108 protein-coding genes and 1 tRNA gene (2 of these 109 running past the window's edge) are annotated in these 113853 nt (G+C 57.4%); 57 read left to right on the top strand and 52 right to left on the bottom strand.

Features of this window, described 5'->3' with window-relative positions; translation table 11 throughout:
- Nucleotides 1-850, top strand: partial view of a thiamine pyrophosphate-binding protein gene (locus QMP16_RS07415; protein ID WP_282151830.1) — the final stretch only. The gene continues 932 nt to the left of window position 1, outside the view; the window shows 850 of its 1782 coding nt (coding positions 933-1782); its start codon lies beyond the left edge, outside the window; it ends in the stop codon at nucleotides 848-850.
- A gap of 180 nt (nucleotides 851-1030) precedes the next feature.
- Here QMP16_RS07415 and QMP16_RS07410 read toward each other — a convergent pair whose 3' ends face one another.
- The 3 genes from QMP16_RS07410 to QMP16_RS07400 form a co-directional block, all read right to left on the bottom strand.
- Nucleotides 1031-1675: a hypothetical protein gene (locus QMP16_RS07410; RefSeq protein WP_282151829.1), complete on the bottom strand. Its 645-nt coding sequence runs from the start codon at nucleotides 1673-1675 to the stop codon at nucleotides 1031-1033.
- Between the two features lie 226 nt (nucleotides 1676-1901).
- The gene (locus QMP16_RS07405) at nucleotides 1902-2936 is read right to left on the bottom strand and encodes a hypothetical protein (RefSeq protein ID WP_239337575.1); all 1035 of its coding nucleotides are present in this window, start codon (nucleotides 2934-2936) and stop codon (nucleotides 1902-1904) included.
- Between the two features lie 207 nt (nucleotides 2937-3143).
- A tRNA-Gln gene (locus QMP16_RS07400) sits at nucleotides 3144-3218 on the bottom strand.
- Between the two features lie 306 nt (nucleotides 3219-3524).
- On the opposite strand from QMP16_RS07400, the gene QMP16_RS07395 reads away from it, so the two are divergent.
- Nucleotides 3525-4442, top strand: a complete 918-nt coding sequence (locus QMP16_RS07395; protein WP_282151828.1) for a haloalkane dehalogenase — start codon at nucleotides 3525-3527, stop codon at nucleotides 4440-4442.
- Between the two features lies 1 nt (nucleotide 4443).
- Here the strand turns inward: QMP16_RS07395 and QMP16_RS07390 are convergent, their stop codons facing one another.
- A complete protein-coding gene (locus QMP16_RS07390) occupies nucleotides 4444-4905 on the bottom strand; it encodes an SH3 domain-containing protein (protein WP_234416571.1) in 462 nt (153 codons plus the stop codon).
- A gap of 198 nt (nucleotides 4906-5103) precedes the next feature.
- On the opposite strand from QMP16_RS07390, the gene QMP16_RS07385 reads away from it, so the two are divergent.
- The 5 genes from QMP16_RS07385 to QMP16_RS07365 all read left to right on the top strand — a co-directional run bounded on the left by QMP16_RS07385 (nucleotide 5104) and on the right by QMP16_RS07365 (nucleotide 13453).
- The gene (locus QMP16_RS07385) at nucleotides 5104-6090 is read left to right on the top strand and encodes a 2-hydroxyacid dehydrogenase (RefSeq protein WP_058275717.1); all 987 of its coding nucleotides are present in this window, start codon (nucleotides 5104-5106) and stop codon (nucleotides 6088-6090) included.
- 67 nt (nucleotides 6091-6157) lie between these two features.
- The gene (gene ggt / locus QMP16_RS07380; protein ID WP_282151827.1) at nucleotides 6158-7951 is read left to right on the top strand and encodes a gamma-glutamyltransferase; all 1794 of its coding nucleotides are present in this window, start codon (nucleotides 6158-6160) and stop codon (nucleotides 7949-7951) included.
- A 24-nt stretch (nucleotides 7952-7975) separates the two neighbouring features.
- Nucleotides 7976-9382, top strand: coding sequence for an FAD-binding oxidoreductase (locus tag QMP16_RS07375; protein WP_282151826.1), 1407 nt, complete (start codon nucleotides 7976-7978; stop codon nucleotides 9380-9382).
- A gap of 148 nt (nucleotides 9383-9530) precedes the next feature.
- The gene (locus QMP16_RS07370; RefSeq protein WP_282151825.1) at nucleotides 9531-10805 is read left to right on the top strand and encodes a hypothetical protein; all 1275 of its coding nucleotides are present in this window, start codon (nucleotides 9531-9533) and stop codon (nucleotides 10803-10805) included.
- 140 nt (nucleotides 10806-10945) lie between these two features.
- The gene (locus QMP16_RS07365) at nucleotides 10946-13453 is read left to right on the top strand and encodes a GcvT family protein (protein WP_282151824.1); all 2508 of its coding nucleotides are present in this window, start codon (nucleotides 10946-10948) and stop codon (nucleotides 13451-13453) included.
- A gap of 36 nt (nucleotides 13454-13489) precedes the next feature.
- Here QMP16_RS07365 and QMP16_RS07360 read toward each other — a convergent pair whose 3' ends face one another.
- The 3 genes from QMP16_RS07360 to QMP16_RS07350 form a co-directional block, all read right to left on the bottom strand.
- Nucleotides 13490-13825 carry a carboxymuconolactone decarboxylase family protein gene (locus QMP16_RS07360; RefSeq protein WP_058276038.1) on the bottom strand — a complete coding sequence of 112 codons (336 nt, stop codon included), beginning with the start codon at nucleotides 13823-13825 and terminating at the stop codon, nucleotides 13490-13492.
- A gap of 68 nt (nucleotides 13826-13893) precedes the next feature.
- Nucleotides 13894-14547 carry a DUF938 domain-containing protein gene (locus QMP16_RS07355; protein ID WP_282151823.1) on the bottom strand — a complete coding sequence of 218 codons (654 nt, stop codon included), beginning with the start codon at nucleotides 14545-14547 and terminating at the stop codon, nucleotides 13894-13896.
- Nucleotides 14544-15611, bottom strand: a complete 1068-nt coding sequence (locus QMP16_RS07350; RefSeq protein WP_282151822.1) for an NAD(P)/FAD-dependent oxidoreductase — start codon at nucleotides 15609-15611, stop codon at nucleotides 14544-14546. The genes QMP16_RS07355 and QMP16_RS07350 overlap by 4 nt, the downstream gene beginning before the upstream one ends.
- A gap of 180 nt (nucleotides 15612-15791) precedes the next feature.
- Between QMP16_RS07350 and QMP16_RS07345 the strand changes: the two genes are divergently transcribed.
- Both QMP16_RS07345 and QMP16_RS07340 read left to right on the top strand, forming a co-directional pair.
- Entirely contained in the window at nucleotides 15792-16196 is a 405-nt protein-coding gene (locus QMP16_RS07345; RefSeq protein WP_370246295.1) for a hypothetical protein, read from the top strand.
- 3 nt (nucleotides 16197-16199) lie between these two features.
- On the top strand, nucleotides 16200-17432 hold the full coding sequence (locus QMP16_RS07340) for an HlyD family secretion protein (RefSeq protein WP_282151821.1): 1233 nt from the start codon (nucleotides 16200-16202) through the stop codon (nucleotides 17430-17432).
- A 502-nt stretch (nucleotides 17433-17934) separates the two neighbouring features.
- Here QMP16_RS07340 and QMP16_RS07335 read toward each other — a convergent pair.
- The 9 genes from QMP16_RS07335 to QMP16_RS07295 form a co-directional block, all read right to left on the bottom strand.
- Nucleotides 17935-19617, bottom strand: coding sequence for a sulfatase-like hydrolase/transferase (locus QMP16_RS07335; RefSeq protein WP_282151820.1), 1683 nt, complete (start codon nucleotides 19615-19617; stop codon nucleotides 17935-17937).
- Between the two features lie 281 nt (nucleotides 19618-19898).
- Nucleotides 19899-20972 (bottom strand): BMP family ABC transporter substrate-binding protein, encoded by a 1074-nt coding sequence (locus QMP16_RS07330; protein WP_282151819.1) that lies wholly within the window; start codon nucleotides 20970-20972, stop codon nucleotides 19899-19901.
- Between the two features lie 35 nt (nucleotides 20973-21007).
- Nucleotides 21008-21928: an ABC transporter permease gene (locus tag QMP16_RS07325; protein ID WP_108859238.1), complete on the bottom strand. Its 921-nt coding sequence runs from the start codon at nucleotides 21926-21928 to the stop codon at nucleotides 21008-21010.
- 3 nt (nucleotides 21929-21931) lie between these two features.
- Complete coding sequence (locus QMP16_RS07320; protein WP_058276029.1) at nucleotides 21932-23014, bottom strand: ABC transporter permease; 1083 nt, start codon at nucleotides 23012-23014, stop codon at nucleotides 21932-21934.
- Nucleotides 23015-23077: 63 nt separating this feature from the next.
- Nucleotides 23078-24595: an ABC transporter ATP-binding protein gene (locus QMP16_RS07315; RefSeq protein ID WP_058275481.1), complete on the bottom strand. Its 1518-nt coding sequence runs from the start codon at nucleotides 24593-24595 to the stop codon at nucleotides 23078-23080.
- The gene (gene xdhC, locus QMP16_RS07310) at nucleotides 24592-25527 is read right to left on the bottom strand and encodes a xanthine dehydrogenase accessory protein XdhC (protein WP_282151818.1); all 936 of its coding nucleotides are present in this window, start codon (nucleotides 25525-25527) and stop codon (nucleotides 24592-24594) included. The genes QMP16_RS07315 and xdhC overlap by 4 nt, the downstream gene beginning before the upstream one ends.
- Nucleotides 25527-27929, bottom strand: coding sequence for a xanthine dehydrogenase molybdopterin binding subunit (xdhB, locus tag QMP16_RS07305; RefSeq protein ID WP_282151817.1), 2403 nt, complete (start codon nucleotides 27927-27929; stop codon nucleotides 25527-25529). The genes xdhC and xdhB overlap by 1 nt, the downstream gene beginning before the upstream one ends.
- Nucleotides 27926-29287 carry a xanthine dehydrogenase small subunit gene (gene xdhA, locus QMP16_RS07300; RefSeq protein ID WP_282151816.1) on the bottom strand — a complete coding sequence of 454 codons (1362 nt, stop codon included), beginning with the start codon at nucleotides 29285-29287 and terminating at the stop codon, nucleotides 27926-27928. The genes xdhB and xdhA overlap by 4 nt, the downstream gene beginning before the upstream one ends.
- Nucleotides 29288-29489: 202 nt before the next feature.
- Nucleotides 29490-29633, bottom strand: coding sequence for a hypothetical protein (locus QMP16_RS07295; RefSeq protein ID WP_282151815.1), 144 nt, complete (start codon nucleotides 29631-29633; stop codon nucleotides 29490-29492).
- On the opposite strand from QMP16_RS07295, the gene dnaE reads away from it, so the two are divergent.
- From dnaE to QMP16_RS07280, 3 genes are all read left to right on the top strand, one after another.
- On the top strand, nucleotides 29632-33132 hold the full coding sequence (dnaE, locus tag QMP16_RS07290; RefSeq protein ID WP_282151814.1) for a DNA polymerase III subunit alpha: 3501 nt from the start codon (nucleotides 29632-29634) through the stop codon (nucleotides 33130-33132). The two genes, QMP16_RS07295 and dnaE, sit on opposite strands and share 2 nt — an antisense overlap.
- A gap of 85 nt (nucleotides 33133-33217) precedes the next feature.
- Nucleotides 33218-33436 (top strand): YMGG-like glycine zipper-containing protein, encoded by a 219-nt coding sequence (locus tag QMP16_RS07285; protein WP_282151813.1) that lies wholly within the window; start codon nucleotides 33218-33220, stop codon nucleotides 33434-33436.
- 5 nt (nucleotides 33437-33441) lie between these two features.
- Entirely contained in the window at nucleotides 33442-33810 is a 369-nt protein-coding gene (locus QMP16_RS07280) for a hypothetical protein (protein WP_282151812.1), read from the top strand.
- Nucleotides 33811-33814: 4 nt separating this feature from the next.
- On the opposite strand, the gene QMP16_RS07275 is transcribed toward QMP16_RS07280, so the two are convergent.
- On the bottom strand, nucleotides 33815-34009 hold the full coding sequence (locus QMP16_RS07275; protein ID WP_058275721.1) for a SlyX family protein: 195 nt from the start codon (nucleotides 34007-34009) through the stop codon (nucleotides 33815-33817).
- A 131-nt stretch (nucleotides 34010-34140) separates the two neighbouring features.
- Here QMP16_RS07275 and hisS point away from each other — a divergent pair, with 131 nt between their 5' ends.
- From hisS to hisG, 3 genes are read left to right on the top strand one after another with little or no spacing between them, the layout of a single operon-like run.
- Complete coding sequence (hisS, locus tag QMP16_RS07270; RefSeq protein WP_282151811.1) at nucleotides 34141-35628, top strand: histidine--tRNA ligase; 1488 nt, start codon at nucleotides 34141-34143, stop codon at nucleotides 35626-35628.
- Nucleotides 35629-35631: 3 nt separating this feature from the next.
- A complete protein-coding gene (locus tag QMP16_RS07265; RefSeq protein ID WP_282151810.1) occupies nucleotides 35632-36720 on the top strand; it encodes an ATP phosphoribosyltransferase regulatory subunit in 1089 nt (362 codons plus the stop codon).
- Nucleotides 36717-37406 carry an ATP phosphoribosyltransferase gene (hisG, locus tag QMP16_RS07260; protein ID WP_282151809.1) on the top strand — a complete coding sequence of 230 codons (690 nt, stop codon included), beginning with the start codon at nucleotides 36717-36719 and terminating at the stop codon, nucleotides 37404-37406. The genes QMP16_RS07265 and hisG overlap by 4 nt, the downstream gene beginning before the upstream one ends.
- Here hisG and QMP16_RS07255 read toward each other — a convergent pair whose 3' ends face one another.
- Nucleotides 37407-37838 (bottom strand): DUF1489 family protein, encoded by a 432-nt coding sequence (locus QMP16_RS07255; RefSeq protein ID WP_282151808.1) that lies wholly within the window; start codon nucleotides 37836-37838, stop codon nucleotides 37407-37409.
- Nucleotides 37839-37967: 129 nt separating this feature from the next.
- On the opposite strand from QMP16_RS07255, the gene QMP16_RS07250 reads away from it, so the two are divergent.
- The 4 genes from QMP16_RS07250 (at nucleotide 37968) to rpsD (ending at nucleotide 42905) form a co-directional block, all read left to right on the top strand.
- Entirely contained in the window at nucleotides 37968-40250 is a 2283-nt protein-coding gene (locus QMP16_RS07250; protein ID WP_282151807.1) for an adenosylcobalamin-dependent ribonucleoside-diphosphate reductase, read from the top strand.
- A gap of 128 nt (nucleotides 40251-40378) precedes the next feature.
- Complete coding sequence (locus tag QMP16_RS07245; protein ID WP_282151806.1) at nucleotides 40379-41167, top strand: hypothetical protein; 789 nt, start codon at nucleotides 40379-40381, stop codon at nucleotides 41165-41167.
- Between the two features lie 417 nt (nucleotides 41168-41584).
- Nucleotides 41585-42085 (top strand): hypothetical protein, encoded by a 501-nt coding sequence (locus QMP16_RS07240; protein WP_282151805.1) that lies wholly within the window; start codon nucleotides 41585-41587, stop codon nucleotides 42083-42085.
- A gap of 199 nt (nucleotides 42086-42284) precedes the next feature.
- The gene (rpsD, locus tag QMP16_RS07235) at nucleotides 42285-42905 is read left to right on the top strand and encodes a 30S ribosomal protein S4 (protein ID WP_282151804.1); all 621 of its coding nucleotides are present in this window, start codon (nucleotides 42285-42287) and stop codon (nucleotides 42903-42905) included.
- A 277-nt stretch (nucleotides 42906-43182) separates the two neighbouring features.
- On the opposite strand, the gene QMP16_RS07230 is transcribed toward rpsD, so the two are convergent.
- Nucleotides 43183-43644 carry an Lrp/AsnC family transcriptional regulator gene (locus QMP16_RS07230; protein WP_108859492.1) on the bottom strand — a complete coding sequence of 154 codons (462 nt, stop codon included), beginning with the start codon at nucleotides 43642-43644 and terminating at the stop codon, nucleotides 43183-43185.
- Between the two features lie 103 nt (nucleotides 43645-43747).
- Here QMP16_RS07230 and QMP16_RS07225 point away from each other — a divergent pair, with 103 nt between their 5' ends.
- The 4 genes from QMP16_RS07225 to QMP16_RS07210 all read left to right on the top strand — a co-directional run bounded on the left by QMP16_RS07225 (nucleotide 43748) and on the right by QMP16_RS07210 (nucleotide 48063).
- A complete protein-coding gene (locus QMP16_RS07225) occupies nucleotides 43748-45163 on the top strand; it encodes an aminotransferase class V-fold PLP-dependent enzyme (protein ID WP_282151803.1) in 1416 nt (471 codons plus the stop codon).
- Nucleotides 45164-45227: 64 nt separating this feature from the next.
- Nucleotides 45228-46313, top strand: coding sequence for a histidinol-phosphate transaminase (gene hisC, locus QMP16_RS07220; protein WP_282151802.1), 1086 nt, complete (start codon nucleotides 45228-45230; stop codon nucleotides 46311-46313).
- Complete coding sequence (locus QMP16_RS07215; protein ID WP_282151801.1) at nucleotides 46310-47230, top strand: prephenate/arogenate dehydrogenase family protein; 921 nt, start codon at nucleotides 46310-46312, stop codon at nucleotides 47228-47230. The genes hisC and QMP16_RS07215 overlap by 4 nt, the downstream gene beginning before the upstream one ends.
- Nucleotides 47227-48063, top strand: coding sequence for an extensin family protein (locus QMP16_RS07210; RefSeq protein ID WP_432653396.1), 837 nt, complete (start codon nucleotides 47227-47229; stop codon nucleotides 48061-48063). The genes QMP16_RS07215 and QMP16_RS07210 overlap by 4 nt, the downstream gene beginning before the upstream one ends.
- On the opposite strand, the gene QMP16_RS07205 is transcribed toward QMP16_RS07210, so the two are convergent.
- Entirely contained in the window at nucleotides 48060-49061 is a 1002-nt protein-coding gene (locus QMP16_RS07205) for a DUF2125 domain-containing protein (protein ID WP_058275499.1), read from the bottom strand. The two genes, QMP16_RS07210 and QMP16_RS07205, sit on opposite strands and share 4 nt — an antisense overlap.
- Before the next feature lie 67 nt (nucleotides 49062-49128).
- On the opposite strand from QMP16_RS07205, the gene QMP16_RS07200 reads away from it, so the two are divergent.
- The 3 genes from QMP16_RS07200 to QMP16_RS07190 all read left to right on the top strand — a co-directional run bounded on the left by QMP16_RS07200 (nucleotide 49129) and on the right by QMP16_RS07190 (nucleotide 52610).
- Nucleotides 49129-49659 (top strand): gamma-glutamylcyclotransferase, encoded by a 531-nt coding sequence (locus QMP16_RS07200; RefSeq protein WP_282151799.1) that lies wholly within the window; start codon nucleotides 49129-49131, stop codon nucleotides 49657-49659.
- Nucleotides 49660-49727: 68 nt separating this feature from the next.
- Nucleotides 49728-50906 (top strand): biopolymer transporter ExbB, encoded by a 1179-nt coding sequence (locus QMP16_RS07195; protein ID WP_282151798.1) that lies wholly within the window; start codon nucleotides 49728-49730, stop codon nucleotides 50904-50906.
- Between the two features lie 3 nt (nucleotides 50907-50909).
- Complete coding sequence (locus QMP16_RS07190) at nucleotides 50910-52610, top strand: peptidoglycan -binding protein (protein ID WP_282151797.1); 1701 nt, start codon at nucleotides 50910-50912, stop codon at nucleotides 52608-52610.
- A gap of 25 nt (nucleotides 52611-52635) precedes the next feature.
- On the opposite strand, the gene QMP16_RS07185 is transcribed toward QMP16_RS07190, so the two are convergent.
- The 3 genes from QMP16_RS07185 to gloB form a co-directional block, all read right to left on the bottom strand.
- Nucleotides 52636-53523, bottom strand: a complete 888-nt coding sequence (locus tag QMP16_RS07185) for a YHYH protein (protein WP_282151796.1) — start codon at nucleotides 53521-53523, stop codon at nucleotides 52636-52638.
- Nucleotides 53524-53661: 138 nt separating this feature from the next.
- Nucleotides 53662-55986 carry an ATP-dependent Clp protease ATP-binding subunit ClpA gene (clpA, locus tag QMP16_RS07180; protein ID WP_282151795.1) on the bottom strand — a complete coding sequence of 775 codons (2325 nt, stop codon included), beginning with the start codon at nucleotides 55984-55986 and terminating at the stop codon, nucleotides 53662-53664.
- A gap of 172 nt (nucleotides 55987-56158) precedes the next feature.
- Nucleotides 56159-56926, bottom strand: coding sequence for a hydroxyacylglutathione hydrolase (gloB, locus tag QMP16_RS07175; protein ID WP_282151794.1), 768 nt, complete (start codon nucleotides 56924-56926; stop codon nucleotides 56159-56161).
- A gap of 61 nt (nucleotides 56927-56987) precedes the next feature.
- Here gloB and QMP16_RS07170 point away from each other — a divergent pair, with 61 nt between their 5' ends.
- The 7 genes from QMP16_RS07170 (at nucleotide 56988) to QMP16_RS07140 (ending at nucleotide 63359) form a co-directional block, all read left to right on the top strand.
- Nucleotides 56988-57722, top strand: a complete 735-nt coding sequence (locus tag QMP16_RS07170) for a class I SAM-dependent methyltransferase (RefSeq protein ID WP_109313357.1) — start codon at nucleotides 56988-56990, stop codon at nucleotides 57720-57722.
- Nucleotides 57723-58033: 311 nt separating this feature from the next.
- The gene (locus tag QMP16_RS07165) at nucleotides 58034-58594 is read left to right on the top strand and encodes a F0F1 ATP synthase subunit delta (RefSeq protein ID WP_058276054.1); all 561 of its coding nucleotides are present in this window, start codon (nucleotides 58034-58036) and stop codon (nucleotides 58592-58594) included.
- Nucleotides 58595-60133: a F0F1 ATP synthase subunit alpha gene (gene atpA / locus QMP16_RS07160; protein ID WP_058275507.1), complete on the top strand. Its 1539-nt coding sequence runs from the start codon at nucleotides 58595-58597 to the stop codon at nucleotides 60131-60133. It begins immediately after the preceding gene.
- 15 nt (nucleotides 60134-60148) lie between these two features.
- Entirely contained in the window at nucleotides 60149-61024 is an 876-nt protein-coding gene (locus QMP16_RS07155) for a F0F1 ATP synthase subunit gamma (protein ID WP_058276006.1), read from the top strand.
- Between the two features lie 20 nt (nucleotides 61025-61044).
- On the top strand, nucleotides 61045-62469 hold the full coding sequence (gene atpD / locus QMP16_RS07150) for a F0F1 ATP synthase subunit beta (RefSeq protein ID WP_058275509.1): 1425 nt from the start codon (nucleotides 61045-61047) through the stop codon (nucleotides 62467-62469).
- Nucleotides 62470-62481: 12 nt separating this feature from the next.
- Nucleotides 62482-62892, top strand: coding sequence for a F0F1 ATP synthase subunit epsilon (locus QMP16_RS07145; protein WP_058276005.1), 411 nt, complete (start codon nucleotides 62482-62484; stop codon nucleotides 62890-62892).
- A gap of 116 nt (nucleotides 62893-63008) precedes the next feature.
- Entirely contained in the window at nucleotides 63009-63359 is a 351-nt protein-coding gene (locus QMP16_RS07140) for an H-type lectin domain-containing protein (protein WP_282151793.1), read from the top strand.
- Between the two features lie 49 nt (nucleotides 63360-63408).
- Here the strand turns inward: QMP16_RS07140 and QMP16_RS07135 are convergent, their stop codons facing one another.
- The 3 genes from QMP16_RS07135 to QMP16_RS07125 form a co-directional block, all read right to left on the bottom strand.
- Nucleotides 63409-64101, bottom strand: a complete 693-nt coding sequence (locus QMP16_RS07135) for a hypothetical protein (RefSeq protein WP_282151792.1) — start codon at nucleotides 64099-64101, stop codon at nucleotides 63409-63411.
- A 268-nt stretch (nucleotides 64102-64369) separates the two neighbouring features.
- Nucleotides 64370-64816 carry a ribose 5-phosphate isomerase B gene (gene rpiB / locus QMP16_RS07130; protein ID WP_282151791.1) on the bottom strand — a complete coding sequence of 149 codons (447 nt, stop codon included), beginning with the start codon at nucleotides 64814-64816 and terminating at the stop codon, nucleotides 64370-64372.
- 60 nt (nucleotides 64817-64876) lie between these two features.
- Complete coding sequence (locus QMP16_RS07125; RefSeq protein WP_058275513.1) at nucleotides 64877-65896, bottom strand: ribose-phosphate pyrophosphokinase; 1020 nt, start codon at nucleotides 65894-65896, stop codon at nucleotides 64877-64879.
- Between the two features lie 107 nt (nucleotides 65897-66003).
- Here QMP16_RS07125 and QMP16_RS07120 point away from each other — a divergent pair, with 107 nt between their 5' ends.
- Complete coding sequence (locus QMP16_RS07120; RefSeq protein ID WP_282151790.1) at nucleotides 66004-66606, top strand: 2-hydroxychromene-2-carboxylate isomerase; 603 nt, start codon at nucleotides 66004-66006, stop codon at nucleotides 66604-66606.
- Nucleotides 66603-67415: an alpha/beta fold hydrolase gene (locus tag QMP16_RS07115; RefSeq protein ID WP_282151789.1), complete on the top strand. Its 813-nt coding sequence runs from the start codon at nucleotides 66603-66605 to the stop codon at nucleotides 67413-67415. Before QMP16_RS07120 ends, QMP16_RS07115 begins: the two co-directional genes overlap by 4 nt.
- 39 nt (nucleotides 67416-67454) lie before the next feature.
- Here QMP16_RS07115 and QMP16_RS07110 read toward each other — a convergent pair whose 3' ends face one another.
- The 8 genes from QMP16_RS07110 to QMP16_RS07075 all read right to left on the bottom strand — a co-directional run bounded on the left by QMP16_RS07110 (nucleotide 67455) and on the right by QMP16_RS07075 (nucleotide 74750).
- On the bottom strand, nucleotides 67455-68489 hold the full coding sequence (locus tag QMP16_RS07110) for a threonine aldolase family protein (protein WP_282151788.1): 1035 nt from the start codon (nucleotides 68487-68489) through the stop codon (nucleotides 67455-67457).
- Nucleotides 68489-68962 (bottom strand): YcgN family cysteine cluster protein, encoded by a 474-nt coding sequence (locus QMP16_RS07105; RefSeq protein WP_282151787.1) that lies wholly within the window; start codon nucleotides 68960-68962, stop codon nucleotides 68489-68491. The genes QMP16_RS07110 and QMP16_RS07105 overlap by 1 nt, the downstream gene beginning before the upstream one ends.
- Nucleotides 68959-69891 carry a bifunctional riboflavin kinase/FAD synthetase gene (locus tag QMP16_RS07100; protein ID WP_058275997.1) on the bottom strand — a complete coding sequence of 311 codons (933 nt, stop codon included), beginning with the start codon at nucleotides 69889-69891 and terminating at the stop codon, nucleotides 68959-68961. The genes QMP16_RS07105 and QMP16_RS07100 overlap by 4 nt, the downstream gene beginning before the upstream one ends.
- Nucleotides 69892-70007: 116 nt before the next feature.
- Nucleotides 70008-70451, bottom strand: a complete 444-nt coding sequence (locus tag QMP16_RS07095; protein ID WP_058275996.1) for a MaoC family dehydratase — start codon at nucleotides 70449-70451, stop codon at nucleotides 70008-70010.
- 100 nt (nucleotides 70452-70551) lie between these two features.
- Nucleotides 70552-71427 carry a TIGR01459 family HAD-type hydrolase gene (locus tag QMP16_RS07090; RefSeq protein ID WP_282151786.1) on the bottom strand — a complete coding sequence of 292 codons (876 nt, stop codon included), beginning with the start codon at nucleotides 71425-71427 and terminating at the stop codon, nucleotides 70552-70554.
- A 109-nt stretch (nucleotides 71428-71536) separates the two neighbouring features.
- Complete coding sequence (locus tag QMP16_RS07085; RefSeq protein ID WP_282151785.1) at nucleotides 71537-72607, bottom strand: DUF389 domain-containing protein; 1071 nt, start codon at nucleotides 72605-72607, stop codon at nucleotides 71537-71539.
- A 135-nt stretch (nucleotides 72608-72742) separates the two neighbouring features.
- Nucleotides 72743-73663 (bottom strand): manganese-dependent inorganic pyrophosphatase, encoded by a 921-nt coding sequence (locus QMP16_RS07080; protein ID WP_282151784.1) that lies wholly within the window; start codon nucleotides 73661-73663, stop codon nucleotides 72743-72745.
- Between the two features lie 106 nt (nucleotides 73664-73769).
- Nucleotides 73770-74750, bottom strand: coding sequence for a TraB/GumN family protein (locus QMP16_RS07075; RefSeq protein ID WP_282151783.1), 981 nt, complete (start codon nucleotides 74748-74750; stop codon nucleotides 73770-73772).
- A gap of 115 nt (nucleotides 74751-74865) precedes the next feature.
- Here QMP16_RS07075 and QMP16_RS07070 point away from each other — a divergent pair, with 115 nt between their 5' ends.
- Nucleotides 74866-75540, top strand: coding sequence for a DUF2161 domain-containing phosphodiesterase (locus tag QMP16_RS07070; protein WP_282151782.1), 675 nt, complete (start codon nucleotides 74866-74868; stop codon nucleotides 75538-75540).
- Here QMP16_RS07070 and bla read toward each other — a convergent pair.
- On the bottom strand, nucleotides 75537-76418 hold the full coding sequence (gene bla / locus QMP16_RS07065) for a class A beta-lactamase (protein ID WP_432653397.1): 882 nt from the start codon (nucleotides 76416-76418) through the stop codon (nucleotides 75537-75539). The genes QMP16_RS07070 and bla overlap by 4 nt on opposite strands.
- A gap of 227 nt (nucleotides 76419-76645) precedes the next feature.
- Between bla and QMP16_RS07060 the strand changes: the two genes are divergently transcribed.
- From QMP16_RS07060 to QMP16_RS07040, 5 genes are all read left to right on the top strand, one after another.
- Nucleotides 76646-76933, top strand: coding sequence for a co-chaperone GroES (locus tag QMP16_RS07060; RefSeq protein WP_058275523.1), 288 nt, complete (start codon nucleotides 76646-76648; stop codon nucleotides 76931-76933).
- Between the two features lie 54 nt (nucleotides 76934-76987).
- Complete coding sequence (gene groL / locus QMP16_RS07055) at nucleotides 76988-78631, top strand: chaperonin GroEL (protein WP_058275524.1); 1644 nt, start codon at nucleotides 76988-76990, stop codon at nucleotides 78629-78631.
- 186 nt (nucleotides 78632-78817) lie between these two features.
- Nucleotides 78818-79660, top strand: a complete 843-nt coding sequence (locus QMP16_RS07050; RefSeq protein ID WP_282151780.1) for a DMT family transporter — start codon at nucleotides 78818-78820, stop codon at nucleotides 79658-79660.
- 38 nt (nucleotides 79661-79698) lie between these two features.
- Nucleotides 79699-80472: an alpha/beta fold hydrolase gene (locus QMP16_RS07045; protein ID WP_282151779.1), complete on the top strand. Its 774-nt coding sequence runs from the start codon at nucleotides 79699-79701 to the stop codon at nucleotides 80470-80472.
- Nucleotides 80469-81620: an alpha-D-ribose 1-methylphosphonate 5-triphosphate diphosphatase gene (locus tag QMP16_RS07040; RefSeq protein ID WP_282151778.1), complete on the top strand. Its 1152-nt coding sequence runs from the start codon at nucleotides 80469-80471 to the stop codon at nucleotides 81618-81620. The genes QMP16_RS07045 and QMP16_RS07040 overlap by 4 nt, the downstream gene beginning before the upstream one ends.
- 1 nt (nucleotide 81621) lies before the next feature.
- On the opposite strand, the gene QMP16_RS07035 is transcribed toward QMP16_RS07040, so the two are convergent.
- The 4 genes from QMP16_RS07035 to QMP16_RS07020 all read right to left on the bottom strand — a co-directional run bounded on the left by QMP16_RS07035 (nucleotide 81622) and on the right by QMP16_RS07020 (nucleotide 84231).
- Entirely contained in the window at nucleotides 81622-82689 is a 1068-nt protein-coding gene (locus QMP16_RS07035; RefSeq protein ID WP_282151777.1) for a 5-(carboxyamino)imidazole ribonucleotide synthase, read from the bottom strand.
- Nucleotides 82689-83447, bottom strand: a complete 759-nt coding sequence (locus tag QMP16_RS07030; RefSeq protein WP_282151776.1) for an NAD(P)-binding domain-containing protein — start codon at nucleotides 83445-83447, stop codon at nucleotides 82689-82691. Before QMP16_RS07030 ends, QMP16_RS07035 begins: the two co-directional genes overlap by 1 nt.
- Entirely contained in the window at nucleotides 83444-83929 is a 486-nt protein-coding gene (purE, locus tag QMP16_RS07025; RefSeq protein WP_058276051.1) for a 5-(carboxyamino)imidazole ribonucleotide mutase, read from the bottom strand. Before purE ends, QMP16_RS07030 begins: the two co-directional genes overlap by 4 nt.
- 77 nt (nucleotides 83930-84006) lie before the next feature.
- On the bottom strand, nucleotides 84007-84231 hold the full coding sequence (locus QMP16_RS07020; RefSeq protein ID WP_058275529.1) for a YdcH family protein: 225 nt from the start codon (nucleotides 84229-84231) through the stop codon (nucleotides 84007-84009).
- 164 nt (nucleotides 84232-84395) lie between these two features.
- Between QMP16_RS07020 and QMP16_RS07015 the strand changes: the two genes are divergently transcribed.
- The 4 genes from QMP16_RS07015 to QMP16_RS07000 all read left to right on the top strand — a co-directional run bounded on the left by QMP16_RS07015 (nucleotide 84396) and on the right by QMP16_RS07000 (nucleotide 86889).
- A complete protein-coding gene (locus QMP16_RS07015) occupies nucleotides 84396-84809 on the top strand; it encodes an Hsp20 family protein (protein ID WP_058280036.1) in 414 nt (137 codons plus the stop codon).
- A 5-nt stretch (nucleotides 84810-84814) separates the two neighbouring features.
- Complete coding sequence (locus QMP16_RS07010; RefSeq protein ID WP_282151775.1) at nucleotides 84815-85039, top strand: DUF1150 family protein; 225 nt, start codon at nucleotides 84815-84817, stop codon at nucleotides 85037-85039.
- A gap of 96 nt (nucleotides 85040-85135) precedes the next feature.
- Entirely contained in the window at nucleotides 85136-86023 is an 888-nt protein-coding gene (locus QMP16_RS07005) for a PhzF family phenazine biosynthesis protein (protein ID WP_282151774.1), read from the top strand.
- Complete coding sequence (locus tag QMP16_RS07000; RefSeq protein WP_282151773.1) at nucleotides 86020-86889, top strand: glycosyltransferase family 10; 870 nt, start codon at nucleotides 86020-86022, stop codon at nucleotides 86887-86889. The genes QMP16_RS07005 and QMP16_RS07000 overlap by 4 nt, the downstream gene beginning before the upstream one ends.
- Here the strand turns inward: QMP16_RS07000 and QMP16_RS06995 are convergent.
- The 5 genes from QMP16_RS06995 to trxB all read right to left on the bottom strand — a co-directional run bounded on the left by QMP16_RS06995 (nucleotide 86886) and on the right by trxB (nucleotide 92924).
- Nucleotides 86886-87743 (bottom strand): hypothetical protein, encoded by an 858-nt coding sequence (locus QMP16_RS06995; RefSeq protein ID WP_282151772.1) that lies wholly within the window; start codon nucleotides 87741-87743, stop codon nucleotides 86886-86888. The genes QMP16_RS07000 and QMP16_RS06995 overlap by 4 nt on opposite strands.
- 111 nt (nucleotides 87744-87854) lie before the next feature.
- Complete coding sequence (locus QMP16_RS06990; RefSeq protein ID WP_282151771.1) at nucleotides 87855-89573, bottom strand: bifunctional sulfate adenylyltransferase/adenylylsulfate kinase; 1719 nt, start codon at nucleotides 89571-89573, stop codon at nucleotides 87855-87857.
- A gap of 206 nt (nucleotides 89574-89779) precedes the next feature.
- Complete coding sequence (locus QMP16_RS06985; protein WP_282151770.1) at nucleotides 89780-91450, bottom strand: adenylate/guanylate cyclase domain-containing protein; 1671 nt, start codon at nucleotides 91448-91450, stop codon at nucleotides 89780-89782.
- A 51-nt stretch (nucleotides 91451-91501) separates the two neighbouring features.
- Complete coding sequence (locus QMP16_RS06980) at nucleotides 91502-91978, bottom strand: RES family NAD+ phosphorylase (protein WP_282151769.1); 477 nt, start codon at nucleotides 91976-91978, stop codon at nucleotides 91502-91504.
- A 4-nt stretch (nucleotides 91979-91982) separates the two neighbouring features.
- Complete coding sequence (gene trxB, locus QMP16_RS06975) at nucleotides 91983-92924, bottom strand: thioredoxin-disulfide reductase (RefSeq protein ID WP_282151768.1); 942 nt, start codon at nucleotides 92922-92924, stop codon at nucleotides 91983-91985.
- Between the two features lie 226 nt (nucleotides 92925-93150).
- Between trxB and QMP16_RS06970 the strand changes: the two genes are divergently transcribed.
- A complete protein-coding gene (locus tag QMP16_RS06970; RefSeq protein ID WP_058275538.1) occupies nucleotides 93151-93651 on the top strand; it encodes an Lrp/AsnC family transcriptional regulator in 501 nt (166 codons plus the stop codon).
- A gap of 116 nt (nucleotides 93652-93767) precedes the next feature.
- On the opposite strand, the gene QMP16_RS06965 is transcribed toward QMP16_RS06970, so the two are convergent.
- The 5 genes from QMP16_RS06965 to lgt form a co-directional block, all read right to left on the bottom strand.
- A complete protein-coding gene (locus QMP16_RS06965; protein ID WP_282151767.1) occupies nucleotides 93768-94550 on the bottom strand; it encodes a Hint domain-containing protein in 783 nt (260 codons plus the stop codon).
- 332 nt (nucleotides 94551-94882) lie between these two features.
- Complete coding sequence (locus tag QMP16_RS06960; RefSeq protein WP_255415383.1) at nucleotides 94883-95011, bottom strand: hypothetical protein; 129 nt, start codon at nucleotides 95009-95011, stop codon at nucleotides 94883-94885.
- A gap of 270 nt (nucleotides 95012-95281) precedes the next feature.
- Nucleotides 95282-96040 carry a peptidoglycan editing factor PgeF gene (gene pgeF / locus QMP16_RS06955; RefSeq protein ID WP_282151766.1) on the bottom strand — a complete coding sequence of 253 codons (759 nt, stop codon included), beginning with the start codon at nucleotides 96038-96040 and terminating at the stop codon, nucleotides 95282-95284.
- Nucleotides 96037-97104, bottom strand: a complete 1068-nt coding sequence (locus QMP16_RS06950) for a class I SAM-dependent methyltransferase (RefSeq protein ID WP_282151765.1) — start codon at nucleotides 97102-97104, stop codon at nucleotides 96037-96039. The genes pgeF and QMP16_RS06950 overlap by 4 nt, the downstream gene beginning before the upstream one ends.
- The gene (gene lgt / locus QMP16_RS06945; protein WP_282151764.1) at nucleotides 97101-97988 is read right to left on the bottom strand and encodes a prolipoprotein diacylglyceryl transferase; all 888 of its coding nucleotides are present in this window, start codon (nucleotides 97986-97988) and stop codon (nucleotides 97101-97103) included. The genes QMP16_RS06950 and lgt overlap by 4 nt, the downstream gene beginning before the upstream one ends.
- 97 nt (nucleotides 97989-98085) lie before the next feature.
- Between lgt and QMP16_RS06940 the strand changes: the two genes are divergently transcribed.
- The 5 genes from QMP16_RS06940 to QMP16_RS06920 all read left to right on the top strand — a co-directional run bounded on the left by QMP16_RS06940 (nucleotide 98086) and on the right by QMP16_RS06920 (nucleotide 101281).
- Entirely contained in the window at nucleotides 98086-98334 is a 249-nt protein-coding gene (locus QMP16_RS06940) for an accessory factor UbiK family protein (protein ID WP_108859295.1), read from the top strand.
- A 313-nt stretch (nucleotides 98335-98647) separates the two neighbouring features.
- The gene (locus QMP16_RS06935) at nucleotides 98648-99148 is read left to right on the top strand and encodes a YbjN domain-containing protein (protein WP_282151763.1); all 501 of its coding nucleotides are present in this window, start codon (nucleotides 98648-98650) and stop codon (nucleotides 99146-99148) included.
- Between the two features lie 36 nt (nucleotides 99149-99184).
- Entirely contained in the window at nucleotides 99185-100000 is an 816-nt protein-coding gene (gene proC / locus QMP16_RS06930) for a pyrroline-5-carboxylate reductase (RefSeq protein WP_282151762.1), read from the top strand.
- Nucleotides 99993-100331, top strand: coding sequence for a tRNA-binding protein (locus QMP16_RS06925; protein WP_282151761.1), 339 nt, complete (start codon nucleotides 99993-99995; stop codon nucleotides 100329-100331). The genes proC and QMP16_RS06925 overlap by 8 nt, the downstream gene beginning before the upstream one ends.
- Nucleotides 100331-101281, top strand: a complete 951-nt coding sequence (locus QMP16_RS06920; RefSeq protein ID WP_282151760.1) for a 2-hydroxyacid dehydrogenase — start codon at nucleotides 100331-100333, stop codon at nucleotides 101279-101281. Before QMP16_RS06925 ends, QMP16_RS06920 begins: the two co-directional genes overlap by 1 nt.
- Here the strand turns inward: QMP16_RS06920 and QMP16_RS06915 are convergent.
- Complete coding sequence (locus QMP16_RS06915) at nucleotides 101278-101856, bottom strand: thymidine kinase (protein ID WP_282151759.1); 579 nt, start codon at nucleotides 101854-101856, stop codon at nucleotides 101278-101280. The two genes, QMP16_RS06920 and QMP16_RS06915, sit on opposite strands and share 4 nt — an antisense overlap.
- A 355-nt stretch (nucleotides 101857-102211) precedes the next feature.
- On the opposite strand from QMP16_RS06915, the gene QMP16_RS06910 reads away from it, so the two are divergent.
- Entirely contained in the window at nucleotides 102212-102673 is a 462-nt protein-coding gene (locus QMP16_RS06910; protein WP_058275729.1) for a hypothetical protein, read from the top strand.
- A 63-nt stretch (nucleotides 102674-102736) separates the two neighbouring features.
- On the top strand, nucleotides 102737-103741 hold the full coding sequence (locus QMP16_RS06905) for a hypothetical protein (RefSeq protein ID WP_282151758.1): 1005 nt from the start codon (nucleotides 102737-102739) through the stop codon (nucleotides 103739-103741).
- Between the two features lie 10 nt (nucleotides 103742-103751).
- Here QMP16_RS06905 and QMP16_RS06900 read toward each other — a convergent pair whose 3' ends face one another.
- Nucleotides 103752-104876: a beta-ketoacyl-ACP synthase III gene (locus tag QMP16_RS06900; RefSeq protein ID WP_282151757.1), complete on the bottom strand. Its 1125-nt coding sequence runs from the start codon at nucleotides 104874-104876 to the stop codon at nucleotides 103752-103754.
- A gap of 168 nt (nucleotides 104877-105044) precedes the next feature.
- Here QMP16_RS06900 and QMP16_RS06895 point away from each other — a divergent pair, with 168 nt between their 5' ends.
- The 3 genes from QMP16_RS06895 to QMP16_RS06885 are packed head-to-tail and all read left to right on the top strand — an operon-like array spanning nucleotide 105045 to nucleotide 109605.
- Nucleotides 105045-105512: a MarR family winged helix-turn-helix transcriptional regulator gene (locus QMP16_RS06895; RefSeq protein ID WP_282151756.1), complete on the top strand. Its 468-nt coding sequence runs from the start codon at nucleotides 105045-105047 to the stop codon at nucleotides 105510-105512.
- A complete protein-coding gene (locus QMP16_RS06890) occupies nucleotides 105509-106546 on the top strand; it encodes an efflux RND transporter periplasmic adaptor subunit (RefSeq protein ID WP_282151755.1) in 1038 nt (345 codons plus the stop codon). Before QMP16_RS06895 ends, QMP16_RS06890 begins: the two co-directional genes overlap by 4 nt.
- Nucleotides 106547-106557: 11 nt before the next feature.
- Entirely contained in the window at nucleotides 106558-109605 is a 3048-nt protein-coding gene (locus QMP16_RS06885) for an efflux RND transporter permease subunit (protein WP_282151754.1), read from the top strand.
- A gap of 331 nt (nucleotides 109606-109936) precedes the next feature.
- On the opposite strand, the gene carB is transcribed toward QMP16_RS06885, so the two are convergent.
- On the bottom strand, nucleotides 109937-113281 hold the full coding sequence (gene carB, locus QMP16_RS06880) for a carbamoyl-phosphate synthase large subunit (protein ID WP_282151753.1): 3345 nt from the start codon (nucleotides 113279-113281) through the stop codon (nucleotides 109937-109939).
- Between the two features lie 176 nt (nucleotides 113282-113457).
- Between carB and QMP16_RS06875 the strand changes: the two genes are divergently transcribed.
- Nucleotides 113458-113853, top strand: the 5' end (the start) of a protein-coding gene (locus QMP16_RS06875) for an aminodeoxychorismate synthase component I (protein WP_282151898.1). It continues 732 nt past the right edge of the window; only the first 396 of its 1128 coding nucleotides appear in the window; it begins with the start codon at nucleotides 113458-113460; its stop codon lies beyond the right edge, outside the window.

Below are 113853 nucleotides of genomic sequence, written 5' to 3'. Positions count from 1 at the left end.
GAAGGTCATTCATATCGACATCGAACCGCAGGAAATCGGTCGGAACTATCCCACCGAGATCGGCGTCGTTGCTGACGCCAAGGCCGCTTTGCGCGTCCTCAACCGGGTCGCCCGCGAGATGTATCCGGACGGTTTCAAACGCCCCGCTCTGGAACAGAAGATCGCCGACTTCCGAACGGATTTCAAAGCGCACAACGTGGAAATGGCGACGTCAGCAGCCTTTCCGATGATGCCCGAGCGTATTCTGGCAGATACCCGCAAGGCACTGCCCGAGGATGCCATCATCACCACTGACGTTGGGTGGAACAAGAACGGTGTCGGGCAACAGTTTGACATTTTGACGCCGGGTTCAATCCTGACCCCGGGTGGGTTCGCGACGATGGGTTTCGGTCCTCCGGGTGCGATCGGCGCGAAACTGGCGGCACCTGATCGTGTGGTGATCAGCCTTGTTGGCGATGGTGGTTTCGGCCAAAACCCGTCGATGCTGGCAACGGCCGTCGAACTCGATCTGGGCATTATCTGGCTGGTCATGAACAACAATGCCTTCGGAACCATAGCAGGTCTGCAAAAGGCGCATTACGGTCTGACCTATGGAACCACGTTCCCCGGATCAGCCGCCGCACCCGCAAACGGACCGGGCTATGCCGACATAGCGCGAGCCTACGGCGCGGAAGGGCACAGGCTCAGCGCTGCCGACGAGTTGTTGCCGGCACTGGAAGCGGCAATCGCCAGTGGCAAGCCAACCGTGCTCGATGTGCCAATGATCAACAACCCAACACCAACGACCGGACATTGGAATATCTTGGACATATACTCGCCGGACAAAGAGATATCTCACGTCGCGACTTGACGAAACTGGGCGCGTTCAGGCGCGCCCAGTTTCTTGTGAGAATGAACATCCGTGCTCGAGCAAATACCCGTCTTAGTGTTGCAAAGATTGCTATGGCAAACCGAAGATTAGTCGCGGCCTGACATCAAGCGGCGTAGGCTGAAAGAAAGACAGAAAGAAAAACGGAAGCTGTTATTTCCTTCATGGCCTTGGTGGGATAGTTTTTGTCGGTTCCTGTGCGTGCCCGGGAAAGCTGAACCGGTGCCTGAACGAACTTGTCGAAGTCATCCAGCCGTGTTCAGCCAAGAGTTCCGAGCCAGCATAGTGCACGTCGCCGCCTTCTTGCGCGGCAACTTCCGCGTCATTGAGCCGACGTTGCAAAGCTGTCGCACGTTTGCCCAGATCGTTTGAAATCGGCGTTGGAAGATTTAGGGCAACGCGGTCTCCAGCGGCGCGCAGCAAAGGCTCGACGTCGGTCCATTGTCTGTTCCTTGCGGCCTGCCGGAGACGTCGGTTTTCTTCCTGCAGCGCTTCGATCCTCTGGTCGACCTCGCCAGCGCGCAAGGCACTGTCTTGGTTTTGCTCTTGCAACATGACCTCAAGTGCTGAGCGTAGCATCTCGGTCAAGACGGCTTTGGCGGTCTCGGGGGTCCGCGAATCTTTAATCAGTGCTTCCACGTGTGTTTTCTCCATCTGCTCGAGGACGGTGAGCAACGCGGCTGCGCACTTCACGGCGTCGAGCGGGAGGTCGGTTTGCAACGGCAGGCAAAGAAACTGGTTTGGGACCTGGTTTGATATTTTTTTTGGCAGGCGTTTTCGGAAACAGAAAATACGGCCGCGGCGCATTAGTTAGGGGCCTGCATAGTCACCGGGTTTGCGCTACAGACCGCCGTATCGATTTCTGGCAGTCTGTGTTACATCGGATTTTTCGGGGGCTCTGTCGCCCCTTATTTTCCTGACTTTTCTTGAAAAGGTGGCTGGGGTGGTAGGATTGGTAAGTTTGAATTATATATTTTATTTCAGCCACTTATGCCGAGGTGTGTGCCAAAATGTTGCGGGAATTGTTGCGGGATCAATTCGACGGCTGGGAGCTGGACACTTCGAATTTTTCAGCCTTCAAAATAATAGCTTCGATAATCTGACCACGCTTTTCGCGAGCGTTCACCTGAAGCCGGACCGGAACTTTGCTCCACTCAGCGTCTTGAATGACCGCGCGATCTTCATGGGACTCCAAAACTTGTTGTACGTCTGCGGAGAAACGCTCTCCAGTTTCAATATTCTCGACCAGCACACGGAAACCATCAGGTACTGTCGTATCGACTTTTAGAATACGATAGTTGCCATCTTTCCTTACTTCGTTCGCAGATTGCCTCGTCTCTCTGGTTATTCTTTGACCTGCTTCGGAAGGAACGGAGACACCGTTGACTTGTGCGTCAGTTTTTGTTGCGTGACGCGTAATCGAATGCCTTGCGTTCTCAGCTTCATTCTGAAGGTCAACGAGCGCAGGCACTTCCTCAGTTGCTTGACGCAATACCTGCCGCTGATCATCTGTCATGCTGTTTGGGCCAATCGTTTGAAGCGCCCGATCAATGGTTTCAAACGCCCGTTGGCTCGAGGTTTCTCGAAGTTCGGTCAGCTTGATTTCTTTCTGATTGTTTAGCCAATTGCTCGTAACACTGGTACCGCCCCAAGTAAGAATGAGAACAATCAAAACCGTTGCGATCTGTTTTGGTTCCATCTTGCCCACGGCGCTTAGTGCCGTCTCCTTCAAAACATCAAGAATATCAGCTTTCTGATCAGAGCTTCCGCTAGAAACCTTTACGACGAGTTCAAGTCGGCTTCTTTCCTCGTCGGTTAGTGATCTAGCGTTGGCATCACCCTTTTTGAGCAGCGCGTAGGAGCGATAGATTGCTCTCTGAGCATCTTGCCACCCTTGCATCATGTATGCGCTCAGCGAAGAGTCGTACTTTCCTTCGGGAATGTAAACTCTCGTTCCAACCCAATCTCCGAAGCGCAGATCGTCGAGAGAGTCTATTTCTAAATTGCCGTTTATCAAACCATGAAGTGTTGCCCAAGCGTCTTGTTCGGAATTGATTTCTATTAGCATTTCTTGTCCATGAATTTTCGGCGAGAGAACCAGCTTTCGCGTACAACGTAAAGAAGAAACATGCGTGGTTAGTTCGATTTGGAATGGTGCCGAATGCGATCAACTCAGTGAAGAACAAGTTGGAATCCGTAGCTCTGATTCAAACTCAGGAGTGTTGCGGGATCCCGCAACATTTTTATTCAATAAAATCAATAGGTTACTTGAAAATGGCTGGGGTGGTAGGATTCGAACCTACGGTACACTGTACCAAAAACAGTTGCCTTACCACTTGGCTACACCCCAACGGTGAGGCGCTGTCTACGATTGTTGATCGGTGGGTTCAAGACCTTTCAGACAAAAAAATGAGTGCGGATTGAAAAAAATCTAAAGGCGCTAACCGAAGATCTGAGCGTGGCTTGTTTTCCTGGGAAAGGTGTTCAATCCTGCTGTGATCTGGTCGTTTGCCAGGGCCGCGGAGTTTATGCGGAATGGGTCGCCCATGGAGCCTGATCTTGCGGTGCGGTTTTTGAAATCTAATGTTTCGCGATGGGCTGGATGCGCGCATTGGTGGCAGGGCGTTCGGGTTGGAAACTCTGAAAAGGGAAGAGGATGAAGTTTCTACGTACGCCAGATACCTGGTTTGACGGGCTCTCAGATTATCCGTTTGCACCGAACTACGCGCAGGTGAATGACGCCGAAGGCGGCCAGTTGCGGATGCATTATGTGAATGAAGGGCCAGCCGAGGCTGATCCTGTACTGATGATGCATGGCGAGCCAAGCTGGTCCTACCTTTACCGTCACATGATTGCGGGATTCGTCGCGCAGGGACATCGCGCGGTTGCGCCAGACCTGATTGGGTTCGGGCGATCCGACAAGCCAACCGAACGAAGCGACTACACTTATGAGCGGCACGTGGCTTGGATGGGTGAGTGGCTGCGCAAGGTAAACCTGCGCAACATCACTCTGGTTTGCCAGGACTGGGGCGGGCTAATCGGGCTGCGGTTATGGGCAGAGATGCCGGAGAGGTTCGCGCGCATAGTGATTGCCAACACGGCGCTGCCAACTGGCGATCAGCCAATGGGCGCAGCGTTTGAGAACTGGCGCAGGTTCAGCCAGGAGGTTCCGGTATTTCCGGCCGGTGGAATTCTGAAAGGCGGAACTGTATCGTCCCTGTCCGAAGACGTTATCGCGGCCTATGATGCGCCTTTTCCAGATGAAAGTTACAAGGCCGGGGCGCGGCAGTTTCCTATGCTAGTGCCAGCGACGCCTGATGATCCGTCCTCGGGTCCGAACCGGCAGGCTTGGGAGGTGATCCGAGGGCTTCAGACACCTGTCCTCACTGCTTTCGGGGCCGATGATCTGGTCATGGCGGGGATTGATGCGGTGTTCCAGAAACTGTGCCCGGGGGCCGCAGGGCAGCCTCATGTTATCTTGCCGAATGCGGGGCATTTTTTGCAAGAAGACGTTGGTCCGGAACTGGTCAAGCTGACCTGCGATTTCATCGCGCGCACACCCCGATCCGACTAGGTTATTCTCGGATTTCGGCTGGGTCGACGCCCCAAAGGTTCGTTTTCTGTGCCCAACCGCGATACCCGCCCGCAGAAATCTGACACCAATCCAACGAACAGCTGCCAAGGCGCGCCACGACGCCCGTTTCAAATTGGGCGCTGACCGGGGCCTTTGGGTCCGGACTGGTGTACACGGGCAGTAGTTCGGCATCGACTAACACCGTTCGAACACCGGACAACAGGGCGTAGTGCACCCATCCCCCGGCGCCGTCGCGGTCCTGAACCCTGCGCCAGTTTCCGTATTCTGCCGTTATCTGCAGTGGCATGCCGCGCCGTTTGAAAACCCAATCGATTCGGTGAGTCAGTGATGGGCCTCGGCGCACATTGCCCTCGGCGGCTTTCATCGAGACAAACCGTGGAAGGGGCAGGTTGGTGACTTGGCCACGCTTGTCCTGCGCGCTGGCGGGCAGGGTGCCAAGCACGGTTAGGAAAACAGCGAATGCCGCCGAAACAAGGCGTTTTACGGGTAGAAAACCACTCACTTACTGTCTGCTCTTGTGCCTGTTGATCTTGCTTCGAAAAAAGGTCGACTCAATGCCTATGGGGTTCTTGTGCCCTGCCTTATCCTGCGCCACGATGACATGGCGCGCGAAGGTTTGCAAAGCAGTGGGAGTACAGAGGTGTCAAGAGAACGTCTGAGTGTTGTCGTTACGCGACGGTTGCCCGAGGCGGTTGAAACCCGGTTAAGCGAATTGTTCGATGTGCAGTTGCGCGACGATGACAGCCCGATGACCCGTGAAGAACTGGTGAAGGCCGTGAAAACCGCCGATGTTCTGGTGCCAACCGTGACCGATACGATCGACGGTGGCCTATTGGGGCAGGCGGGTGAAAACCTGCGCCTGATCGCGAATTACGGGGCAGGGGTCGACAATATCGATGTCTCGACCGCGCGTCAGAGGGGCATTCTGGTGTCGAACACCCCGGGGGTTCTGACCGACGATACCGCTGATATGACCATGGCGCTGATTCTCGCTGTGACCCGCCGAATTCCCGAGGGTCTGTCTGTCATGCAAAAAGGCGATTGGACCGGGTGGGCGCCGAATGCCTTGTTGGGCGGGCGTATTGGCGGGCGGCGTTTGGGCGTTCTCGGCATGGGGCGTATCGGCCAGGCCGTGGCCCGCCGTGCCAGCGCATTTGGAATGCAAGTACATTACCACAACCGTCGCAGGCTTCGCCCGGAGATCGAACAAGAGATGGAAGCGACCTACTGGGAAAGCCTGGATCAGATGGTGGCGCGAATGGATGTGATTTCGGTCCATTGCCCGTCGACACCGTCTACCTTCCATTTGATGAATGCACGGCGGCTGAAATTGATGAAGCCGACAGCCGTTATCGTGAATACCTCAAGGGGTGAGGTGATCGACGAAAACGCTCTGACGCGCCGGATACGCTCGGGCGAAATCGCCGGCGCGGGCCTGGATGTCTATGAGCATGGGACGGATGTGAACCCAAGATTGCGACAGTTACCAAACGTTGTTCTGCTGCCCCACATGGGGTCGGCCACGTTAGAGGGTCGGATCGAAATGGGCGAGAAAGTTATTATAAATATCAAGACTTTCGAAGACGGTCACCGCCCACCGGATCAGGTGGTCCCCGCAATGCTTTGATCAGGTGTTTCCCGTGTTTTGATGCGGGCGGTGCCAATTTACACACGCATATTTTCAGGAGGATACGATGAAACGAAGTCTGATTTCGGGAGTGTTGCTGTCGGCGGTGGTGCTGGCAGGACCATTGACTGCTCAGGAGACGGCAGATGCCGTTGCGCCCGAAGGCGCGTCCGAGGGGCAGGTGCAAGGCCTGACCGAAGAGGTGATCGCTGCGCTTGAGGCCAAGATGGCAGGGCAGCCGGTCACATCTGAAAACTGGATGGTCACTGCTGCGAATCCATTGGCGGTTGAAGCAGGCGCAAAGGTTTTGCGCGCTGGCGGGTCGGCGGCTGATGCAATGGTCGCCGTTCAGGTTGTGCTGGGGCTGGTCGAACCGCAATCGTCGGGCCTTGGTGGCGGTGCATTTTTGGTTTGGTATGACGCTGCATCGGGCAAGCTGACCACACTGGACGGGCGTGAAACGGCCCCGCTTGAGGCGAACCACAGGCTGTTCCATGATGAAAACGGCGAGCCGCTGAAGTTCTTTGATGCGGTTGTCGGCGGATTGTCGGTGGGCACACCCGGGACACCGGCCTTGCTGGAAGAGGCGCACCGGCGCTGGGGCCGCAGTCCCTGGCCAAGCCTGTTTGCCGATGGCATCGCGTTGGCGAACGACGGCTTCCTGGTATCTCCGCGCCTTGCTGGCCTGGTCGAAAAGGATGCCGAACGCCTGTCGCGCTTTCCTGCAACCGCAGAATATTTCTTGCCCGACGGTAAGCCGCTTGAGCAGGGGCAACGCCTGACCAACCCGGCCTATGCCGAAACTCTGCGTATTTTGGCCGACGAAGGCTCGGCTGGCTTTTATGGAGGTGAAGTTGCCGCTGGCATCGTCAGCACCGTACGCAACGCCGAAGGCAACCCGGGCGTTCTGTCGGGAATTGATCTGGCGCTGTATCAGGTGATCGAGCGTGAACCAGTGTGCGCAACGTATCGCGCCTATGAGGTCTGCGGCATGGGCCCGCCATCGTCAGGCGCGCTGACCGTTGGTCAGATTCTGGGCATGCTGGACGGCTATGATCTGGCTGAAATGGGCCCCGAAGACACCAATGCATGGCGCCTGATCGGTGATGCCTCGCGTCTGGCTTTCGCAGATCGCGGTCGCTATATGGCCGATCATGATTTTGTTCCCATGCCCACACAGGGCTTGGTCGATCCATCTTATCTGTCCGACCGTGGCGCTCTGTTAGGCGGAGAAGCCGCCCTGACAGAGGTCGCACCGGGTAACCCCGAGTTTGATCATGCGTCGAATTGGGCCGACGATGTCTCGATCGAGTTACCCTCAACCTCGCATATCTCGATCGTTGATCAGTACGGAAACGTCCTGTCGATGACGACGACGATTGAGAATGGATTCGGCTCACGACTGATGACAAACGGGTTTCTGCTAAACAACGAACTGACGGATTTCTCGTTTAAAACGCACAGTGACGGTGTGCCGATTGCCAACCGCTTGGAGCCAGGCAAACGCCCACGTTCGTCGATGAGCCCGACAATTGTGATGCAGGACGGCGCGCCTGTTCTGGCCATCGGATCGCCGGGCGGCAGCCGTATCATCGGCTATGTTGCCAAGTCGATCATCGCCTGGGCGGATTGGGACATGGATGTGCAGCAAGCCCTTTCACTGCCGCATCTCGTCAATCGTTTTGGCACTTATGACGTCGAAGTGGGAACCGCCGCCGAAGGGTTTTCGGATCCGCTGATCGAGCTGGGTTTTGAAGTGAACCCGCGCGACCTGACATCGGGCCTGCATGCGATTGAGATCGGGGATGTGCTGGTCGGCGGTGCCGATCCACGTCGTGAGGGAATTGCGCTGGGCGAATAGCCCGGCGTTTCAAAGGGGAAGACCATGGTGCAGGCAGTTGCTTTGCCGCGAAATGAAGTGGGGATCGAGGCAGCTGTCGGCATCCTCAAACAAAAGTTTGGTGACCGGTTGCAAACCGGTCAGGCAATCCGCGAACAACATGGTCACACGACCACCTGGATCGAAAACCAATCCCCGGATGCTGTGGTTTTCCCCCATTCCACGGAAGAGGTCTCCGAGATCGTCAAAACCTGCGCCACCCACAAGGTGCCGGTGATTGCATTTGGTACGGGTACATCGTTGGAGGGTCACGTGAACGCCCCTGCTGGTGGTATCTCGGTTGACCTGACCCAGATGAATAAGGTGCTGGCTGTGAACCCGGGTGATCTGGATTGCGTCGTACAGCCGGGTGTGACGCGCGAAGACCTGAATACCCATTTGCGGGATCAGGGCCTGTTCTTTCCGATTGACCCCGGCGCGAATGCTTCGTTGGGTGGAATGGCGGCGACGCGGGCGTCTGGGACCAATGCGGTTCGCTATGGCACGATGAAGGACAATGTCCTTGGTCTTGAGGCGATCATGCCGGATGGGCAGATCATCCGAACCGGGCACCGGGCCAAGAAATCCTCGGCGGGTTATGACCTGACCCGACTGCTGATCGGGGCCGAAGGGACTTTGGGCATCATCACCGAACTTACCTTGCGGCTGCAGGGCATCCCCGAGGCGATCACCTCTGCCCGTTGTTCATTTCCGTCGGTGGATGCGGCCTGTCAGGCCGTCATGATGACGATCCAATATGGTGTTCCGGTGGCGCGGATTGAGCTGCTGGATGAAATGTCGGTCCAGGCCGCTAATGCCTATTCCGGGCTGAGCCTGCCGGAAACGCCATTGCTCTTGCTCGAGTTCCACGGATCGGAAAACGGTGCGGTCGAACAGTCCGAAACCTTCAACCAGATCGCGGAAGAGTTCGGTGGCACCGATTTTGCGGCGACCTCAACGACTGAGGAACGCAATAAACTCTGGCAGGCCCGGCATGATATGTACTGGGCTTCCTTGCAACTGCGTCCGGGCGCGCGGGGAATTTCCACGGATGTCTGCGTCCCGATCTCGCGTTTGGCAGAGTGCGTCACAGCGACTCAGGACAAAGCGCGCGAGCTAGGGCTAATGGCCCCCGTGGTTGGGCATGTCGGGGATGGCAACTTTCATTCCTTGCTGCTGATCGACATGGAAAACGCGGACGAAGTCAGCAAAGCTGACGAATTCGTCGGTTGGCTGAATGATCTGGCTATTTCGATGGAAGGCACGTGTACGGGCGAACATGGGATCGGACAGGGCAAACAGCCCTACCTGGTCAAAGAGCTTGGACCAGCCGTCACGTATATGACTGCCATCAAAAAGGCACTGGACCCCGATAACATCATGAACCCCGGAAAGATTTTGCCGAACGACTAAAATCGACCCAACCTTGGGAATTCCGTCTCAGAGCCACAAGGGCGCCCAATTCTGCGGCTATCAATTGCGAAAATGAGCAGTAATTGATTCGAGGTTTTGGATGGGAACATTGAGGTTTCTTGGCTTTGCACTGATTGTTGCAATGGTCATGGCAGGTCTTGACTATTATCAGCAGGACAAAAAAACCGAAGGTAAATTAACTGCCAGCGGTTATGTGGAAGTGATCAAGCAACGGTTCGCCAGATTTAGCGAACAAAAGAACGCAGAAGAGTTAGAGCGCGAGCGACAGAAGCGTTGGCGCGCCGGCGGCAAATCCTATCTGCCTGAAACAAACAACGAATGGGTGCGTCGGGCTATTGTCGATCGAGATTTTACACTTGATGCACGTGAAGGCGTGTTGCAGGACAATATCAGCGAAGCAGCTCGACCGTTGGCAAAAAAAGTGGCCGTACAAAAAACCGAGCAACTGGCGTCCAAGATGGACCGCAGCAGTTGGGTCTATGAAAACGGTGAACATACGATATGGCTGCAGATGCTGCTCAAGAAAGATGCCAAGTCAAACACGCTAGCAGGCAACATCGCCCAGTCCATTGACGCCATAGACTTCGGCAGAAGCGACTATGTACCATTCGGTGTCATAGGGGGCGTCGCATACTTCCAGCTCGTGCAAAACGATTACAATGTCCTGACAGTAAGGGATCGGGCGTTCTGGTCGATTATAACGGCCAGCATAACAGATCTGAGAACACCGGCCAATTTTGAGATTTACAAGGCGACACTTGGTTTGGGCCAGGAAATTCAACTGAAAGCCTATTCCGATGCACCAGCTGAGGAAGTCCATTCGTTCTTTAGCAATCTGGACTATGATCGCTTCAACGCTTTGCTGAGCAGGCCAGTGCCGGGTATCGGCAATGCCTCACAAGTAAATCCCGAGACCGAAGTTGAGTTGGCTGTGAAAATGGCAGAGGTTCGGTCGGAATTCATGAAGCTTCGCGGCGAATTGGCGCAACTGAGGCTCGAAAATGTCGACGGGATGGCTCTGATCGCAAACACCATGGCGGCGCAGTATGGGCTGGCAGGGGACACGTTCGACCTGACAGCAAATAAGATCAAATCTGCGGATGATTTAGTTCAGGTCGCATATCGCAAGGGGCTTGGCGATCTGCTGGAGGGGCAAATTGCAGAAGCCAATTCGGGTGGCAACGTTTTCGGTCGGCTATTTGCGAACTTTCAAGGCGGCGAAGAAATTCCCAAATCAGAAGCCGCTAGCTCTGCTGGTTTTTGGGCGGGCCTGAGGTCGTATTTCCAAAGTACAAGCTCCGCAGAGGCATCTGATGTTCGTATCAACAAAGGGTCTGCTGGAGTGGTCAGTAAATGCGCCACAAAAGACGCCTTCAAAAAATGTTCGTTGACAGGCGGCTGACGCATACTGGACAGATGTGAAAAACGACCTCCAATAGATTGGGGGTCGTTTTCTTTATATCACTGGTCGGATGAATGTCGCGCCGGGGCATTCAAATGCGCCATATGGTGTCAACTGAATTCAAGGGGAGACGCCCGATAATGAAAACCCAAGTCAAAGCACTGGTTGTTGGCGGCGGTGCCGTCGGCACTTCGATTGCATATCACCTGGCCAAGGCAGGCTGGGACGATGTGATGCTAGTCGAACGGGATGAGCTGACCTCAGGGTCCACATGGCACGCAGCGGGGCTGTTGCCGCTGTTCAACATGTCCTATGCGACGACACACATCCACAAGTACTCGGTCGACTTCTACAAGCAGCTTGAGGAAGAAACCGGTTTGAACGCAGGCTTTGCCGTTGTTGGCAATCTGCGCATGGCACAGACGCAAGAGCGCATGGATGAATACATGCTCTATGCGTCCACGGCTGAGACTTGTGATGTCGCATATGAATGGCTGACCCCTGATCAAATCAAGGAACGCTGGCCACTGATCGAGACTTCAGATCTGAAGGGCGCGATCTATCACACCGAAGATGGCTACATTAACCCCGCCGACGTAACGCAGGCGATGGCCAAGGGTGCCCGTCAGCGCGGTGTGGAAATTGTCCGTAAGATGCAGGCCGATGCCTTCCATTGGAATGGCACTCATTGGGAAGTCACCTGCACCAAAATGGTCGAGAAGGGCGGCAACCTCATTCCGTCGGATGAGCAGGTGGTTATCACCGCCGAGCATGTCGTGACCGCATCGGGCAACCACGCACAGCGGGCCGCGAAAATGCTGGGCATCAAGATGCCCGCGATCCCGGTCGAACACACCTTCATCGTCATGGACAAAGACCCTGAGCTGGTCAAATGGCGTGAAGCGGGCAACCCCGAACACCCTGTTGTCCGCGATGCCGACAACGAATCCTACGCACGCGAGGAACGCGGCGGATGGATTTTGGGGATCTATGAACATGGTGCGCCGGCGCAGTTCGAACACGGCGTGCCGGACAGCTTCCGTGCTGATCTGTTCCCGCTCGATCTCGACCGGATTGCAGACCAGTATATGGCAATGGCCGAGCGCGTGCCGTCCTGTGCCGAATCCGGCCTGAAAGACGATTTTAACGGCCCGATCTGCTACACGCCCGACGGCAACCCGCTGGTTGGTCCCGCGCCTGGCTTGCGCAACATGTGGCTGGCCGAGGGGTTCTCGTTCGGTATCACCGCCGCAGGCGGCACCGGCTACTATTTGGCGCAGATGATGGTGGATGGCGAAGCCGAGATCGACATGGCGTCGCTGGACCCCAAACGTTACTCGTCGAACTGGATGACCACCGAGTTTGCGGCACGCAAGAATGAAGAGTGCTATGAGCACGTCTATATCCTGCACCACCCCGATGAAGAACGTGCTGCCTGCCGCCCTCTGCGGACTGTTCCGGCCTATGACCGTCAGAAAGCGCGTGGCGCACAGTTTGGCTGGGTTAACGGCTGGGAGCGCCCGAACTATTTCGGTCCGCTGGATGCACCCGAAAACTTCGACCATGATGCCCGCTCGTTCCGCCGCGGTGGCTGGTGGCAGCATGCCGTTGACGAAGCAAAGGCGATCCGCGAAGGCGTTGGTCTGATCGACGCGTCGGCCTTCACAAAGCATGTCGTCAAAGGCCCCGGTGCGACCCAGTTCCTGGATTGGTTCACCTGTAACAAGCTGCCCAAGGTCGGTCGTATCAACCTGACCTACGCGCTGACCTCGCACGGTACCACCCGCACCGAATACACCATCGTCCGTAACGGCGAGAACAACTACTACATCGTCTCTGCCGGTGCCTGGACCGAGTACGACGCCGATTACCTGCGCAAGGCGGCCGAGGACAAGATGGAGGAGTTCGGTTACATCGAGATCCAGGACGTGACCACTCAGTGGGGCGTTTTTGCCATCGCCGGACCCAAATCGCGGGACGTTCTGAAAGAGGTCATCAAAGACGCCGATCCGGAAACCGCACTGTCCAACAAGCGCTTCCCATGGCTGTCGGCCCGTCAGATCGAACTGGGTATGTGCCCGGTCAACGCGATCCGCGTGGCCTATACCGGTGAGCTAGGTTGGGAACTTCACCACCCGATTGAGATACAGAACTACCTGTTCGACCTGCTGGAAAAAGCTGGTGAGAAACACGGTATGAAGCTGGTCGGCGCCCGCGCCCAGAACTGGCTGCGTCAGGAGAAATCCTATCGCGCCTTCGGCACCGAGCTGGGCCGCGACGCGACCCCGCTAGAAGCCGACTTGCCGCGCTTTGTCGACCTGTCCAAGGACTTCTTTGGCAAGGCCAAGCTGGAAGAGACTGGCGTACGCGTGAAATGCTGCACCCTGCTGATCGACGGGCCGGAGGATGCCGATCCGTGGGGCCGTGAAGTGCTGTATACACCGAAAGGTGAACGCGTCGGTCGTCTGACCTCGGGCGGTTATTCGGTGGCCTTCGAGAAATCCATCGGCATGGGCTATGTGAAGCCCGATCTGGCGGTCGAAGGCACCAAGCTGAAGGTCAAGCTTCAGGACAAACTGTGGGATGCGGTTGTCACCTGCGACAGCCCCTATGATCCGAAAAACGAAACCATCCGCAAGGACGGCTGACTAAGCAAAGGTCCCGGAGATCTCCGGGGCCTTTCTTCATACTGATAGCTCGTCAAAGCATTCCAACGCCTTGGCCGCATACATCATCGACGGTCCTCCGCCCATTTGAATGGCCATGGCCAGAACGTCTGACACTTCTTCGCGGCTTGCTCCGGCATTGAGCAAGGCTTCGGTGTGTAGCGTTATGCAAGGTTCGCAGCGGGCAGCGATGGACATACCCAAAGCGATCAGCTCTTTGGTTTTGTAGTCCAGCGAACCGCCTTCTTTGACGGTTTTTCCCAGCGCACCGAAGGCACGGGCGGTATCAGGGATTGCAGCGTTGAGGTTGCGCAGATTGTTGCGCGTATCCGAGAGCTTGTCTTGCCAGTTCATTAGTGGGCTTCCTTTAAACATATCACCTTGTGAATATGTTCGTGGAAGCCGCCTGACTTTGATCTTGATCAGACTTCAGGTCTTTCAGCGATAAATGCCAGGTTGTTTGCCGGCATTTCAACAGCACCGATTAAACTCAGTTGAACTCGACGCAGCAGGCCCAGAATGTCGGCGTCATCCTTGTATCCGATGTCCAGATCTTGTTGGCTCAACGCAGCATGAAAGTTCTGGTCTCCGGTACTGGTCAACTGGCCGGAGCGCGTGAATGGCCCGTAGAGGATTAGCCGACCGCCCGGGTTCAGAGCCAGCGCGGCCTCGGTCACCAAGGCTTCCACCTCCGACCAACTGATCAGATGCAGCAAGTTGATCAAAAGGATCAGGTCATTTGCCGCGTGAACGGTATGCCAACCAGGTTGGACCGCATCGAGTTCTATCGCAGGGGCTATGTTTTCTAAGCCTTCGGCATATGCGTCGATTGAAGCGCGTCGTTCAGGTTCAACCTCACTGGGTTGCCAATCCAGACCGGGCAGTCGATTTGCAAAAGCCACGACGTGCTGCCCTGTACCACTGGCCAGTTCCAGCGCGCGACCGGACGCAGGGGCGAACTGAGCCAGCAAATCACACAGCGCGTCGGCATTCCTGCTGGCCGCCGGAGCGACCAATTTTTGCCCATCGGATACCGTCGCCACGCTGGCATTTGCGGGAAGTTTGCGTTTCGTCATCCACGTAACCTTTCTGGCCTTAGGGCGGAAACGCTCGCCGCCTCCAATTCTGAACGAGCACCAGTCGTCAAATCTGCCACCAGCTGTGAGGCCGCCGGTGCCGTTTGAAAGCCATAACCACCTTGCGCTGCCGACCAGATAAACGTGGGTTCGGCAGGGTCGGGTCCTAAGACCAGCGTACCATCCGGCGCAAAGCTGCGAAGTCCGGCCCAGTTCGCCTCGACCCTTGTGACCGACTCGGTCACCATCGCTTCGTACCGCGCCAGACCCTCGGCCAACACCATGTCGTCCGCATAGGCATCATGGGGAAAGGTCGGATCAGCCTCGCAAGGGGAAACGATCAGCTTTCCGGCATCCGGTTTCGCATACCAGCCTTCGCTAGCGCCCAACATCAAAGGCCAACCCGTCACGTCATGTCCGGCAGGGGCGGGGATACGAGCCACTGAGCGCCGACGCGGTTCTATGCCGATCGGCGCGACGCTTGCCAACGTCGCAATCTCATCCACCCATGCGCCTGCAGCATTTACAAGGGATCTGGCCTCGAAAGCGTCTGCCGCCTCGACAACCCAATGCCCCGCTTTGGTGATACTTTTTACCTTTTGGCGTGTCAGCACCAGACCACCGTTGGCCCTAATCACACGAGCGAAATCCTGCATCATCCGGTCGGTATCAATGTCGAAAGCAAAATCGCTGCTCGCGGCAAATCCAACAGTCTGAGGGTTCAGTATCGGAACCCGCGATATGGCATCCTCGACCGAGATTTCTGTAAGACGAAGGTCAGCCTGATCCTGAAGAAACGCGTCTCGTTGATCATGGCCGGCGATCAGCATCAACCCGCGCGGCGACAGATAGCCATTCGATCTCAGATAAGCTTCGCTCGCTGCGTTCAGGGTCTTCACGGAAGGCGGTCCATACCCTTTTTCGAACAACGCCGCCGACCGGCCAGAGGTGTGATATCCCAGCGCGTCTTCGCCTTCGAGCACGACGACATGACCATGTTCGGACAAACGCGCGCCCGCGCTTAATCCGGCGATGCCGCCACCGATGACCAGGAAATCGATCATGTTAGAAACTCCGCCCTAGGATCACCCCAAAACGGGTGGATTTGAGATCTGCTTTTATTCATGCGCAAAGCTTCGCATGCGTAACACTATTGGAAAAGAGGCGTAATTTCCGCAATGTAAACTTGAACCAAAGAGACCGGCCTGTTTTTAGTGCAGCTATCATCGGAATCGGAGAAAGACGTGACACCGGCAGAATTACATCCAATGGCCACGGGGCATATCCCCTCATACGTCACGCAGGCAGATGGCAGCGACTTTTTGCTGACCTTCATGTTTGTTTTTACCGTTTTGGTGATCGTTCTGATCGGAGTTGGCTACTTTACGCTGCACTCCATCCCGGAAAAAATCGCGCATGAATCCAACCACCCTCAGTTTCAGCTTGTGGGGATATTGGCGCTGTTGGCTCTGTTTACCCACAATGGTCTATTCTGGGTGGCGGCCATTCTTGTAGCCGGATTCCAGTTCCCGGATGTCGCCGCCCCCTTGCGCGCCATTGCCGACGCAATCCGATCCTTGGGCAATCAAGGCAACGATGTTCCTGCCCCAGCGACCCCATCGCAACCGACCGCGCAGCAGGAGCAGTAAGAGATGCTTGAAACACTGATGTGCGCGCTGGTCACCGTGTTGCCGGATTACTTATTTCGCCGTTACGTACAGGGCAAACGTATAGGCCATGAAATCACACTGTTCACCATGTGGTATGAACTGCGTTGGGGCCTGACCACCTGCGCCATTCTTGCGCTGACCGTGATCACCACGCTGTTTTACTTCCACCCTGCCAGTAAAACGGCGGCGTCCTATTTCCGAACGGTGACAATTCTGCCTCAACTCGGCGGTCGCGTGTCCGAAATTTACGTCACCAACAATCAGCAGGTCACTGCCGGCCAGCCGATTTTCCGGATCGAGGATTTCACCCAAGCCGCACAGGTCGAGGCCGCGCACGCGCAGATCGCGCAGGTTCAGGCCTCGCTGAAAGTGGCGGAAACCGATCTGGCCGAGGCCGACGCAGGCATCGCAGGCGCGCGCGCTGCATTGGATCAATCGCTTGAGGATTTGGAGCGTAACACCACCCTGCGGGACGAAGGCTCCAGCGCCGTGCGATTGGCCGAAATCGACCGGTTGGAAAACCTTGTTGCCGAGCGTGAAGCGCAGCTGACCGCATCGCGATCCCGCCGTGCCGCCGTGGTGCAGCAGATCGAAGAACTGATCCCGGCCCAACTGGCCAGCGCCAACGCCCAGTTGGACGCCGCGCTGACCGAGCTGGACAAAACACTCGTAAGCGCAGGTGTGACCGGTCGGGTTGAACAATTTGGCCTTCAGGTGGGCGACTATGTCAGTCCTTTGCTGCGGCCTGCGGGCATTCTGGTTCCGTCAAGCTCGGGCCATAACCGGTTTCAGGCTGCATTCAACCAGATGGCCGCTCAGGTCATCAAGCCGGGCATGATTGGAGAGTTGGGCTGCATGACCAAGCCCTTCACCGTGATCCCGATGGTTGTGGTTGAGGTGCAGGATGTCATCCCGTCAGGTCAGATACGTCCCACAGATGAGCTGCGCGATGTTCAGACCAACAAGGTGCCCGGCTCGATTTTGGTCTATATGGAGCCGCTGTACAAAAACATGGCCGATGACATACCGCCCGGCAGCAACTGTCTGGCCAATGTCTACACCGATAACCATGAACGGCTTGAGCATGAGGATTTGGGATTCTGGCACGCCGCCGCCTTGCATGTGATCGACACGATCGGTGTTGTTCATGCTGCAGGTCTGCGCCTGCGTCTGATCCTGATGCCGGTGAATACGCTGGTGTTGACGGGGCATTGATCTCAACAGGTTCATCTCATCACGTTTGACGAGATGAACCTGTGATCCAAAGGGCTGGCTTGATCGTGGTAGGCGATGGAGAAGTCGTTGCCTGCCGTTCCTGTATGACGAGGTGCGTGAATGGCTTGGTTGCGGGACAAATTTGCCGTAGGCTCAATGGTTGCTGAGGACCGGTCTCAGCCCAATGCGGACTTGGTCGATCCGCAAGCAGGGAGGCGAGCAGGCATAGGCACTGGCAACTACCTTGGTCTGATTTACAGGAATTTTTTCAGCAACCGGTACATGAAGGTCGAGTTGTTCTACTTGTTATTTTCGGAACAAAAAGCATGCGGTGACATCCTGGCCCAAGCAGCACAGTTTAGGTAAAATTGGGATCCCAACCATCCACAACCTGTAGTGCTGCTCAAGAAGAAAAGGTGAAAACCCACTCTTAAGGGTGAACACCAATCAGAGAGGCCGCTTCAGGAACTACACTAACCTAGTCCGTGAAGCGGCGTTTTGGTTATTGCCAGCTTGCAAAAGTCTTGCGGGCCAGTTCGCTTTCTGGTCGCAGATTTTCAATGCCTCCATAGGGTTCATCAGTCCCAATCTCGCGATGTGGGTATTTTGCAATCATTTTTTGATGCCGTTTGGCCATATCCTGGAAGGACGCTCCGGACCAAAGCGATTGGCCGATGTCAGAATACACCTCGCGCGGATCGCGAAGGATGTTAAACACCGGCGCAGCGGCCCCTGGGACACCAGGTGCAGGCATGTGCATCTTGAATTCCTGTTTCACAATCGAACGCAAAACCGGTCCTTCGTAGATATAGACATAATCTCTCCGCGAATTACCATCCCCCTCAAGAAACAATGCTGTCTGGTCCACGCCGTCGATGATCCGGTCACGCGGGATGAATTCAGTTCCGCCAGCGATACGGGCGAAGGTTGTGAATAGATCGGAAACGTGAACGATGTCCCCTGCGTACTTGCCTCCTTCGATTGCAGCTGGCCAGCGTACGAAAGCATCAACACGTACCCCTCCTTCGAGGTGTTCCGCTTTGCCGCCCCGGTAAATCAATTCGATCATGCCTGAAGTGGGCGAATACTGCTTAAAGATGCCGTTGTCCGCCATAATCACAACAAGCGTGTTATCCGCAATTCCAAGTTCATCAACTTTGGCCATCAAATCACCGATCCAATCGTCAAGTTGCTCCATTTTATCAGCCATAAAGCCACCGTTCCGGGACCGCTGCTGTTCGCCGTAAGTGAAATTGATTGGGTAAAGCGGCCAGTATTGGAGAAAGAATGGATCATCTTCTCCCGCCAAACGGTCAAGTTGCTCCAAGACCTGAGCCTGATAGGTCTCGTTCATGCGTTCATAGTGCGCCTGTGTCCATTCCTCGCCAGCTTCTATGCCTACCTCCCGTGCGGTCTCTCCGGCCCTGGCTTCGAGGCCAGTTACAAGACCATAAGGTTTGAACCGTTCATCCATTCCATATTTCCCGGATTGAGTGGATGGATGCCAGCCATTGAGGTTACCTGCATTCGCAGCCTCTGGTGTCATCAGGCTCAGTTGCACTTGCTGATGGACTGGAAAATACGCGACATCAAACCCCTGGTTATGAGCGAATGACTCCTCAATATCGCCCTGGTGCCATTTCCCAACATGTGCTGTGTTATAGCCGGATTGATTGAGAATTTCCGCGATGGTAACTTCGTTCTTGGACAACCCTTCACCAACAAGAGCAACTTTCACTTCCTTAACACCCGCGCGAATTGGGTGCCCTCCGGTCAGGAATGCAGTGCGGGTAGGTGTGCAGGAAGGCTCGGTATACATCCGCATCAAAGAAAGGCCTTCTGCGGCGAAATCGTTGATGTTTGGTGTGTCAAATCCGGTGACAAAGTTCATCGCAGGATTGCCCATGAGGCCAAAACTCACGTCATCGATGAGAACGTAGAGAATATTAGGGGGCTTACCATCGTTTCTTTCTCGAACTTCCGCTAGTTTCTTATCGATCTCAATGTCTTGGGCATCCCATTGCTCGCCGTACTGAGCGCGAAGAAAATTGAATTCTCCGTCATGGACGATGGGAGTTTCCTGGGCCGCGACTGATGTGGCAGCAACAATGGATGCAAATAAGGCAGTTCGAAAAATCAAGTTAGAGCTTCCTTTATTGTGTTGGCGGGAAACAATGAGTTTCAATCAAAGTTGGCCGCGTTTTGGGCCTTCTCGAAAACCAGTCAATACCAGAGGGTCACGCTACGGTCTACTTGCGCCATGTAATCGCCATTTGCTGTTCCGCCTACCAAGGTGAGCTAACGGCCGATTACCATATTTTGCAAAGTCCGTTTCCTGCGCATTGATGTCATTCGGGCATCGCGCAGCATTTGTAGAATGGGCTCAAAGTGGTCATTCAAAAAAGGCCCGCATGCATATGCGGGCCTCGTCGATTTTTCTAAAGCTTCGTCTCAGAAGATCACAGCTTACTGCGGAATTTCGCCTTCCAAACCTTCAACGTAGAAGTTCATACCAGCCAGCGTGCCGTCATCGGCGGTTTCGCCTTCAGCCAGCCAGTCGCTGCCGTCTTGCTTTTTGATCGGGCCTGTGAAGGGATGGTATTCACCCGCTGCCATGGCGGCTTTCATCGCCAGTGCTTCCTCTTTGATGTCGGCCGGAACGGCGTCCGAAATCTCACCGATCTCAACCATGCCTTCCTTGATGCCATCCCAAGTGTTCACGGTTTCCCACGACCCATCCATGACCGCTTGGGTACGTGCGATGTAGTAGGGCGCCCAGTTGTCGATGATCGAAGAGACGCGCGGCTTGGGGGCATATTCGCTCATGTCCGAGGCCTGACCGAAAGTGATTACGTTGCCTGCCTCTTGCGCAGCCGCCTGCGGCGCGGTCGAGTCGGTGTGCTGCAGGATCACGTCCGCACCTTGTTCGATCAGAACGGTTGCGGCATCAGCCTCTTTCGCCGGGTCGAACCAAGTGTAGGCCCAGATGATCTTGAACTCGACATCCGGGTTTACCTTTTTGGCGTGGATGTAGGCCGAGTTGATGCCGCGGATCACTTCGGGGATTGGGTAGGAGCCAATGTAGCCGATGATGTTCGACTCGGTCATTTTACCCGCGATGTGGCCCTGAACGGCACGACCTTCGTAGAAGCGGGCCGAATAGACGGACACGTTCGGTGCGGTCTTGTAGCCGGTCGCGTGCTCGAACTTCACGTTCGGGAATTTCTTGGCCACGTTGATCGTTGGGTCCATGTACCCGAACGAGGTGGTAAAGATCAGGTCAGCGCCTTCAAGCGCCATCTGGGTCATCACACGCTCGGCATCCGGGCCTTCGGGAACGGATTCAACAAACACGGTCTCGACCTTGTCGCCGAATTCTTTCTCAACCGCCAGACGGCCTTTGTCGTGTTCATAAGTCCAGCCGCCATCGCCCACCGGGCCGACATAGACAAAGCCTACTTTTGTTTTGTCCTGTGCGACCGCGCCGGTCGCAAGGCCCAGCACCATCGCGGCACTGGCAAGAAGTGATGTGAATTTCATGTGGTTACTCCCCAAGTTGGTTCAATTGGCCCCGTCTAGTGCGAGGCGTGGAAGGTCCGGCCCAGTGAGGCAGGTGCGCTGCTCTTGTCGGCCGAAAGGATCACAAGCACAAGGATCGTGATGATGTAGGGCGACATTGCCAGATACTCGACTGGGATGGCAACGCCTGCGGCCTGCAGATTAAGCTGCAACACCGTGATTCCGCCAAACAAATAAGCACCCAGCAAAGCACGCCATGGTTTCCAGCTGGCAAAGACCACCAGCGCAAGAGCAATCCAGCCAACACCGGCGGTCATGCCCTCGGTCCACTGCGGGACGCGGATCAGGCTGATATAGGCTCCACCGAGACCCGCGCAGGCGCCACCAAACAGGATCGCCAGGATGCGAATCTTGATGACTTTGTAGCCCAGTGCGTGTGCGGCGTCGTGGTTTTCACCCACCGCGCGCAGGATCAAACCGACGCGGGTGTATTTCAGCGTGGCCCAGACCGCTGCAACCAGCGCGATGCCCAGATACAGGATCGGATCATGCTGGAACAGGATGGGGCCGATCACCGGAATATCGCTGAGCAACGGGATATGGATATCTCCCATGCTGGGCGGTTTGACACCTACATAGCTTTGACCCATCAGCGCGCTGAAGCCAAGGCCGAACAGGGTAAGCGCAAGACCACTGGCCACTTGGTTCGCCAGCGCAAACTGCGTCAGCAGGACGAACAGCAGGGACAGAACCGCGCCACCAATGGCTGCTGCAATGAACCCCAGCCAGGGTGATCCTGTTTCGACAGAGATCGCAAATCCGCTGATTGCGCCCACAATCATCATGCCCTCGACGCCAAGGTTAAGAACACCTGCTTTTTCGACAACAAGCTCTCCGATCGCCGCCAGCAGTAGGGGGGTTGCGGCCACCATAAGCGAGGCGACCAAAAGTACGGGATTGATTTCACCTAGGTCCATGGGTCACGCCACCTCATTACGGGCCGCACGAATGCGGTAGTTGGTCAAAAGATCGAAAGCCAGCAGGAAGAACAGGAGCATGCCCTGAAAGACCTGAATGGCAGCAGCAGGCAGGCCCAGCTGGGATTGCGCGATTTCGCCGCCGATATAGGTCAGCGCCATCAGGCCACCGGCCAGCAGGATACCCACCGGATGCAGACGACCCAGAAAGGCCACGATGATCGCGGTAAAGCCGTAGCCCACGTTAAAGTCGATGCTGACCTGTCCTGATGGGCCTGCGACCTCGAACATCCCCGCCAACCCGGCCAGCGCACCGGACATGCCCAGACAGAACAGGATCAGGCGTGCCGGGTTTACACCCGCGAACTTCGCCGCACGCGGCGCTTCACCCGTCAGGCGAATGTGGAAACCCAGCATGTGACGGTTCAGCAGGACATAGGCAAAGATCACAGCGATCAGCGCAGTCACCACACCCCAGTGCATGCCCGATCCGGCGATCAGCTCGGCGTTATGCGCGCTTTCATAGGATTGCAGGTTGCGCGATCCGGGAAAGCCGAACCCTTCGGGGTTCTTCAGCAGACCAAGCGAAACCGAAGCCAGCATCTGCTCGGCCACGTAGACCAGCATTAGTGATACGAGGATTTCGTTGGTGCCAAAACGCACCTTCAGGAAGGCCGGGATTGCCGCCCAAAGCCAACCGCCAAATGCGCCGGCGATCACCATGATCGGGAAAACGTAGAACGCGTCCAGCGGATAGAAGGCCAAACCTGCTCCGGCACCAAAGATAGCGCCCATGATGTATTGCCCCTCGGCACCGATATTCCAGATACCGGCTCGGAAACCTAAGGACAGGCCAATGGCGATCAGAACCAGCGGCGCGCCTTTGACCAGCAATTGTGGACGGTAGTAGAAAGCGAACTCGCCAAACAGCGGCTCCCAGAAAATGGTGCCAATGGCTTGGATCGGGTTCTTGCCCAGAATGGCGAACAGGATGCCGCCGAAAACCATGGTAGCCAGCACGGCCACCAGAGGGGTCGCGTAAGACCACGCTTTGGACGGCTGCGGCCGTTTCTCCAACACAATCATCTGCTCATTCCCCCAGTTTCTTCATCTTTTTGTAAATTTTTTCGCCGAAGGCGGTCCGACGGGTTAAACATGGGCCACCTCCATGCCATGCGCGCCGCCCATCATCAGGCCGATTTCGTCGACCGTCAGACCTGTGGTCGTGCGCGGAGCGCTGAGCCGTCCTTCGTTGAGCGCCGCAAAGCTGTCCGATATCTCCATCAGCTCATCCAGATCTTGCGATATGCAGATGACTGCGGTGCCTTTGGCGGCCAAATCCAGAATGGCCTGACGGATCGAGGCCGCAGCCGCCGCATCCACACCCCAAGTCGGCTGGTTCACAACCAGCACGTCCGGGTTTTGCAGGACTTCGCGCCCAATGACGAATTTCTGCAGGTTGCCCCCTGACAGAGATCGCGCGGCGTTTTCAGGCCCCGGTGTGCGGACGTCAAAGGCACTAATGATCTTTTCGGCAAAGCTCTTGGTTTCTGCCCATTTGAGGAAGCCGTTGTTCTCAAGTCCTTCACGGACCGATCCGGTTAGTAAGGCGTTTTCAGTCAGGCTCATGTCTGGGGCGGCCGCGTGGCCCAAACGTTCTTCTGGTGCAGTCAGAACGCCCAGTTTGCGGCGCGCGGTCGGCCCCAGTTTGCCGATCGGCTGACCGTTGAACTTAATTGCGTCGGGTGCTGTGGTGATCTCGCCCGACAGAACGCCCAACAGTTCGTCTTGTCCGTTGCCCGCGACACCGCCAACTCCCAGAACTTCGCCCTTACGGACGGTCATGTGGACATTCTTCAACGCGGTACCGAACTCGGATGGTGATGGAACTGACAAACCGCTCACATCCAGGGCGACCTCACCAAACTCACGCCCCGAACGTTCGGGTGTTTGCAGGGTCGACCCCACCATCATCTCGGCCATATCCCGTGCCGAGGTCTCAGCGGGAACACATTCGCCGACATTCTTCCCCAATCGCAGGATCGTGGCGTGGTCGCAAAGCGTGCGGATTTCTTCCAGCTTGTGCGAGATATACAGGATCGAGGTGCCCTCGGACCGCAATTTGTTCAGCGTTTCAAACAAGATGTCGACTTCCTGAGGGGTCAGAACCGATGTCGGTTCATCCATGATCAGCAGCTTCGGATCCTGTAACAGGCAGCGGATGATTTCGACCCGCTGACGCTCACCCGCGGACAGATCACCGACAGTGCGATAAGGATCCAGTGGCAGACCGTAAGTTTCCGAAACCTCGCGAATTCGCGCCGCCAGATCGCCCATGGCTGGTGGGTTCTCCATCCCCAAGGCGATGTTTTCGGCCACGTTCAATGCGTCGAACAACGAGAAGTGCTGGAATACCATCGCGATCCCGTCCGCCCGTGCGGCGCGGGGTTCGGGTGGCGCGAAGGCTTGGCCGCGCAGCAGCATGGTGCCGCTGTCGGGCTTCACCAGACCGTAGATCATTTTGACCAGCGTTGATTTACCGGCACCATTTTCGCCCAGTAAGGCGTGAACCTCACCCTCACCGATGTCAAAGGACACCTGATCATTGGCCACGACGCCGGGATAGGCTTTAGTCAGCCCTTGTAAGCTTAGAAGTGGAGTGGTCACGCGCTCAGGTCCTTCTTTATTTCGTTTTGCCGGGCAGGGCGCAGGATCTGCGCCGCGACACCAACTGCGATCATCTGCGGGTGCTTGCCCAGGGCTGGATCTCCGATTGGGCAGGTGATCCGGCCAATCCGCTCGGGCGCATGTCCCAATGCGGCCAACCGGGACCGGAATCGCGCCCATTTCGTAGCCGAGCCAATCAGGCCCGAAAAGCGGAAATCATGCAAAAGCAACCTGTTGCATAGTTCCAGGTCCAGATTGTGTGAATACGTAAGCACAAGATGCTCAGCATCGCGCGGCGCATGGCGTACCAGTTCAGCCGGTTTCGCTGTCGGAACGACGGTTACGCCGCCGGGCACCGCTTTGGGAAATCGCTCAGGACCGGTATCGATCCAGGTGATTGACAGATCGGGCAGCGGTGACAGGACATCGACCAGAGCGCGGCCAACGTGACCGGCACCCCATATCCACAGATTGCGCGCGGGTTCGTGAACGGGCTCGACCATCCAGTCGTCAATCAGCTGCGGTTCGGGCGCAACACCCTGACCGCGGGCCTGCGACAACAGTCGCTTGACCGAAAGTGGCATCTCACCACCCGAAGCCGAGCGCGCAATGACTGCATCATCCAGCCGGTCGACGGCCGCAAGATCGTAGATTTCACTCAGCAGGGTGACTGCACCGCCACAACACTGGCCCATATCCGGGCCGAGGGCATGGTGTGTTTGGCGCATGGGCGCTACTTGGGATCGGGCTGCTTCAGCCGCCAGATACTCCAACGTGCCACCGCCGATGGTGCCCGACTGCCCGTTCTCCCAAACAAGCATTGCGGCGCCAACTTCGCGCGGAGATGACCCCTTGATCCCGGCGATAACCACCCGGGTCACCTTGCCGTGGATTTTGACCGCCTCCCTCAAAGCCTCTCGATCAAATCCCATCAGGTCTCTCCCTTTACCCGTTGGACACCCTTCCAGACTTCTTCCGCCGTTGCTGGTGCATCCAGCGCCGGATAGCTGTCCCCGCAGGCCGCCACCGCATTCGACAGGGCAAGCCACGCGGAAATACCCAGCATAAAGGGCGGTTCTCCGACCGCTTTTGAGCGATAGATCGTGTCCTCGCGGTTTTCACCGCTCCAGAGCGCGACATTGAAAACGTCAGGCCGGTCCGAGCAAGCGGGGATCTTGTAGGTCGACGGCGCATGCGTGCGCAGGTTTCCTTTGCCATCCCAAACCAGTTCCTCGGTTGTCAGCCAACCGGCACCCTGTACGTATGCGCCTTCGACCTGTCCAATATCCAGCGCCGGGTTCAGAGACGCGCCTGCATCATGCAGGATGTCCGTCCGCAAAATGCGGTTCTCGCCGGTCAGCGTGTCGATGGCGACCTCGGTGATCGACGCGCCATAGGCAAAGTAAAAGAACGGGCGCCCCCGGCCTTTGATCCGGTCCCACTCGATCTTGGGTGTCTTATAGAACCCGGTCGCAGACAGGCTGACACGGCCTTGATAAACCAGCGCAGCGGCTTCTGAGAACGTATAGCGTTCTTCGCCGACTGAAACGTAGCCATCCGAGAAGGTCACCGTCGATGGGTCGGCCTGATGCCGCTCGGCCAGATAGTCAGCCATTCGGTCGCGGATCGTGTCGCAGGCCGCTTTGACCGCCATACCGTTAAGGTCACTACCCGAGGACGCGGCCGTAGCAGATGTGTTAGGCACTTTGGCTGTATCTGTCGCGGTGATTTTCACCATCTCTAACGGAATGCCAAAGCGAGAGGCAGCCACTTGCGCTACCTTTTGGAACAGACCTTGCCCCATCTCGGTGCCGCCGTGGTTCAGGTGGACCGAGCCGTCCTGATACACATGTACCAACGCACCTGCCTGGTTCAGGTGGGTCAACGTAAACGAAATGCCGAACTTAACCGGAGAAAAGCCGATGCCTTTCTTGATCACGCTGTTTTCGGCGTTCCACTTCTCAATGGCAGCCTTGCGTGCGGTGTAGTCGCTGGATTGTAGCAACTTGGCAGTCATGCCGTGCAGTTCGAAGTCACTGACCTCCATCCCGTACGGCGTGGTATTGCCACCTGCGGGCAAGGGACGCACCGGGGCGTTGCCCATCTCAACCGCGCCTCGGCTGGTCAGGTCCTCGTGCGGGTCAGGATGGCCCAGCGGCTTTTCAGCGATCACGGGATCCGCAACAACATGCGCCGGCTCATAGTAGTTCCGGCGACGCAATTCGACCGGGTCCATTCCCAGCTCATACGCGGCGTGATCCATCACGCGTTCGATCCCGACCATACCCTGAGGTCCGCCGAACCCGCGATAGGCGGTAGCGGATTGAGTGTTGGTCTTCAGCCTATGGCTTTCGATCCGGGCATTCGGCAGCAGATAGGCATTGTCCGAATGCAGCATCGCACGGTCTGCGACAGGCAGGGACAGGTCCTGTGCCCAACCACAAATCGCATGATGCAGGAAGGAAACGCCTTGGATGTGGCCGTTCTCATCAAACCCGGCCTTATATGCAATCCGGAACGCGTGGCGCTTGCCGGTGATGATCATGTCATCATCGCGGTCATAACGCATCTTGCAGGCTTTGCCTGTCGCACGCGCTGCGATAGCGCAGGAAACAGCCAAAGCGTTGCCCTGACTTTCCTTGCCTCCAAAGCCGCCGCCCATACGGCGCGTTTCAACGCGAACCGCGTGCATCGGAACACCCAGAGCGTCCGCTACTTTGTGCTGAATCTCGGTCGGGTGTTGGGTCGAAGAATGCACCAACATATCCGCGCCCTCATTGGGCACGGCCAGTGCAGCCTGACCTTCCAGATAGAAATGCTCCTGACCGCCAAGCTCGAATCCACCTTCGATCACATGCGCGGAACCCGCAATGGCCGCATCCGCATCGCCCTTAGCATAAATGCGCGGACCGTCCTCGAACCGACTGTCTGCGGCAAGCGCCTCTTCAACCGTCAGGATTGGGGTCTCTTCGGCATAATCGATCTGGCCCAAACGCGCCGCTTTCCGCGCGGCAAGGTGGCTGGTCGCAATGACGAGGAAAACGGGCTGCCCGATATAGTGCACCGTGCCATCAGACAGCAGAGGTTCATCATGGATCGACGGTGAGACGTCATTGGCAAACGGCAGATCGTCGGCCGTCATCACCATGACAACACCTTCGGCTGCCTTCACCGCCGACAGGTCCATCGTGTTGATCTTACCCTTGGCAATCGGGCTAATGCCAAAGGCCAGATGCAACGACCCTTTGGGCGTCGGAATGTCATCCACATACCGCGCGGTTCCCGCGACATGCAGTGGCGCCGCGTCATGGGGGAGGGGTTTGGTCACGCTCATGCGGACACCTCCAATACATTTGTCACTTCGCCCTGATCCTCTAGGAAATATCGTTCGAGCAGCGCTTTGGCGGTCTGCAGCCGATAGTTGGCCGATGCGCGCATGTCCGTCATCGGGGTGAAATCACTGTCGAAGGCCGGAATGGCGGACCGAACAGTCTCATGCGTCCATAGCTTGCCAACCAGCGCGGCTTCGACATTTGAAGCCCGTTTGGGAGTGCCAGCCATACCACCAAAGGCAATACGGGCATCAGCAACCATACCGTCCGATACAGTGATGTTGAAACACCCACACACGGCTGAGATATCCTGATCAAACCGTTTGCTGAGTTTGTAGGCCTTCAAACGATCGGCCTGACGCGGAAAACTTACGGATTCGACAAACTCGCCAGGTGTCCGGTCTTGTTTGCCGTAGTCGATAAAGAAGTCCTCCAATGCGACCGAGCGACGTTCGTCGCCCTTGCGCAGATGTAGCGTTGCGCCCAGGGCGATCAGTGCGGGCGGGTTGTCTCCGATGGGCGAGCCGTTGGCGATATTTCCGCCCACGGTGGCCGCGTGCCGCACCTGAACGCTGGCGTAGCGCCGGATCATTTCGGCGTAAGACGGGTGCAGGTCCGCCAGTGCTTCGCCCATCCGGTTCATATCGACCATCGCGCCGAACCGAACCTCGTCATCCGTGATCGTGATCTCTTTCAGATCATCGCAGCGGTTCAGAAAAATTACTGGGTCGAGGTCACGCAGTTGCTTGGTCACCCAAAGCCCAACATCCGTGGCACCCGCGACCAGAGTGGCGTCCGGATATTTGGTATAAACTTCTGCCAATTCATCCGAAGACTCCGGCAACATCTGCGATGTTACCCGGGTCGCGACTGGCTTGTCTTTCACCCAGACTGGGACGGGAACTTCTTCGGCAGCCTTGGCGGCGCGAATGATCGGCGCGTAGCCGGTGCAGCGGCACAGGTTGCCAGCAAGCTGGGTGTCATGATCCGTCGCGCCATTTGCATGACTTGCCACCATCGACATGACGAAACCGGGGGTGCAGAAGCCACATTGCGAGCCGTGCAGATCAACCATCGCCTGCTGGGCTGGGTGTGCCTCGCCGTTGGGGCCACTGGCGCCTTCGACCGTGCGAACCGCCTTACCATGCAGTTGAGGCAGAAACAGGATGCAGGAATTCAGCGCCTTGTGGCCACCTTCATCCGTCACCATGACAGTGCATGCCCCGCAATCGCCTTCGTTGCAGCCTTCCTTGGTGCCGGTCAGGCCGCGATCCTCACGCAGCCAATCCAGCAGGGTCGCTGTCGGATTGACATCCGCCAGTTCCACTGTCTCTCCGTTCAGAAGAAACGTGATATTCATTCGAGAAACCCGTCGCCTTACCCGGTTGCGCCCTTGCGTGCCCCCCTTCGATGCGACGTAGAAAGAGTAGCGGGCGGATAGCTTGCCATCTGATGTTAGAAACAGCGCAGGTTGTCTGGCAAGAAAAACTACCTATGTGATACACCATTGAGCACTGACGCAGCGTGATTGTTATCTTCGTTTAGAGATCACCTGATTGAAATTAAAGCGTTTTTTGTCTTTGGCTACTGCCGGGCTCCGAAGCACCTTCTGGAAAAGCCGAATAATCAAAGCCCATCTTTTTGGCAATCCAAAGCCAAGGTTCCTGCTTTTGCCGGGCGCGCGGCTGGGATAGCGTGGCGGTCATGAGCAGTATTCCTCGATTCATTCACCTCCGTGTTCACACCGAATATTCCCTGCTGGAAGGCGCCGTGCGGCTGAAAAAGCTGCCCGGTCTGTGTGAGAAGATGGACATGCCCGCCGTCGCTGTGACGGATACCAATAGCATGTTCTCGGCTTTGGAATTTTCGGTCACCGCCAGCGGGGCCGGAGTGCAGCCGATCATGGGTTGTCAGGTTGACCTGACCTATGTGCAGGCGCAACCGGGCGAAAAGCCCAAAGCACCCGCGCCGGTGGTTTTGCTTGCCCAGTCCGAGGCCGGGTATGAGAACCTGATGAAACTCAGCTCGTGTCTTTACGTCGACAAGGGTGGGCAGTTGCCGCAGGTGACTCTGGAAGAACTTGCGGAACGATCTGACGGGTTGATCTGCCTGTCCGGTGGGCCGGATGGACCGGTTGGGATGTTGTTGCAGCAGGGTCAACGCCCCGCGGCTGAGGCCTTGGTGGACCGGTTGTCAGCGATGTTCCCCGATCGTCTCTATATCGAACTCCAACGTCATCCGGGTGAGGGTGGTCAGCCAGAGGCGGAACGTCTGACCGAGCGCGGCCACGTCGAAATGGCCTATGCCAAAAACCTTCCTCTGGTCGCCACCAATGACGTCTATTTCCCGACCACAGATATGTACGAAGCGCACGATGCGCTGATTTGTATCTCGGAGGGGGCCTATGTCGATCAGCAGGAAGGCCGCCGCCGTCTGACCGCGCAGCACTATTTCAAGTCGCAGCAGGAGATGGCGACGTTGTTCGCCGACTTGCCTGAGGCAATTGAGAACACCGTTGAGATTGCCAAGCGCTGCGCGTTCATGGCCTATCGCCGCGATCCTATCCTGCCGAAATTCGCTGATGACGAGGTTGCCGAACTGCGCCGTATTGCAAATGATGGTTTGCAGAAACGTCTGGCTGTTATCCCGCACGCAGTGACGCCCGAAGAATATCAAGAGCGTTTGGATTTCGAGCTCGACATCATCGAAGGCATGGGGTTCCCCGGCTACTTCCTGATTGTTGCCGATTTTATTCAGTGGTCCAAGGATCACGATATCCCGGTCGGGCCAGGTCGGGGCTCGGGCGCGGGATCTTTGGTGGCCTATGCGCTAACGATTACTGACCTTGATCCGCTGCGCTATTCGCTGCTTTTCGAACGGTTCCTGAACCCGGAACGGGTTTCGATGCCCGATTTCGATATCGACTTCTGCATGGATCGCCGAGAAGAGGTGATCCGCTACGTGCAGCAGAAATACGGCCGAGACAAGGTGGGGCAGATCATCACCTTTGGTGCGTTGCTGTCGAAAGCTGCCGTGCGCGACATTGGGCGCGTTCTGCAGATGCCATACGGGCAGGTCGACCGCCTGTCCAAAATGATCCCGGTGGAAGGCGTCAAACCTGTCTCCATCGAGAAGGCGCTGAAAGACGAACCTCGTCTGCGCGAAGAGGCGCGCAACGAAGAGGTTGTGGACCGCCTGCTGACTTACGGGCAGCAGGTAGAGGGGTTGCTGCGAAACGCGTCGACCCACGCGGCGGGAGTGGTTATCGGAGACCGCCCGCTGGATGCGCTGGTGCCGCTGTATCAGGACCCGCGATCCGACATGCCGGCCACTCAGTTCAACATGAAATGGGTGGAACAGGCCGGGCTGGTTAAGTTTGACTTTCTTGGTCTGAAGACGCTGACTGTGATCCAGAATGCGATGGATCTGATCTTCAAATCCAACCGTCCATTGCACGTCGCCGCCGACGGAACCGAGCTTTATGAGCCTGCAGACGGGGCCGAGAACCAGATCAACGCCATCCCGCTGGATGATGAGGCAACGTACAAACTTTATTCGGCGGCCAAAACGGTGGCGGTGTTCCAGGTGGAATCCTCGGGCATGATGGACGCGCTCAAGCGGATGAAGCCTGACTGTATCGAAGATATCATTGCCCTCGTCGCGCTCTACCGACCTGGCCCCATGGAGAACATCCCCAAGTTCTGTGAGGTCAAGAATAAGCTGAGCGAACGGGACACGCTGCACCCGTCCATCGACCATATCCTGGACGAGACGCAAGGCATCATCGTCTATCAGGAACAGGTGATGCAGATCGCCCAGGAAATGGCGGGCTACAGCCTTGGCGGTGCGGATTTGCTGCGCCGCGCGATGGGTAAGAAAATCCAGGAGGCGATGGACGCAGAGCGGCCCAAGTTCCTCAAGGGTGCTGCTGAGAACGATGTGGATGAGGCTAAGGCGACCGAGGTTTGGAACCTGCTGGATAAATTCGCCAACTACGGGTTCAACAAATCCCACGCTGCCGCCTATGCGGTTGTCAGCTATCAGACAGGCTGGTTGAAGGCGAACCACCCGGTCGAGTTCATGGCGGGTGTCATGAACTGCGATATCCACCTGACCGACAAGCTGGCCGTATATTTCGAGGAGGTCCGTAAAGGGCTGGAACTGCCTTATGTACCGCCTTGCGTGAACCGGTCGCTGTCGACATTCGACGTGGTGGACGGGCATCTGGTCTATGCGCTGGGCGCGCTAAAGAATGTGGGTGTCGAAGCGATGAACCTTGTGGTCGCTGGTCGCGAAGGCAAGCCGTTCGTGAACCTGTTCGACTTTGCCCGCAAGGTTGATCTGAAGAGGGTCGGCAAGCGCCCGCTAGAGATGATGGCGCGGGCAGGGGCCTTTGATCAGCTCGACAAAAACCGCCGTCGCGTGTTCGAAAGCCTCGATCCGCTGGTGCAGTATTCGGCCGCCATCCATGACCAGAAGAACTCGAACCAGGTGTCGCTGTTTGGCGAGGCGGGCGATGACCTGCCCGAACCGCGCTTGTCGCCTTCGCCTGATTGGCTGCCGGCTGAACGACTGAGCGAAGAATTCAAAGCCATCGGGTTCTACCTGTCGGGCCATCCGTTGGACGACTATATGCCCGCGCTGAAGCGCAAGCAGGTTCTGACACTGGATGAGGTGACCGAAAAAGCACGCTCTGGCCCCTTTATCGCCAAAATGGCTGGTGTTGTTGCCGGACGGCAAGAGCGTAAATCCGCGCGTGGAAACCGGTTCGCCTTTGCGCAATTGTCGGATCCGACGGGCGCTTACGAGGTCACTCTGTTTTCAGAAACGCTCGAAAAGTCGCGCGAGTATCTGGAAACCGGAGCGCAGGTGGTGCTGACCGCCGAAGCGACGATGGAAGCTGACCAGCTCAAGCTGCTGGGGCGCTCGGTCGGCCCTGCGGATTCCGTGGTGGCAGAAGCCGGGGCGACAGGGCTGCGTATCTTTGTTGACGAAGCGCAAGCGGTGCCAACCGTAGCAAAAGTTCTTGAGGATGCCGCAACTGCCACCAAAGGCGCGGCGCGCGGTCCGATCCAATTGTTGTTGCTCGACCCAAGTCTGCCGGGTGATGTCGAAATGGATCTGGGCGTTGAGTTTCCGATCAACCCGCAGATCAAAGGCGCGATAAAATCGCTGGAAGGTATTTTGTCCGTCGAAGAGATCTGACCTCTCTTTGTTGCCAGACAGTTAGCACCCCGCTAGGCTGACCCAACAGAGATGTCTTTGGGTCATGCCGCAGGAGGGTGTTGATATGACAATTGCAGGTCTCAATTTCAGAAGAGTTTTGTTTGGAGCGACGGCTTCGCTGGCCTTGGTTGCAGCCTCGGTCGCGTCGGCGGACGACAAGAAGAAAAAGAAGACCCTTGAGGGCGCGCTGATCGGCGCAGGTGTAGGTGCGATTGTCGGTGACGGAAAAGGCGCAGCGATCGGTGGCGTGGCCGGAGCCATTATTGGACATAACTGGAAGTGATGGTGATGCGTTTTTTCAAACTCAAAATGTCCGCTTGTGCTGCAATCCTGGCGGCTCCGTGTGTGGCTGCGGCCGATGAAGCGGCTGAACAGATGGTACAGGATGCATTGCCCGTCATGCACTATACGTGCGCCTCGATTGCAGAAGAAGCGGATGGCGACGAAGCCTTTGTTGTGACTGTTGTTGGAAAGATGACTGCCTTATCTCTCCACAATCGCCAGATCAATATCGAAGATCATGCAACCACGGATGAGGAAAAAGCCCAGCTGCGAGAAGCGTTCATAGCCGCGCTGTCGGAAGGATGTGCCGCGGATAAAGATGCCCTTTTGGGTGGCGTGGTCGACAACGCGGTGAAAACGTCGCTGGGGCTCTAAGTCATCAATAATGCGGCGGGCGTTCATCGCCCAAAACGATCCCGCCCGAGCCTTCCTGCGCCCGTTCGCCTTCGCGACGCATCAGCATTTCGACACGGCGTGTCAAACGATCAATCTCGTCCTGTTGGCGGGTGACGACCGAGTTGAGGTCTTCGACCGTACGGGCAAGATGGGCGATCTGCTCTTCCAGATGCTGCATGGGGGACTCCTGTGTCTTAGGCCGGTCATAGCGACCCGGACAGCGCATGGCCAGCGAAAGCGCGCCTTGCCCCGATGCAGGCCATGGGATAGACCGCGCGCGGAACAAGGCAACTCCCAAGGACGTCCCACATGGCCAAGCCCAAGAAACAGCCCCGCCCCAAGGCCGTAACGCCAAAAGGGTTCCGCGACTATTTCGGCCAGGAAGTCACGCAGCGCACCGAGATGCTGCGGGCTATTGCGGACGTCTATCATCAGTACGGGTTTGACGCCCTAGAAAGCAGCGCGGTTGAAACCGTCGAGGCGCTGGGCAAATTCCTTCCGGATGTAGATCGCCCGAACGAGGGTGTGTTCGCGTGGCAGGAAGTCGACGAGAATGACAAGGGCGACTGGATGGCCCTGCGCTATGACCTGACCGCGCCTTTGGCCCGGGTTTACGCGCAGCACCGCAACGATTTGCCGACGCCTTATCGTCGTTATGCGATGGGACCAGTCTGGCGGAATGAAAAGCCGGGGCCGGGGCGCTATCGCCAGTTTTATCAATGCGATGCGGATACGGTGGGCACGGCCTCGATGGCGGCTGACGCCGAGATTTGCGCGATGCTGTCGGACACGCTTGAGACCGTCGGCATTTCGCGCGGCGACTATCTGGTGCGGGTCAACAACCGCAAAGTTCTGAACGGCGTGCTTGAGGCGATGGGGCTTGGCGAAGACGTCGCTGCCCGCGACAACGTTCTGCGCACCATCGACAAGTTCGACAAAGTCGGCGAGCAGGGCGTGCGAGAGCTGCTGACCAAAGGCCGTCTGGACGCCTCTGGCGCGTTTATCGACGGTGTTGGTCTTAGCGAGGATCAGGCTGAGCCGGTGATCGCGTTTCTGACCTCCAAGGCCGCGGAAACCGCCGGAACATTGGCCAACTTGCGCGCCGCCGTAGGCGACAGCAAGATCGGCGCGGACGGGATCGCCGAGTTGGAACAAATCGGCACCTTGTTGGATGCGGGCGGGTACGGCGCGGACCGGATCGAGATTGACCCTTCGGTCGTGCGCGGTCTGGGTTACTATACCGGGCCGGTTTATGAGGCCGAGCTGACCTTTGAGATTTTCGATGAGAAAGGCCGCAAACGGCAATTCGGATCGGTTTCGGGTGGTGGTCGCTATGACGATCTGGTCAAACGCTTCACCGGGCAGGAAGTTCCGGCGACCGGCGTCTCCATCGGTGTCGACCGTCTGCTCGCTGCCCTGCGCGAAAAAGGCAGGATAGCCGCGCAGGCTACGGGTCCTGTAGTCGTGACCGTTATGGATCGCGAACGGATGGCCGATTATCAGGCGATGGTGGCAGAACTGCGCAACGCAGGTATCCGGGCAGAGGTTTATCTGGGTAATCCCAAGAACTTCGGCAATCAGCTGAAATATGCGGATAAACGGAACTCTCCGATTGCAGTGATCGAGGGCGGTGACGAAAAGGCCAATGGGATCGTGCAGATCAAGGACCTGATCCTTGGCGCGAAGATTGCCGAAAGCGCTACGCTCGAGGAATGGAAAGAACGCCCCAGCCAGTTCGAAGTGTCACGTGGTGATTTGGTCGCCAAAGTGCGCGAGATTCTGGACAGTCAGGACTGACCGATGCCCAATCGTTCCCAGATACAGGCCCGCGCCGCAATGATGCGTGTCCGGTTTGAAGCCGCAGGGGCGCAGGTTGTGGATACGCCCCTGCTGCAACCGGCTGAAACGTTGCTGGATCTTTATGGCGAAGACATCCGCGCGCGTGCTTACGTGACGTCGGATGCCTTGCGTGGCGAGCAGATGCTGCGCCCCGATTTCACCCTTCCGGTGGTGCAGATGCACATGACCGAAGGGGCTGAACCTGCACGCTATACCTATTCAGGCGAAGTCTTTCGTCGGCAAGAGCATGACCCGGATCGGTCCAACGAGTACATTCAGGTCGGATATGAGGTTTTTGACCGCAACGATCCCGCTGGGGCGGATGCCGAGGTGTTTTCGCTGTTTGCCCTGCAATTGCGGGGGCTGCCCCTGCGCGCGGCGACCGGTGACATCGGCATCCTGACGGCAGCTGTTCAGGGGTTGCGCACCACGGATCGACGCAAGGCCGCGCTGATGCGCCATCTGTGGCGTCCACGTCGGTTCCGCGTCCTGCTGGACCGGTTCGCCGGGCGAAAGCCCGAGCCGGAGCACCGCACAATACTTTTGGAGGCCGCAGACCCGATGGGGTTTGACGTTCCTATGATCGGAAAACGCCGCGCTGCCGAGATTGAGGCCCGCATCGACGCGCTGCGTGAAGATCGCGACACGCCACCGATTTCTGACAACGAGCTTGCAGGCTTGGAATCTCTGCTGACCGTTCGGGAAACCATGCCCTTCGCTTTGGAGCAGTTGCGGGATGTGGCCGTCGACCTACCTCAGATCACCCCGGCGCTGGACAGGCTTGAGGCAAGAATTGCCGCTCTGCAAGCGCGTGGTGTTGATGTGAGCCGGTTGGATTTCGAGGCAGCCTATGGGCGTACGTCGATGGAGTATTACGACGGGTTTGTCTTTGGGTTTTATGCTGAAGGTCGCCCCGATTTGCCTCCGATTGCCACCGGCGGGCGTTACGATGCGCTGACGCGACAATTGGGCAACGGGGCGGAAATTCCAGCTGTGGGCGGCGTACTGCGTCCCGACCTGATGCTCGAAATCGAGGAGGCCGCGCAATGACCCTGAAACTGGGCGTGCCCTCGAAGGGCCGATTGATGGACAAGACCTTTTCGTGGTTCGAAAAGCGCGGTATCACATTGTCGCGCAGCGGATCAGACCGGGAATATGCCGGTAAGGTTGAAGGGATCGACGGGGTCTCGCTGATCCTGCTGTCCGCCGGGGAAATCCCCCGCGAACTGGCAGCGGGGCGCATTCATCTGGGCGTTACCGGAACCGATCTGGTGCATGAGAAACTACCACGCTGGGAGCAACAGATTGAAGAGATCTCGCCGCTTGGTTTCGGCAAAGCAGATCTGATCATTGCGACCCCTGCCTGTTGGGTCGATGTCGATACCCTGGACGATCTCGATGCTGTCGCTGCTGCGTTCCGCAAAACCCACGGGCACCGGTTGCGGATTGCGACCAAATACCACCGATTGGTGCGCGAGTTTCTAACGGACGCGGGGGTTGCAGATTACACTCTGGTCGACAGCCAGGGCGCAACCGAAGGCACTGTGATGAACGAAACCGCCGAGGCGATTGCCGATATCACCTCGACAGGTGAGACATTGCGCGCAAACCACCTAAAAATCCTGTCGGACGGCCTGATCCTGCAATCACAGGCCACGCTGTGGCGTAGTCGGGTTGCCAGCTATGGTGTGGGTGAAAAAGAGGTTCTTTCCGAATTGCTTGACCGGCTGAACTGATTACAGCACGCCGATGTCCGCCAACGCGCGATTCAGATCGTCGGGCAGAGAATCATCCTCGGCCCGTCCTTTGGGAAGATCGGCAGGCGTATCTTCGGGTTTAAGGTATCGCCACCCTTGGAACGGGCGTTTCAGAGCGTTCTGTGTGCGGTGCACCTCAGGATCCAGCACGATGGCGCAGCGGCGGATGCCGTCCTCGCCGCGCACTTCGTCCAGCCGCAGGATCTTCTGGCGGCACTGTACGACACCCTTGATGACCCAATAGATTGATCCGCCGTTCAGAATCTCGGCCTCGCGTTTGGGCCACATGCGGGTGACGTGGCGCGGCAAGCCGTCTTCATAAAGCGGCTTGCGGCTGTCTTGCCACTCCATCAGCGTATCGACGCTTTCCGATCCGACCGAAAGTTTTATGAGGTTTATGTAGTTATCCACAGCTTTCCCACAGAGTCGTCCCGAGGCCCTTCTCTATATTGTAGCTCGCAATGCGCTGGCATCAAGGTGTTGTGGTGAGGGCGTGAATTGGGATAGTCTGAATACCTCTTTCAGAATAGGGAATCACCAATGAGCCGCTTTGCCGCCCCCATCGCCGAGCAGATCTGGGACATGAAATATCGTTTCAAACAGGCTGATGGCACCCCCATTGACCAAACGGTTGAGGACAGCTGGCGGCGTATCGCTCGCGATCTTGCGCAGGTTGAAAAAGACCCCGCGCATTGGGAGCAGAAGTTCTTCGAAGCGCTGGAAGATTTCAAATACCTGCCTGCTGGCCGTATCACCGCTGGCGCAGGCACCGCGCGACGTGTGACGCTGTTTAACTGCTTTGTCATGGGCACGGTGCCGGACAGCATGGGCGGTATCTTTGACATGCTGAAAGAGGCCGCGCTGACCATGCAGCAGGGTGGGGGGATCGGCTATGATTTCTCGACCATCCGCCCACGTGGCGCGGATGTGCATGGTGTAGCAGCGGACGCGTCGGGGCCACTGTCGTTCATGGATGTATGGGATGCCATGTGTCGGACGATCATGTCCGCAGGTTCACGCCGTGGCGCGATGATGGCGACCATGCGCTGTGATCACCCGGATATCGAACAGTTTATCACCGCCAAATCTGATCCCGCACGCCTGCGCATGTTCAATATGTCGGTGCTTGTCACCGATCCCTTTATGGAAGCTGTCAAAGCCGATGGCCCGTGGGAGCTGGTGTTCGACGACAAGGTCTATCACACAGTTCAAGCGCGTGATCTGTGGAACAAGATCATGCAGGCCACCTATGACTATGCCGAACCGGGTGTGATTTTCATCGACCGGATCAACAAAGCCAACAACCTCAGCTATGCCGAAACCATCGCGGCGACAAACCCGTGTGGCGAGCAGCCGTTGCCACCATATGGTGCATGTCTGTTGGGGTCGATCAACCTTGCCCGTCTTGTGGCAGAGCCGTTCGAAGATGCGGCCCATCTGAATGAGGCTGCCCTGCAAAAGCTGGTCGCGACAGCCGTCCGCATGATGGACAACGTTGTCGACGCATCGAAGTTCCCGCTGCCCGAACAGGCCGCCGAGGCGCAGGCCAAGCGCCGTATCGGGCTGGGCGTGACCGGGCTGGCGGATGCTCTGCTGATGCTGGGTCTGCGCTATGGATCGGACGAGGGCGCACGTCAGACCGAACTCTGGTTGAAAGCGATTGCGCGCGCCGCGTATCTGGCGTCGGTCGACTTGGCGAAGGAAAAAGGGGCGTTCCCTCTGTTCGACGCCGAGAAATACTTGGAAAGCGGCACGATGCAGCAGATGGATGATGACGTGCGCGATGCGATCCGCGAACATGGCATCCGCAATGCTTTGCTGACTTCGATCGCGCCGACAGGGACAATTTCGCTTTATGCGGGGAACGTGTCGTCAGGGATCGAGCCTGTCTTTGCCTATGCCTATACGCGGAAGGTCCTGCAAAAGGATGGCTCGCGCACTGAAGAAGAGGTCGTGGACTACGCCGTGCAAATGTGGCGCGACAAGTTTGGCGACAAAGAGCTGCCAGACTATTTCGTCAACGCGCAGACGCTGTCCCCCTCCGATCACGTTAAGATGCAAGCGGCGGCGCAGAAATGGATCGACAGCTCGATCTCGAAGACGATCAACTGCCCCGAGGACATCAGCTTTGACGCTTTCAAAGATGTCTACATGCAGGCCTGGGATCAGGGGTGCAAAGGGTGCACAACCTATCGCCCGAACGATGTGACAGGATCCGTCCTGACCGTGTCAGAAAGCGAAGACAAAGCGCCGGGTGAAAGTGCAAGCGCACCGCATGAAATTGACGGTGGCGACGTGATCTACATGTCCGAACCGCTGGATCGCCCACAGTCTCTGGAAGGTTCGACCTACAAGCTGAAATGGCCCGACAGCGAGCACGCGATCTATCTGACGATCAATGATATTGTCATTGGTGGCCGTCGTCGTCCGTTCGAAGTGTTCATCAACTCGAAGAACATGGAGCATTATGCCTGGACGCTGGCGCTGACCCGCATGATCTCGGCCGTGTTCCGCCGGGGCGGGGATGTGTCCTTTGTGGTCGAAGAACTAAAAGCGGTGTTCGACCCGCGCGGCGGTGCTTGGGTTCAGGGCAAGTATATCCCGTCGATCCTAGCTGCAATTGGTGGCGTGATCGAACAGCACATGATCAATATCGGCTTTCTTGAGGGCGAGGGCATGGCGCTCAAATCCGACCCCCAGGCGCAGGTCGTCAACATGGACGCGCCACGCGGCAAAGCCTGCCCATCCTGCGGCCAGTACGACATGGTGATGATCGAGGGCTGCATGACCTGCCGCAGCTGCGGTCATTCAAAATGTGGCTGATGTCGTGAAATCCAGCGTCGGTTTCAAATTGGTCTGACCAAAGAAGTGCCAAGCCTGTGTTGAGCAGGTTTGGCATTTTTTCGAAAGCCCAACAGCACGCAGGCCAAGGACGAACGGGACGTAGTGTATTGAAGGTCGTAATTCATCAAGGTTTCCATAAAACGGGCACAACGACCCTGCAAAAGACGCTCTCGAAAAATCGGGAATACCTGAAAGATCGCGTGAATGTTCTATTGCCTGATGACTTACAAGAAGCCAGCCTGGCTGCACGGCGGTATGCGATCGCCCCCAAGGATCGCACCCTTCGCAATTTCGGAGCAATCGTTCGCGAGGCTCTGAAGCCTTTTGCGGACCAAGGTGGCAAACCCCTGCTGATCAGCAATGAAGAATTCGCTGGTTTGATCCCCGGTCGCAAAGGGGTTTGGTCATATGAGCAAACGCACGTTCTTTCCAAAGCTCTGTTGGATGAGGTTTCGCGCCTGACTGATGCCGGGGATCGCATTATCTTTCTGTTTACGACCAGAAACGCGGCTGATTGGATCAGAAGTAAGTATTGGCAAAACCTTCGCAGCCATAGAATCCGCGAGGATCTGTCACAATACGGCAAGGCGTTGCAACAGGGTGCAGACCTTGAGGCGGTGGTCCGCCGCGTGATAGAGGCGGTTTCACCGCGCGCCGAGGTGGAATCTGTCAACGTTTCTAGTCTGGACGATCACGATTTCCCGTTGATTAAGGCACTGTCCATTCTAAACGTGAGATCCGATAGGCTCATCACAAGTGACAATCGGAACGTCCAGCCAGCCGGAGGCACGGACTATTTTCTGGACCTGAACCGATCGAATTTGAGCGATGAAGAGGTAGCGGCCGCGAAACGAGCTTACTTGGACAAGCTGAAGCGGTCGAATGGCACCCATTGATGAGTTGAAGCAAGGGTTGGCCCAGATTGGTGCCACTGCCCAATTTAGTTGCTGTAATGCAACGATCAGACGGCTCAAATCGGATGCCCAGATAGGATTGGATGAACCAGAATATCATGGTTTCCGAAATGCCGCTGGGAATTGGTGGTGCATGAAGAGCGAATACCTTAGGTATAATTTGCAATTTAAAAACAAATATTTGAGTAGAGAATCGCTTTGAGATTTCTTGAGGTTGGTCCATCGCCTTTTTTTTAAAAACAATCTAAGGTTGAATTTTTTTCACTTTTAGTATCAGTTTGACTTGACACACCGGAAACATTTACGTGATTGCTGCACTTCGGTCTCTTTTCCGCCAGATTCTGTCCTGATAAGAAGGTGCAGTAAGCAGTGATTTGTTGAAAGGTACAGGCGGATACAATGACAGCCGGGGACAGCGGTCGCATATCCATTTCGTGGACGCAGACAGAGTTAAACGGACTTGAGGCGGCGCCTCAGTCTTTTTTGAAAATCGGAGCCGCATGGTCGTGGCGTGGGCAGGCTCTTTCATTGGCCAGTCCGGCCGAGCAGGGCCTTGTGTTGTCAGGCCAGGCCGAAGCTTATTCCTCAAAAGTGCTAAACAGCATAGCGCCGTCGCCGAATCTGGCAGATGGAGCACTGGGTCGTATCGTTCTAACCAATGGCGCGCGAAAGTACACGGCGCTCTTGTTTTCGGTCGCCGGAGAGGCAAAACCAACGCTGGTTTTTGAAAACGGGTATCCCGCGCGCGATCAGGAGTTCTGGGTCAGTGCGTATACCGAGTTTGAAAGCGAAAGCAATTCCAGCCTCCCGGACCAAAACGTTGTCGCTTTCCCGACGCGGTCGCCGATGGATAAGAGTTGGGAAAACACAGTTGCGGGCGTCCGAAGCGTAGCAGACTAAACGCCAAGCAGGCCGACAGCATTCGCAAATAGCAAAAAATCCATAGCCGTGTTGACTCCGCCAATTCTGCGGATATAAGCGCGGCTTCATTGGTGTTGGTGGGCCCCGTAAGGGGATTCCTGTCATGGGGGAAACCTCAAGAGGACAACGCCCTTCATAGTGGCCTGTACGGGCCTCGACCTAAAGAAGGAGATCAGCCGTGACCAAACGCACGTCTGCCAAGTACAAAATTGACCGCCGGATGGGTGAAAACATCTGGGGTCGTCCGAAATCCCCGGTCAACCGTCGCGAATATGGCCCCGGCCAGCACGGCCAGCGTCGCAAGGGCAAACTGTCGGACTTTGGTCTGCAGCTGCGCGCCAAGCAGAAGCTGAAAGGCTACTATGGCGACTTGACCGAGAAGCAGTTCCGCCGCATCTACGCCGAAGCTGTACGTGTGAACGGCGACACCGGTGAAAACCTGATCGGTCTGCTGGAGCGTCGTCTGGACGCTGTTGTCTACCGCGCCAAGTTCGTTGCAACCGTCTTTGCTGCACGTCAGTTCGTGAACCACGGCCACGTCAAAGTGAACGGCCAGCGGGTCAACATCCCCAGCTACCGTGTCAAAGAAGGCGACGTGATCGAAGTGCGCGACAAGTCCAAGCAACTGGCTGTTGTTCTGGAAGCCGCTGCTCTGGCCGAGCGTGACGTGCCTGACTACATTGACGCCGACCACTCGAAAATGACGGCGACCTTCGTTCGCGCGCCGGGCCTGGGCGATGTGCCCTACCCGGTCGTCATGGAGCCGAACCTGGTCGTCGAATTCTACGCGAAGAACTAATTTTCGCCGACACCCAGAATTCCAGGGCCGCGCAGTTTGCGCGGCCCTTTTTTGTTTGGTCATGTGACGACGCGTATTGGGTTTGACGGCATGTCCAAAATTTGCGTCTCGGGTTTTCAAAAAGTATCAACCGAAGTGCCTCAGCAGAACGCCCGCATTGGGTGGGATGCTGGAATTCACGCTCGGCTTGCACAAGCTGCATTTCGAATTGAACGCGTAACAACCTACGAACAGCCTTGCAGCCAAATCACTGATCAAGCCCGCCGAAGGCGCTGAGTCAAATTGGCAGCGGCCTGCTTTCGGCGATGGCCTCCATCGCAAAGTACGAGGTCACACTGTCCAGTTCGACCTTGTCGATCAATCGCTGATACACCTTGTCATATGACGTCATATCTTGTGTGACGACTTTCAACTGATAGTCATAGTCGCCACCAATGCGGTGAAAATCCACCACCTCGGGGATAGTCAGGACATGGCTTCGAAAGGCTTGCAGCCATTCCGCCGAATGGTGCCGGGTGCGCAGCATAACAAAGACCACAAGGCTCAGCCCCAGTTTTTCGCGGGCAATCCGCGCGGTCGAACCGGTAATGACGCCATTTTCGTTCAACGCCTTCAGCCGCCGCCAACACGCATTTTGCGACAATCCGACTCGGTCCGCCAACTCACGCTGGGACAGTGTTGCGTCTGTTTGAAGTTCGCGAAGGATACGCTTGTCAATTTGATCTAGTTTTTCGGCCATATCGAAGCATATGACACGAAATTTAAGAAATCTACCAAAAGAAAGGTGAAGTTTCTGCATCCTCATTCAATCATATTTGGTAGTGCAATACGGAGAACTAATCATGACCTTGTCCAAATTTCGCGCAGACCTCCAATCCACCACTCGCAATTCAACCCTGCGCGATGGGCTGATCGGAGAGAATGTTCTGATCCCGGGTCTGAATGGGGACGTGCCGCTGGTTTATGCGGACTACGTCGCTTCGGGTCGTGCGCTGCAGCAGGTAGAGGATTTTGTCGCCCATGAGGTGCTGCCTTTTTATGCCAACAGCCATACCGAGGCCTCCTATTGCGGGTCTTACATGACCCGTCTGCGCCGCGAAGCGCGCGCGGAAATAGCCCGCGTTGTTGGAGCAAGGGAAGAGGACGCGGTGATCTTTACCGGGTCCGGCGCCACTGCGGGTCTTAACCGGCTGGTCAGCTTGATGGGTATTGAAGGGGCTGACCGGCCGGTTGTTTTGATCGGGCCGTATGAGCATCATTCGAACATCCTGCCGTGGCGGGAAAGCAAGGCGCAGGTCATAGAAATCCCCGAGGCGTCCGAAGGCGGCGTTGATCTCGGTGCACTTGAACGGACATTGGTGGACAATGCCGATTCCGATCTGATTGTCGGTTCTTTTTCCGCCGCCTCTAATGTAACCGGCATCATTACAGACCCGGACCCGATCACGCGGCTGCTCAAGTCTCATGGCGCTGTTTCGATCTGGGATTACGCTGGTGGTGGACCTTATTTGCCGATGGACATGGGGCCAGAAGATGCGCGCAAGGACGCCATCGTAGTATCCCCGCACAAATTCCCGGGCGGCCCGGGCGCGTCCGGTGTGCTGATCGTCAATCAGAACGCAGTTCGCCGCACCTGCCCAAGTTGGCCTGGTGGCGGCACTGTCAGCTTTGTGTCGCCCTGGCGCCATGACTACAGCGAGGATTTGGCCACGCGAGAAGAAGCCGGAACACCCAATGTGATCGGAGATATCCGCGCCGCGCTGGCCTTCATCGTCAAGGATGTCGTCGGTACAGATGAGATCGCCCAGCGCGAAGCCCGGTACAATGAAATGGCAATGAATGGGTGGGGCGATAACCCGAACCTGACTTTGCTAGGCACTGATAATCCGCATCGCCTGCCGATCTACTCTTTCCTTGTGCGGGACAACTCCGGTGAGCCGGTGCATCAGCAGCTGTTTACACGGATGCTCAGCGACATTTACGGCATTCAGGCACGCGGTGGTTGCGCCTGTGCCGGCCCATATGCGCATCGTCTGTTGGAAATCGACCGCGCAACGTCCGCTGAATTGCATGCGGCCCTGTCTGCGGGCGAAGAGATGAAGAAACCCGGATGGGTGCGGCTGAACTTCTCGTATCTGATGAGCGAGGAGACGGTTCAGTTCATCATCGACAGCGTCAATGATCTGTCCCACAGGACAGAAGAATTCGCCCCTTATTACAACGCCGACCCGGCGACCGCCCGCTTCAAAGCGGCGTGACGGAATTGCCGCTTTTCTCAACGCGTTGAGACGGGTATGAGAGGCTCCAACAACGGAGCTTCTTATGAACAAGATCACCCCGCAACCCGGCATTATGGACATCGCGCTCTATCAGGGCGGCCAGTCGCATGTGGCGGGGGTAGAGCATGTGATCAAGCTCAGCTCCAACGAAAATCCGTTTGGTCCCAGCCCCAAGGCGATCGAGGCCGTGCGCGGTAGTGCGGCGACGCTTCATCGGTATCCCAGCACCGACCACGCCAGTTTGCGCGCAGCGGTAGGCGCAAGGCACGGGTTGGACCCTGCGCGGTTAATCTGCGGCGTAGGCAGTGACGAGGTGCTGCAATTCATCGCCCAGGCCTATGCCGGGCCGGGCGATGACGTCATCTATACCGAGCACGGGTTTTCAATGTACCCGATCATCGCCCGTATGGCCGGCGCGACACCGGTGATGGTGGCCGAGCGCAACCGCCACGTGGATGTCGACAACATTTTGGCCGCCGTGACCGACCAGACCCGGATCGTGTTCGTGACGAACCCGGGCAACCCGACCTCGACTATGATCCCCGAGGCTGAATTGCTGCGTTTGGCCGAGGCATTACCCAAGACCTGCCTGATCGTGATCGACGGGGCCTATGCCGAGTTTGTCGACGGGTTCGACGGCGGTGCATCGCTGGTAGACCGATTTGACAACGTGATTATGACGCGCACCTTTTCCAAGGTGTACGGTCTGGGTGGGATGCGTGTCGGCTGGGGCTATGCCGCACAGTCGATTATCGACGTACTGAACCGGGTGCGTCAGCCGTTCAACCTGTCCTTGACCGCGTTGGCTGCTGCAGAGGCTGCGGTGAATGACGTGGAATTCCTGTCCTTCTGCCAGGCCGAAAATGCGCGCCTGCGGGTGTGGTTGTCGGATGAACTGGCCAAGATCGGCGTTCCATCGGATGCGTCCTGCACCAACTTCATCCTCACCCGCTTTGCAGATCGTGCCGAGGCAGAGGCGTGTGACGACTATCTGAAGACACAAGGTTTGATCGTGCGCCGTGTGGCGGGCTACAACCTGCCAAATGCCCTGCGGATCACCGTAGGCGACGAAGAAGCCTGCCGCCGCGTTGTTGCGGCCATCACCGCGTTCAAAGGGGGCGTCGCATGAGCCAAGTTTACGACCGTGTGGCCTTGATTGGTCTTGGCCTGATCGCCTCGTCCATGTTCTGGGCGATCAAACGTGCCGGGCTTGCTGGCGAAGTGACTGGCTATGCCCGGTCCGAGACCACCCGCGACACGGCATGCCGCATCGGCTTGTGTGATCGCGTCTGCGATACTGCGCAAGAGGCGGTCGAGGGCGCGGATCTGGTCGTTCTCTGCGTTCCTGTCGGCGCGATGGGCGCTGTTGCAAAAGATATTGCACCTGTCCTGAAACCCGGGGCGACGGTGACAGATGTCGGCTCGGTCAAGCGTCACGTTATTCAGGCCGTTGGGCCGGAAATCCCGGATGGTGTGCATTTCATCCCCGCGCACCCGTTGGCAGGGACTGAACATTCTGGCCCGGAATCGGGTTTTGCAGAACTCTTTGACAACCGCTGGTGTCTTTTGGTCCCGGTTGAAGGCTCGGACCCGGATGCGATTGCCCGTTTGCGGGCACTCTGGGAAGGTATGGGGTCAAACGTCGATGAGATGGACGCGGATCACCATGATCTGGTTCTGGCTGTCACATCGCACGCGCCGCACCTGATCGCCTATACGATGGTGGGCGTTGCGGATGATCTGCGCCGGGTCACCGATACCGAGGTCATCAAGTATTCCGCCGCTGGATTCCGAGACTTCACCCGCATCGCGGCCTCGGACCCGACGATGTGGCGGGACGTGTTCCTGACCAACAAGGATGCGACGCTGGAGATCCTTGGCCGGTTCACCGAAGAACTGTTTGCACTGCAGCGCGCGATCAGAACAGGTGACGGCGAGCAGCTATTCGACTATTTCACCCGTACGCGCGCCATCCGCCGCGGCATCATTGATGCAGGCCAGGATACGGATGCGCCTGATTTCGGACGGGGAAAAACGAACCCATGACGCAGGGCTGGAGAACCATTCTGACCGGATTTGCAGCGCTTTGTGCAATGTCAACTCAGGCTGGTTCGCTGGAACGTTCGTTAATACCGATATCGCGACCTCAGGCTACACTTGCCGTCCTTAGCAGCGCAGTGCCTCAGCTGCCTCCGGCCACCATACGACCAGAATTGCGGCCGGATTCACCGCAGGTTTTGGCAGCAGCGGCACGGCCTGCAGGGCTGCCTCTGCTTGGCCCGGACACGTCGCTGATGCCTTACTTGCGGCCCAAAGCCTTGGAGCAGGAGGCGTTGTTCAAAAAGCGCAAACTGCGTAAAGGATCGGTGTGTGGCGACATCGATATTCAGGGTAAGCCTGTCGGGACGGTACCGGGCAGGATCAAGGCTTGCGGGATCAAGGACGCTGTTCAGATCACCTCGGTCTCAGGTGTGACGCTTAGCCGTCCCTCCACGATGGATTGTGGAACGGCAATTGCGCTGAACAAATGGGTTGAGAAAGCGGTCAAGCCGACGTTCAAGCGACGCGGGCCTGTGGTTCAATTGCAGGTTGCGGCACACTACGCGTGTCGGACACGCAACAACCGTAAGGGCGCCCGCATTTCCGAGCATGGAAAAGGCCGCGCGATTGATATCTCGGCCTTCAAGATGGCCGATGGAGAGGTTGTGACGGTCCTGAATGGCTGGCGCAAGAACCCATCGCAAAAACAGCTGGTCAAGATCTGGCGCGATGCATGCGGGCCGTTTGGCACCGTATTGGGGCCAAACGCAGACCGGTATCACCGGGATCATTTCCATCTGGATACAGCCCGCCACCGTCGCGGGCCATACTGCCGTTAACGCAGGATCAGGCGGGGGGCAGGCCCCAGCGGCAAAGGCCCCAGCGCCACGAATCCGTCGCGGAAGTTAAGCTGCAAGTCCAGCGCATTTGGATTGCCGCCCAGCCCGGCCATGAAATTCAGCGCGCGTGTCACCGGATCAACCGCCTGATCGGGCAGGGCGCCTGCGGCATTGGCCATGGCAATCATGTCGCGCCAGTTTTCAGCTTTGACCGCAATTTCGCCCGTTGGGATGCCTTGGTGGTCGATATCGAGCTCGCCCGCCGCAAACAGACGCAAAGCGCCCCATTTCATCTCGGCGAGGTTCAGGTCAATCATTACCGGTTGCGGTCTGCCCTGTTCCAATGCCGTGCGATCCCACGGCTTGTTGAATGTGGCGGTCATGTCCAGTTCGAGCGTCTCAAACGCCTGCGGCAATGTGGTGGCCGACCGCATCAATTCTCGCAGGCCGTCACCCGGGGTGAACCCGTCAATACGGGCACCGATGGCATAGGTCACCGGAATAGAAGTCTGTTCCATGACTAGCGTCAGCGTATCACCCCCGGCCAGGGCTTCGGCATCGTCGGTGATTAGCCATGAACCAGCAGTCAACGCCATTTTTTCCAGTACCAGCGCGACACCGGGCTGTAGCTGCAGCTCGGCCTGCAGGTCGCTGGCTTTGATGGTCGCCGTCTGATCAAAATAGGACAGGCGCTGAGGGGTGTCAGCAAAGCGCAGCACCTGACGCCCGGGCCAGATTGCAGGGCTTTGGAACTCGATCCAATCCGCGCTCCATGCGGTGCCGTTGACTGGATCAGCCAGCGCCGGACTGTTCAGGCGCGTAACGTGGCGCAACGGATACCCCGCTGTTGAAACGTCGGAAAAGTCGGCCTGCCAACCTTGTTCCTGCTGTTTGTCGAACCAGGCGGTGATTGCATTGCGCAATCCGAATCCGGCGACGAACCAATAGGCGCTCCAGATAACCGTTAAGAAAATGACTACTCGTATTAGACCGCGCATGGCAGTTGGCCCTTTTTTCCGCGTTGAATTTGATGTTTATAGGCCCAAACGGGCAAGGACCAGAGCTATGACGATGTGGGTTTTCGGATATGGATCGCTGCTGTGGAATCCGGGCTTTCCGGTGGCCCGAAGCGTACACGCCACATTGCATGGGTATGCGCGTTCCTTTTGCATGAGTTCGATCCACCACCGCGGGACCGAGGAACATCCGGGTCTGGTGCTGGCGTTGGACGAACAGACCGACGCCAATTGCACAGGCTTGGCGCTTGCGGTCGAAGCTGGCCATGAAGAACGCACCCTTCAAGAGCTGCGCGAACGCGAGCTGATCTCATCGGCCTATGTCGAGAAAAACCTTGATGTGCATCTGAACGCTGGCGAGGTTATCACTGCCGTGACCTATGTGATCGACGCAGACCACGTCCAATACTGCGGCGGTATGCCGTTAGAAGAGCAAGCGCAGATCATTGCGCATGCGGTCGGCGGGCGCGGGCCGAATACGGAATATCTGTATAATACTGCGGAACATCTGGCCGAGATTGACCTGCGCGATCCCGATCTTGAGTGGTTAGCGCAACGGGTGCGCAGCATTACAGCATAAACCCTTGGCGTCACCGGCGGATTTTGGCTAGATTCAGCCAGAGCAGGCAAAAACCGGGAAACACGCGCATGGCGCAGGCACATCAGGGCGCGAGACCCCATTTCTCGCATCCCATCCGTCAGATTGTGATGATGTTGGTCGCAATTGGCCTGGCGGGGTTGGGCGTCTTCATGGCGCTGCCTTATGTGCTGCCGGTGTTTCAGGCCAACCCGTACCTGAACGGCTTTATCATCTTGGTTTTCATAATCGGCGTTTTTGCCTGTTTCTTTCAGGTGACACAGCTGATTGGCTCGGTTCGCTGGATTGAGGCTTTTGTTGGCGGCGTTGTCCGCGAGGACGCGCGCACCCCGCAATTGTTGGCACCTTTGGCCTCATTGCTGCGCGAACGCGGAGCACGGTCACAGATCAGTTCCAGTTCGACCCGGTCGATTCTGGATTCGGTCGCGGAACGCGTCGAGGAAGAGCGTGAGATCACGCGCTATATTACCAATGTTCTGATTTACCTGGGTCTCTTGGGCACGTTCTTTGGACTGGCGACCACCGTCCCGGCCATTGTCGACACGATCCGCAGTCTGAATCCGCAAGAGGGCGAAGAAGGGCTGGCCGTGTTCAACCGCCTGATGGTGGGTCTTGAAGCCCAGCTACAAGGAATGGGCGTGGCATTTGGGTCGTCCCTTTTGGGCCTTGCCGGGTCTCTGATCGTCGGTCTGCTGGAACTGTTCGCAGGTCACGGCCAGAACCGGTTCTACCGCGAGCTTGAAGAATGGTTGTCCTCAATTACCCGCGTTGGCTTTGCTGCCTCAGAAGAAGGCGGGGCCGAGATTGCGGTTCTGACCCCAGTTCTGGACGCGATGTCCGAACAGATGGATGCGCTGCAGGACCTGTTTTCGGGGCAAGAGGTTGATCGTGCCGCCGTGTCGGTCAAACTGGGCCAACTGATCGACGCGATCGGTGAGATGAACGTGCGACAGTCTGAATCCGAAGGGGTGACAGCCGCATTGGAACGTGTGGCCCTTGGGCAAGACGCCCTGCTGGATCACATGCGTGACCAGGGAACGGGGGATGGAATTGACGCGGAAAGCCGGATGCGACTGCGGTCGATGGATGTTCAGCTATTGCGCATCCTCGAAGAAATCTCGGCCGGTCGTCAGGAAAGCATGAGCGAACTGCGCAAGGATATCGAATTGCTGGTCAAAGCCCTGACATTGCCCCGAGGCGCGGTGCGCACCACTCCGGAAGGACAGTAATCCATGGCTCTGTCCCGTCGCACAGGTCAGCGTTTTCAGGGCTCGGTTTGGCCGGGTTTTGTTGACGCGATCACCGGGTTGCTGATGGTGCTGACCTTCGTTCTGACCATCTTTATGGTGGTGCAGTTCGTGTTGCGCGAAACCATTTCCGGGCAAGAGGACGAACTGACCGCCCTGTCGGATGAAGTTGCAGCGCTGGTCGGGGCGTTGGGTTTGGAAGAGCGTGAGAATAACCGCCTGGAGGCCCGTCTTGGCGCGTTGAACACGACCCTGTCGCAGACCGAAGATACGCTGGCGCGGGCCGAAGTGGACCTGGCCTTGTCGCAGGCGCGTATCACGGACTTCGAGGCGCAGGTAGCCGCACTTCTGACGGATCAGGAGCGCGCGCGCGGTGCCATTGCAACACTGGAATCCCAGCGCGCCAAGTTGCTGGAGGACCAAGAGGCGCTGAACCTCGCACTGGCGCAAAGCCGATCTGAGATCGACGAACAGGCCGAAGCCGCCCGGCTGGCCGCCGCCCAACGTGAGGCGCTGGAGGCGTTGGTTGCGGATCTTGAACAAAGCGACGCGGCGCAATCCACCCGGATCAGTGAACTGGAAGAACAGATCAGCGCGGAAGAGGCCGCCAAGCTGACCGAAGCTGCCGCTGCCGAGAACCTGCGCAACCGTCTGCAGGATGCAGATGCCGAGTTGACAGCAATGACACTGGCCTTGGAAGCACAGCGCAAAGAAGCTGAGGATACACTGACCCTGCTTGCCGCAGCACAAGCCGCCAGGGCCGAGCTTGAGCGCCAGTTTGGTGCGCTGGATGCGGACGAGTTGCAGGCGCAATTACAAGCTGCTTTGGCTGCGCAAACCGAGGCGCAGGCCGAGGCACAATCGCAACGATCATTAGCCGAAGAGCGTGCAAACCTATTGGCTGTGGCCCGCGAAGCGATCTCGGCGGAGAAAACGATTTCCGCAAAAGCGCAGCGAGAAACGGCGTTGTTGAATCAACAGATGGCGGCGCTGCGCCAACAACTTGGCGGGTTGCAGGCGTTGTTGGACGACTATGAAGAACGCAACGCCGCTTCGGACATTCGAATTCAGACCCTGGGTCAGGACCTGAACGCAGCTTTGGCCCGCGCGGCCTCGGAAGAACGTCGCCGGCGCCTGCTGGAAGAGGCTGAGCGTGTCCGGCTTGAAGCCGAGGCAGAAGCTCTGTCTGGACAAAATCAGGAACTGGCCGCGCAGGCCGAAGACCTGCAACGCTATCGGTCAGAGTTCTTTGGAAGACTGCGCGACGTGCTTGGGGATGAGGAGGGCGTTCGGATCGAAGGCGACCGTTTTGTATTCTCGTCCGAGGTCCTGTTTGACACGGGTTCGGCTGTCTTGTCACCGGCCGGGCAGCAGGACATCGCCAAAGTGGCCAATATCCTGCGCAGCGTGGCGGCTGAAATTCCCGAAGGCCTGAACTGGGTGATCCGCGTCGATGGTCACACCGATAACGTGCCACTTGCCGGGTCCGGGCGCTATCGCGACAATTGGGAGCTTAGTCAGGGCCGCGCCTTGTCCGTGGTGCGCTACATGGTCGATGCGCTGGGCATCCCGCCGAGCCGGTTGGCCGCAAACGGTTTTGGTGAGTTCCAGCCCGTAAATCCGGCAGACACCCCGGAGGCCCGGGCACAAAACCGCAGGATCGAGTTGAAACTCACCGAAAGGTAACCGAGACACTCGTTAAGGGTACGGGTCAGCGACGACCAAACCGAAAGCTGTTATCTGGCTTACCCGCAAAGCAGCGCGGGACGACCGGGTAACTTTCAGTCAGGAAATAGGCATACGTTCCAGATGGATATTCAGGCGAAATCGAAAAGGCTCCGTTACATTCATCCAGATTTCCGGCGCCTGCTACATAAGCGTAGTCCTCATTGAACGTGCCATCATGCTTTCCGTCGGGTGCGCTTCCTCCTGGGCGGTTGCCGCTTTTCAATCTGTACGACGACTCCATTTGCGTCACTTTCCCATCCAAAACGCCGGTCATTGCGTAAATCGGGAAGCCGTCTGCCGCGTATCCGATCAGCGGTGAATGTCGGCTGGGTGTATAGTTCAGCAGCTCAATAAAGCCCGTGGGGATGCCGTGGTAATGATATTTTCCATTGGGTTGCACATGGGCATAGTTTTCGTCGAACCCCAAAGTAACCGCGCCCCCAAGCGCATTGTAGGACCAGCCTGAGCGGGGATTGCCGTGCCAAAACTCTGCGGCCAACGGGTCAAACACGACGCCGTTTAGAGACACACCAAAGTTCCAACCCATTTCAAGCGGGGTGGTGGATCGATTGGATTTCGGGTTCGTCGGTACTTTCAAGTTGACGCGCTGCTCGGAAATGCTGTGCGGATTGCCTTGGTTCGGAAAGCGCCCGACAAGGTGATCGGGGATCCCGTTGGCCGAGACGCGTATACTTTTGCGGGTCTCAGAGATTTCAGAGTGGCTGTGCCCCGGATCAACCGTTGCGGCCTGCAGGCGCAACGGTCGTGTTTCCGTTTCGTCATGATACCGAAATCTATGCTGAGCGGTTGCTATGGCGGCAACGGCAGAAAGGGCGAATGCTACGCTCCAAACGGCGACGGTTTTGGTCATCAAAATCCCCTTTGCAATTTATCAGTGATAATGAAACGCGCAGGTTTGGCTGTTCCGTCGAAAAAGTTTGTGGCCGAAACGAAATCGCCCGGCTGCTGAACAACCGGGCGATTAGACTTGTTAGGCGAATGCGGCGTCTTAATCCGCGGTCAAAAGCGGAGGTTTGTCGCCCGGAATTCGTGGCTGATCGGGGCCAAGGATATCCAGGTTCAAATCGCCTTTCTTGACAGACACGCGGACCAATCCACCCTTGGCCAGTTTGCCAAACAGCAACTCCTCGGCCAGTGGTTTCTTGATGTGTTCCTGAATGACACGACCCAAAGGACGCGCACCCATCTTGTCGTCATACCCTTTTTCCGCCAGCCACGCGGCGGCTTTGGGGGTCAGATCGATGGTCACATTGCGATCCAGCAATTGCGCTTCAAGCTGCAGAACAAACTTCTCGACCACCTGCAGGATGACCTCTTTCGGTAGTGGCGCGAATGAGATCACAGCGTCCAGGCGGTTGCGGAATTCGGGCGTGAACATACGCTCGATTGCGGCCGTATCCTCCCCCTCGCGGCGATCACGTGCAAAGCCGATGGCGGCCTTGGCCTGTTCCTGCGCACCCGCGTTCGAGGTCATGATCAGCACCACGTTGCGGAAGTTCACCGTACGTCCGTTGTGATCGGTCAGCTCACCGTGGTCCATAACCTGCAACAGGATGTTGAACACGTCCGGATGGGCCTTTTCGATCTCATCCAGCAGCAGCACGCAATGCGGATGCTGGTCGACGCCATCGGTCAGCAGACCGCCCTGATCAAAGCCCACATAGCCCGGAGGCGCGCCGATCAGACGGCTGACGGCGTGCTTCTCCATGTACTCTGACATGTCAAAGCGCAGCAGTTCTACACCCAGCGTATCCGCCAGCTGTTTCGCCACTTCGGTTTTACCTACACCGGTCGGGCCGGCGAACAGATAGTTGCCGATGGGCTTTTCAGGTTCACGCAGACCGGCACGCGCCAGTTTGATTGCACTGGACAGTGCCTCGATTGCGAGATCCTGGCCGAATACAACACGTTTCAACGAGGCCTCGAGGTCTTTCAGCACCTCGGCATCGTCTTTGGTGACGTTCTTGGGCGGGATGCGAGCGATCTTGGCGACGACCGCCTCGATTTCCTTGACCCCGATGGTCTTGCGCCGTTTGCTCTCAGCCACCAGATGCTGCGCCGCACCGGCCTCATCGATTACATCGATGGCCTTGTCGGGCAGTTTACGGTCGTTGATGTAGCGGGCCGACAGTTCCACCGCGGTCTTGATCGCATCGGCGGTGTATTTGATCTCGTGATGCTCTTCGAAATAAGGCTTCAGACCGCGCAGGATTTTCACGCTGTCTTCGACCGAAGGCTCGCTCACGTCGATTTTCTGGAACCGGCGGCTCAGCGCGCGGTCTTTTTCAAAATGCTGACGGAATTCCTTGTATGTGGTCGAGCCCATGGTGCGCAGCTTGCCGCCCTGCAGGGCAGGTTTCAGCAGGTTCGACGCATCCATCGCGCCACCCGAGGTGGCACCGGCACCGATCACGGTGTGGATCTCGTCAATGAACAGCACCGCGTCGGGGTGGTCTTCCAACTCGGTCACAACCGCCTTCAGGCGTTCCTCGAAGTCGCCGCGATAGCGTGTACCAGCCAGCAGAGCACCCATGTCGAGAGAATAAATTGTGGTCTCGGACAACACATCTGGCGCTTCGCCGCCAACAATCTTGCGTGCCAGGCCTTCAGCGATGGCGGTCTTGCCCACGCCGGGATCACCTACCAGCAGCGGGTTGTTCTTGCGGCGGCGGCACAGGACCTGAATACAACGCTCAACCTCATCAGCACGGCCGATCAGCGGGTCGACATCGCCTGCGCGCGATTTAGCGTTCAGGTCAATGCAGTATTTCCCAAGCGCGCTTTCCTTCTGTTCGCCTTCGGTGACGCCAGGCTGAGCCTCTTCCTCGACTTGATCCGCGCCCGAAACCGAGCGGTTTTCGCCGTACGCAGGGTCTTTGGCCACGCCGTGCGCAATGAAGTTTACCGCGTCGTAGCGCGTCATGTCCTGCTCTTGCAGGAAATAGGCCGCATTGCTTTCACGTTCGGCGAAGATGGCGACCAGAACGTTTGCGCCGGTCACTTCGGTCCGGCCCGAACTTTGGACGTGGATCGCCGCGCGTTGTATGACGCGCTGGAAAGCGGCGGTTGGCACGGCCTCGGAACCGTCGATATCCGTGACCAGATTGGACAGGTCTTCGTCAATGAATTCAACCAGAGTGCTGCGCAGTTCTTCCAGATCGACGCTGCAGGCTTTCATGACGCGGATGGCGTCAGGTTCTTCCAGTAACGCCAGAAGCAGATGCTCTAGCGTTGCAAATTCGTGACGCCGTTCATTCGCAGCCGCCAAGGCCGCGTGGATGGCTTGTTCTAATGTGCTCGAGAATGAAGGCACGCGGGTGCTCCTCTGTCTTGGGTCGAAAGGGGCAGGCTTCGGCCGGAACCCCATCCCAACCATGTCCTCATACTATTAGAGTTTGGTTGATCGTGGCCCGGCTTCAAGGGTTTTCTTGCTCTTGACAGTCACATTTCACGTGACCGTGGCCGTGAGGAAGGCAATTTGGGTACTAGAAGCTGTCTTTTCTAGTCCGAATTTCAGCAAAAACTTCTGCGGGGTCCGAATTTTGCATTCCCAAATGCGCCTGAATCGCCGGTTCAGCGGCCCGCAAGAACGGGTTTGTGGCCTTTTCCAGCGCCATCGTCGAAGGAACCGTAGGTTCTCCGGCAGCGCGCGCGCGGTTGATATCATCAGCGCGTTTTTGCAGTGCGGCATTGGTTGGATCGACGGTTAACGCGAATTTTGCGTTTGATTGCGTGTATTCGTGGCCGGAGCATACGATTGTCTCATCGGGAAGCGCGGCCAACTTGCCGAGCGAGGCCCACATCTGTGGCGCCGTGCCTTCGAACAAGCGCCCACACCCCAATGCCATGAGGCTGTCCGCGGTGAAAACAACTGCGCTGTTCGGCATGTAAAAGGCGACATGGCCAACAGTATGGCCGGACACATCCAGCACCCGAATCTGCTCGCTTCCGAATTCAAATGTATCGCCGTCGCTGACCTGCTTATCCAGTGGGGGCAGGCGGTGCGCATCGGCGGCCGCGCCAACAACTTTAGCCGGGTGCTTTTCCAAAATGGCAGACAGGCCATCCACATGGTCCCAATGGTGATGGGTTAGAAGAATATGGGATAATGTCCAGCCGCGCTTGTCCAACTCGGCCAGAATGGGTCCGGCTTCGGGTGCGTCGACCAGTGCGGTATTGCCGCTTGCGGCGTCATGCGCCAGAAATGCGTAATTGTCGCTGAGACATGGGATGGTAACGACCTCAAGAGGCATGGCCTTTTGCCCTTTCGTTGCTAGACTGCGCCCAGCTAAGCCGATTGACCGGGTGTCTGCAATGCATCTTGATGTGCAGGATTTGAGGAACTTCTACTATCGCAGCACTCTGGGTCGTGCCGCGCAGGCGGCGATCCGTGGGCGACTGATCGAGCAATGGCCCGAGGCCAAGGGGCAAACGGTTGCTGGATTCGGCTTCGCGGTTCCATTGCTGCGTCCTTATCTTGCGGACGCCCGCCGCGTGATCGGTTTGATGCCAGGCCCGCAAGGCGTCATGCCCTGGCCCGCCGGAATGCCCAATGTGTCGGTTCTGACCGAAGAAACCCTGTGGCCGATTGAAACAGGTCATGTCGACAAGCTGATTGTGATGCACGGGCTTGAAACCTCGCAGCGGCCCAGCCAATTGCTAAATGAGTGCTGGCGCGTGTTGGGGCCAGGGGGGCGCGCATTCTTTGTTGTGCCCAATCGGGCTGGTTTGTGGTCTCGGACGGATAAGACCCCGTTTGGCTTTGGCCGACCGTACACAGCCTCGCAGCTGGAAAGTCAGCTCAAGGCGCATCACTTCATCCCGGAAAGCCATTGCTCGGCTCTGTATCTGCCGCCGTCATTCCGCCGTTTCTGGCTGAAGTCGGCGAGCCTGATCGAAAAGACTGGCCAAAGGCTGCCAACAGTCATGGCAGGCGGAGTGCTTATGGTTGAGGTGACAAAACACATCCGACCGCCCAGCGGCAGTGTTGCAAAGGATGCCGAACGTCGTCCGATAAAGGCGCTTGATGGCCTTCTGAAACCAGCCTGAGCAGCCCGGTCATTTCCCCTCTTCAATTCGCAAAAATTGAGGGAAAAAGGACACAGGAATCGCAAAAACCTACACTTTCGTAACATTTTTCGTCTGTTTCAGCCGGATAAAAGGGTCGCACCCTCCTTAAGTAATTGAAATTGAACATTTTGTGGATAAACCTGTTGCCGTGATAATATATTGCTAGCTGGGTTCGGCTCTGCTACATCCCCGGTGATTTTGATCCCCGACCGTCTGGCCGGGGTTTCTTCACGCCCCCGGGGTAGCTGCCGCAACGCGAATTCGGGGCCCAAAATATCGGAAGGGTGGACGTGTCCGAACCAGCTTCGATTTCCACAGGCATTGCCAAGCGCTATGCCACCGCGATCTTTGAGATCGCCAAAGAGAATAATGACCTCGCAGGTCTGGAAACCGGAATCAACGATCTGGCAGCAGCATTGGGCGAAAGCGCCGAACTGCGCGACCTGATCGCATCGCCTCTGGTTTCGCGTGCCGAACAAGAAGGCGCCATTACCGCAATCGCTGACAAAATGGGTCTGCACGCCATCATGCGTAACACGCTGGCTCTGATGGCTCAGAAGCGCCGTCTGTTCGTAGTTCCCGAGTTGGTGCAGGTTCTGCGCGACATGCTGGCGGACGAACGTGGCGAAGTGACCGCCGATGTCGCGTCGGCCAAGGCGCTGACCAAGACACAACTGGAAAAACTGTCCAAGACGCTGTCCGAGCGTGTGGGCAAGACCGTGACAATAAATGCGACCGTTGATGAAAGCCTCATTGGCGGTCTTGTCGTTAAAGTGGGCTCGAAGATGATCGATAGCTCGATCCGTTCGAAGCTCAACTCCCTACAGAATGCAATGAAAGAGGTCGGATAAATGGGAATCCAAGCTGCAGAGATTTCTGCAATCCTGAAGGACCAGATCAAGAATTTTGGTCAGGAAGCCGAAGTGGCCGAAATCGGTCGCGTGCTGAGCGTCGGTGACGGGATTGCCCGCGTATACGGTCTGGACAATGTGCAAGCGGGTGAGATGGTCGAATTCCCCGGTGGCATCATGGGCATGGCGCTGAACCTGGAAAGCGACAACGTTGGTGTTGTTATCTTCGGTTCCGACCGTGACATCAAAGAAGGTGACATCGTCAAGCGCACCAACTCGATCGTGGACGTTCCGATTGGTAACGGTCTGCTGGGTCGTGTTGTTGACGGTCTGGGCAACCCGCTGGACGGCAAAGGCCCCATCGAATCCACCGAGCGTGGCGTTGCTGACGTCAAAGCACCTGGCATCATCCCGCGTAAATCGGTTCATGAACCGATGGCAACCGGCCTGAAATCGGTTGACGCGATGATCCCGATTGGTCGTGGCCAGCGTGAGCTGATCATTGGTGACCGTCAGACCGGTAAAACTGCCGTTGCTCTGGACGCCATCCTGAACCAGAAAACCTACAACGATGCAGCAGGCGACGACGAGTCGAAGAAGCTGTACTGCGTTTACGTTGCGATCGGCCAAAAGCGTTCGACCGTTGCGCAGCTGGTGAAGAAACTGGAAGAGTCCGGCGCGATTGACTACTCGATCGTTGTGGCCGCAACCGCGTCCGACCCGGCGCCGATGCAGTTCCTGGCACCCTATGCCGCGACCGCAATGGCCGAATTCTTCCGCGACAATGGCCGCCACGCACTGATCATCTATGATGACCTGTCGAAACAGGCTGTGTCCTATCGTCAGATGTCGCTGCTGCTGCGTCGTCCGCCCGGACGTGAAGCCTATCCTGGCGACGTTTTCTATCTCCACTCCCGCCTGCTGGAGCGTTCGGCGAAGCTGAACGAAGACTTCGGTGCTGGCTCGCTGACCGCTCTGCCGGTTATCGAAACGCAAGGTGGTGACGTTTCGGCGTTTATTCCGACCAACGTGATCTCGATCACCGACGGCCAGATCTTCCTGGAAACCGAACTGTTCTATCAGGGCATCCGTCCTGCTGTGAACACCGGTCTGTCGGTTTCGCGTGTGGGCTCTTCGGCTCAGACCAACTCGATGAAGTCGGTTGCCGGTCCGGTTAAGCTGGAACTGGCTCAGTACCGCGAAATGGCTGCGTTTGCGCAGTTTGGTTCCGACCTTGACGCCGCGACCCAGCAGCTGCTGAACCGTGGTGCGCGTCTGACCGAGCTGATGAAGCAGCCGCAGTACTCGCCGCTGACCAACGCTGAAATCGTCTGTGTCATCTTCGCCGGCACCAACGGTTACCTCGACAAGATCGACGTTTCCGATGTTGGCCGTTACGAAGCTGGCCTGCTGGCGCACCTGCGCGGCAAGCACGCCGACCTGCTTCAGTGGATCACCGACGAAGATCCCAAGATCAAGGGCGACGCTTCCGACAAGATCAAGGCTGCGCTGGACGAATACGCCGCAACCTTCGCTTAAGGGAGAGGCGGGCACATGCCAAATCTTAAGGATCTTAAAAACAGGATCGAGTCGGTCAAATCGACCCGCAAGATCACCAAGGCCATGCAGATGGTCGCGGCTGCAAAACTGCGCCGCGCCCAGGAATCTGCCGAAGCCTCGCGTCCCTATGCTGAACGGTTCAATGCCGTGATGGCGGGGCTGGCGGCATCGGTCGGGGGCAGCGACAGCGCCCCCAAGCTGCTCCGTGGTACGGGCAGTGATGATGTCCACCTGCTGGTTGTCATGACAGCTGAACGCGGCCTGTGTGGCGGCTTCAACTCGAGCATCGCCAAGCTGGCCCGTGTCAAAGCGGAAGAGCTGCGCCTGAAAGGCAAGACGGTCAAGGTTTTGACTGTCGGCAAAAAAGGCCGCGACGCGCTCAAGCGTGACCTTGGCGATCTGTTCGTTGGACATATCGACCTGAGCGAAGTCAAGCGTCTGGGTTACACCAACGCGCAAGACATCGCCAAGGGCATCCTGTCCCGTTTCGATGGGGGTGAGTTCGATGTTGCCACGATCTTCTACTCGAAGTTCGTCAACGTTGTGACCCAGATCCCGACGGCACAACAGGTCATCCCAGCCTCGTTTGAGGATACCGAGGGCGACGACAGTGGTGCCGTGTTCGACTACGAGCCCAGCGAAGAGGCCATTCTGGCCGACCTGCTACCAAAGGGGGTTGCGACTGCAATCTTCTCGGCTCTGCTCGAAAACGGAGCCTCGGAACAGGGTGCACGTATGTCCGCGATGGACAACGCAACACGCAACGCGGGTGAGATGATCGACAAGCTGACGATCCAGTTCAACCGTTCGCGTCAGGCCGTGATCACCAACGAGCTGATTGAAATTATTTCCGGCGCTGAGGCGCTGTAGAGACAAACCGGAGACGAAACATGGCGAATGCAAAAGGCAAAGTCACACAGATCATCGGGGCCGTCGTCGACGTGCACTTCGAAGATCAGCTGCCAGAAATTCTGAACGCGCTGGATACAACCAACAACGGCAAAAAGCTGGTTCTGGAGGTTGCACAGCATCTGGGCGAAAACACTGTCCGCACCATTGCGATGGACGCAACCGAAGGTCTGGTTCGCGGCGAAGCTGTAACTGACACTGGCGCACCGATCGCGGTTCCGGTCGGCAACGCAACACTGGGACGAATCCTGAACGTTGTGGGCGAACCTATCGACGAAAAAGGCCCCGTTGAAACCAAAGAAACGCGCGCCATTCACCAGCCTGCGCCAGACTTTTCGGATCAGGCAACGGAATCCGAAGTTCTGGTTACCGGCATCAAGGTTGTTGACCTGCTGGCCCCTTACGCCAAAGGCGGTAAGATCGGTCTGTTCGGCGGAGCCGGCGTTGGTAAAACAGTTCTGATCATGGAGCTGATCAACAACATCGCCAAAGTGCACTCGGGCGTGTCCGTGTTCGCGGGTGTTGGTGAACGGACCCGTGAAGGCAACGACCTGTATCACGAGATGATCGAATCCGGTGTTATCGTTCCCGAAAAGCTGGAAGATTCGAAAATCGCGCTGGTGTACGGCCAGATGAACGAGCCTCCGGGTGCACGTATGCGGATCGCTCTGTCGGGCCTGACCCTTGCGGAACAATTCCGTGACGCAACCGGTACCGATGTTTTGTTCTTTGTCGACAACATCTTCCGCTTCACACAGGCAGGTTCCGAAGTGTCCGCCCTGTTGGGCCGTATCCCTTCGGCGGTGGGCTATCAGCCGACGCTGGCGACCGACATGGGCGCGATGCAGGAACGGATCACCTCGACCAAGTCGGGCTCGATCACCTCTGTGCAAGCCGTCTACGTCCCTGCGGATGACCTTACCGACCCCGCGCCTGCGACGTCGTTCGCGCACCTCGATGCGACCACCGTTCTGAACCGTGCGATCTCGGAAAAGGGTATTTACCCTGCTGTTGACCCGCTCGATTCGACCTCGCGTCTGCTTGATCCGGCAATCGTCGGTGAAGAGCACTATACCGTTGCGACCGACGTTCAGCAGATCCTCCAGCGCTACAAGTCGCTGCAGGACATCATCGCCATCCTCGGCATGGACGAACTGTCGGAAGAGGACAAACTGACCGTGGCCCGTGCCCGTAAGATCGAACGCTTCATGTCGCAGCCGTTCGACGTGGCACAGGTCTTCACCGGCTCGCCCGGCGTTCAGGTTCCTCTGGATGTCACCATCGCGTCGTTCAAGGCCGTTGTGGCCGGCGAATACGATCACCTGCCCGAGGCAGCCTTCCTGATGGTTGGCGGCATCGACGACGTGATCGCCAAAGCGGAGAAGATGGCCGCAGAAGCCGCCTAAGGAGCAAACCTGATGGCAAACACGATGCAATTTGACCTCGTCAGCCCCGAGCGGAGCCTTGCTTCGCTCAGCGCGACCGCGGTCCAGCTTCCCGGCGCGGACGGGGACATGACGGCGATGCCTGATCATGCCCCCACCATCACGACGCTGCGCCCGGGTATCCTGAAGGTCGAGGCACCCGAAGGGTCCAGTGAATATCTGGTCACCGGCGGGTTTGCTCAGATCAATGGCGATGGCCTGTCGGTTCTGGCTGAAAAAGCCATTCCGGTCGCCGAAGTGACACGGTCGCATCTGGACGATCTGGTCGCCGAGGCGCGTGCTTCGCACGAAGCAGCCAAGGCAGGCGATGATCAGACAATTGTCGATGACGCTGCCAAACTGCTGGCCGACATGGAAGCCCTTGGAACGCATATGAGCCTGTAAGGCTCACCGCATTCCGACAGTTAGAAACGGCCCCGTAAACGCGGGGCCGTTTTTTTATCGTGATTTTATCAATGCGACGGGTTAAGGTCCGGAATTACATAGATAAAGACAAATCAATGAAGACGTTTCGAACCCATCCAATTGGTATTGACCAAGGCGAGGCAGTTATTTTTTCCGAATTCGCCGATGGTGGCGAAATGTGGACGGGCGAAGGACCGCGCCAGAGGCGGTCGAGTGTTGTTTTCAACCAACCGTTCCGATCCAATCCGGTGGTTCAGATCGGTGTTTCTTTGTGGGATGTGGATACATCTTCCGCTCTGCGCGCCGAAGTCACGGCTGAAGACATCACACCAGAGGGCTTTAGCGCCGTTTTCCGCACATGGTCCGATACACGGATCGCCCGGATACGGGTCACATGGACCGCAATCGGAGAGGTGGCCCATGACGACGATTGGAATATCTCTTAATACTGAGGGTCAATCATCTGGCACCACCTCTGTTTCCATTCGCTCGTAGTTACTGCAAAGCGGAATAGAAGTACTCCATTAACTGCTCGGGCAATCCTGTAAAAAGGACTATCGAAAAGGTCGCCAATGCGCCGATTGCAAAATACACCGGAACTCGGCCAAGCGCATATCCACGCAGAAATACGCCAACGAGTCCGATGAGTATCGAAGAAACAAGCAAAGAAATCGAAACCACTAAAGTACTCTGAAAGACCTCAAACCCGGTCTCAGTTGCAACTCTTGTAGCCATCACCCCTGATAAAAAGCAAACGCATGCACCAACACCGAGTATGAGGCCGAAAACCGAGCTTAGTGTTTGCGCCTTGCCCGATGCTCTTAGGATTTGGGGTTCACCGTTCTCTGAACTTTGAAGCGCAGTGCCATTGCGGGAACTTCGTTTGCTCAAAAAAGCGCGAAAGAGGATGAAGCAACCCGCTAGAAGAAAAACCACGCCACTCAGAGCAAACGCAGTTATGAACCCTAGGCCATTGCTATCGCGAAGCACTTCGTATTCTTCGTTTAGGTCCTTGATAATATATAGTCCCATGCACATTAAGAGAGAACCGGCAAACACAACAGCTAGGTTCGGTTTCTTTTTTACCTGTGTCGGGGCGGTTTGTGACCCGCCATACAACGTTGCCCGAGGTTGTTGGGATTTGGCGTTGATGCGTTGTATGCGATCGTGAAAATTGGCGTTTGACATAAGGTGATTTCTTTTGGTTTCGCAATAAACTGCAACTTGCTGCGAGAATGTGGTGACAATTGGTCGGGTGGCCTCTCTTGTGAAAGGTTTTCCAGCGGGAGCAAGCGTTGAAATACGTCGAAAATGGGGGTGTGACGAGGACAGGCGGGTCCCCTCAACCACCTGCCCGATCCCTAAGGTGGTGGGCGTAATGTGTTTTCATCAGTGCCGTGAACAAGCGTTTTTTGCACTTAGTTTCGCTTCGAAAGGTCTTTGGACTTGAACCCTATCAATCGTTTTCTTCGATCATGTCCACACGGGTTGCGTGACGCCCGCCTTCGAACTCGGCCTCCAGAAACGCATCCACGATATCAAGGGCCTGACCTTCGCCCACGACACGCGCGCCGATCGACAGCATGTTGGCGTTGTTGTGCGCGCGGATCATGCGGGCCGAGAAGGCGTCAGAACACACGCCACAGCGAATGCCCGGAACCTTGTTGGCCGCCATCATGATGCCCTGACCTGTACCACACAGGACGATCCCAAGGTGGCACTCGCCCGAAGCAACGGCCTGAGCTGCAGCTTTGCCGTGGACGGGATAGTGCGTGCTTTCCGGTGTTTTGGGGCCGATATCGACAACTTCCCAGCCTTGTGCCGAGATATGATCGGCGACCGCCTGGCGCAGCGCGATCGCTGCGTGGTCGCTGGAAAGAACAATGCGTTTTGAGGCTGTCACGGGTTCGTCCTGCCTTTGTGTGTTGACAAAATAGGGCGGCTGCTGCGCCGCCCGACTTGGTCAGTCCATGTGATACATCGACTCGTAGATTGGGGTCAGCGTCTTGTCCTCGAACAACGAAGACACGCTTGTTCCGTTCCAGATGTTCAGGATTGCCTGAGTGAAAATTGGAGCGGTTGGTACGATGCGGATGTTCTTGGCGTTGGTGATCTCTTTGGTGGGCTGGATCGTGTCGGTCAGCACCAGAGATTTCATCACCGAATTTGTCACGCGTTCGACCGCGGGGCCGCTCATGACGCCGTGCGTGATATACGAGTGAACCTCCTTCGCACCGTTATCCAGCAGGACCTGAGCGGCTTTGCACAGCGTACCCGCGGTGTCGCACATGTCGTCGACGATCAGGCAGATCTTGTCTTTGACGTCGCCAATCACTGTCATCTCAGCCACTTCGCCCGCCTTTTCGCGGCGTTTGTCTACGATCGACAGGGGGGCGTTGATGCGCTTGGCGAGCTCGCGCGCGCGGGCCACGCCGCCTACGTCAGGTGATACGACCATAAGCTCGTCCAGATTGTCCTGGAATTGGTGTTTCACATCCAGCGCAAAAATCGGCGATGCATAAAGGTTGTCGACAGGCATGTCGAAGAACCCCTGAATCTGTGCTGCGTGCAGGTCCATGGTCAGGATCCGCTCGATCCCTGCACCGGTCAGCATGTTGGCCACCAGCTTGGCGCTGATTGGCGTCCGCGCCTTGGTGCGGCGATCCTGACGGGCGTAACCAAAATAGGGTATCACGGCGGTGATACGCTGTGCGGAAGACCGGCGCAGCGCATCGGCGATGATCAGCAACTCCATCAGGTTGTCATTCGCTGGGTTCGACGTAGGTTGGACAATGAACATATCCTCGCCGCGCACGTTTTCGAACACTTCGACGAAAATCTCGCCGTCATTAAAGCGCTCGACCCGCGCATCGACCAGATTCTGATCGACGCCGCGATACAGGCTCATGCGTCGCGAGATGGATTCGGCAAGAGGAAGGTTGGCGTTCCCAGCGATAAGCTTGGGTTCGTTGAGTGTCGGCATCGGCTGAGGTCCCCGGGCAGCAATGGCAATGTGACAGATTCGTGATGTTGACACCGCTTAGCACGGGTCTAACGTCCAGCAAAGATAACGCAGCGGAGAAAGTGCAGATGACCCAGATTGACTACTATTTTGCGACACTCTCGCCCTATACCTATCTGGCGGGTATGCGGTTGGAAGAGGTCGCGGCGAAACATGGCGCGACGATCAACTACAAGCCGATGGATATTGTCGCCCTGTTTGGGCGCACGGGGGGCACTCCACCCAAGGACCGCCATATTTCTCGGATCGAATATCGGGTACAGGAACTACAGCGACAGTCCAAGCAGCTTGGGATGGAGTTCAATCTGCAACCCGCGCATTGGCCGACCAATGCGGCGCCGTCATCCTATGCGATCATTGCTGCGATCAAGGATGGATCAGGCGATGTCGGCAAACTTGCGCATTCCTTCGTGCGGGCCTGTTGGGCTGAGGAGAAAGACATCGCGCAGGATGATGTGATCCGCGATTGCCTGACACAGGCCGGTTTTGATCCGGGGCTGGCGGATAGCGGCCTTCTGGTGGGCGCGGAAACTTATGCCGCCAATCTGGAAGAGGCCGTGGATCGCGGCGTATTTGGCGCGCCGTTTTACATCACCGAAGACGATCAGCGGTTCTGGGGGCAGGACCGGCTGGATGATCTGGACCGCCATATGTCGGAACTGAAGGGGTGAGGGACACCCCCCTGACAGACAAGATCTTTGTCAGAACGTTGGGTCAGGGCGCGCGCGAGGTGCTCGCCCTGCACTGCACAATCGCGCATTCCGGGGCGTGGTCGGGGCTGGCGACGGCTCTAGAGGGCGAGGCGACATTTACGACCCCAGACATGCCGTCCCATGGCCGCAGTACAGATTGGGACGGGCACGGGGATCTCTTTGACCAAGTGACCCAACTGTCGGCCGCGCACCTGACCGGACCGATGGACTTGATCGGGCATTCCTTTGGCGGAATGCTGGCCCTTCGGCTGGCTGTCGAGTTTCCGGACCTGGTTCGCAGTGCGGTCCTGATCGAACCTGTGTTCTTTGCGGTTGCGATTCAGGACACGCCCGATTTGGTGCGGCAACATGATGAAGAGGCGAAACCTGTCTCTGATGCGCTCGCGGCCGGGAATTTTGAGCAAGCCGCCCGATTGTTTAACCGGATGTGGGGCGCACAGAACGGCCCACGATGGCCCGAATTGCCAGAGCGGACACGCGCGGGAATGATCCGTGGTATTCACGTTGTGCCCGCCGTTGATGACGCTTTGTTCCTTGATCAGAAGGGGATGCTGAACCCTGGCGTTCTGGACCGCGCATCCATGCCGGTTCTGATCCTGAGCGGGTCTGAGACGCACCCCGTCATGCCCGCGATCGGAGAAGGTCTTGCCCGGCGGCTTCCCAATGCCAGAACGGGCGTTGTTTCGGGTGCTGACCACATGGTCCCAATCACTCACCCGGATCAGACGGCTGCCGTCATTCGAAAGTTTTGGCGTGGTCTATCCTGAACCATGTTGTGGACAGGATGACGCCCCTAACCCCTGAAATCACAACAAGCCGATGAACCGGTCGATATCATCGGAGTTGATCGACCAGTCGCAGACCAGTCGACAGGCTAGGATCTCGTCGTCATCCGCACCGTCCAGCTCTGCGCCCCACAGATGATAAACCGCACCCGCTTGGTGCAACTGCTTGTGACGCGCGCGCGAAAACTGCGCAAAGATCATATTGGCTTGTGGCTCATGCAGGAAGGTTGCGCCTTTGCCGCGTAGACCATCGGCCAGATGCGCGCAGTTAGCGTTGGCTTGCCGGGCCAACTGCAACCAAAGATCATCCTCCAGATATGCAGACATCTGGGCGGACAAATAACGATGCTTGGAGAACAGATGCGCACCACGCTTGCGGCGCAACTCAAACTCCCAGGCCTTGGATTCGTCAAAGAAAACCACAGCTTCGACACCCATCAACCCATTCTTGGTGCCGCCAAAGCTGACCGCATCCACGCCCGCTTTCCACGTCATCTCAGCGGGTGAGCAATTGAGCGCGACAAGCGCGTTGGTGAACCGGGCACCATCCAGATGAACTGGTAGGTCGTATTCTTTGGCAACACTGCACAGCGCCTGCAACTCGGCCAGTGAGTAAACCGAGCCACGCTCTGTCACCTGCGTGATCGACACGGGCCCACGCTGGGGGCCGTGCACACCACGTGTTTCCTCGGCCAAAATCGTGCGGCGCAGCGCTGCGGGCTCCATTTTGTCGCCGCCCGGCACCAGTGTCAGCTTTGCGCCGCTATAGAACTCGGGCGCGTTGCATTCATCCTCATGGATATGCGCGACGGGTGAACAGAACACGGTTTCCCATGGGTTTGAGAGTGTCGCCAGAGCCAGCGAATTCGCAGCTGTCCCGGTGGCCACCAGATAGACTGCGGCCCCCGGCGCTTCGAAGATACCGCGAATACGATCGCGCACTTCGTTCATCAGGGTGTCGGCCCCATAGGCCATTTGGAAGCCCTGATTGGCTTCGTTCAAAGCGGCCATAACCTGCGGGTGAACCGGACCGGAATTGTCAGAGGCGAAATACATCAGCTGGGTTCCTCAATGATATAGTCTTCCCACTCTTCCAAGGGGGTTTCGAATTCGGACACCGTGCGCCCCTGAACTGACATGCCAGCTGCGTGCACGCTGTCCGGTGTACCTGATATCAGGGGATGCCAGTCGTAAAGCGGCTTCCCCTCCCACAGCAGTCGATAGGCGCAAGTTTGGGGCAGCCAATAGGCGTGATCGTCGATGTTGTTGGGCTTCATCACGATACATTCCGGGACGAATTGGTGGCGGATGTCGTATTGCGTGCAGCGGCAGGTCTCATCGTCCAGCAGACGGCAGGCGACGCAGGTCAGGGCGACCTCGCCGGTGTCCTCGTCCTCAAGCTTGTTCAGGCAGCATTTGCCGCAGCCGTCGCATAAGGCTTCCCATTCGCGCTGGTTCATCTTGGTCAGCGGTTTGCGTTCCCAGAACCGTGGGCCAAGGCCTTTGCGATCTATCGGGTCGGTGGTCATAGCGCGGCCAACAGGGTGCGGGCCTTGTCGCAATCGGCATCCATCTGCGCGATCAGGGCATCCAGCCCGTCAAACGTCATCTCTGGGCGCAGGTATTCGACCAGGCCGACGGACAGGGTTGAGCCATACAGATCGCCTGAGAAATCGAACAGGAAGGTCTCGATATTCGGAACCTCTCCGTTGAACATGGGACGCACGCCAACCGAAGAGGCGCCGTGATAGCTGCCCTGATGAGGTCCGTCGAGCACATCGACCAGCACCGCATAGACGCCGAACTTCGGCGGGTGCAACCCTTCGATGGACATATTCGCGGTGGGGAAGCCAAGCTCGCGCCCGCGTTGTTCGCCGCCAATCACCTCGCCCTCGACCCGGTGCCAATGGCCCAGCATTGCCGCGGCGTCGCGGGGGCGGCCATCGGTCAGCGCGGTGCGGATACCAGTCGAGGATACCACGTCGTCAGATCGTTCCATGAGCGGTGCAATGGTGACGCCAAACCCCATCTCTTGCCCGAACCGGGCCATGTCTTCGGCGGTGCCACTGCGCCCTTTGCCGAAGCAGAAATCCGCGCCGACCACGACGTGCGATAGACCAAGTCCCTCGCAGATGACATTGCGGGCAAAGCCTTCGGGCGTCAGACCGGCAAGCGCTGCATTGAACGGCAATTCGTACAGCTTTTGTACACCCAGTTTCTCCAACCGGTGCGCACGTGCGTTTCCGCGCATCAGACGAAAAGGTGGGGCATCGGGTGCAAAGTACTCGCGAGGGTGAGGCTCGAACGTCAGAACACCAAGCGGAGCATCCGGGGCCACGCTTTGTGCAAGTTCAATCACCGACTGATGGCCCACATGCACGCCATCAAAGTTCCCGATTGCCACACTGGCACCGCGGTCTTCTGGCTCGACAAACTGGAAATCACGGATGATCTGCATGTAGCTTGCCTAGCGGGACTGGTGACCGGGTTCAAGCACCTGATTGGTACAAATGCCGCGCAACAAAAAAGGGCACCGTTCCCAGTGCCCTTCAAAAGGATAAAGGTATCGAATCTTCAGTCGAACTTGCGCGAAGGGGCCAAAACCATGGCTTCGCCTACCAGCACCTTCTTGCCATCGACCGCACAGTGACAATCCAGTTTCACGCGACGCTTGGCAAAGTCTATGTCGATCACTTTGACCTCGGCATAGACCATATCGCCAGGGCGCACCGGAGCCAGGAATTTGAGAGACTGACCCATATAGACCGTGCCGTGGCCCGGCAGCTGCTCGCCGATCACGGCCGAGATCAGGCCCGCCGTCAACATGCCGTGGGCGATACGACCTTCAAAGATCGTGTCGCGGGCATAGTCGTCGTCCAAGTGTACCGGATTCCGGTCCGTCGAAACCTGCGCGAACATCTCGATATCTTCGTCCGTCACCACTTTGCGCAGGTGGCGGGTCATGCCCATCTCGATGTCTTCAATACAGATCGTGCCGCGTGGAAGATTATCCAACATGTCGCCCTCACTCGAGTTCAATGGGCAACAAAACAACTCAAGTCGCCCCGGTTTGGCAACTTTATTACTTCGCAACTGCAGAAAATCAAGTCTTTTCTGACTACCTCAATCGACCGATTGTGTAGGTAGGATTGATGTTTTCCTTTGCAATATAATCACTTAGGGATTCATGATGCGGATGATGCTCAGTTTTTGTTTCCGCTGCGGCCAAACCACCCGAGATGAACAGAGAATCAATCCCTTCGCCCATACCGCCCAGAATGTCCGTATGCGGGCCGTCGCCGATCACAAGAATGTCGCCATCAGGGATGTCATGACCCAATTCCTGCAGCCTGCGCCGCGCAAGATCATAGATCGGGGGGTGGGGTTTTCCGAAATACAGGCTCTCGCCTCCCATCTCGGTATACAGCTTCGCCAACGCGCCCGCGCACCATTCGCGTATCTCGCCCCGGTCAACAACGATGTCGGGGTTGGCGCAGAGCAGCTTCATGCCTTTCTGCTTGGCATAGAGGAAATCGGCGCGATTGACCGCCGGATCCGCCATTGGGTCGAACGGCCCGCAGCAGACGATCCCTTCGGCCTCATCCAGCGGGACACGTTCGATGTGGATCGGATGGTGTAGTATTTTCAGCGGCTCAAAGAAACCCGCGTCGCGTTCCCATTCCCCCATGAAATAGACTTTTTCACCAACCGCCCCACGGAACATGGCGGAACGTGCCGAATCCCCACTGGTGGCGATGGTGTCATAGGCATCTGCGGGGACATTGAATTGTCCAAGCTGCTCAGCCACGCCAGCACGCGGTTTGGGTGAGTTGGTGACCAGCACAACGATCCCGCCTTGCGCCCGGTAGTTTTGCAAAGCCGCGACCGCATCGGGATAGGCAGTGATGCCGTTGTGAACGCATCCCCACAGGTCAACGAACAGTGCCTTGTAGCGGCCTGAAATCTCGGAAAGCGTGTGGATGATCTGGGTCATGGGAGCCTCGGGACCTGAAATTTTGAGTTGTGACAGCTATGGCAAAGCTTTCACCTCTTGGCCATCCCGCAATACCAATTGCGGGTCGAACACGGTGTGTCTGATCGTGTCATTCGACGATTTCTTCGACATCGGGTGCTTGTTGGACGTTTTCGGTGCCCAATATGATCTGTGCGCCGATCCTGTTCTGGAAACGGACTACGACCAGATAACCCGGCCCCAGTTCTTTCTGAAGTACGTCGACCAAAGGCGTGTCACGCAGGGTCTCGGGTAGCAAACCGGCGATCGAGGATACTTTGTAAGCGGCTTCAATCGGAAGGTCCACGATCAGCCAAATATCGGCGTGTTTGCGTTTGGCATTCACGTCCACGCGGATGATCTCGACCGACACCGGATCGGCCCAGTCCCGGATCGTTTGCGCCAACTGCGCCTCGGTCCGGGTTTCGAGGTAACGGTTGTAGGTCGACTTTCCAAGTTGAAGGACAACGAAGGCCAGGAATGCCAGTGTCACCACCACGCTTGCGGTGAAGTTTAGCTTGCGCCGACCCTTGCTAAACGCCACCGCCCGCGCTGCATATACGATGTAAACTGCGCAAGCGGACAGAATGATCGCACCAAGGTTGGTGGCGAAAAGCAGGCCAGCCTCATAGGCCTCGGCTGGTTCGTTGAAATAAAGCAACACACCCGAAGCAGACAGAGGTGGCACCAATGACACGCCGATGGCTGCACCGGGAAGCAGGCTGGCCTCAGACCGGTTGATCTGAACGTATGCAGCGGCCACCCCGGCGGCCAGCGCAACGATCAGATCCTCGGTGCCCGGATCCGTTCTGGCCAGAACCTGATCGGGGATCAGAATGCCGCGAGGGACGTCTGCGAGATAGACAAGAAGCCACGCCAGTAAGACGCTGATCACTGCGGCGCCGCAGACAATCAAAGCCAGTTTGAACGCGCGACCCAACCACCCCATGACCATCGCCGCCGCAACCCCAAGGATCGGGGTCATCAATGGCGCAACAAGCATTGCGGCAATGACCACCGCACCAGAATCTCGCAGCATACCCATTGTGGCGATCACCACGGATAACGTCAGAAGCATGGCAAACCGCCGCCAATAGGCAGGTTTGTCCTTGCCCTCAAATCTCAGGATGTCGCGTGTGGTGCTGAACTTGCGGGAACTCATGAACGTCGTCTGACCCAATTCGCTGTCTGGCTATTGATTTCAGACTACCAACGGATGCCATTCGCGCAAAACATTAGTAGCAAAGAAAAAAGGCGCCCGTGTTGGGGCGCCTTTCGATTGGGATGTTTGTCAGCGTCAGACCTTGAGGTTCGGGATGATCTGCTTTTTGCGGCTCATGATGCCGGGCAGGACTACTGCATCGCCGTCCACGCTTGCGCCAAAGCTCTTTTCCGCGACGCCCCTGACCAGATCGTTGGGTACCAGCAGCGTGGCTTCTTCGTTCAGGATATCGACCACGAACAGCAGAACCTGATCAACGCCGTCTTCCTTGGCTACGTCAGCCATCGAACCCGCTAGGCTTGCCTTGCGGTCCAGTACAACGCCCGGTGCGGTGGTTTCCAGAACCGAAACGCGGAACTTGGTACCGTCGATCTCATATTCCTTGCTGTCCATGCGGATCAGTTCGGCGTCCGAGAAAGACGACACATCCGATTTGGCCGCGAACATTTCGGCGGCATAGGTCGCGATGTCCAGGCCCAGATCAGCGGCCAGCTTCTCGGCCACTGCGCGGTCATGTGCGGTGGTGGTGGGCGAGCGGAATTCCAGCGTATCCGACAGAATGCAGGTCAGAGCGGCGGCTTTGATGGCGTCGGGCATATTGGCGGCGTCGTCACCGATCAGGTCCATCATGATGGTCGCCGTGCAGGCCAGCGGGCGCACGGTGATGTCGATGGGACCTTTGGTTTCCAGTCCACCAACCAGTTTGTGGTGGTCGATGATCGCGCGGATGTCGGCGCTGTTTACGCTGGCTGGCAGCTCGGCCGGGTTGTTGGTGTCCACGATGACAACCGGCGCGCCCTCGGCCACGTCCTCGATGATGCGCGGCTTTGGCAGGTCCCAGCGCTGCAGCAGGAATGCCGCTTCGGTGTTGGGTTCGCCCAGCAAAACCGGCTCAGCCTGTTCGCCTCTGATTTCGTTCAGGTACCATGACCACAGGATAGGTGAACCTGTGGAGTCGGTGTCGGGGGATTTATGTCCAAATACGAGCGTTGTCATGTCAGCGTCCTGAGGGTGATCATTTTGCGCGCCTTATAGGGCGGTCCGCCGGGGTTGTCACCCGACAGTGTCTACGCTGCGACGGTTGGTCTGAAATCGAGGTGGGTCAGAACGGGGCGCGGGTCAGGGTGTACCCGGCCTGTTGCAATTGGTTCAGCAGCCCGTAATCGCCCCCAAGATGCCCGGCACCGACCGCGATCACGACAGTTTGCTCCTGAATGTTCAGAATTTTCTGCATCCATTTGCTGTTGCGCTCGACCAGAAGCTTTTGCTCGAAATCATTCCATTCCTCGTCGAATACTTCGGGCGGCAGGCCCGAGTCTTCCAAACCCTGCAGGCGGGCGAGCTGGATGATTTCAACATGTTTCTCTTCCAGATATGCATTGGCCATCGTCGCCAGTTGATCCTCGCTGCCGCCCATGGCACCGGCCATCCGCACAAGGGACCGGACCTGCTTTTCGATGGGGTGGCTGTCGAACATACTCATAAGATCGGCAACCTGTTCAAGCGAGCGTTTGGGGATGCCCAACTCGTCAGTCAGTTGATCCAGACGGGCGTCCATCCCGTGGCTCGCACTGGGGTCCTGCATCATACACGGGGGGACGCCCAGCATCATGCTCAGAAACCAGGGCCGCATTTTGGCTGCCATCCAGCCGGGGATACCGCGCTCGGATAGCCCGTCAGACAGGGCAGACCAGTCTTCCTCGGACATCAGGTCAATCAGGCTGGGTCCCGAGGTGATCATCACCGGGCTCATGTCCTTGGCCAGGTCTTGTTCGAACGCGTCCATTTCTTCCTGCGTTACCTCGAAATAAAACGCGTCCGCAACGCTGAGGGTCGGCGTTAGCCGTTCGACCACTGCGTCCATGCGTGGGTCATTGGCATGCAACGTGCCAACAAGGTGTAGAACCGTGTCGCCCTTGGAAGCGATCCAGTGGTTACCTTCGGGAAATGGGATATCGGCCACTGCCTGTTGCAGTTCGGACTTTACCGCAGGGCTCAGTCCCGGCCTCAGATCATTCCCTTCGCATGCGGCCTGTACGGCGGCGGGCAGGAAAAGGAAAAGCAGCGGTGCAAACAGGCGCATAAGGATCATCTCGGAAACTTCAGTGTGACCGCGACATTGCCTTTGCGCAGCAATGTATTCAAGCCAGATGCAGGTGATGGCTGGCTTTCGCGGCAAATTTGCATAGCATGGCGGAATGGACCGCGAGCAGGATCTATACCCGCCGATCAAGGCGCTGTTCGAGCGTCAGGGCTATACCGTCAAAGGCGAAGTTGGCGCTGCCGATATCGTCGCTGTTCGGGATGGCGATAAGCCGGTGATTGTTGAGCTGAAGCTACGGTTCTCCTTGGCGCTGTTTCATCAGGCAATCACGCGGTTAAGGGTGACTGACCAGGTCTATATCGGTGTGTGCAAACCCAAGGGGCGAACCGCGCGGCGTGCGTTAAAGGACAATTTGGCGCTGTGCCGCAGGCTTGGCCTTGGTCTGATCACTGTACGTGCCGACGGTGCGGTCGAGGTGCAATGTGACCCGGGCCCGTATGCGCCGCGAAAAAACAAAGCAAAAGCGGCTCGTCTGCTGCGTGAATTTGACCGGCTTGAAGGTGATCCCAACGCAGGTGGGGCCACCCGGCACGGGATCGTGACGGCCTATCGTCAGGACGCGCTGAAATGTGCAGCCCATCTGGCCGAATGCGGCGCGACAAAGGGGGCGGACGTCGCCCAATCCACCGGCGTCGCCGAGGCCACGCGCCTGATGCGGGACAATCACTACGGGTGGTTCGACAAGGTCGATAAGGGGGTCTATGCGCTGTCGGCTACGGGGGCCGAAGGGTTGAAGCACTGGGCCTATAGCTGGGAAGATGCGAACTAGTCAGGTCGTGCGGCGATTTCGGCAATCATGGCGCGGCCTATATCTGAAAGGACGGCGTTGCGTTCAGGAAATGGCGCATCGCTTTCGGTCAGATAGATGGCGGCCAGATAGGTGCGGGGCTCGGGTGTCTGCAGAAAGGCAACGATCGCACGGCTGCCGTGGCCTCCGGCACCGGTCTTGTCCCCAATCGTCCACCCGTCAGGCACGTGCGCGCGGATAAGCCCGTCGGCCACTTGATCGTCTATCATCCATTGCCTGAGTTGAGCGGAGGATGCGGGTGAGAGCGCCCGGTCAAATAGCAACCGATCCAGCGTTGCCAGTATTGCCCGAGGCGTTGTAGTGTCGCGCGGATCGCCTGGAGTGGCTTCATTCAGAACCGTCTCCCATCGATCCAGGCGGGTGATGCCGTCGCCGTTTGTCCGAAGAAACTCGGTCAGTCCGGCAGGCCCATCCAGACGGCGCAACAGCAGATTGGCCGCAGCATTGTCGCTAATCGTCATCGTTGCTTCGCATAGCGCGCCGACAGTCATACCGGTCTCAACATGTTTGCTGGTGACAGGGGAGTAATCTACCAGATCCGTTGACTGGTACGTGACGTGATCTGACAGGCTTTCCGTACCTGCGTCCACCTCTGCCAGCACAGCGCCGCACAAGAGCGGTTTGAACGTGCTGGACATCGGAAACAGCTCATCGGCGCGGTATGAAACCTCCCATTCGTTGCTGGGATCATAAAGCAGCAGCCCGATCCGGGCATCAAGGCGGCGCTCCCACCTCTGGACCGTTTCGGTAAGGGTCTGCGCCTGTGCTGATGTGGCTAAACCAACAGTAATAGTAATTAAAAACAACAAGATAGTTGTGATTGTCCGGAGCCCACGCATCGAATCTGCCTTGGTCAAATGTGGTCGCCATCACCTTAGTTAGCTAGGGCGCCGAGTAAACCGGACGGTTTGTGGTTCTACGTGCGAAAAATATTTAGGCAACTTGTTGACTCGGTCATTTCGACCCCCTAGCTATGCGTCGTTATCACTCTCTACTACCGAGTGCTAACGCCTCGCTGAAAGGCGAGGGGAGGATAGATAAACTTTGAGCCCAAGGAGCTGCAAAGATGGCATTGAAACCGCTTCATGACCGCGTGCTGGTTCGTCGTACCGAAAGCGATGAAAAAACCGCAGGCGGGTTGATCATTCCCGAAAGTGCAAAAGAAAAGCCCAGCGAAGGCGAAGTCGTTTCGACCGGTGAAGGCGCACGCAAGGACAGCGGCGAATTGATCGCAATGGCTGTAAAAGCTGGCGACAAGATCCTGTTCGGCAAGTGGTCGGGCACCGAGGTTCAGGTCAACGGCGAAGAGCTGCTGATGATGAAAGAAAGCGACATCATGGGGATCATCGAGTAAGCGCCCGCGCTTCTCTGATCTTCATTTCCAACATTTTTCTCAAGGAGAAACAACATGGCTGCTAAGGACGTCAAGTTCGACACCGATGCCCGCAACCGCATGCTGTCAGGTGTGAACATCCTGGCCGATGCTGTCAAAGTGACCCTGGGCCCCAAAGGCCGCAACGTGGTTCTGGACAAATCCTTCGGCGCACCGCGCATCACCAAAGACGGTGTATCGGTTGCCAAGGAAATCGAACTGGAAGATAAGTTCGAAAACATGGGCGCGCAGATGGTGAAAGAAGTCGCCAGCCGCACCAATGACGAAGCCGGCGACGGCACCACCACTGCAACTGTTCTGGCTCAGTCGATCGTCAAAGAAGGTCTGAAGCAGGTTGCTGCTGGCCTGAACCCGATGGACCTGAAGCGCGGCATCGACCTGGCAACTGCCAAGGTCGTTGAAGGCATCAAAGAGATGGCGCGTGAAGTCAAAGACTCGGCTGAAGTCGCTCAGGTTGGCACCATCTCGGCCAACGGCGAAGCCGAAATCGGTCAGCAAATCGCAGACGCGATGCAGAAGGTTGGCAACGAAGGCGTTATCACCGTCGAAGAAAACAAAGGTCTGGAAACCGAGACCGATGTTGTCGAGGGCATGCAGTTTGACCGTGGCTACCTGTCGCCTTACTTCGTCACCAACGCAGACAAAATGATCGCAGATCTCGACGACTGCATGATCCTGCTGCACGAAAAGAAACTGTCCTCGCTGCAGCCGATGGTTCCGCTGCTGGAGCAAGTGATCCAGTCGCAAAAGCCGCTGCTGATTATTGCAGAAGACGTTGAAGGCGAAGCGCTGGCAACTCTGGTTGTTAACAAACTGCGCGGCGGCCTGAAAATTGCTGCTGTCAAAGCACCGGGCTTCGGCGATCGTCGCAAAGCCATGCTGCAGGACATCGCAATCCTGACCGGTGGTCAGGTCATCAGCGAAGATCTGGGCATGAAGCTCGAGTCCGTCACCATGGACATGCTGGGCACCGCCAAGAAGATCGAAATCACCAAAGACGAAACCACCATCGTCGACGGTGCTGGCGAGAAAGCCGAGATCGAAGCACGTGTTGCTCAGATCCGCACTCAGATCGAAGAAACCTCGTCGGATTACGACCGTGAGAAGCTGCAAGAACGCGTTGCCAAACTGGCAGGCGGTGTTGCTGTTATCCGCGTCGGCGGCATGACCGAAGTTGAAGTGAAAGAGCGTAAAGATCGTGTTGACGATGCTCTGAACGCAACGCGCGCAGCCGTTCAGGAAGGCGTTGTTGTGGGCGGTGGCGTTTCGCTGGTTCAGGCCGGTAAAGCACTGGACACTCTGAAAGGCGCAAACGCTGATCAGGACGCAGGCATCAATATCGTGCGTAAAGCCATCGAAGCGCCGCTGCGCCAGATTGCTGAGAACGCGGGCGTCGACGGCGCAGTTGTTGCAGGCAAGGTTCGCGAATCTTCGGAAGCGGCCTTTGGTTTCAACGCTCAGACCGAAGAATATGGCGACATGTTCTCGTTCGGCGTGATCGACCCGGCCAAAGTTGTCCGTACCGCACTGGAAGACGCGGCGTCGGTTGCTGGCCTGCTGGTCACCACCGAAGCAATGGTTGCTGACAAGCCTGCCAAAGACGGCGCGCCTGCTGGCGGCGGCATGCCCGACATGGGCGGCATGGGCGGCATGATGTAAGACGTCGAATTCGCCTCGGCGAATTCTGACGGTCCCGACAGGCGCTTGGCTGTAAGGCCAAGCCGCCGAAGGGGAAGCCTTAAAATATAGGGACGGGGTCGCCTTCGGGCGGCCCCGTTCCGTTTTGCGGACCACCCGCGGGAATGTGAGTGTGCAAAACGCGCCGAAACCGGCTATGCGGTTGATATGAAACTGTTCCTACTCACGTGCCTGACGATGTGCGCCTTTGCGTCCAACTCGATACTTAATCGTCTGGCGATTGATAGTGGCGCCAGCGATCCTGCCGCCTTTGCCGTGGTGCGGGTCTTAGCTGGCGCAGTGGTGCTAGCCGGGTTGGTTCTTCTAAAGGCTGGCCACTTGCCCCTGTTTGACCGACGCAGGATTGCCGGGGCGGGGTCGTTGTCCCTGTACATGATCGGATTCTCTATCGCCTATCTGACGCTGGATGCGGGTCTTGGCGCGCTGATACTGTTCGGGGTGGTGCAGGTGACGATGTTCACTGTGACATCAGTGAAAGGTACTCTGCCCACTGGTCGACAGATCGCGGGCGCCGCAATCGCATTGCTGGGGTTGGTCTACGTGCTGTGGCCGTCCGGATCGATACAGGTCAACCCGATCGGGGCTGTCCTGATGATCGCCGCCGGGATCGGCTGGGCAATCTATTCGTTGGTTGGCAAGTCCGAACCTGATGCCTTATCCGGCACTGCGGCCAATTTTGTCGTGGCATTGCCCGTGACAACGCTGGCTTTGTTGGCGACAGGAGGGGCTTGGCAAATGACCGCTAACGGATACTTGCTGGCCGCGTTGGCCGGCGCGGTTACTTCGGGGATGGGGTATGCGCTGTGGTATCAGGTTCTGCGGGAATTGACACCCACAACGGCGGCCGTCGTGCAACTCAGCGTTCCGATCATAGCCATTATTGGCGGTATCCTCCTGCTGGGTGAGGCCGCCAGTCTGCGCCTGATCCTGGGGGCGGGCCTGGTATTGGGCGGAATTGCACTGGCCGTTCTGCGCAGGACGCCGCGGTAGGGGTTTATTCGCTGGACGTTAGACCTTATCTGGCGGCTATGCGTTACTTGCTTGCCCTCTTTCTGTTCTTTGTACCTGCCATTGTGCAGGCAAAATGCGTGGTCCTGCTGCATGGGCTAGCACGGACCGAAGCGTCCTTTACCGTCATGGAACAGCTGTTCAAGTCGCATGGTTACACCGTTGTGCGCCCGGGATATCCGTCCACGGACCTGCCTATTCCCGAACTGGCTGCAAAGACGCTGCCAGATGCATTTGCCGAATGTGGCGACGACAAAGTCAATGTGGTTGCGCATTCGATGGGCGGCATCCTGTTGCGCTATTGGCTACAGGATAACCATCCGGAGAATCTGGGTCGCGTCGTCATGCTCGGCCCGCCCAATCAGGGCAGTCAGTTAGTGGACGAACTTAGCGCGTATGAGGTGTTCGGGATGCTGAATGGCCCGGCTGGCCTGGCGCTGGGGACGGGCCCCGAAGGTATCCCAAGGCAACTGCCGCCTGCGGATTTCGAACTGGGTGTCATCGCCGGTGAGAATTCGCTGAACCCGCTGTTTTCGTCGATGATTGACGGTTCGGATGACGGCAAGGTCTCGGTTGAGACCACCAAGGTCGACGGGATGGCGGACCATATCGTTCTGCCAGTGACCCACACTTTCATGATGAACAACCCCCGCGTGATGGCGCAGGCGCTGCATTTCATCGAGTTTGGACAGTTTGACCCACAGATCACATGGCTGGACGGGGTGATGGAAATCATCGACGAAATCTGCATCGGGCAGGATTGTTCGGAACCCGCGTCGGAGCCTTCCCAATGACTGCACTTTCTCTGACTTTATCCGGCGCAGAGGTCTTGTTGCCGGACCAAGGGATGACTCGTGCAGACCTGTCCATTTCTGAGGGGATCGTGCAAGAGGACCGCGCTGGCCGAACAATCGAACTGTCGGGATATCTTGTGATGCCCGGTATCATCGACCTGCACGGCGACGGGTTCGAGCGTCACATCGCACCGCGCCGCGGTGCGATGAAGCAGATGGACGAGGGCATCCTGTCGGTCGAGGCTGAACTGGCCGCCAACGGGATCACGACGGCGGTTCTGGCCCAGTTCCTGAGTTGGGAGGGCGGCGTACGCGGCCCTGAATTCGCTGGCCAAGTTTTTGATGCTATCGCGTCGGTCAAAGATCGCGTCGTCACCGATCTGCTGCCTCAGCTACGGTTCGAAACACACATGCTGGCGGAATACTCCAGCCTGCCTGAACGCATCGCCGATTGGCAGGTGCCCTATGTCGTGTTCAACGACCACTTGCCGCATGACCGGTTGGCCGAGGGGCGCAAGCCGCCACGTTTAACGGGGCAGGCGCTTAAGGCAGGGCGCAATCCGGACGCACATTTTGAGATGCTGCTGTCCATGCATGCCCGCCGGGATGATGTGCCCGCTGCCTTGGACACGCTCTGTACGGCGCTGGCCGAGCAGGGTGTCCGTATGGGCAGTCATGACGACGCAACCGCCCAAACCCGCGCCGATTGGCGGGCGCGGGGGGCGCAGATCGCGGAATTCCCAGAAACGCTAGAGGCAGCCGAGGCTGCACGGGCTGCTGGGGATCACGTTATTCTCGGATCACCCAACGTGGTGCGTGGCGGATCGCACAAGGGCAACGTCAGCGCGTTGGATCTGATCACGATGGGGCTGTGTGATGCGCTCGCCTCGGATTACCATTACCCCAGTCCCAGGCGCGCGGCTTTGATGCTGGCCAAATCCGGTCTGTTGGATCTGGCCGGAGCCTGGGCGTTGGTCTCTTCCGGTCCGGCACGGGTTCTTGGGTTGCAGGACCGGGGCACGCTCGCCCCGGGTCAACGCGCAGACCTAGTGATCCTTGATGCTCGGTCCCACCGCGTCGCCGCCACGCTGGCTGGTGGGCGGGTTAGTTTCATGTCCGGCGATATCGCCGCACGGTTCGTGGGCTGAGTCACTGCGTGATGCGGTTGAAATGCGCCAACTTGCGGCCCGGTTTGACCTCAGCCTTGCCATAGAGATGAAGCGCCACGTCGCGTTCCCGTGCCAATTCCGGCACACGGTCCATATCATCACCGATCAGGTTCTCCATGACCACGTCCGAATGGCGTTGACCATCACCCAGGGGCCATCCCGCCACAGCGCGGATATGCTGTTCGAACTGATCCACCGCGCAGCCGTTCTGTGTCCAGTGACCCGAGTTGTGCACCCGAGGCGCAACCTCATTCACGATCAACCCTTCTGACGTGACGAACAGTTCGACCCCCATGACACCGACGTAATCCAGCGCGTTCAAGATATTGGCGGCCAGAAGAACAGCATCGGTTCGTTGCGCCGGGGCAAGGCGGGCGGGTACCGTGGTGGTGTGCAAGATGCCATCGCGGTGCACGTTTTCACCGGGGTCGAAACAGGACACTTGACCGTCGATGCTGCGGGCGGCGATGACCGATACCTCGTGGCTGAAATTGACGAACCCTTCGAGGATTGCGGGCGTGCCTGCCATATCGGCCAGTGCGGCCTCGGCATCCTCGGGGCCGCGCAGGCGCGCCTGCCCCTTGCCGTCATAGCCAAAGCGACGGGTTTTCAGGATGGCTGGCGTGCCAATCTGGTCAATCGCTGCCTTTAGGCTGTCCAGATCGGTGATGTCGGCGAACGGCGCTGTTTTCAAACCCAACCCGGCAAGGAAAGTCTTTTCGGTCAGTCGATCTTGACTGACACGCAGCGCCTCGCGCCCCGGATGGATAGGGCAATGTGCTTCCAACAGGTCCAGCGCTTCGGTCGGGATATTTTCGAATTCATAGGTGATGACATCGACGGACTCGGCAAAGGCCTTCAGTGCCGCAGCGTCATCATAAGCTGCAGTCGTCACATGCTCCGCCACCTGACCGGCGGGTGGGTTGGCACCTGGCTCAAAGATGTGGGTTACAAAGCCCAACCGGGCCGCTGCGACGGACAACATCCGGCCCAATTGGCCACCGCCCAGAATTCCAATCCGCGCCCCCGGAGCAAGCATGTCCGTCATCAATCAGTCTCCAACCTTTTTCCAATCGCCTGCAGGGCCGAGCGCAGCGCATCATGTGCGTTGCCCGCATGCAAGGCCTGCGTCATTTGCAGGCTGAGTGTTCCATCAGTTGCCAGCGCGTCCCGTTCTTCGGCCAAACGCCCGGCTTGCCCAGTTTGCATTGTGTGCAGAAACCCGGATAGCAGCTGTGTCGTATAAAACTCTGAGGCATCCGCGTCGCCCGTTTGCTCGGCCAGCCACTCGGCACCCGTTGCCAACACGTCCAGAATGCCCGGGACCATGGCGCAGACGGCAAAATGTGCATTCAGCGCGGTCTCGTTGGATACCTTGACGACCGGGTTTTCGGGCTCGAACAATTCAGCCAGCAAGGCGTCGTTTCCGAACGCTGCAAGCGGGCATCCACCTTGCTGAAGAAAACCCAATGGGATCGTTTGTACAAAGTCAGTTGCGGGGGCGCATAACGCGGCAAGCTGATCCACCGATACAGCCGCCATCACTGACACGATCTGCTGATCCGAGCGAAAGTTTAGCTGTTCCAATACTTCCGGGGCGATTTGGGGGCGCAGGCAAAGAAAAACGATATCTGATGCGTCAAGAACCGCTTGTGGGTTCGCGACCACGATATCCAGTTCAGCTTTCAGTTCGGACGAGACTGTGGCGTTGCGCTCAGTCACGGCGATCTCGTGCCCTTTTGCCGCAAGAAAACGCGCAATGGGGGCTGCAATATGTCCGGTTCCGATGAAGCCGATACGGCTCATCCCTGCGGTTCCTCGGGGATCGAGGCCGAAAGGGCCGCGCGCCAGGCATCCAGACGATCAGCCAGCGCTGGGTCTTGCAGAGCAAGGATACCGGCCGCCATCAACCCGGCATTGGCCCCACCGGCCGAGCCGATAGCCATGGTCGCCACCGGAAAACCTTTGGGCATCTGCACAATGGAATACAGCGAATCGACGCCGGACAGGGCCCGCGTCTGCACAGGCACACCGATCACCGGCACGCGGGTTTTTGAGGCCATCATCCCAGGCAGATGCGCAGCACCGCCCGCACCCGCGATAATCACATCCAAGCCGCGCTGAACGGCGGTTTTGCCATAGTCCCAAAGGCGATCAGGGGTGCGGTGGGCCGAAACGATGCGTTTTTCATACGCAATGCCCAGTTCATCCAGAATGTCTGCGGCTTCTTTCATCGTGGGCCAGTCCGACTGGCTGCCCATGATGATCCCCACTTTCACATCGCTCATCCGCTTGTCGCCCTTGCCTGCCGAAAGAGCGCGCACTATAGCCAAATCGGCCTATCTGGCAATGCGGTACAGGGCCTTCAGGCGATGATATCCGGGGTCAGTCGATCCTCGATCAGGCGAATGATGTCCTTAAGGCGCAGTTTCTGCTTTTTCAGCCGCTTGATCGTTAACTGGTCCGACGTCCCCGTGGCTTGCAGCGCTTCGATCGCCTCGTCCAGATCGCGGTGCTGGCGGCGAAAGACCTCCAGCTCGACCCGAAGAACTTCATCTGTTTTCATTGAAATGTCAGTGGGCGCGTTCATGGACGACTCGGTTGTTGTTGTGGTGCTTTCCACACAAGATAGTGTGTCAGGGTTTATCCGGCCAGACCTTGTGGACATCCCTGCATATTCCCATATTCTATCATACGCGGTTGCCAGAACGGGACCGCACCACACGTCGCTTTGGCAATAAAGGACGAAAATACGTGTCGAAACTTACTCTTGGCTCATACCCGCATCTTTTGGGGTTCGAGCAGTTGGAACGCCTTCTGGAACGGTCTGCAAAGGCCGGAAACGAAGGATACCCGCCCTATAACATCGAACAGACCTCGGATTTTTCCTATCGCATCACGCTGGCTGTGGCCGGTTTTGCGGAACAGGACCTGTCGATTACCATCGAGGATCGCCAACTGGTGATCCGGGGCCGTCAACGCGACGATAGCGAGGGGCGCATCTTTCTGCATCGCGGCATCGCGGCGCGTCAATTTCAGCGCATGTTTGTGCTGGCGGACGGTGTCGAAGTGGGCGAGGCGATCATGGAAAACGGTCTGCTGCATGTGGATCTGACCCGCGCCGTGCCTGAAACCGTGGTTCAGACAATCAATATACGGAAGGGGTAAGAGCAATGAATACACCGATTGAAATCAACACCGAAGGCGACCGGATCGTCTATGTAAAAGCTGTCGATGTTGCTGACCTGCCGCGCGAATTGCGTGAACAGGCCGGTGATCTGGATCAGCTCTACGCTGTGCATGACTCAGATGGTCAGCAACTGGCCCTGGTCGCAGATCGCAAGCTGGCCTTTATTCTGGCGCGCGAACATGACTTTTCCCCGGTGGCCGTGCACTAAAACGGCCCCCGCAGCGTGTGATTTTCCCGTGACATCCGCCGCCCCACGGGTGAGATATGCGAACCAATACGGGTTCGCAGGGCGGAGGCACCAAACATGAGTTGGTTTGATTTTGACTGGGTGGACGCATTCAGCGACCGCGCCTTTGGTGGCAATGGATGCGCCGTGGTGCATGGTGGGGCCGTCCTACCCAAAGATGTCTGCACGGCTTACGTGCGCGAAACGTCCTTGGTCGAATGTACCTTTACCGGGCCGTCTGACGTGGCCGACTTCCAAGTGCGCTATTTTCTGGCCAGCCGTGAAATTCCTTTTGCGGGTCATCCAACCATTGCCACTGTCGCGGCGATGCGGTCGCGTGGGCTGTTTCAGGGGGATGCACTGACACTGGACACCGGGGCAGGGATCGTTTCCATCCAACTCAATGGTGATGAGATTGAGATGACGCAGGTTCCCCCGCAATTTGGTGCGATGGTTCCTGCCGATCTGGTTGCCGCCGCCATCAGCCTGCCGGAAAGCGCGATCATCTCCCCACCTCAGATGGTATCCACAGGGTTGCCCTTTTGTGTCACCGTATTGCGCGATCATGAAGCCTTGCGCGCCGCGAAGTTGGTTGAAGAACCTTTGCGAAAAGTGATCGAAGCAGGCGGGTATTCGGGGTCGGACATGGCCGAGCCCTTCCTTGTGACGCTGGAAGGTGCGACCGAGGCGGGCGACACATTCTCACGTCTGTTGATGCTGCCGCCCAGCCCGCCCGAGGATCCCTTCACGGGATCAGCAACCGGGGCGATGGCAGCTTACCTGTGGAAGTATGGTTTGATGCCCAAAGATACGTTTACGGCAGAACAGGGCCACGATTTGGGCCGCCCCGGCCAAGCGACCGTTACACGCGTTGGACCCGCCGATGCAATGACCGGTATCAAGGTGGCGGGTCGCGGCTATATTCTAATGCGCGGTCAGGTCAATTTTCCCGGGCAACTGTCATGACCGAACCCGCGATCGCCATCCTGCCTTACGGGCATCGATTAGGGCCGAAACTGGCTTCGGTTCCATTGTCCGATCTGATCTGGCCCGAAGGGTGCCCCGAGCGCTTGATGGGCAAAACAGTTGGCGATCTTGAGCGTACCGACCATCTGATTATGTATCCCAATTCTACCGTGCATTTGCGCCTGCGCCGGGGCACCCGCGCCCGGATTTCGCTGATGATGGGCGAACCGTCGGCCATTCACGCCAAGCACGACAAGATGCTCCGCTACACATGGCGGCGGTTCTTTCGGGTGATGACGTTTCATGATGTGCTGTTGCGAAACCTTCCCAATGCGGTGTTTCTGCCCTACGGCGTGACGATGGTGCCGGATTGGCGTGACCTCAACGTAGAGAAAACGAAGTCCTGCTCGCTAATTGCCTCAGCCAAACGCGATCTGGAGGGGCACCAACTGCGCCATTCGGTGATTGACTGGGTGCGGGAAACGGGTGCTGACGTTGATATCATGGGGCGGGGATACACGCCATTTGACCGCAAATCCGACGGCTTGGCCCCGTATCGCTATTCCGTTGTGATCGAGAATGTTCGCGAGAAGAACTATTTCTCGGAAAAGCTGACAGATGCGATCTTATGCTCAACGGTCCCGATCTATTGGGGGTGTCCGAATATAGGGGACTTCATGGACACAGCCGGTATGATCCTCTGTGAATCCGAGGCCGACATTCAGCGCGCGATCAACAGCCTGTCCGCTGACGACTATGCCGAACGCCTGCCGCATATGAAAGCTGCGCAAAGCAAGGCGGCAGAGTTCGGTGACTTTGAAGGCCGTGCGGTGCGGACCCTGCGCGAACAGATAAACGCGGCCTAGTGGTCCGATGGCCGCGGGGCCAGCCATCCCGTCGGCAAGATCGGATTCGCCGAGGCGTCGATCCCATGTCGAAGGCAAAGCCGCTGCAGATATGATCCGCTGACCGGCAGCCCGGCGGTTTTGCCTGCCATGAACTTTTTCTGATGTCCGTAGATGTGGACTGAATGCACCTTATCCCGTTCGATCTCGGCCGTGGAAATGCGCGGATCGTGCAGTTGCCATAGCTGATCCTTGTCCAAAGGATAGAACACTTCCGGCTGCATCGCGTGGCTGTCTTCGCCAGTCTGGCGCAGAAAGAACTCCAGCGCCTTGGGGCCAGAGCTGCCCCAGGGCAGTGTTTCAATGCCCCAGGTTTCACCGTTTCGGATGCGCCTGCGATTGTTTCGAAGCAGCCGACCGCCGCGCCAGGGCTGAGTTGGGTTGGCAGAGGTCACGAAGTCAATCCATAACGCCAGTGTCTCTGAACCTTCCGGCAGCCGCAGGACGCCGTTGGGAAAGGTGCCTGATTGCGACGATCCGAAAACGTAAGACGAAGAAAAGTCGAATGGCTTGACGCAATAGGCATCCAGATCGACCCAGATAAATGCGGTTTTCTGCATCAGCCGCAGCCGAAAGATGTCAGAAAATACTGCGACCCCCAACCGGTCTTCCGGTTTGAAATCAAATGGCGCGGGCCAAAGGATATCAGAAGCGGGCCGTATCTCGGCACCGTTAGGCACGCCTTGGATGTCATGCACGGTATACAGTATAAACCGGTGACCGTTATCCAGATAGGATTGAATGCATAACGCCTCGAGCCAGCTCAAGTCTGAACCAAACCAGAAACTGGCAATTGCAGGCAGGTCGCGGGTCATGGGCACATTGCGTTTTGGTTAGGGTCTGCATTTGCACCAAGGCAGCGTGCGCTTGTCAATCCAACAAAAAAAGCGGCCACTGCTGGCCGCTTTGCTTGTTCGTTGTAGCAATTAGGATGCTGCAATCAGACCCATGCTTTCCAGTTTTAGCAGAACCTGATGGGCGCAGTTGTCGACCTCGACATTTTCGGTCTCGACGCTCAGTTCGGGGTCCGCGGGAACATCATAAGGGTCCGAGATTCCGGTGAACTCTTTGATCTTGCCTTCGCGGGCCAGCTTGTACAGTCCCTTGCGGTCGCGGCGTTCGCATTCCTCAATGGTGGTGGCCACATGAACCTCGCAGAAGGCGCCGAATTGCTCGATCTCTTCCCGGACCGCACGGCGGGTCGTGGCATAGGGCGCGATCGGGGCGCAGATTGCGATGCCGCCGTTCTTGGTTATCTCGCTGGCTACATAGCCAATGCGGCGGATGTTCAGGTCGCGGTGTTCCTTCGAAAAGCCCAGCTCTGACGACAAGTTTTTCCGAACGATGTCACCATCCAGCAAAGTAACCGGGCGGTCGCCCATCTCCATCAGTTTGACCATCAGCGCGTTGGCAATCGTCGACTTGCCCGAGCCTGAAAAGCCGGTGAAGAACACCGTGAATCCCTGCTGCGAACGGGGTGGGAAGCGGCTGCGCAGTTCCTGTACAACTTCGGGGAACGAGAACCATTCCGGAATCTCCAGACCTTCACGCAAACGGCGGCGTAACTCGGTGCCCGAAATATTCAGGATAGTGACATTGTCCTTGTCCAGAATCTCATCGTTCGGCTCGTATTGCGCGCGTTCCTGCACGTAGACCATGTGTTTGAAATCGACCATCTCTACGCCGATCTCATCCTGGTATTTGCGGAACAAATCCTGCGCATCGTAGGGGCCGTAGAAATCTTCGCCCTGACTGTTCTTACCCGGGCCCGCATGGTCACGGCCGACGATAAAGTGGGTGCAGCCATGATTTGCGCGGATCAGCCCGTGCCAGACGGCCTCGCGCGGGCCTGCCATGCGCATTGCAAGATTCAGCAGTGACATTGATGTGGTCGAGGCCGGGTATTTGTCCAGCACTGCCTCATAGCAGCGCACGCGGGTAAAGTGGTCGACGTCGCCAGGTTTGGTCATGCCCACAACTGGATGGATCAGCAGGTTGGCCTGCGCCTCCTTCGCGGCGCGAAAGGTCAATTCCTGGTGCGCGCGGTGCAGCGGGTTGCGGGTCTGGAACGCCACGATACGCCGCCAGCCGACTTTGCGGAAATAGGCGCGCAGCTCGTTCGGAGTGTCGCGGCGCGCGCGAAAGTCATAATGGACCGGCTGTTGAATACCGACCACAGGACCCCCCAGATAAACTTTGCCCGCGACGTTGTGCAGGTAGTTCACCGCCGGGTGGGCGTCGTCATCTGCACCAAAGACTTCTTCGGCCTCGCGTGCCTTGTCAGGCGTCCAGCGGTCCGTGACTGTCATGGTGCCCAGAATGACGCCTTCCTGATCACGCAGAGCGATGTCCTGGCCCAATTCGATTTTGTCGGCGAACGCCTCGTCTACGTCCAGAGTAATGGGCATCGGCCACAAGGTGCCGTCGGCCAGCCGCATGTTTTCAACGACATTGTCGTAGTCCGCCTGGCTCAGGAACCCCTTGAGGGGGTTGAACCCGCCGTTCATCAGCAATTCCAGATCGCAGATCTGGCGCGGGCTCAGGTCCCAGCTGGTCAGATCTGCGGCTTCCACCTTCAGTTTCTGTGCTGAATCGTAGGACACGAACAATTCGGGGATTGGGGCCAGGTTACTTAACATCGTCATAGGAATACTCTTATCGAAGTGCTGTTTTGCCAGTGATTAAGGGGCGTTTGCCCCGGCTTTTGGGTGAAGTCCATATACCTTGGTGAAACAAAGGACGATATGCGCGGTTTTTCCGCGCAATGGAAGGATATTCCTGTTTGTGTGGCAAACTGCGAAGCTGGTTCCCGAGGCGGGCAACAATTCCGCAGAATTGAGAGCGAGTGTTCTTATGCAGCAACACTGGCGTTCAGATCTGCGGCTTTGGGGACGGGCAGGGCAGGAATCGGGCGCGTCACGCCACGCAGGTCGAATGGGCGAACCTGCCGCATATCGCCGTCATATCCTGCCGCCAGCAATAACTCTTCCGAGACCAGAAGTTCGCACCCCAGGGTTTTGGTTTCGGCCTCTAACCGGCTGGCCACATTTACGGTGTCGCCGATGATTGTACGGGCGGCGTGGCCTGCGGCACCGATTTCACCCAGAACAAGGTCCCCCAGATGCAGGCCCATTCCGATGCGGATCCGCGGGCTGCCTTCTGTTTCCAGCTGCTGGTTGAAACGCTGCAAGGCAAGGCTGATATCAATGGCCGCTTTCATCCCGGCACGCGCAGAGCTTCGCGCGTCGGCGGTTTCGAACACGGCCAACAGACCGTCGCCCATGTATTTGTCGACCACTCCGCCCTCAGCCGTGATCGCCGGAACGATGGCGTCAAAAAAGCGGTTCAGCAGGAAAACGATGTCATAGGGCAGTTGGCCAGCGGTGCGCGAGGTAAAGCCGCGCATGTCCAGAAACAGGACCGCCAATTGCCGTTCCTGACCCTGGCTTGCATGTGCCCGGTGACGGGCGCCATCTGGACGGAACATGCGAAACGCTGTGATCGGAGCCATCGGTCGGATTTGACAGGCCAGCCGGGCACCCGCTGGGGCGCTGACCGCAGCTAGGCTTCGGGCTTCGACCTCACCAGGTTCGGGCAGTTGATCCCCGCCCGCCTCGACAATCACGCGGCAGGTGGTGCAGCGCCCTTTGCCACCGCATAGCGCCGTGTGTGGAATGCCGTTGGCCTGGGAAATTTCAAGCAGGGTCATTCCTTTTTCGGCAACGACCTCAGGACCTTGAGCGTACTTGACGCGCACGGAATGTCGGCGGCGCCACAGCTTGCGGATCGCAAAAACCGCCAGGGATGCGCCAAGGGCCACCCAGAACGCCATGAGCGCATTGTCTTTTACGCTGAACAGGTGCTGGAAGTCTTCGGGAGAGGGCCAATTGTAATGTTCAATATATTGTTCGCGCAAAAACGGGTCTGCAAAATCAGCCCAGATCCGGCGCCCTTCCGTCAGCACTCCGGCAAGGGCAAACGTCGGAACAAACACAGCCAGGCCAATCAGATATGGCACCAGCTTGGGCCACCAGCGGGTCAGCCGCAGCCACATGTGCAGTCCGATACAGCCGTGTACCCACACCACCAGCAATAGCAGGCTTTGCATCCAGACCGCGTAGCTGGGCCACATCAGCACGATGATATAGCCCATTTCATCGTTCACATCGTAGACCGTGTTCGCATAGCGCGTTTGCACAATATGCGAGATCAGCTGCAGTGGGATCAACAACCCCAGAACCATCTGCAACCCTGTGCTGAACGGCATGCGCAAAGTCCGGCGCTGGCTGATCGAGTACAGGGCTAACCCCGCGTGAATTAAAAGAGCAGCATAGAGTATTATGCTGCCGACATCGTGGCGTGTGATCACATGCCGGGCATCCTGCATGCCATGCAGGTAGTCTGTGTGAAACAGACCAAGGCCGATGTTGATGAAGTGAAAGAACGCAAAGGCGAACAGAACTAGGCCGCTGCCGATCCTCAGCCGGGTTGCCCACCCGCCTTGCCACAGAACAGTTTTCAATCAGATCACCTGCGTTGGTCTCGCCTGAGGCCGAGTCTGATACGCCGCAGCTTAGCGGTCAAGCGCAGGTTGCGGATAGGGCGGTGTCCAATCTGTTGACGGCGTATTCACACGGATCAGCGAAGGAGACGGGTCGAACAGGACAATGTGGCTGAGTTCGGGGCGCGAGCGTGAGCTGTATAGCAACCCGTCAGCGCCTGCGTCACGCGCGCGGTCCGAGAAGCTCCATGTCGGCGAGGTGCCCTGCTTGGCGTGAATGTCTTGCCAAACGACCGATGCCTCGCGCTGTCCACGTAAGTCGACCAGTTTTGCGCCTGTCACGGTTGCCCGCTGTAAGACCCGTGGTGGATCGCCCGCCGAAACATATCTTCGAATAGCGACCCCAGCACCTTCTGCGCTGAGCGAGGCGTAAAGCGCCGTCTGCCCCGAGTAATGAAAACGCCCCTTTGGCGCCCGAGCAGGGGCCAAAGGGGCGTCCAATTGCGTCAGAAAAAGAATTCTCCAGACCGGGCCGGAGAATTCCAGCATCAGATCAATCCTGTTCGGCCAGGAAACGCTCGGCATCCAGTGCGGCCATGCATCCCATGCCGGCGCTGGTCACAGCCTGCCGGTAGATATGGTCCGTCAGATCCCCGGCGGCAAATACACCCGGCACCGAGGTCTCGGTCGAACCTGGCTTGGTCACGACATAGCCGCCCATATGGCTTTCCAGTGAGTCCTTGACCAGTTCATTGGCAGGTGCGTGTCCGATCGCGACAAAAACGCCTTTGCAGGGGATCTCGGTAATCTCGCCGGTCTTCACGTTTTTGACCCGCACACCTTCGACACCCAGCGGGGCATCGGTGCCGGTCACTTCTTCCAACTCGTGGAACCACAGGGGTTCGATTTTTTCATGCTTCAGCAGCCGGTCCTGCAGGATCTTTTCCGCGCGCAGCTCATCACGACGATGGATCAAAGTGACCTTGCTGGCAAAATTAGTCAGAAACAGCGCCTCTTCGACAGCGGTGTTGCCGCCGCCGATCACCACGATTTCCTGCCCGCGATAGAAGAACCCGTCGCAGGTCGCGCAAGCCGAAACGCCAAAGCCCTTAAATTTCTCTTCCGACGGCAGCCCCAGCCACTTGGCGCGCGCGCCGGTGGCCAGAATGACAGCATCAGCTGTGTAGACCGTGCCGCTGTCGCCTGTTGCGGTGAACGGGCGTTTGCTGACGTCCAGATCGTTGATGATGTCACCGATGATTTCACAGCCCATCGCCTTGGCATGGTCCTGCATACGCACCATCAGGTCGGGGCCTTGAACCTCGGTGTCTCCGGGCCAGTTTTCGACCTCGGTCGTTGTGGTCAGTTGGCCACCCGGCTCGATGCCCTGAACCAGAATCGGCTCCAGCATCGCGCGGCTTGCATAAACGCCGGCCGTGTAACCGGCCGGTCCCGATCCGATGATCAGAACCCTGGTGTGTCGTGTTTCGGCCATAGTACCCCCAACTCGATCTGCCTGATTGGGGCGCGTGGCCCCTGACGGATGGATATAGCGAGCGTCGCGCAGGGCTTAAACCCCCAACCTTTTGACAGGCAGTCATGCATTTGCGGCAAGGTGCCCAAAAAAAGAACATTGAAAATATAGAATATTGCGCAGGTGCGAAAGATAATTGCGCATTGGTCGGGTGCTGATATAACAACCGAAAAATTAGGAGCATTTCATGGTCGCGATACGGCTGGATGAGATTGACCGCAAGATTTTGGCAGAATTGCAGGCAGATGGTCGCATGACCAATGTCGAGTTGGCAAAACGCGTAGGTATTTCAGCGCCGCCTTGCCTGCGGCGCGTGCGTACGTTGGAAGAATCCGGGCTTATTCGCGGCTACCATGCCGATGTGAACTCACGCGAGTTGGGGTTCGAGGTTCAGGTCTTTGCCATGGTGGGGTTGGAAAGCCAGGCCGAATCCGAACTTAACGCATTTGAGGAACGCTGCCGCGAATGGCCGCTGGTTCGGGAATGCCACATGTTGAACGGTGAGGTTGACTTTATCCTGAAATGCGTCGCCCCCGACCTGAGCAGTTTTCAGCAGTTCCTGACGGGCGAGTTGCTGACCACGCCCAATGTAGCCAGCGTAAAAACATCGCTGGTTATTCGCGGCGCCAAGGACGAACCGGGCGTTCCTTTCGACGTTCTGGAAGAACGAATGAACCGGACGGCGTGAACATCATTCGCTTTTGATGCGGTTTTGACGGCGGCAGAAAAGCAGCGACCGTTAATGATAGAACCCAACTAATTATCAGCTGCATAATGCCCCCACATTGCAGTTAGTTTTCGTTGTCACGCAGAAAGCGCATTTATCTCACCGTCTCCTGCGCGTGGTAGAACCAGTGGACCAAAATCGCTCAACGATTCGATATGCGCAAACAAGTTCAAGTAGATCGATCTGAGCGATTGGCTAACCTGGCGTGCGGCATTGACTCCCGGATGGTATGATTCGAATTGCAGGCCATCGACCTTGATGACCGAATGACGTTTCAGGCAGATGTGAAACAGCTCAATCGGGGTCGGCGGCAATGTTTCGATCACGCTCATACCGTCCTGGAATTCATGGACAGGGGTCAGAATCTCGCCCCCGTCGTGTAAATGGCGCAGATGCGCAGGTGTGCCCAGCAGACGAGCTGCGGGTCCCGCAATCACGCCGGACAACGGTTTTTGCATCCCAAATGTATCAGCCATGATCCGAGTTAGCGGGCGTGTTCGGCCACGCGAGTCCTCGCGTCCGGGAATCAGGGTCACCGATCCTTTCCAAAGCACTTTTTGCAAGGCACCGTCCTGTGTCAGAATCGAGTCGCCCGGAAGCAAATCTTCGATTGCCAATGGGCCATGTTCGCTTTCTACTAGGGATCCGCGTGTAAAGGCGCAGAAGGCGTCTTCGAACATGGGCAATGCCGGGGCGATGTGACGGGTTTGCGAAACATCTCCGTTCGGCATCAAGGTGCTGACCTCATAGCGTCGCAACTGTGCCTTTGGTCTTGCTTTTGTCCTCGGGATTTCGTGCAGCATGGCCGAAGTTTCGACCGCATTTCTGGCTGCGCGCGCCAAAGAATGTGGAATTGTCATTTTTATTCTGTCCCCTCTAAAACAACACTCAGACGGGCAGAGCCCTCCGTACAGGGCAACCTGAATGGCATTGTTTTTGTCTTCAGGGAGATAGCGATCGCAGGTCGCACGCCTTGCAGACGTTGCAAGGCAATGAATTTACGCTTTTCTTTGGTCAACACGCTGACCCCCCAGACAAACTCACTAAAACGCAGGCGGAAATTACCTGCGCACACACACCCCTAAACATCGCCGCTGGAAATTTCAGCGGTTAGTCACACATCGGCCCGGAGCACCCCTCCGATGTGCGTCTTGACCCTTGGAACCGGCAGCATGGTCCCTTGGGCTTTTGGTCAGCGTTGGCGTGCCAAGCGGCGCGCGACCCTGACCGAAGAACTGGAAACCCGTTTCCACGGCATTTCCGGTGCCTGTTCTCGCGTGGCCGCAACAACGGCGCTGAGAAAGCGAGATTTAACCTTCATGTTATTATTCCTGCTCGTATCGAGGCAGCTACCCCGGGTTCCTGTGTGGGATCAGTTTGGCGCGTCAATGCGGCACCGATAAGGCTGACTCAGGATTAAAACAGTAAAGTCGAAGGTCGGCAGATCCCCTTATTTTGGAATGCCTCACACCGCGGGATAATCGTTTGATAAACACCTGAGTGCGGACAATAAAAGTCAAAATGTCTCGACTCAAACAGACACAATAAATATGGCGAAAAAGCGGCAATTTCGCCATATTTTGGGCGTGCTCTATAATTTAATGGCGGAAATCAGGCGGCCGTAATCGGCCTCTTTCGCGTGGGTTGAGCGGCGGTAGGAATAGAATCTGTCCGGGTCTGAATAGGTGCAGTGCCGCGTCCATTCCGCCTGACCCACCCCGGCTTGCCGCAATCTGTGCAGACCAAAGGCGGGCAGGTCGAACTGCAGCCGATCCCCATTGCCATTTGCAAAGAACCTGAGGTTTTCGGGCGAATCCGCAGCGAATTCATCCAGGAAATCCGGGCCGACCTCATAGGCGCCTTGTGAAATAGTAGGACCAATGACTGCGACGGTATTTTCTCGCTGCGCGCCCAATGCCTCCATCGCGTCCAGGGTTGCCTCCAATACACCGTCCAAAGCACCGCGCCACCCGGCATGCGCAGCCCCGATCACATTCGCGTCAGAATCGGCAAACAGGACCGGTTGGCAATCCGCTGTCAGAATCGTCAGTGCCAGTCCCGGGGTTGCGGTGACAACGGCATCTGCTTTGGGTTTGTCGCCGTTTATCGGAGCGTTCACCGTCAGAACCGTTGGGGAATGCACTTGATGCACGCCGACCAGAGCGTCCGGGTTGACTTCCATCGCGGCGGCCACGCGCTGACGGTTCACTGCCACTGCTTCGTTTTGGTCAGACGAGCCATAGCCGCAGTTCAAACCCGCGAATATTCCGGAAGACGCACCGCCCCGACGGCTGAAGAATCCATGGCGGACAGGCGATAGGACGTCCGAGGTCAGAATTTCTAATGTCATGGTTCCAGTCCCGGTGGAGGTGCAGCATAAGAAGGATAGAGGCCCAGTACTTTGAACAGATTTCCCATTTCCTCGGGATGCGTCAACCGGCGATGTGCAGCAATGAGCGTCTCAAGCTCAGACCCGCCGAGTGGCGCAGCCAGCGCCTGTGCGCGGGCCGTGATGCCCAACCGTTCCAGAAACATGCCCTGAGGTGTCAGCTTTGTATGGGCGCAACCGGCGGCCCGTGCGGCTATAGCAAGGGGCTCGAAATCTACATGCGCGGTCAGATCCGCCCGACCCGGAGCTTGCAGGGGATCAACACGTTCATGTGATTGCAAAGCTTGAAACGTGTCGCCCAGCGAATGCCAGTCACCGTAATCCACGATCAGCCCCGCCCCGCCATAAGTGGCGATCCGCCCGGCGATCACGGTCAGGATCGGAATTGCGGCCGCGCAGAGTTCAACCAGATCGCCATCTTGGGTGTCTATCATGCGATCCGTCAGCGCGACCTGAGCCGTGTTCGGCCCCAGCCCATACGTCAGCGATTCGCCCTGCGCACCAATCAGACGTTCGCACCAACTATCGCCGTCACGTATGAATTGGCGGACTGGCAGGGCATCAAAAAACTCGTTCGCCACCAGTAACAGGGGTGCATCGGGGAGGTCTGTGAGCATATCGATCCAACGCGGGTTGTGACCGCTCAGCGATTGCGCCTGTCTGTCCCGCAGGGCAGGGGAGGCTTCGAACAAAACAATTTCTGCGGCCTCGTGAAACCCGGATACGCTGCTGGTTGCGCGCAGGATATCCGCCATCAGGGTGCCGCGACCCGGTCCCAACTCTGCTAGAATGAATCTGTCCGGCTTGTCCTGATCCATCCAGCTTTGCGCCAGTGCAAGTCCGATCATTTCTCCGAACATCTGGCTGATTTCCGGGGCGGTGGTGAAATCCCCCTGCGCGCCCAGCGGATCACGAGTGGTGTAGTATCCAAACTTGGGGTTCAGCAGGCATTCAGTCATGAAATCGGCCACGCTCATCGGGCCATTCAGCGCAATTTGCGCCAGTAGGTGATCCTTAAGGTTCATTGAGTGCGTCGCGCGCGCAGCGCAAACCACAGGCCAAGCGCGATCATTGGCAGCGACAGCATTTGCCCCATGGTCAGGCCATAACCACCCACGTGCCATGCCAGCCCCAGCGGATTCCCGGCCGAGACGAACTGTGCGTCAGGCTGACGAAAAAACTCAACAATGAAACGCGAGGCACCATAACCTGCCAGAAATACACCCATCACCAGACCGGGCTTGTGAAACGCCCCACGTCGATAGGCCATCCACAGCAAAAGTGCGCCCAGCAACAAACCTTCCAGTGCGGCTTCATAAAGTTGTGAAGGGTGTCTGGCACACATCCCGGCTACAACACCCGAGCAGTCCTGTGCGGCACCACCTGGAAAGATCACCGCCCATGGAACGTCGCTGGGTCGCCCCCAAAGCTCGGCATTAGTGAAGTTCGCCAACCGCCCTAACAACAGCCCGGGCGGCACAGCATGTGCGATCAGATCAGCCAAAGACAATACCGGCACCTGGTAACGCCGAGCATAGAGATAGGACGCAACGACAACCCCCAGCAGACCACCATGGAAGGCCATGCCGCCCTGCCAGATCATCAAAATCTCTAGTGGATGCGATAAGTAATAGGCCGGTTGATAAAACAGAACGAATCCCAGTCGCCCGCCGAGAATCACCCCAAGGATGATCCAGGTGATCAGATCCTCTAGTTGCTGCGGTTTCATCGGTGGTGTTTGATCAGGCCAAAGGGCCGGACGCTTCAGCGCCGCAGTACCCAATCGCCATGCGATCAGGATACCGGCGATATAGGCCAGCGCGTACCATCTAAGTGCGAACTCCATCCCGAACAGCGAGATCGAGAAAACTTCGGGCGAAAGGTCGGGGAAATTCAGAACAGCCTGCATGTGCGTCTCATTGCCCGGGGTTAGCGGGGCAAGTCAACCTTGAGCCCGGGCCATTCTTTACCCATATAGAGACCAACCGCGATACCGGAGTAAAGCCATGCAAACCCGTAACAAGATTCTTGATGACGTTTCCCAACTGATGACCAATGCCATGGGCGTGGCCCAAGGCGCGAAGGACGAGGCCGAAAACGCGATGAAGTCGATGATCGACCGCTGGCTGGCCGACCGCGATTTCGTCACGCGCGAAGAGTTTGATGCTGTGCGCGCCATGGCCCAGAAAGCGCGCGAAGAGAACGCCGCACTTGAGGCGCGCATTGCGGCGCTTGAAGCCAAACTGGACAAATAAGTTCCGCACACTCGAGATTTTGAAAAAAGAAAACCGCCGCGCAATCCACGCTGGGATTGTGCGGTGTTGTGTATTCTGACGCCTTACCAAATTTAATCAAGACAAAGCTGGCGGTAGCACCAATATTTTGATCGCCGTTGCTGACTGTCCACAACTTATTGCTGTTATCCCCAACAAATAGGGTTGCCAGATCCCTGCCCGCGGCGCACCATATCTAGTACAGGCAGACTGGGGAAGCCCGGCTTGTAGAGCAAGCAACTAGCGCTGGGGCGCTGCCAGCCCCTAAAAGGCTAGAGATTAGTGAGGTGGCATTATGGCCCTTTCCGAACAGTTTCTCGAAGAAGACCTTCATCCAATCGACATTGTTGAACATCTTGCCGAACACCACGACTGGGATTTCGACCGGATCGGGGATGATCAGATTGCCATGGCTGTCGAAGGACAGTGGCGCACCTATTCGATCACCTTGGCCTGGTCCAACTATGACGAAACGCTCCGCATGGTGTGTTCTTTCGAAATCGAGCCGCCTTCCGAGCGTGAAAACGTGCTTTATGAGCTGCTCAACAAGATGAACGATCAGTGCTGGGCAGGGGCGTTCACCTACTGGGCCAATCAAAAGCTGATGGTCTACAGGTATGGTTTGGTTCTAGCGGGTGGCCAGATGGCCAGCCCGGAACAGATCGACACGATGATCACCGCTGCGGTTCTGAGCGCCGAGCGCTATTACCCCGCGATCCAACTGGTCACCTGGGGCAACCGCGATCCCGAGGATGCAATGCAGGTCGCCATTGCAGAGGCCTACGGCCGCGCGTAAAGCTTTGCCCCAAACCGGATAAGGAGAGGGGCAATCATGGACATGTCACGCGTCGCCGAGCAGGGGCTGGTTCTTCTGGGGTGCGGCAAGATGGGTTCGGCCATGCTCGCCGGTTGGTTGGAGCATGGCCTTCCTGCGTCAGCCGTCTGGGTGATCGACCCGTATCCTTCGGATTGGCTGAAGGCGCAGGGCGTCAATATCAACACTCCATTACCCGAGGCCCCGGCGGTCGTTTTGGTGGCCGTCAAGCCGCAGATGATGGGTGAGGCGCTGCCAGCGATCAAAGCACTGGGCGGAGGCGGCAGCCTGTTTGTGTCAGTCGCAGCGGGCACATCGATCGCTACCTTTGAAGCTTTGTTGGGTGAAGGCACCCCAATCGTGCGGGCGATGCCAAACACACCGGCGGCGATCCGGCAGGGGATCACAGCATTGATCGGCAATTCAAACGCCTCAGACGCCGATATAGCCCTAACGGAAAACCTACTATCCGCAATTGGCGACACAGTTCGCCTTGAGAACGAGGCGCAGATGGACGCGGTGACCGGGCTGAGCGGTTCGGGTCCGGCTTACGTTTTCCACCTGATCGAAACGCTGGCAGCGGCAGGACAAGCACAGGGCTTGCCGCATGATCTGGCGATGAAGCTGGCCAAATCGACCGTGGCCGGGGCAGGGGCTTTGGCCATGGCGGCCGAGGAAGACCCCTCGCAATTGCGCGTTAACGTGACGTCGCCCAACGGTACGACGCAAGCCGCGCTTGAAGTGCTGATGCATGAGGAAGAAGGTTTCCCCGACCTGCTGCACCGCGCCGTCAAGGCCGCAACCGAGCGTTCCAAGGAGCTGTCCCGTGAGTGAGATTTCATTCGATGATTTTCTGAAGGTCGACATCCGGGTCGGTAAGGTCGTCCGCGCCGAGCCTTACCCAGAGGCCCGGAAGCCCGCGATCAAGATGTGGATCGATTTTGGTGACGAAATTGGCGAGCGCAGAACCTCGGCCCAGATAACGGCGCATTACGATCCGGAGACGCTGGTGGGCAAGCAGGTGATGGCCGTTGTCAATTTCCCGCCGCGCCAGATCGGCAAGTTCATGTCCGAGGTTCTGGTGCTGGGCCTGCCCGACGACAAGGGTGAGATCGTTCTGATCGGCCCGGATGGCGAGGTTCCAACCGGTGGACGGATGCACTGATGAAACTTTTGATCGCACGCCCTATGACCGCCGCTGTCGAGGCGCGCGCCCGCGCCGAGTTCGACGTTGAAATCCGCAGCAGCACGTTGCCAATGTCGCCCGACGAAATGCGACGCGCATTGGCTCAGTTCGATGTGGTGGTCCCGACGTTGGGGGATCAGTTTTCGGCTACAATTTTCTCCGAAGTGCCGCAGCCACGCTGCAAACTGCTGGCCAATTTCGGCGTGGGGTACAATCATATCGACGTCGTAGCCGCGCGGGCCGCAGGGATTCAGGTCTCAAACACTCCCGGCGCTGTTACCGATGCCACTGCAGACATCGCGATGACCTTGCTGTTGTCGACCGCGCGCCGCGCGGGCGAGGGGGAACGGCTGGTCCGTTCGGGCAACTGGCAAGGCTGGCATCCGTCTCAAATGCTGGGTCATCACGTGACCGGCAAACGTGTTGGGATCGTCGGGATGGGCCGTATTGGCCAAGCGATTGCGTGGCGTTGCCATTTTGGTTTCGGGATGGACGTGGCGTACCAGTCGCGCAGCCCGAAAGAGGTGGAATTTCCCGCAGAAAACATACCGGACCTGAAAGAACTGGCCGCTGCGGTCGATTTCCTGGTGCTCGCCGTGCCCGGCGGTGCGGAAACGCGCCACCTGATCAATGCGCCGGTGCTGGAGGCGATGAAACCTTCGGGCATCCTGATCAACATCGCGCGCGGAGAAGTTGTGGACGAATCCTCCCTGATCGCTGCCCTGCAATCCGGTCAGATCGCAGGCGCGGGCCTTGATGTGTATGAGTTCGAACCCACCGTCCCGCAGGCCCTGCGCGATATGGAGAATGTGACGATCTTGCCCCATCTTGGCACCGCGACCGAAGAGGTCCGCACCGATATGGGGCATATAGCGCTGGACAACGTTGCAGCTTTCGTCGCGGGGCGATCTTTGCCGAACCCGGTCTAGCGCCCGACGGCCTCGCGCCAGTGTTTACGGCAGAGCGAAACATAGGTTTCATTGCCGCCGATCTGTACCTGCGCGCCTTCGGTGATGGCGTTGCCGTTTTCGTCCTGACGGATGACCATCGTGGCCTTGCGCCCACACTCGCAAATGGTCCGCACTTCGCGCATCTCGTCCGCCAACGCCAGCAAGGCAGCGGAGCCGGGAAACAGGTGGCCCTGAAAATCCACGCGCAAGCCATAGGCAAGGACAGGCACCCGCAGGTCATCCACTGCGCGGGCCAATTGCCAGACTTGCTCTTCGGTCAGAAATTGCGCCTCATCAATAAAGACGCAGGTGACGTTCCCTTTTTTCAGGCGCTGTTCAATCATCGCAAAAACGTCGGTTTCGGCGGTGAACGTGTCCGCATCGGCCGATATGCCGATCCGCGACGCAATCCTGCCAACACCGGCCCGGCCATCTAGGGCCGCGGTCATCAAATAGGTGTCCATCCCCCTCTCACGGTAATTGTGCGAGGCCTGCAGCAACACGGTCGATTTTCCCGCGTTCATCGTCGAATAATTAAAGTATAGTTTTGCCATGGGTTGGGTCTAAAACGCCTGTCCAATTCGGGCAAGCCATCAATAGCCTTCAAAAAGCGACGTCGCCATTATCGTTGCAGAGGTCGAGCGTAAGCCCATTGGGGATGGATCCCCCCGCCCCAACAACGGCGACGCCGTCGGCCAACATGCGGCCTAACCGTAGCGGGACAAGAATACCGACCCGCAATCACTCATTACCGGCATTAAATGCCGCCACTCACTCACAAAACCCCCGCATATCTGAGGGATAGCCAACATATGACATTTCAATTATGAATCGAGTATGGGAATTTTCTTTTCCCTTTCCCCCGCAATGGCAGATTTAGTGGGGCGTGCAGGCAGTAAAGGTAAAAACATGGCAGATATCGGGGCCTACCTGAAAAAACACACAGAAGCGCTGGTTAAAGACGTGGGAATCGAATCCGCGTGCGAGATTACCGGCAAATCAAAAGCCACGTTGGGCCGTTATTATTCTGACAATGTCGAACATACTGATCGGTTCATGCCGGTCGATGCGGTGGCGCGGCTTGAGGCAGTGGCAAACTTCCCTCACGTCACCTCGGCGCTTGCCGATCTGAAGAATATCACCCTGTCCTATGACGGGCGCAATGACGACAGCCCCCGCACCGGTGGAGTGAATTCTGACGTCATCGCGCTGAGCCAGCGGTTTGCGATGCTGATGACCGAATATCAATCGGCGATCGAGGATGGCATCATCACGGTGAACGAAGCCAAGCGTCTGTTGAGGGAAACGAGCCAGCTGCAACAGGTCCTGCTGGACATGAAGCTGCACCTGGAAGAGGAAAGCGTGAGCTGACGGCGGTTTGCTTTGTTTTTGCTACGGTCAATTACCCCTCGCATGGGGATCACGCGATAAACTATGTTTGACTTCCATACGCCCAAGCTTCCTAAACCTCTGAATCTTGACCTTGCCTTGCTGAACGGCGGCGGGTCATGCCCGAGCCAGTTCTATGGCCAAACCCATGACGAACAGGATGTTTATGTTCGCTACCGAGGCGGTCGGCTGAGCGTTCAGATTGCTGAAAAACCAGGTGCCGACCCCATCAGCGCCGAGCCTATTTTGTCAGTTGATGTTGGCCCGACCTTAGACGGAACGATTTCGCAGAGGCAGTTCTGCCACTATTTTGGTGTCACTGTTCAGGGTGTTGTACCCACGGAAACCAGCCCTGATGCAGACAGAAACACTGACCTGTCCGGACAAACAACCTACCTTCGAGCTTACTTGGACCGGATCACGCTCGAAACGTCTCGGGTAATTTTAAAGGTCTGTACGCAGGCTTTTCCGAATGCGATTTTGGTGCGTCCGGTCTTGGACGAAAAGTTCAGGCTGAAAGAGTTGGCCGAGGTGACAACGGATGTAACTGATGATGGTGTTTGGCTGATCGACGGTACAACAAGCGTTGCGGACATAAAAACATGCCCAAGCCGTTACGTTTTGCCAAAGGAGGGGCAACTCCAGATTCATTTGAGATTCGATCTTTGGAAGTGGCCCCGCCCTCGGTCCTCTCAAAGAAGCTGTGAATTTGCCTCTCAGGATCTGGGACGAAAGCTGATTGTCGCTGGTTTAAGGGGAATGCCCAAAGATGAAGAAGTGGCGTTTTCCAGTTTTCAAATTTCGACACAATTCCCGACGTCGGATATTGCGGCGCGGGCCAGGCTTTCCGTACTAGGTGACGCGCTGAAAGCGAAATTGCCCGAAGCTGGTTTAAAGCAGGTCAATTTGGACACGGATCAGGTTGTAGCGACGTTCACTCGGCCACTAGACCCAGCCTTGTACCAATGGTGTAAATCAGGGCCAAACCGTTGGTTGGAAGTAACACGCGAGAGCGGCGACGGCCCTTGGCTGGGTGTTTGCCCCGAGTGACCTCGGCATATCACCCGTGCCGCTTTACAATCACCGATCCCACCGAATAGCCCGCGCCGAAGGAACAGATCAGACCGACATCGCCGTCTGACAGGTCATCCGAATACTTGGAAAACGCGATGATGGACCCGGCCGAGGAGGTGTTGGCATAATCCTGCAGGATGTTGGGCTGTTCGCTTGCTTCGGGCTCGCGCCCCAGAACCTTTTTGCCGATGAAATCATTCATCGTCTTGTTGGCCTGGTGCAGCCACAGGCGCTTCAGGTCATCGCTGTTCACGCCTTCCGAGTCCATGTGATCAGAGATGTGCTTGCTGACCATTGGCAGCACTTCTTTGAAGACTTTGCGTCCGTTCTGCATGAACTGCATGTCACGGCGGTCGACCACCCCGTCAGGGCGCGAACGACGCAGGAAGCCGTTGTTGTTGCGGATATTGTTCGAGAATTCGGTCGCGCAGCGTGTCGACAAAATTTCGAAATGCGGACCCTTCGCGTCTTCGACCCGCTCGATCAAAGTGGCGGTGGCCACGTCGCCAAAGATGAAATGACAATCGCGGTCGCGCCATTCCAGATGCCCTGAACAAATCTCGGGGTTCACCACCAATGCGGCGCGGACCGAGCCAGAGCGGACCATGTCCGCGGCGGCCTGGATCCCGAAAGTGGCCGAAGAACAGGCGACATTCATATCAAATCCGAACCCGTTGATGCCCAGGGCCTGCTGAATCTCGATGGCGACGGCAGGATAGGCGCGTTCGTGGTTCGAGGCGGCGCAAATCACCAGATTAACGTCCTCGGCGCTGCGTCCGGCTTGTTTCAGCGCTTTTTTGCAGGCGTCCACGGCCATCTCGGTCATAATGCCCGGTTCGTCATCTCCACGTTGACGCAACAAGGGATGCATCACGTCAGGGTCCAGAACACCGTCTTTGTCCATCACGTAGCGTTTCTCGATGCCGGAGGCCTTGAAGATGAATTCTTCCGATGAATGCTGCATCGGCTCAATCTCACCTGCCGCGATTGCGTCTGCGTTTTGGGCGTTCATCTTGTCGGCATACTTATTGAAAGCCGTGACAAGCTCGGCGTTGGTGATGTCGTTTTCGGGGGTGAAAACACCTGAGCCAGTGATCGCGGGCGTGTACATGATAAGACCTGAATGTTTCGGATTCGCCCAAAATGCAGTCATATATGGGTTAGATCAAGAGACGTTGACCCAAGGGAATGTCAAAGTTTGCGCTGAAATCCACTTCGCATCTTGAATAGTTCATATTTCGAAGTATATGCGAGGCCAAAGTCACAAACGGATTCACCGATGACCCATGACGACAGTGCGCTGGTCCGCTGCCTGAGCCCAGAAGTGCAGGCGATGATGGGTGTCTATGCGCTCTACTGGAAACTGGAAGAAAGCCTTGACGCACTTGAGGTCGGGCTGAGCCATCAGGAATGCCATATGATGGTCAAGCTTGAGCGACCCAAACGCATGGGCGTTTTGGCTGCAGACATGCTGACGGTGCCGTCCACCATCACGTCAACCGCTGACGCGCTAGAAGAGGCAGGATACCTGACCCGCCAGCGCGATCCGGAGGACCGTCGAGCATGGTTGTTGGTTCTGACCGACAAGGGACTTGAGATGCGACAGGTTCTGATGTCCGAGGCGGGGGACCTATTCCGCCGAGCCTCTGGGCTGGATGCTGACGAAACTGCCGAATTTGCACGACTGGCCCGGAAAATCCGGGAAAATATAATGAAAACAGGAATTCCTGAGGGATTGAAGAAATGAAACTCTTCACTGTACTGAGCGTCGCTCTGACCGTGTTTGCCACCTCTGTTTTGGCGCAGGATAGCGCCAAACCCGTAAAACTCATGATGGTCCAAGAGACATCGCCCGGTTTTTCGCGCCAGTTTTTTGGACGCGTCGCTGCGCGACAGACGGTCGACCTGGCCTTTCAGGTTTCCGGGCAAATCGTCGAAATGCCGGTGACCGAGGGGTTCGTGATACCCAAGGGCGAGCTGATCGCACAATTGGATCAGGAACCATTCCAGCGCCGCTATGACCGCGCTGTCCTGCAAAAGGATCAGGCAGATCGTACCGTCGCCCGCCTTTCCCGTCTGCGCGGAACCACAGCCAGTCAGGTGGCAGTGGATGACGCGGAAACCGAAGCGCAACTGGCGGATATCGCCGTCCGCGATGCAGAATACGATCTGGAACATGCAACACTGACCGCGCCGTTTGACGCGCTGGTCTCACGCCGAACGGTCGAGGCTTTTACGACTGTAAACGCAGGGGCGCCCATCGTGCGTATCCACGATATGTCCGAATTGCGGATCGAAGTAGATGTTCCGGAAATCCTGTTCCAACGATCGGGTCAGGAAGACGACATTGCGATTACGGCGAAGTTTCCAACCAGCGACGAGGTCTTCCCCCTGCAGATCCGGGAATTTGACGCCGAAACCTCGAGCGTGGGTCAGACTTTCCGCATCCAATTTGGCCTCACGCCACCCGAAGGATTGCAGATTTTGCCTGGTTCGTCAGTGACCGTGAATGTGAAGGTCCAGGACGCTCGGACAGGTATCGTTGTGCCCGCAACGGCCATCATTTCGGACGCTGAGGGCGGTCTGGGCGTCATGGTGTTTTCACCAGTTGGGGCCGATGAAGGCGCCGTCCAGCTTGTGCCGGTTACCATCGAACCCACACAGACCGGCGAAGTCCGTGTTCTGACCGGGTTGAGCGATGGTGATGAGATCGTCGTCGCGGGTGGCAGCACCTTGACAGATGGTCAAGCCGTTCGCCGCTTTGTCGGCTTCGCAAACTGAAGGGCGGATCAATGAACATTGCGCGCGCATCTATTGATCGCCCGATCTATACGTGGCTGATAATCCTGATCGCCCTGTTTGGTGGCGTCTGGGGTTTCCTGTCGTTGGGACGTCTGGAAGATCCGGCCTTCACCATCAAAAACGCGGTCATCGTGACCCAATATCCCGGTGCAACCGCTGAACAGGTGGCGCTGGAGGTGTCCGAGCCACTAGAATCCGCCATCCAGCAAATGGGTGAGGTTGATACGATCACATCCGTGAACCAGCCCGGTCTTTCGCTGATCGAGGTTGAGATCCAATCGACATATGACGGAACCGAATTACCTGAAATCTGGACCAAGCTGCGCGCCAAAGTGCGTGATACGGCCCGCAGTCTGCCCTCCGGTGTGCAGGCACCGCTGGTCAATGACAGGTTCGGCGACGTGTTCGGGCTGTTTTATGCGGTAACGGCTGATGGGTTTTCAGACGCTGAAAAACACGAACTGTCGACCTACTTGCGGCGCGAATTGCTGACCGTCGAAGGCGTCGCAGACGTAGAAGTGATGGGCCTGCCGCAAGAAGCGATCTTTGTAGAGCCCGATCTGGCCATCTCGGTGAACCAGAATGTGCCACTGCAGTCCCTCAACGAGGCCATTGCCAATGCGGATTCGGTGAACGCTTCGGGCTCGGTCCGCTCAGAGAATGACCGCACGACCATCCTTACTGCCGAAGGGTCGGACAGTGTCTCAGCAATTGCGGGATTGTCGGTAGGCTCGCAAGGGCAGGTGATCAACCTGTTTGATATGTCCGACGTGTATCGTGGTCGCCAGACCGACCCCGAGGTGATGATCCGGTTCAACGGGACCGAAGCTTTCACATTGGGCATTGCGGGTCTGTCTACCGAAAACATTGTCGAGGTCGGCAAACGCGCTGATGCAAAACTCGCCGAGCTGGACTCGCAAATCCCGTTTGGCGTCGAAATCCTGCCGATCTACCAACAGCACGTGGTGGTCGAGCAGGCCTCGAATGACTTTCTGGTAAATCTCGCCATGTCCGTGACCATTGTGGTTATCGTACTCGCGGTGTTCATGGGATGGCGCGCGGCGGTTGTTGTCGGCTCAACCCTGTTGTTGACCGTGGTGGGAACGCTGCTGTTCATGTCGATGTTCTCAATCGAGATGGAGAGGATCTCGTTGGGTGCGCTGATCATCGCGATGGGTATGTTGGTGGATAACGCCATCGTTGTGGCTGAGGGCATGCAGATCGCGATGCTGCGCGGGAAAAACTCGCGCGATGCCGCGGATGAAGCTGCTTCCAAGACGCAAATCCCGTTGTTGGGCGCAACCGTCATCGGGATCATGGCCTTTGCAGGGATCGGTCTCAGCCCCGATGCGACGGGCGAGTTCCTGTTCTCTCTGTTTGCGGTGATCGGTATTTCACTGCTGCTGAGCTGGGTGCTGGCTCTGACGGTGACACCAATGCTGGGCCACTATTTCTTCAAGCAGGGTGAGGCAGGCGCTGTGGATGCCTATGGCGGGATCATGTTCCGTGTCTACGGCAGCATCCTGCGCTGGGCGCTCCGGTTCCGATGGCTGGTTGTTGCCGGTTTGATTAGCGTCACTGTTGCCTGTTTCGCCGGGTTTGGACTGGTCAAACAGCAGTTCTTCCCGGATTCGAACACGCCGCTGTTCTTCGTGCACTACAAACTGCCGCAAGGTACGCCCATCGCGCGAACGGCCGAGGATATGGCTGTATTCGAAGAATGGCTGGACAAACGCGACGATGTCGTTGCCGTCACCACATTTGTTGGGCAGGGCGCAACCCGGTTTCTGCTGACTTATTCGGCAGAGAAACCGAACCCCAGCTATGGCCACATGATCATCCGTACCGAAACTCTGGATGACATTCCCGCATTGCAGGCTGATCTAGAGGCGTTTGGCTCAGCTCAATTCCCGGAAGGCGAGTTCCGCACCAAGCGTCTGATCTTTGGCCCCGGCGGCGGTGATCCGATCCAGGCCCGGTTCTCGGGTAGTGACCCGGCCGTTCTGCGGCAGCTTGCGGACGAGGCGATTCAGCGGATGCGCGGTGCGTCCGAGAACGCTTTGCATGTCTATCAGGACTGGCGTGAGAAAGAACTGGCGGTTCAGCCTATCTATGCGACAGAACGAGCGCAGACTGCCGGTGTCACCCGTGAAGATATCGCGGGAACGCTGCAATTTTCGACCGATGGCATCAGGGCGGGTGTATTCCGGGAACGCGACCGTTTGATCCCGATCATTATCCGCCGGCCTGCGGACGGAGATTACTCGATCGTCGATCAGGTCGTGTACTCGGACCAGTCCGAAAAGTTTGTGCCAATCGAACAGATGGTCGACGGGTTCGAGTACAAATCGCTCAACACGCTGGTTCATCGTCGTGACCGGGTGCTGACCATTACCGTCGGCGCCGAAATTCCGGCGGGTCTGACGGCGGCTCAGGTCCACTCGGAAGTGCGCGCTGCCATCGAAGAGATGGAACTGCCCGCAGGGTATCGCATGGAGTGGGGTGGCGAGTTCGAAAACGCCGGTGACGCCAACGAAAGCCTGGGCCGTCAGTTGCCGGTCAGCCTGCTGATCATGGTGCTGATTTCGGTGCTGATTTTTAACGCCATCCGTCAGCCGATTATCATCTGGTTGCTGGTGCCGATGTCCGTGAATGGCGTAGTCATTGGGCTGCTGGGCACGGGTCTGCCGTTCACATTCACGGCGCTGCTGGGTCTGCTCAGCCTGTCGGGAATGCTGATCAAGAACGGAATTGTTCTGGTCGAGGAAATCGATTTGGTCCGCGAAACCGGCAAAGGTCTGCGCGAGTCGATCATCGAGGCCTCGGTCTCACGTCTGCGCCCTGTGATGCTGGCGGCGATCACCACTATTCTGGGCATGGCGCCGTTGCTGACGGATGCGTTTTTCAAGTCCATGGCGGTGACGATTATGGGTGGACTGGCCTTCGCGACAATTCTGACGATGGTCGCAGCGCCCGTCTTCTACATGATCTTCTTCGCGCGAGATGAAAAGCGTGAGGCGAAAGAAGCCGTTGCGTAAGATGTCCCGGGCGGCGATTTCAGCCGCCTGGGTTCCTTGCCGGGTTGCAGTGATAGAAAATCAGGACAGCTTGTTCCCATCGGGATCACGCAGACAAGTGACATAGAAATCAGTTGCGAAAAGTTCGTCGACTCGGTGCCGCAGCCTGCACGTTTTTAAATCAGCGGGACCAAGGGTACATCACACGCTGCAAGCGTCATCATTGCGGCGAAAACCATAAACCTGCGCATTTGTTTTTTCCTTCTGCTCAATCACAGAAAAGATGCGCGCCCGGCGACATAAGGTCAACGGGCGCGCGAAACGTTCGGTCGTGTAAGCAGGTTAAGGCCGATCAGCCCTGCAGCGATCTAACCTCGACATCACCCTCGGTCTGCGCCTTGATCGCCAGTGCGGCGGCGTGGCTTGCGGCAGCTGTCGTGTAGTATGGGATTTTGTCATACAGTGCGATGGATCGGATGGCTTTGCTGTCCTCAACCGCTTGAGCCCCTTCGGTGGTGTTCATCAACAGCTGAACCTGGCCGTCTTTCAACATATCGACCACGTCCGGGCGGCCCTCATAGACCTTGTTGACGATCTCACAGGCAACGCCCTGCTCGACCAGCCAGCTTTGTGTGCCGCGGGTCGCGACAAGCGAGAAGCCTTGTTCCGTCAGAACTTGAGCGGCTTCAAGCATAGCGGCACCTTTATCGGCGTCCTTGATCGAGATAAATGCGCGACCCGAGGACGGTAGAACCATGCCTGCGCCCATCTGAGCCTTGAGGAAAGCACGCGGGAAGTCGCGGTCCCAGCCCATGACCTCGCCGGTGGAACGCATTTCCGGGCCCAGAATGGTGTCGACGCCCGGGAAGCGGGCAAAAGGCAAAACAGCCTCTTTCACCGAGAACCACGGCATGTCTGGATCGGCCAGCGTCATCTGGTCGGCAATCTTGGTGTCCTGACCTTCCTTATATGCGGGGCGCATGGGGAAGTTCGACAGTTTCTCACCGGCCATGACGCGCGCTGCAATCGAAGCAATCGCACTGTCGGTCGCCTTGGCCACAAACGGTACTGTCCGCGAGGCGCGCGGGTTCACTTCGATCAGGTAGATCTCATCGTCCTTGATCGCGAACTGCACATTCATCAGGCCGACAACGTTCAGTGCCTTGGCCAGCTTGAACGTCTGGCCCTTGATCTGATCGATAATCTCTGCCGATAGCGAGTAGGGCGGCAGCGAACAGGCCGAGTCGCCGGAATGTACGCCCGCCTCTTCGATATGCTGCATGATGCCCGCAACATGCACGTCGGTACCATCGCACAGCGCATCCACGTCCAGCTCGACCGCACCGGCCAAGTAGCTGTCCAGCAGCACAGGGCTGTCGCCCGAGACGACCACGGCCTCGTTGATGTAGCGCCTCAGTTGATCCATATCGCGCACGATTTCCATCGCACGACCGCCCAAAACGTAAGAGGGGCGGATCACCAGCGGGAAACCGATCTCTTCAGCAATATCCAGCGCTTGCGCGTCGGTTGAAGCGATGCCGTTTCTGGGCTGTTTCAGGCCCAGATCATTAACCAGCGCCTGAAAGCGTTCACGGTCTTCGGCCAGATCGATGGCATCCGGCGTGGTGCCCAGGATCGGGATGCCTTCGGCTTCCAGCGCGTTGGCTAGTTTCAGGGGGGTCTGACCGCCGTACTGAACAATCACGCCGTGCAGGGTGCCGTTTTCCTGTTCCTTCGTCAGGATTTCCATGACGTGTTCGAAAGTCAAAGGTTCAAAATACAGACGATCCGAGGTGTCGTAGTCGGTCGACACGGTCTCGGGGTTGCAGTTGATCATGATGGTTTCATAACCAGCGTCGGTCAGCGCGAAACAGGCGTGGCAGCAGCAATAGTCGAACTCGATGCCCTGACCAATCCGGTTCGGGCCACCGCCAAGGATGACGACTTTCTTGCGGTCAGACGGACGCGCCTCGCATTCTACGTCACCCATCATGGGGGCTTCGTAGGTCGAGTACATATAGGGCGTCTGCGCCTCGAACTCGGCGGCGCAGGTGTCGATGCGTTTGAACACGGCTGTAACGCCCAGATTGCGGCGCGCCCGGCGGACGTTGTCTTCGTTACGACCAGTCAGATTTCCCAAACGCGCGTCAGTAAAGCCCAGCATCTTGAGCTTACGGATGCCTTCCTCGGTCACGGGCAGGCCGTCTTTGCGCACCTGGCGTTCGGCTTCGATTATCTCGCGGATACGGGCAAGGAACCAAGGGTCGAACTTGGTGACGCCAAAGATCTCATCGTCGGTCAGCCCGTGGCGCATTGCTTGCGCGATGGTGCGCAGACGGTCAGGTGTCTGCTGGCTGATTGCCTTGATGACGGCGGCCTTGTCGTCGGCTTCGTCCCAGACACCGACATTCAGGCCGGGGATTTCCACCTCATCAAACCCGGTCAGACCCGATTCCATCGAAGCCAGCGCCTTTTGCATCGATTCGTGGATGGTACGGCCGATAGACATGGCCTCACCCACCGATTTCATGGCGGTGGTCAGATAAGGTTCAGACCCAGGGAATTTCTCGAAGGCGAATTTCGGGATCTTGGTGACGACATAGTCGATGGTCGGCTCGAACGAGGCAGGCGTGACCTTGGTGATATCGTTGTCCAGTTCGTCCAGCGTGTAGCCCACAGCCAGCTTGGCGGCGATCTTGGCAATCGGGAATCCGGTTGCCTTTGACGCCAGCGCCGAAGACCGCGATACGCGCGGGTTCATCTCGATCACGACCATACGACCGTCGACCGGGTTGATCGCCCATTGCACGTTCGAACCACCGGTCTCGACGCCGATCTCGCGTAGTACGGCAATCGAGTGATTGCGCATGACCTGGTATTCTTTGTCGGTCAGCGTCAGGGCCGGGGCAACGGTGATCGAGTCACCCGTGTGCACGCCCATTGGGTCGATGTTTTCGATGGAACAGACGATGATGGCATTGTCGGCGGTGTCGCGCACCACCTCCATCTCATATTCTTTCCAGCCCAAAAGGCTTTCATCGATCAGGATCTGGCCCACTGGCGAGGCATCCATGCCGGTCCGACAAATATGGATATAGTCTTCGCGGTTATACGCCACGCCGCCGCCTGTGCCGCCCAGCGTAAAGGCGGGGCGGATGATGGCAGGTAAGCCCACATTTTCAAGGGTTTCGAGGGCCAGCGCCACACCGGCGTCCAGGTCTTTCTTGCCGCTTACGTTCTTGGGGGCAGTCACGATCTCGGCCTTGGGATTTTCGATGCCCAGCCGGTCCATCGCCTCGCGGAACAAGGCGCGGTCTTCGGCCATTTCAATGGCGTCGCGCTTGGCACCGATCATCTCGACGCCAAACTTGTCCAGCACGCCCATCTCTTCCAGCGCGAGCGAGGTGTTCAGGCCGGTCTGCCCGCCCATGGTGGGCAGCAGCGCGTCGGGGCGTTCTTTTTCAATGATCTTGGCGACAACTTCTGGCGTGATCGGTTCGATATAAGTCGCGTCGGCCAATTCGGGGTCGGTCATGATCGTGGCGGGGTTTGAGTTCACCAGGATGACCCGGTACCCTTCTTCCCGTAGTGCCTTGCAGGCCTGAGCGCCGGAATAGTCGAACTCGCAAGCCTGACCAATAACAATGGGGCCCGCCCCGATGATCATGATCGACTGAATGTCGGTTCTTCTCGGCATGGCCACGTTCCTTCGATTGTCCGCGATTCAGGGCACCCCCAAGCGCCCAAATTGTCCTGCGTTATAGGGACCGCGCGAAAAGGTGCAAGGGGGATCGGAAACAGGGGCGAAATTGCCGCTTTCCCCCCTTTCCCTTGGCGGCGTATTCTCTATACCGCGCAGCACGACAAATGAGGATGCAATTGCGTATTCGTTTTGATCAGGGGCCAGCCGGGTCAGGAACCAGTTTTGACCGGCCAGCCGATATGATCCGCGCGGACAATGCGGAGGACGTGCCCCAAGCGTTGGAGGCGCTGGACGCGGCGCGCGCGCAAGGGGCTTGGTTGGCCGGCTATGCCAGCTATGAGCTAGGGTACGTGCTGGAACCGCGCCTGTCTGAGCGTTTGCCAGAAGGCCGCCGGCTGCCTTTACTATGCTTCGGCGTTTATGATCGCCCCATTCAGCGGGAATTGCCGGTTGCATCCGGTGGCGTGACCCAGTTTGAGCCGCGCTGGGACGAGGCGCGGTACACGCAGGCGTTTCAACATGTGCATGACGCCATTGGGGCAGGGGATATTTATCAGGCCAACCTG

It is taken from the genome of Ruegeria atlantica (assembly GCF_947495585.1).
Lineage (GTDB): Bacteria > Pseudomonadota > Alphaproteobacteria > Rhodobacterales > Rhodobacteraceae > Ruegeria > Ruegeria atlantica_G.
This window is presented reverse-complemented; position numbering and strand designations above follow the sequence as displayed.

Bases quoted from the DNA above. Each gene is read 5' to 3' on its own strand.
- QMP16_RS07410 (WP_282151829.1), bottom strand. From the start codon at position 1,675: ATGCGCCGCGGCCGTATTTTCTGTTTCCGAAAACGCCTGCCAAAAAAA.
- QMP16_RS07405 (WP_239337575.1), bottom strand. From the start codon at position 2,936: ATGCTAATAGAAATCAATTCCGAACAAGACGCTTGGGCAACACTTCAT.
- QMP16_RS07395 (WP_282151828.1), top strand. From the start codon at position 3,525: ATGAAGTTTCTACGTACGCCAGATACCTGGTTTGACGGGCTCTCAGAT.
- ggt (WP_282151827.1), top strand. From the start codon at position 6,158: ATGAAACGAAGTCTGATTTCGGGAGTGTTGCTGTCGGCGGTGGTGCTG.
- QMP16_RS07375 (WP_282151826.1), top strand. From the start codon at position 7,976: ATGGTGCAGGCAGTTGCTTTGCCGCGAAATGAAGTGGGGATCGAGGCA.
- QMP16_RS07370 (WP_282151825.1), top strand. From the start codon at position 9,531: ATGGCAGGTCTTGACTATTATCAGCAGGACAAAAAAACCGAAGGTAAA.
- QMP16_RS07365 (WP_282151824.1), top strand. From the start codon at position 10,946: ATGAAAACCCAAGTCAAAGCACTGGTTGTTGGCGGCGGTGCCGTCGGC.
- QMP16_RS07360 (WP_058276038.1), bottom strand. From the start codon at position 13,825: ATGAACTGGCAAGACAAGCTCTCGGATACGCGCAACAATCTGCGCAAC.
- QMP16_RS07355 (WP_282151823.1), bottom strand. From the start codon at position 14,547: ATGACGAAACGCAAACTTCCCGCAAATGCCAGCGTGGCGACGGTATCC.
- QMP16_RS07350 (WP_282151822.1), bottom strand. From the start codon at position 15,611: ATGATCGATTTCCTGGTCATCGGTGGCGGCATCGCCGGATTAAGCGCG.
- QMP16_RS07340 (WP_282151821.1), top strand. From the start codon at position 16,200: ATGCTTGAAACACTGATGTGCGCGCTGGTCACCGTGTTGCCGGATTAC.
- QMP16_RS07330 (WP_282151819.1), bottom strand. From the start codon at position 20,972: ATGAAATTCACATCACTTCTTGCCAGTGCCGCGATGGTGCTGGGCCTT.
- QMP16_RS07325 (WP_108859238.1), bottom strand. From the start codon at position 21,928: ATGGACCTAGGTGAAATCAATCCCGTACTTTTGGTCGCCTCGCTTATG.
- QMP16_RS07320 (WP_058276029.1), bottom strand. From the start codon at position 23,014: ATGATTGTGTTGGAGAAACGGCCGCAGCCGTCCAAAGCGTGGTCTTAC.
- xdhC (WP_282151818.1), bottom strand. From the start codon at position 25,527: ATGGGATTTGATCGAGAGGCTTTGAGGGAGGCGGTCAAAATCCACGGC.
- xdhB (WP_282151817.1), bottom strand. From the start codon at position 27,929: ATGAGCGTGACCAAACCCCTCCCCCATGACGCGGCGCCACTGCATGTC.
- xdhA (WP_282151816.1), bottom strand. From the start codon at position 29,287: ATGAATATCACGTTTCTTCTGAACGGAGAGACAGTGGAACTGGCGGAT.
- dnaE (WP_282151814.1), top strand. From the start codon at position 29,632: ATGAGCAGTATTCCTCGATTCATTCACCTCCGTGTTCACACCGAATAT.
- QMP16_RS07295 (WP_282151815.1), bottom strand. From the start codon at position 29,633: ATGACCGCCACGCTATCCCAGCCGCGCGCCCGGCAAAAGCAGGAACCT.
- QMP16_RS07285 (WP_282151813.1), top strand. From the start codon at position 33,218: ATGACAATTGCAGGTCTCAATTTCAGAAGAGTTTTGTTTGGAGCGACG.
- QMP16_RS07280 (WP_282151812.1), top strand. From the start codon at position 33,442: ATGCGTTTTTTCAAACTCAAAATGTCCGCTTGTGCTGCAATCCTGGCG.
- QMP16_RS07275 (WP_058275721.1), bottom strand. From the start codon at position 34,009: ATGCAGCATCTGGAAGAGCAGATCGCCCATCTTGCCCGTACGGTCGAA.
- hisS (WP_282151811.1), top strand. From the start codon at position 34,141: ATGGCCAAGCCCAAGAAACAGCCCCGCCCCAAGGCCGTAACGCCAAAA.
- QMP16_RS07265 (WP_282151810.1), top strand. From the start codon at position 35,632: ATGCCCAATCGTTCCCAGATACAGGCCCGCGCCGCAATGATGCGTGTC.
- hisG (WP_282151809.1), top strand. From the start codon at position 36,717: ATGACCCTGAAACTGGGCGTGCCCTCGAAGGGCCGATTGATGGACAAG.
- QMP16_RS07250 (WP_282151807.1), top strand. From the start codon at position 37,968: ATGAGCCGCTTTGCCGCCCCCATCGCCGAGCAGATCTGGGACATGAAA.
- QMP16_RS07240 (WP_282151805.1), top strand. From the start codon at position 41,585: ATGACAGCCGGGGACAGCGGTCGCATATCCATTTCGTGGACGCAGACA.
- QMP16_RS07230 (WP_108859492.1), bottom strand. From the start codon at position 43,644: ATGGCCGAAAAACTAGATCAAATTGACAAGCGTATCCTTCGCGAACTT.
- QMP16_RS07225 (WP_282151803.1), top strand. From the start codon at position 43,748: ATGACCTTGTCCAAATTTCGCGCAGACCTCCAATCCACCACTCGCAAT.
- hisC (WP_282151802.1), top strand. From the start codon at position 45,228: ATGAACAAGATCACCCCGCAACCCGGCATTATGGACATCGCGCTCTAT.
- QMP16_RS07215 (WP_282151801.1), top strand. From the start codon at position 46,310: ATGAGCCAAGTTTACGACCGTGTGGCCTTGATTGGTCTTGGCCTGATC.
- QMP16_RS07210 (WP_432653396.1), top strand. From the start codon at position 47,227: ATGACGCAGGGCTGGAGAACCATTCTGACCGGATTTGCAGCGCTTTGT.
- QMP16_RS07205 (WP_058275499.1), bottom strand. From the start codon at position 49,061: ATGCGCGGTCTAATACGAGTAGTCATTTTCTTAACGGTTATCTGGAGC.
- QMP16_RS07200 (WP_282151799.1), top strand. From the start codon at position 49,129: ATGACGATGTGGGTTTTCGGATATGGATCGCTGCTGTGGAATCCGGGC.
- QMP16_RS07195 (WP_282151798.1), top strand. From the start codon at position 49,728: ATGGCGCAGGCACATCAGGGCGCGAGACCCCATTTCTCGCATCCCATC.
- QMP16_RS07190 (WP_282151797.1), top strand. From the start codon at position 50,910: ATGGCTCTGTCCCGTCGCACAGGTCAGCGTTTTCAGGGCTCGGTTTGG.
- QMP16_RS07185 (WP_282151796.1), bottom strand. From the start codon at position 53,523: ATGACCAAAACCGTCGCCGTTTGGAGCGTAGCATTCGCCCTTTCTGCC.
- gloB (WP_282151794.1), bottom strand. From the start codon at position 56,926: ATGCCTCTTGAGGTCGTTACCATCCCATGTCTCAGCGACAATTACGCA.
- QMP16_RS07170 (WP_109313357.1), top strand. From the start codon at position 56,988: ATGCATCTTGATGTGCAGGATTTGAGGAACTTCTACTATCGCAGCACT.
- atpA (WP_058275507.1), top strand. From the start codon at position 58,595: ATGGGAATCCAAGCTGCAGAGATTTCTGCAATCCTGAAGGACCAGATC.
- QMP16_RS07155 (WP_058276006.1), top strand. From the start codon at position 60,149: ATGCCAAATCTTAAGGATCTTAAAAACAGGATCGAGTCGGTCAAATCG.
- atpD (WP_058275509.1), top strand. From the start codon at position 61,045: ATGGCGAATGCAAAAGGCAAAGTCACACAGATCATCGGGGCCGTCGTC.
- QMP16_RS07145 (WP_058276005.1), top strand. From the start codon at position 62,482: ATGGCAAACACGATGCAATTTGACCTCGTCAGCCCCGAGCGGAGCCTT.
- QMP16_RS07140 (WP_282151793.1), top strand. From the start codon at position 63,009: ATGAAGACGTTTCGAACCCATCCAATTGGTATTGACCAAGGCGAGGCA.
- QMP16_RS07135 (WP_282151792.1), bottom strand. From the start codon at position 64,101: ATGTCAAACGCCAATTTTCACGATCGCATACAACGCATCAACGCCAAA.
- QMP16_RS07125 (WP_058275513.1), bottom strand. From the start codon at position 65,896: ATGCCGACACTCAACGAACCCAAGCTTATCGCTGGGAACGCCAACCTT.
- QMP16_RS07120 (WP_282151790.1), top strand. From the start codon at position 66,004: ATGACCCAGATTGACTACTATTTTGCGACACTCTCGCCCTATACCTAT.
- QMP16_RS07110 (WP_282151788.1), bottom strand. From the start codon at position 68,489: ATGTATTTCGCCTCTGACAATTCCGGTCCGGTTCACCCGCAGGTTATG.
- QMP16_RS07105 (WP_282151787.1), bottom strand. From the start codon at position 68,962: ATGACCACCGACCCGATAGATCGCAAAGGCCTTGGCCCACGGTTCTGG.
- QMP16_RS07100 (WP_058275997.1), bottom strand. From the start codon at position 69,891: ATGCAGATCATCCGTGATTTCCAGTTTGTCGAGCCAGAAGACCGCGGT.
- QMP16_RS07095 (WP_058275996.1), bottom strand. From the start codon at position 70,451: ATGTTGGATAATCTTCCACGCGGCACGATCTGTATTGAAGACATCGAG.
- QMP16_RS07090 (WP_282151786.1), bottom strand. From the start codon at position 71,427: ATGACCCAGATCATCCACACGCTTTCCGAGATTTCAGGCCGCTACAAG.
- QMP16_RS07085 (WP_282151785.1), bottom strand. From the start codon at position 72,607: ATGAGTTCCCGCAAGTTCAGCACCACACGCGACATCCTGAGATTTGAG.
- QMP16_RS07080 (WP_282151784.1), bottom strand. From the start codon at position 73,663: ATGACAACGCTCGTATTTGGACATAAATCCCCCGACACCGACTCCACA.
- QMP16_RS07075 (WP_282151783.1), bottom strand. From the start codon at position 74,750: ATGCGCCTGTTTGCACCGCTGCTTTTCCTTTTCCTGCCCGCCGCCGTA.
- QMP16_RS07070 (WP_282151782.1), top strand. From the start codon at position 74,866: ATGGACCGCGAGCAGGATCTATACCCGCCGATCAAGGCGCTGTTCGAG.
- bla (WP_432653397.1), bottom strand. From the start codon at position 76,418: ATGCGTGGGCTCCGGACAATCACAACTATCTTGTTGTTTTTAATTACT.
- QMP16_RS07060 (WP_058275523.1), top strand. From the start codon at position 76,646: ATGGCATTGAAACCGCTTCATGACCGCGTGCTGGTTCGTCGTACCGAA.
- groL (WP_058275524.1), top strand. From the start codon at position 76,988: ATGGCTGCTAAGGACGTCAAGTTCGACACCGATGCCCGCAACCGCATG.
- QMP16_RS07050 (WP_282151780.1), top strand. From the start codon at position 78,818: ATGAAACTGTTCCTACTCACGTGCCTGACGATGTGCGCCTTTGCGTCC.
- QMP16_RS07045 (WP_282151779.1), top strand. From the start codon at position 79,699: ATGCGTTACTTGCTTGCCCTCTTTCTGTTCTTTGTACCTGCCATTGTG.
- QMP16_RS07040 (WP_282151778.1), top strand. From the start codon at position 80,469: ATGACTGCACTTTCTCTGACTTTATCCGGCGCAGAGGTCTTGTTGCCG.
- QMP16_RS07035 (WP_282151777.1), bottom strand. From the start codon at position 82,689: ATGACGGACATGCTTGCTCCGGGGGCGCGGATTGGAATTCTGGGCGGT.
- QMP16_RS07030 (WP_282151776.1), bottom strand. From the start codon at position 83,447: ATGAGCCGTATCGGCTTCATCGGAACCGGACATATTGCAGCCCCCATT.
- purE (WP_058276051.1), bottom strand. From the start codon at position 83,929: ATGAGCGATGTGAAAGTGGGGATCATCATGGGCAGCCAGTCGGACTGG.
- QMP16_RS07020 (WP_058275529.1), bottom strand. From the start codon at position 84,231: ATGAACGCGCCCACTGACATTTCAATGAAAACAGATGAAGTTCTTCGG.
- QMP16_RS07010 (WP_282151775.1), top strand. From the start codon at position 84,815: ATGAATACACCGATTGAAATCAACACCGAAGGCGACCGGATCGTCTAT.
- QMP16_RS07005 (WP_282151774.1), top strand. From the start codon at position 85,136: ATGAGTTGGTTTGATTTTGACTGGGTGGACGCATTCAGCGACCGCGCC.
- QMP16_RS07000 (WP_282151773.1), top strand. From the start codon at position 86,020: ATGACCGAACCCGCGATCGCCATCCTGCCTTACGGGCATCGATTAGGG.
- QMP16_RS06995 (WP_282151772.1), bottom strand. From the start codon at position 87,743: ATGACCCGCGACCTGCCTGCAATTGCCAGTTTCTGGTTTGGTTCAGAC.
- QMP16_RS06990 (WP_282151771.1), bottom strand. From the start codon at position 89,573: ATGACGATGTTAAGTAACCTGGCCCCAATCCCCGAATTGTTCGTGTCC.
- QMP16_RS06980 (WP_282151769.1), bottom strand. From the start codon at position 91,978: ATGCTGGAATTCTCCGGCCCGGTCTGGAGAATTCTTTTTCTGACGCAA.
- trxB (WP_282151768.1), bottom strand. From the start codon at position 92,924: ATGGCCGAAACACGACACACCAGGGTTCTGATCATCGGATCGGGACCG.
- QMP16_RS06970 (WP_058275538.1), top strand. From the start codon at position 93,151: ATGGTCGCGATACGGCTGGATGAGATTGACCGCAAGATTTTGGCAGAA.
- QMP16_RS06965 (WP_282151767.1), bottom strand. From the start codon at position 94,550: ATGACAATTCCACATTCTTTGGCGCGCGCAGCCAGAAATGCGGTCGAA.
- QMP16_RS06960 (WP_255415383.1), bottom strand. From the start codon at position 95,011: ATGAAGGTTAAATCTCGCTTTCTCAGCGCCGTTGTTGCGGCCACGCGA.
- pgeF (WP_282151766.1), bottom strand. From the start codon at position 96,040: ATGACATTAGAAATTCTGACCTCGGACGTCCTATCGCCTGTCCGCCAT.
- QMP16_RS06950 (WP_282151765.1), bottom strand. From the start codon at position 97,104: ATGAACCTTAAGGATCACCTACTGGCGCAAATTGCGCTGAATGGCCCG.
- lgt (WP_282151764.1), bottom strand. From the start codon at position 97,988: ATGCAGGCTGTTCTGAATTTCCCCGACCTTTCGCCCGAAGTTTTCTCG.
- QMP16_RS06940 (WP_108859295.1), top strand. From the start codon at position 98,086: ATGCAAACCCGTAACAAGATTCTTGATGACGTTTCCCAACTGATGACC.
- QMP16_RS06935 (WP_282151763.1), top strand. From the start codon at position 98,648: ATGGCCCTTTCCGAACAGTTTCTCGAAGAAGACCTTCATCCAATCGAC.
- proC (WP_282151762.1), top strand. From the start codon at position 99,185: ATGGACATGTCACGCGTCGCCGAGCAGGGGCTGGTTCTTCTGGGGTGC.
- QMP16_RS06920 (WP_282151760.1), top strand. From the start codon at position 100,331: ATGAAACTTTTGATCGCACGCCCTATGACCGCCGCTGTCGAGGCGCGC.
- QMP16_RS06915 (WP_282151759.1), bottom strand. From the start codon at position 101,856: ATGGCAAAACTATACTTTAATTATTCGACGATGAACGCGGGAAAATCG.
- QMP16_RS06910 (WP_058275729.1), top strand. From the start codon at position 102,212: ATGGCAGATATCGGGGCCTACCTGAAAAAACACACAGAAGCGCTGGTT.
- QMP16_RS06905 (WP_282151758.1), top strand. From the start codon at position 102,737: ATGTTTGACTTCCATACGCCCAAGCTTCCTAAACCTCTGAATCTTGAC.
- QMP16_RS06900 (WP_282151757.1), bottom strand. From the start codon at position 104,876: ATGTACACGCCCGCGATCACTGGCTCAGGTGTTTTCACCCCCGAAAAC.
- QMP16_RS06895 (WP_282151756.1), top strand. From the start codon at position 105,045: ATGACCCATGACGACAGTGCGCTGGTCCGCTGCCTGAGCCCAGAAGTG.
- QMP16_RS06890 (WP_282151755.1), top strand. From the start codon at position 105,509: ATGAAACTCTTCACTGTACTGAGCGTCGCTCTGACCGTGTTTGCCACC.
- QMP16_RS06885 (WP_282151754.1), top strand. From the start codon at position 106,558: ATGAACATTGCGCGCGCATCTATTGATCGCCCGATCTATACGTGGCTG.
- carB (WP_282151753.1), bottom strand. From the start codon at position 113,281: ATGCCGAGAAGAACCGACATTCAGTCGATCATGATCATCGGGGCGGGC.